General features: G+C 71.1%; 104 protein-coding genes, 1 tRNA gene and 1 pseudogene (1 of these 106 only partly in view). 45 read left to right on the forward strand and 61 right to left on the reverse strand.

Annotated features, from left to right (window positions below; translation table 11 throughout):
- Positions 1–321, forward strand: a 321-nt coding sequence (locus BMZ82_RS07430; RefSeq protein ID WP_107487643.1) for an IS30 family transposase, incomplete at its 5' end; no start/stop codon positions are given.
- A 276-nt stretch (positions 322–597) separates the two neighbouring features.
- Here the strand turns inward: BMZ82_RS07430 and polA are convergent.
- Complete coding sequence (gene polA, locus BMZ82_RS07435) at positions 598–3,330, reverse strand: DNA polymerase I (protein ID WP_093772989.1); 2,733 nt, start codon at positions 3,328–3,330, stop codon at positions 598–600.
- A 151-nt stretch (positions 3,331–3,481) separates the two neighbouring features.
- On the opposite strand from polA, the gene BMZ82_RS07440 reads away from it, so the two are divergent.
- From BMZ82_RS07440 to BMZ82_RS07480, 9 genes are all read left to right on the forward strand, one after another.
- Positions 3,482–5,776, forward strand: a complete 2,295-nt coding sequence (locus BMZ82_RS07440; protein ID WP_093772991.1) for an FdhF/YdeP family oxidoreductase — start codon at positions 3,482–3,484, stop codon at positions 5,774–5,776.
- Between the two features lie 50 nt (positions 5,777–5,826).
- A complete protein-coding gene (locus tag BMZ82_RS07445) occupies positions 5,827–6,291 on the forward strand; it encodes a hotdog fold thioesterase (RefSeq protein ID WP_093772993.1) in 465 nt (154 codons plus the stop codon).
- A 70-nt stretch (positions 6,292–6,361) separates the two neighbouring features.
- On the forward strand, positions 6,362–6,808 hold the full coding sequence (locus BMZ82_RS07450; RefSeq protein ID WP_177244420.1) for a hypothetical protein: 447 nt from the start codon (positions 6,362–6,364) through the stop codon (positions 6,806–6,808).
- A complete protein-coding gene (locus BMZ82_RS07455) occupies positions 6,805–7,467 on the forward strand; it encodes a Tat pathway signal sequence domain protein (RefSeq protein WP_093772997.1) in 663 nt (220 codons plus the stop codon). Before BMZ82_RS07450 ends, BMZ82_RS07455 begins: the two co-directional genes overlap by 4 nt.
- Positions 7,468–7,738: 271 nt before the next feature.
- Positions 7,739–8,965, forward strand: coding sequence for a branched-chain amino acid ABC transporter substrate-binding protein (locus tag BMZ82_RS07460; RefSeq protein ID WP_093772999.1), 1,227 nt, complete (start codon positions 7,739–7,741; stop codon positions 8,963–8,965).
- Between the two features lie 111 nt (positions 8,966–9,076).
- Entirely contained in the window at positions 9,077–10,009 is a 933-nt protein-coding gene (locus BMZ82_RS07465) for a branched-chain amino acid ABC transporter permease (protein ID WP_093773001.1), read from the forward strand.
- Positions 10,010–10,014: 5 nt separating this feature from the next.
- On the forward strand, positions 10,015–11,838 hold the full coding sequence (locus BMZ82_RS07470) for a branched-chain amino acid ABC transporter permease (protein WP_093773003.1): 1,824 nt from the start codon (positions 10,015–10,017) through the stop codon (positions 11,836–11,838).
- 5 nt (positions 11,839–11,843) lie between these two features.
- Positions 11,844–12,755 carry an ABC transporter ATP-binding protein gene (locus BMZ82_RS07475; RefSeq protein WP_093773005.1) on the forward strand — a complete coding sequence of 304 codons (912 nt, stop codon included), beginning with the start codon at positions 11,844–11,846 and terminating at the stop codon, positions 12,753–12,755.
- Entirely contained in the window at positions 12,752–13,468 is a 717-nt protein-coding gene (locus tag BMZ82_RS07480) for an ABC transporter ATP-binding protein (protein WP_093773007.1), read from the forward strand. The genes BMZ82_RS07475 and BMZ82_RS07480 overlap by 4 nt, the downstream gene beginning before the upstream one ends.
- Before the next feature lie 90 nt (positions 13,469–13,558).
- Here the strand turns inward: BMZ82_RS07480 and BMZ82_RS07485 are convergent, their stop codons facing one another.
- Complete coding sequence (locus BMZ82_RS07485; RefSeq protein WP_093773009.1) at positions 13,559–14,215, reverse strand: ANTAR domain-containing response regulator; 657 nt, start codon at positions 14,213–14,215, stop codon at positions 13,559–13,561.
- Between the two features lie 101 nt (positions 14,216–14,316).
- Here BMZ82_RS07485 and BMZ82_RS07490 point away from each other — a divergent pair.
- A tRNA-Leu gene (locus BMZ82_RS07490) sits at positions 14,317–14,390 on the forward strand.
- A 106-nt stretch (positions 14,391–14,496) separates the two neighbouring features.
- Positions 14,497–15,255 carry a helix-turn-helix domain-containing protein gene (locus BMZ82_RS07495; protein WP_093773011.1) on the forward strand — a complete coding sequence of 253 codons (759 nt, stop codon included), beginning with the start codon at positions 14,497–14,499 and terminating at the stop codon, positions 15,253–15,255.
- A 10-nt stretch (positions 15,256–15,265) separates the two neighbouring features.
- Here the strand turns inward: BMZ82_RS07495 and pyk are convergent, their stop codons facing one another.
- Positions 15,266–16,702, reverse strand: a complete 1,437-nt coding sequence (pyk, locus tag BMZ82_RS07500; protein ID WP_093773013.1) for a pyruvate kinase — start codon at positions 16,700–16,702, stop codon at positions 15,266–15,268.
- A 146-nt stretch (positions 16,703–16,848) separates the two neighbouring features.
- A complete protein-coding gene (locus tag BMZ82_RS07505; protein ID WP_093773015.1) occupies positions 16,849–17,550 on the reverse strand; it encodes an SIMPL domain-containing protein in 702 nt (233 codons plus the stop codon).
- A gap of 165 nt (positions 17,551–17,715) precedes the next feature.
- Between BMZ82_RS07505 and BMZ82_RS07510 the strand changes: the two genes are divergently transcribed.
- On the forward strand, positions 17,716–19,533 hold the full coding sequence (locus BMZ82_RS07510) for a bifunctional metallophosphatase/5'-nucleotidase (RefSeq protein WP_093773017.1): 1,818 nt from the start codon (positions 17,716–17,718) through the stop codon (positions 19,531–19,533).
- Here the strand turns inward: BMZ82_RS07510 and BMZ82_RS07515 are convergent.
- The 5 genes from BMZ82_RS07515 to BMZ82_RS07535 all read right to left on the reverse strand — a co-directional run bounded on the left by BMZ82_RS07515 (position 19,530) and on the right by BMZ82_RS07535 (position 26,525).
- Positions 19,530–20,309, reverse strand: a complete 780-nt coding sequence (locus BMZ82_RS07515) for an inositol monophosphatase family protein (protein WP_093773019.1) — start codon at positions 20,307–20,309, stop codon at positions 19,530–19,532. The two genes, BMZ82_RS07510 and BMZ82_RS07515, sit on opposite strands and share 4 nt — an antisense overlap.
- 113 nt (positions 20,310–20,422) lie before the next feature.
- The gene (locus tag BMZ82_RS07520) at positions 20,423–21,919 is read right to left on the reverse strand and encodes a lysine N(6)-hydroxylase/L-ornithine N(5)-oxygenase family protein (RefSeq protein WP_093773021.1); all 1,497 of its coding nucleotides are present in this window, start codon (positions 21,917–21,919) and stop codon (positions 20,423–20,425) included.
- Positions 21,916–23,319, reverse strand: a complete 1,404-nt coding sequence (locus BMZ82_RS07525) for a pyridoxal phosphate-dependent decarboxylase family protein (RefSeq protein WP_256251811.1) — start codon at positions 23,317–23,319, stop codon at positions 21,916–21,918. The genes BMZ82_RS07520 and BMZ82_RS07525 overlap by 4 nt, the downstream gene beginning before the upstream one ends.
- A 243-nt stretch (positions 23,320–23,562) precedes the next feature.
- A complete protein-coding gene (gene pepN / locus BMZ82_RS07530; RefSeq protein WP_093773420.1) occupies positions 23,563–26,046 on the reverse strand; it encodes an aminopeptidase N in 2,484 nt (827 codons plus the stop codon).
- A gap of 134 nt (positions 26,047–26,180) precedes the next feature.
- Positions 26,181–26,525 (reverse strand): chorismate mutase, encoded by a 345-nt coding sequence (locus tag BMZ82_RS07535; protein WP_093773025.1) that lies wholly within the window; start codon positions 26,523–26,525, stop codon positions 26,181–26,183.
- A 96-nt stretch (positions 26,526–26,621) separates the two neighbouring features.
- On the opposite strand from BMZ82_RS07535, the gene BMZ82_RS07540 reads away from it, so the two are divergent.
- On the forward strand, positions 26,622–27,560 hold the full coding sequence (locus BMZ82_RS07540; protein ID WP_093773027.1) for a hypothetical protein: 939 nt from the start codon (positions 26,622–26,624) through the stop codon (positions 27,558–27,560).
- Positions 27,561–27,579: 19 nt separating this feature from the next.
- On the opposite strand, the gene BMZ82_RS07545 is transcribed toward BMZ82_RS07540, so the two are convergent.
- The gene (locus BMZ82_RS07545; RefSeq protein WP_093773029.1) at positions 27,580–28,521 is read right to left on the reverse strand and encodes an SDR family oxidoreductase; all 942 of its coding nucleotides are present in this window, start codon (positions 28,519–28,521) and stop codon (positions 27,580–27,582) included.
- Positions 28,522–28,534: 13 nt separating this feature from the next.
- The gene (locus tag BMZ82_RS07550; RefSeq protein ID WP_093773031.1) at positions 28,535–29,275 is read right to left on the reverse strand and encodes an SDR family oxidoreductase; all 741 of its coding nucleotides are present in this window, start codon (positions 29,273–29,275) and stop codon (positions 28,535–28,537) included.
- Positions 29,276–29,330: 55 nt separating this feature from the next.
- On the opposite strand from BMZ82_RS07550, the gene BMZ82_RS07555 reads away from it, so the two are divergent.
- The 4 genes from BMZ82_RS07555 to BMZ82_RS07570 are packed head-to-tail and all read left to right on the forward strand — an operon-like array spanning position 29,331 to position 32,772.
- Positions 29,331–30,152, forward strand: a complete 822-nt coding sequence (locus tag BMZ82_RS07555; protein WP_093773033.1) for an enoyl-CoA hydratase family protein — start codon at positions 29,331–29,333, stop codon at positions 30,150–30,152.
- On the forward strand, positions 30,153–30,989 hold the full coding sequence (locus BMZ82_RS07560; protein WP_093773035.1) for a CoA transferase subunit A: 837 nt from the start codon (positions 30,153–30,155) through the stop codon (positions 30,987–30,989).
- A gap of 8 nt (positions 30,990–30,997) precedes the next feature.
- Entirely contained in the window at positions 30,998–31,723 is a 726-nt protein-coding gene (locus tag BMZ82_RS07565; RefSeq protein ID WP_093773422.1) for a CoA-transferase subunit beta, read from the forward strand.
- Positions 31,723–32,772 (forward strand): NAD(P)H-dependent flavin oxidoreductase, encoded by a 1,050-nt coding sequence (locus tag BMZ82_RS07570; RefSeq protein ID WP_093773037.1) that lies wholly within the window; start codon positions 31,723–31,725, stop codon positions 32,770–32,772. Before BMZ82_RS07565 ends, BMZ82_RS07570 begins: the two co-directional genes overlap by 1 nt.
- Positions 32,773–32,870: 98 nt before the next feature.
- On the opposite strand, the gene BMZ82_RS07575 is transcribed toward BMZ82_RS07570, so the two are convergent.
- From BMZ82_RS07575 to BMZ82_RS07585, 3 genes are read right to left on the reverse strand one after another with little or no spacing between them, the layout of a single operon-like run.
- Complete coding sequence (locus BMZ82_RS07575; protein ID WP_093773039.1) at positions 32,871–34,028, reverse strand: acetyl-CoA C-acetyltransferase; 1,158 nt, start codon at positions 34,026–34,028, stop codon at positions 32,871–32,873.
- A gap of 22 nt (positions 34,029–34,050) precedes the next feature.
- Positions 34,051–34,665 carry a TetR/AcrR family transcriptional regulator gene (locus BMZ82_RS07580; RefSeq protein WP_256251812.1) on the reverse strand — a complete coding sequence of 205 codons (615 nt, stop codon included), beginning with the start codon at positions 34,663–34,665 and terminating at the stop codon, positions 34,051–34,053.
- 15 nt (positions 34,666–34,680) lie between these two features.
- A complete protein-coding gene (locus BMZ82_RS07585; RefSeq protein WP_093773043.1) occupies positions 34,681–35,511 on the reverse strand; it encodes an SDR family oxidoreductase in 831 nt (276 codons plus the stop codon).
- A gap of 48 nt (positions 35,512–35,559) precedes the next feature.
- On the opposite strand from BMZ82_RS07585, the gene BMZ82_RS07590 reads away from it, so the two are divergent.
- Positions 35,560–36,699 carry an acyl-CoA dehydrogenase family protein gene (locus BMZ82_RS07590; RefSeq protein WP_093773045.1) on the forward strand — a complete coding sequence of 380 codons (1,140 nt, stop codon included), beginning with the start codon at positions 35,560–35,562 and terminating at the stop codon, positions 36,697–36,699.
- On the forward strand, positions 36,699–37,643 hold the full coding sequence (locus BMZ82_RS07595; RefSeq protein WP_093773047.1) for an acyl-CoA dehydrogenase family protein: 945 nt from the start codon (positions 36,699–36,701) through the stop codon (positions 37,641–37,643). The genes BMZ82_RS07590 and BMZ82_RS07595 overlap by 1 nt, the downstream gene beginning before the upstream one ends.
- Here the strand turns inward: BMZ82_RS07595 and BMZ82_RS07600 are convergent.
- Together BMZ82_RS07600 and BMZ82_RS07605 are read right to left on the reverse strand one after the other, a co-directional pair.
- On the reverse strand, positions 37,633–38,124 hold the full coding sequence (locus BMZ82_RS07600; RefSeq protein WP_093773049.1) for an FBP domain-containing protein: 492 nt from the start codon (positions 38,122–38,124) through the stop codon (positions 37,633–37,635). The two genes, BMZ82_RS07595 and BMZ82_RS07600, sit on opposite strands and share 11 nt — an antisense overlap.
- Positions 38,125–38,201: 77 nt before the next feature.
- A complete protein-coding gene (locus BMZ82_RS07605) occupies positions 38,202–38,924 on the reverse strand; it encodes a vWA domain-containing protein (protein ID WP_093773051.1) in 723 nt (240 codons plus the stop codon).
- Between the two features lie 151 nt (positions 38,925–39,075).
- On the opposite strand from BMZ82_RS07605, the gene BMZ82_RS07610 reads away from it, so the two are divergent.
- Positions 39,076–39,888, forward strand: coding sequence for a chitosanase (locus BMZ82_RS07610; protein ID WP_093773053.1), 813 nt, complete (start codon positions 39,076–39,078; stop codon positions 39,886–39,888).
- A gap of 139 nt (positions 39,889–40,027) precedes the next feature.
- On the opposite strand, the gene BMZ82_RS07615 is transcribed toward BMZ82_RS07610, so the two are convergent.
- The 3 genes from BMZ82_RS07615 to BMZ82_RS07625 form a co-directional block, all read right to left on the reverse strand.
- Positions 40,028–41,488, reverse strand: a complete 1,461-nt coding sequence (locus BMZ82_RS07615; RefSeq protein WP_093773055.1) for a glutamate synthase subunit beta — start codon at positions 41,486–41,488, stop codon at positions 40,028–40,030.
- A gap of 46 nt (positions 41,489–41,534) precedes the next feature.
- A complete protein-coding gene (gene gltB, locus BMZ82_RS07620) occupies positions 41,535–46,079 on the reverse strand; it encodes a glutamate synthase large subunit (RefSeq protein WP_093773057.1) in 4,545 nt (1,514 codons plus the stop codon).
- A gap of 383 nt (positions 46,080–46,462) precedes the next feature.
- Entirely contained in the window at positions 46,463–47,194 is a 732-nt protein-coding gene (locus BMZ82_RS07625; protein ID WP_093773059.1) for a VIT1/CCC1 transporter family protein, read from the reverse strand.
- 281 nt (positions 47,195–47,475) lie between these two features.
- On the opposite strand from BMZ82_RS07625, the gene BMZ82_RS07630 reads away from it, so the two are divergent.
- Genes BMZ82_RS07630 through BMZ82_RS07660 form a run of 7 tightly spaced genes read left to right on the forward strand, consistent with a single transcriptional unit; the run spans position 47,476 to position 55,395 of the window.
- Positions 47,476–48,528 (forward strand): ADP-ribosylglycohydrolase family protein, encoded by a 1,053-nt coding sequence (locus tag BMZ82_RS07630; RefSeq protein ID WP_093773061.1) that lies wholly within the window; start codon positions 47,476–47,478, stop codon positions 48,526–48,528.
- A complete protein-coding gene (locus tag BMZ82_RS07635) occupies positions 48,525–49,883 on the forward strand; it encodes an ADP-ribosylglycohydrolase family protein (RefSeq protein ID WP_371271170.1) in 1,359 nt (452 codons plus the stop codon). Before BMZ82_RS07630 ends, BMZ82_RS07635 begins: the two co-directional genes overlap by 4 nt.
- 8 nt (positions 49,884–49,891) lie before the next feature.
- Positions 49,892–51,085 carry an ADP-ribosylglycohydrolase family protein gene (locus BMZ82_RS07640; protein ID WP_093773065.1) on the forward strand — a complete coding sequence of 398 codons (1,194 nt, stop codon included), beginning with the start codon at positions 49,892–49,894 and terminating at the stop codon, positions 51,083–51,085.
- Positions 51,073–52,470: an ADP-ribosylglycohydrolase family protein gene (locus BMZ82_RS07645; RefSeq protein WP_093773067.1), complete on the forward strand. Its 1,398-nt coding sequence runs from the start codon at positions 51,073–51,075 to the stop codon at positions 52,468–52,470. The genes BMZ82_RS07640 and BMZ82_RS07645 overlap by 13 nt, the downstream gene beginning before the upstream one ends.
- A complete protein-coding gene (gene rbsK, locus BMZ82_RS07650) occupies positions 52,467–53,360 on the forward strand; it encodes a ribokinase (RefSeq protein ID WP_093773069.1) in 894 nt (297 codons plus the stop codon). The genes BMZ82_RS07645 and rbsK overlap by 4 nt, the downstream gene beginning before the upstream one ends.
- Complete coding sequence (locus tag BMZ82_RS07655; protein WP_093773071.1) at positions 53,357–54,553, forward strand: CaiB/BaiF CoA transferase family protein; 1,197 nt, start codon at positions 53,357–53,359, stop codon at positions 54,551–54,553. Before rbsK ends, BMZ82_RS07655 begins: the two co-directional genes overlap by 4 nt.
- Positions 54,550–55,395, forward strand: coding sequence for an HpcH/HpaI aldolase/citrate lyase family protein (locus BMZ82_RS07660; RefSeq protein WP_093773073.1), 846 nt, complete (start codon positions 54,550–54,552; stop codon positions 55,393–55,395). Before BMZ82_RS07655 ends, BMZ82_RS07660 begins: the two co-directional genes overlap by 4 nt.
- A gap of 367 nt (positions 55,396–55,762) precedes the next feature.
- Here BMZ82_RS07660 and lgt read toward each other — a convergent pair.
- The 11 genes and pseudogenes from lgt to hisI all read right to left on the reverse strand — a co-directional run.
- Positions 55,763–56,572 (reverse strand): annotated as a pseudogene (gene lgt / locus BMZ82_RS07665) (prolipoprotein diacylglyceryl transferase); the annotation flags it as partial.
- Between the two features lie 94 nt (positions 56,573–56,666).
- Complete coding sequence (locus BMZ82_RS07670; RefSeq protein ID WP_093773077.1) at positions 56,667–57,446, reverse strand: thioredoxin domain-containing protein; 780 nt, start codon at positions 57,444–57,446, stop codon at positions 56,667–56,669.
- A gap of 77 nt (positions 57,447–57,523) precedes the next feature.
- Positions 57,524–58,342, reverse strand: a complete 819-nt coding sequence (gene trpA, locus BMZ82_RS07675) for a tryptophan synthase subunit alpha (RefSeq protein ID WP_093773079.1) — start codon at positions 58,340–58,342, stop codon at positions 57,524–57,526.
- Positions 58,339–59,622, reverse strand: a complete 1,284-nt coding sequence (gene trpB / locus BMZ82_RS07680) for a tryptophan synthase subunit beta (RefSeq protein WP_093773081.1) — start codon at positions 59,620–59,622, stop codon at positions 58,339–58,341. Before trpB ends, trpA begins: the two co-directional genes overlap by 4 nt.
- Positions 59,623–59,756: 134 nt before the next feature.
- On the reverse strand, positions 59,757–59,933 hold the full coding sequence (gene trpM / locus BMZ82_RS40595; RefSeq protein WP_177244421.1) for a tryptophan biosynthesis modulator TrpM: 177 nt from the start codon (positions 59,931–59,933) through the stop codon (positions 59,757–59,759).
- Positions 59,934–59,954: 21 nt separating this feature from the next.
- On the reverse strand, positions 59,955–60,764 hold the full coding sequence (gene trpC, locus BMZ82_RS07685; RefSeq protein WP_093773083.1) for an indole-3-glycerol phosphate synthase TrpC: 810 nt from the start codon (positions 60,762–60,764) through the stop codon (positions 59,955–59,957).
- Positions 60,765–60,887: 123 nt separating this feature from the next.
- Complete coding sequence (locus tag BMZ82_RS07690) at positions 60,888–61,322, reverse strand: DUF2752 domain-containing protein (protein WP_093773085.1); 435 nt, start codon at positions 61,320–61,322, stop codon at positions 60,888–60,890.
- Positions 61,323–61,424: 102 nt separating this feature from the next.
- The gene (locus tag BMZ82_RS07695) at positions 61,425–61,679 is read right to left on the reverse strand and encodes an HGxxPAAW family protein (protein WP_093773087.1); all 255 of its coding nucleotides are present in this window, start codon (positions 61,677–61,679) and stop codon (positions 61,425–61,427) included.
- 144 nt (positions 61,680–61,823) lie between these two features.
- A complete protein-coding gene (locus BMZ82_RS07700) occupies positions 61,824–62,474 on the reverse strand; it encodes a TIGR02234 family membrane protein (RefSeq protein WP_093773089.1) in 651 nt (216 codons plus the stop codon).
- A 68-nt stretch (positions 62,475–62,542) separates the two neighbouring features.
- Positions 62,543–64,021: an anthranilate synthase component I gene (locus BMZ82_RS07705; RefSeq protein WP_093773091.1), complete on the reverse strand. Its 1,479-nt coding sequence runs from the start codon at positions 64,019–64,021 to the stop codon at positions 62,543–62,545.
- Positions 64,022–64,032: 11 nt separating this feature from the next.
- Positions 64,033–64,428 (reverse strand): phosphoribosyl-AMP cyclohydrolase, encoded by a 396-nt coding sequence (gene hisI, locus BMZ82_RS07710; RefSeq protein WP_093773093.1) that lies wholly within the window; start codon positions 64,426–64,428, stop codon positions 64,033–64,035.
- 82 nt (positions 64,429–64,510) lie between these two features.
- Between hisI and BMZ82_RS07715 the strand changes: the two genes are divergently transcribed.
- Positions 64,511–65,146, forward strand: coding sequence for a TIGR03085 family metal-binding protein (locus BMZ82_RS07715; RefSeq protein WP_093773095.1), 636 nt, complete (start codon positions 64,511–64,513; stop codon positions 65,144–65,146).
- 12 nt (positions 65,147–65,158) lie between these two features.
- Positions 65,159–65,572: a VOC family protein gene (locus BMZ82_RS07720; protein ID WP_093773097.1), complete on the forward strand. Its 414-nt coding sequence runs from the start codon at positions 65,159–65,161 to the stop codon at positions 65,570–65,572.
- 85 nt (positions 65,573–65,657) lie between these two features.
- Here BMZ82_RS07720 and hisF read toward each other — a convergent pair whose 3' ends face one another.
- The 8 genes from hisF to hisD are packed head-to-tail and all read right to left on the reverse strand — an operon-like array spanning position 65,658 to position 71,379.
- The gene (gene hisF, locus BMZ82_RS07725) at positions 65,658–66,413 is read right to left on the reverse strand and encodes an imidazole glycerol phosphate synthase subunit HisF (protein ID WP_093773099.1); all 756 of its coding nucleotides are present in this window, start codon (positions 66,411–66,413) and stop codon (positions 65,658–65,660) included.
- The gene (locus BMZ82_RS07730; protein ID WP_093773101.1) at positions 66,410–66,805 is read right to left on the reverse strand and encodes a RidA family protein; all 396 of its coding nucleotides are present in this window, start codon (positions 66,803–66,805) and stop codon (positions 66,410–66,412) included. The genes hisF and BMZ82_RS07730 overlap by 4 nt, the downstream gene beginning before the upstream one ends.
- Complete coding sequence (priA, locus tag BMZ82_RS07735) at positions 66,802–67,527, reverse strand: bifunctional 1-(5-phosphoribosyl)-5-((5-phosphoribosylamino)methylideneamino)imidazole-4-carboxamide isomerase/phosphoribosylanthranilate isomerase PriA (protein WP_093773103.1); 726 nt, start codon at positions 67,525–67,527, stop codon at positions 66,802–66,804. Before priA ends, BMZ82_RS07730 begins: the two co-directional genes overlap by 4 nt.
- Positions 67,524–68,180, reverse strand: coding sequence for an imidazole glycerol phosphate synthase subunit HisH (gene hisH / locus BMZ82_RS07740; RefSeq protein ID WP_093773105.1), 657 nt, complete (start codon positions 68,178–68,180; stop codon positions 67,524–67,526). Before hisH ends, priA begins: the two co-directional genes overlap by 4 nt.
- Entirely contained in the window at positions 68,177–68,341 is a 165-nt protein-coding gene (locus tag BMZ82_RS40600; RefSeq protein ID WP_177244423.1) for a hypothetical protein, read from the reverse strand. Before BMZ82_RS40600 ends, hisH begins: the two co-directional genes overlap by 4 nt.
- Before the next feature lie 4 nt (positions 68,342–68,345).
- Positions 68,346–68,939 (reverse strand): imidazoleglycerol-phosphate dehydratase HisB, encoded by a 594-nt coding sequence (gene hisB, locus BMZ82_RS07745; protein ID WP_093773107.1) that lies wholly within the window; start codon positions 68,937–68,939, stop codon positions 68,346–68,348.
- The gene (locus BMZ82_RS07750) at positions 68,936–70,042 is read right to left on the reverse strand and encodes a histidinol-phosphate transaminase (protein ID WP_256251813.1); all 1,107 of its coding nucleotides are present in this window, start codon (positions 70,040–70,042) and stop codon (positions 68,936–68,938) included. Before BMZ82_RS07750 ends, hisB begins: the two co-directional genes overlap by 4 nt.
- Positions 70,039–71,379 (reverse strand): histidinol dehydrogenase, encoded by a 1,341-nt coding sequence (gene hisD / locus BMZ82_RS07755; RefSeq protein ID WP_256251814.1) that lies wholly within the window; start codon positions 71,377–71,379, stop codon positions 70,039–70,041. The genes BMZ82_RS07750 and hisD overlap by 4 nt, the downstream gene beginning before the upstream one ends.
- 138 nt (positions 71,380–71,517) lie before the next feature.
- Between hisD and BMZ82_RS07760 the strand changes: the two genes are divergently transcribed.
- From BMZ82_RS07760 to BMZ82_RS07790, 7 genes are all read left to right on the forward strand, one after another.
- Positions 71,518–73,095, forward strand: a complete 1,578-nt coding sequence (locus tag BMZ82_RS07760; protein ID WP_093773426.1) for an oxidoreductase — start codon at positions 71,518–71,520, stop codon at positions 73,093–73,095.
- Positions 73,096–73,213: 118 nt separating this feature from the next.
- The gene (locus BMZ82_RS07765) at positions 73,214–74,233 is read left to right on the forward strand and encodes a hypothetical protein (protein ID WP_093773111.1); all 1,020 of its coding nucleotides are present in this window, start codon (positions 73,214–73,216) and stop codon (positions 74,231–74,233) included.
- Positions 74,234–74,244: 11 nt separating this feature from the next.
- A complete protein-coding gene (locus BMZ82_RS07770) occupies positions 74,245–74,985 on the forward strand; it encodes an LON peptidase substrate-binding domain-containing protein (protein WP_093773113.1) in 741 nt (246 codons plus the stop codon).
- Positions 74,986–75,020: 35 nt separating this feature from the next.
- On the forward strand, positions 75,021–75,524 hold the full coding sequence (gene ybaK, locus BMZ82_RS07775) for a Cys-tRNA(Pro) deacylase (RefSeq protein WP_093773115.1): 504 nt from the start codon (positions 75,021–75,023) through the stop codon (positions 75,522–75,524).
- 702 nt (positions 75,525–76,226) lie between these two features.
- On the forward strand, positions 76,227–76,871 hold the full coding sequence (locus BMZ82_RS07780) for a hypothetical protein (RefSeq protein ID WP_093773117.1): 645 nt from the start codon (positions 76,227–76,229) through the stop codon (positions 76,869–76,871).
- A gap of 87 nt (positions 76,872–76,958) precedes the next feature.
- Positions 76,959–77,843: a glycine betaine ABC transporter substrate-binding protein gene (locus tag BMZ82_RS07785; protein ID WP_093773119.1), complete on the forward strand. Its 885-nt coding sequence runs from the start codon at positions 76,959–76,961 to the stop codon at positions 77,841–77,843.
- A gap of 67 nt (positions 77,844–77,910) precedes the next feature.
- On the forward strand, positions 77,911–78,270 hold the full coding sequence (locus BMZ82_RS07790) for a hypothetical protein (protein ID WP_143098835.1): 360 nt from the start codon (positions 77,911–77,913) through the stop codon (positions 78,268–78,270).
- A gap of 172 nt (positions 78,271–78,442) precedes the next feature.
- Here the strand turns inward: BMZ82_RS07790 and BMZ82_RS07795 are convergent, their stop codons facing one another.
- From BMZ82_RS07795 to BMZ82_RS07810, 4 genes are all read right to left on the reverse strand, one after another.
- The gene (locus BMZ82_RS07795) at positions 78,443–79,183 is read right to left on the reverse strand and encodes a DUF2567 domain-containing protein (RefSeq protein ID WP_093773123.1); all 741 of its coding nucleotides are present in this window, start codon (positions 79,181–79,183) and stop codon (positions 78,443–78,445) included.
- 34 nt (positions 79,184–79,217) lie between these two features.
- Positions 79,218–80,042: an ABC transporter permease gene (locus BMZ82_RS07800; protein ID WP_093773125.1), complete on the reverse strand. Its 825-nt coding sequence runs from the start codon at positions 80,040–80,042 to the stop codon at positions 79,218–79,220.
- An 82-nt stretch (positions 80,043–80,124) separates the two neighbouring features.
- Entirely contained in the window at positions 80,125–81,144 is a 1,020-nt protein-coding gene (locus BMZ82_RS07805) for an ABC transporter ATP-binding protein (protein WP_177244424.1), read from the reverse strand.
- Between the two features lie 63 nt (positions 81,145–81,207).
- Positions 81,208–82,437 (reverse strand): NYN domain-containing protein, encoded by a 1,230-nt coding sequence (locus tag BMZ82_RS07810; protein WP_093773129.1) that lies wholly within the window; start codon positions 82,435–82,437, stop codon positions 81,208–81,210.
- 222 nt (positions 82,438–82,659) lie between these two features.
- Here BMZ82_RS07810 and BMZ82_RS40605 point away from each other — a divergent pair, with 222 nt between their 5' ends.
- Positions 82,660–82,824 carry a hypothetical protein gene (locus BMZ82_RS40605; protein WP_093773131.1) on the forward strand — a complete coding sequence of 55 codons (165 nt, stop codon included), beginning with the start codon at positions 82,660–82,662 and terminating at the stop codon, positions 82,822–82,824.
- Between the two features lie 104 nt (positions 82,825–82,928).
- On the opposite strand, the gene dnaE is transcribed toward BMZ82_RS40605, so the two are convergent.
- On the reverse strand, positions 82,929–86,468 hold the full coding sequence (gene dnaE / locus BMZ82_RS07820) for a DNA polymerase III subunit alpha (protein WP_093773133.1): 3,540 nt from the start codon (positions 86,466–86,468) through the stop codon (positions 82,929–82,931).
- Between the two features lie 170 nt (positions 86,469–86,638).
- Here dnaE and BMZ82_RS07825 point away from each other — a divergent pair, with 170 nt between their 5' ends.
- From BMZ82_RS07825 to BMZ82_RS07845, 5 genes are all read left to right on the forward strand, one after another.
- Complete coding sequence (locus BMZ82_RS07825; RefSeq protein WP_093773135.1) at positions 86,639–87,964, forward strand: DUF2252 domain-containing protein; 1,326 nt, start codon at positions 86,639–86,641, stop codon at positions 87,962–87,964.
- A gap of 67 nt (positions 87,965–88,031) precedes the next feature.
- A complete protein-coding gene (locus BMZ82_RS07830) occupies positions 88,032–88,724 on the forward strand; it encodes a hypothetical protein (RefSeq protein WP_093773137.1) in 693 nt (230 codons plus the stop codon).
- 92 nt (positions 88,725–88,816) lie between these two features.
- Positions 88,817–89,626: a thioredoxin domain-containing protein gene (locus BMZ82_RS07835; RefSeq protein ID WP_093773428.1), complete on the forward strand. Its 810-nt coding sequence runs from the start codon at positions 88,817–88,819 to the stop codon at positions 89,624–89,626.
- A gap of 92 nt (positions 89,627–89,718) precedes the next feature.
- Positions 89,719–91,398 carry an alkaline phosphatase D family protein gene (locus BMZ82_RS07840; protein ID WP_093773139.1) on the forward strand — a complete coding sequence of 560 codons (1,680 nt, stop codon included), beginning with the start codon at positions 89,719–89,721 and terminating at the stop codon, positions 91,396–91,398.
- A 103-nt stretch (positions 91,399–91,501) separates the two neighbouring features.
- Positions 91,502–91,855 carry a hypothetical protein gene (locus tag BMZ82_RS07845; protein ID WP_143098836.1) on the forward strand — a complete coding sequence of 118 codons (354 nt, stop codon included), beginning with the start codon at positions 91,502–91,504 and terminating at the stop codon, positions 91,853–91,855.
- A 42-nt stretch (positions 91,856–91,897) separates the two neighbouring features.
- Here the strand turns inward: BMZ82_RS07845 and BMZ82_RS07850 are convergent, their stop codons facing one another.
- On the reverse strand, positions 91,898–92,467 hold the full coding sequence (locus BMZ82_RS07850) for a dienelactone hydrolase family protein (RefSeq protein WP_093773143.1): 570 nt from the start codon (positions 92,465–92,467) through the stop codon (positions 91,898–91,900).
- Between the two features lie 108 nt (positions 92,468–92,575).
- On the opposite strand from BMZ82_RS07850, the gene BMZ82_RS07855 reads away from it, so the two are divergent.
- Positions 92,576–93,691: a mechanosensitive ion channel family protein gene (locus BMZ82_RS07855; protein WP_093773145.1), complete on the forward strand. Its 1,116-nt coding sequence runs from the start codon at positions 92,576–92,578 to the stop codon at positions 93,689–93,691.
- Between the two features lie 21 nt (positions 93,692–93,712).
- Here the strand turns inward: BMZ82_RS07855 and BMZ82_RS07860 are convergent, their stop codons facing one another.
- The 5 genes from BMZ82_RS07860 to BMZ82_RS07880 all read right to left on the reverse strand — a co-directional run bounded on the left by BMZ82_RS07860 (position 93,713) and on the right by BMZ82_RS07880 (position 98,555).
- Complete coding sequence (locus BMZ82_RS07860) at positions 93,713–95,299, reverse strand: Na+/H+ antiporter (protein WP_093773147.1); 1,587 nt, start codon at positions 95,297–95,299, stop codon at positions 93,713–93,715.
- Between the two features lie 66 nt (positions 95,300–95,365).
- Positions 95,366–95,851: a GNAT family N-acetyltransferase gene (locus tag BMZ82_RS07865; protein ID WP_093773149.1), complete on the reverse strand. Its 486-nt coding sequence runs from the start codon at positions 95,849–95,851 to the stop codon at positions 95,366–95,368.
- Positions 95,848–96,792, reverse strand: coding sequence for an RluA family pseudouridine synthase (locus BMZ82_RS07870; RefSeq protein ID WP_093773151.1), 945 nt, complete (start codon positions 96,790–96,792; stop codon positions 95,848–95,850). Before BMZ82_RS07870 ends, BMZ82_RS07865 begins: the two co-directional genes overlap by 4 nt.
- 97 nt (positions 96,793–96,889) lie before the next feature.
- Positions 96,890–97,516, reverse strand: coding sequence for a signal peptidase II (gene lspA, locus BMZ82_RS07875; protein ID WP_093773153.1), 627 nt, complete (start codon positions 97,514–97,516; stop codon positions 96,890–96,892).
- Between the two features lie 67 nt (positions 97,517–97,583).
- Entirely contained in the window at positions 97,584–98,555 is a 972-nt protein-coding gene (locus BMZ82_RS07880; RefSeq protein ID WP_093773155.1) for a TraR/DksA family transcriptional regulator, read from the reverse strand.
- 620 nt (positions 98,556–99,175) lie between these two features.
- Between BMZ82_RS07880 and ileS the strand changes: the two genes are divergently transcribed.
- Positions 99,176–102,325 carry an isoleucine--tRNA ligase gene (ileS, locus tag BMZ82_RS07890; protein WP_093773157.1) on the forward strand — a complete coding sequence of 1,050 codons (3,150 nt, stop codon included), beginning with the start codon at positions 99,176–99,178 and terminating at the stop codon, positions 102,323–102,325.
- 218 nt (positions 102,326–102,543) lie between these two features.
- Here ileS and BMZ82_RS07895 read toward each other — a convergent pair whose 3' ends face one another.
- From BMZ82_RS07895 to murF, 12 genes are all read right to left on the reverse strand, one after another.
- The gene (locus BMZ82_RS07895; protein WP_093773159.1) at positions 102,544–103,821 is read right to left on the reverse strand and encodes a DivIVA domain-containing protein; all 1,278 of its coding nucleotides are present in this window, start codon (positions 103,819–103,821) and stop codon (positions 102,544–102,546) included.
- A gap of 52 nt (positions 103,822–103,873) precedes the next feature.
- Positions 103,874–104,158 carry a YggT family protein gene (locus BMZ82_RS07900; protein WP_093773161.1) on the reverse strand — a complete coding sequence of 95 codons (285 nt, stop codon included), beginning with the start codon at positions 104,156–104,158 and terminating at the stop codon, positions 103,874–103,876.
- 83 nt (positions 104,159–104,241) lie between these two features.
- Positions 104,242–104,883 (reverse strand): cell division protein SepF, encoded by a 642-nt coding sequence (locus BMZ82_RS07905; protein WP_093773163.1) that lies wholly within the window; start codon positions 104,881–104,883, stop codon positions 104,242–104,244.
- A 127-nt stretch (positions 104,884–105,010) separates the two neighbouring features.
- Entirely contained in the window at positions 105,011–105,730 is a 720-nt protein-coding gene (locus tag BMZ82_RS07910) for a YggS family pyridoxal phosphate-dependent enzyme (RefSeq protein WP_093773430.1), read from the reverse strand.
- 32 nt (positions 105,731–105,762) lie between these two features.
- A complete protein-coding gene (pgeF, locus tag BMZ82_RS07915; protein ID WP_093773165.1) occupies positions 105,763–106,491 on the reverse strand; it encodes a peptidoglycan editing factor PgeF in 729 nt (242 codons plus the stop codon).
- On the reverse strand, positions 106,488–107,684 hold the full coding sequence (gene ftsZ / locus BMZ82_RS07920; protein WP_093773167.1) for a cell division protein FtsZ: 1,197 nt from the start codon (positions 107,682–107,684) through the stop codon (positions 106,488–106,490). Before ftsZ ends, pgeF begins: the two co-directional genes overlap by 4 nt.
- A gap of 276 nt (positions 107,685–107,960) precedes the next feature.
- Entirely contained in the window at positions 107,961–108,755 is a 795-nt protein-coding gene (locus BMZ82_RS07930) for a cell division protein FtsQ/DivIB (RefSeq protein ID WP_093773171.1), read from the reverse strand.
- A 26-nt stretch (positions 108,756–108,781) separates the two neighbouring features.
- Entirely contained in the window at positions 108,782–109,879 is a 1,098-nt protein-coding gene (gene murG / locus BMZ82_RS07935; protein WP_093773173.1) for an undecaprenyldiphospho-muramoylpentapeptide beta-N-acetylglucosaminyltransferase, read from the reverse strand.
- A 6-nt stretch (positions 109,880–109,885) separates the two neighbouring features.
- Positions 109,886–111,247: a putative lipid II flippase FtsW gene (ftsW, locus tag BMZ82_RS07940; protein ID WP_093773175.1), complete on the reverse strand. Its 1,362-nt coding sequence runs from the start codon at positions 111,245–111,247 to the stop codon at positions 109,886–109,888.
- Between the two features lie 90 nt (positions 111,248–111,337).
- A complete protein-coding gene (gene murD / locus BMZ82_RS07945; protein ID WP_177244425.1) occupies positions 111,338–112,780 on the reverse strand; it encodes a UDP-N-acetylmuramoyl-L-alanine--D-glutamate ligase in 1,443 nt (480 codons plus the stop codon).
- Positions 112,762–113,835, reverse strand: coding sequence for a phospho-N-acetylmuramoyl-pentapeptide-transferase (gene mraY / locus BMZ82_RS07950; RefSeq protein ID WP_093773179.1), 1,074 nt, complete (start codon positions 113,833–113,835; stop codon positions 112,762–112,764). Before mraY ends, murD begins: the two co-directional genes overlap by 19 nt.
- Positions 113,832–114,126 carry the final stretch of a UDP-N-acetylmuramoyl-tripeptide--D-alanyl-D-alanine ligase gene (gene murF, locus BMZ82_RS07955; RefSeq protein WP_093773181.1) on the reverse strand. It continues 1,136 nt past the right edge of the window, so the window shows 295 of its 1,431 coding nt (coding positions 1,137–1,431); its start codon lies beyond the right edge, outside the window; it ends in the stop codon at positions 113,832–113,834. Before murF ends, mraY begins: the two co-directional genes overlap by 4 nt.

The following is a 114,126-nucleotide window of genomic DNA, read 5'->3' on the forward strand; positions in this document are numbered from 1 at the left end:
GTCCGCACCGTCCAGACCCTGCCCGCGCACCTGCGCGGCTCCCTCACCTGGGACCAGGGCAGCGAGATGGCACGTCACAAGCAGTTCACCATGGCCACCGACATGCCCGTCTACTTCTGCGACCCCGCCTCGCCCTGGCAACGCGGCTCGAACGAGAACACGAACGGGCTGCTGCGGCAGTACTTCCCGAAAGGCACCGATCTGAGCCTGCACAGTCCCGAAGACCTCGAACACGTCGCCCAGGAACTCAACGGCCGCCCACGCAAGACGCTCGACTGGGATACCCCAGCCGAGCGTCTACGTGATCTACTCACCACCTGAAACCAGGTGGTGTTGCGACGACCCCTTGAACCCAAGCCCGACAGGGGCCCCTCCAGTACGCCTGAGGTATCACTCCAGCAGGTCTGAGGTATCGCATCCAGCAAACCCAAGGTGTCGCATCCAGCGCGCCTGGGGTGTCGCTTCCAGCAGGCCTGGTGTGTCACTTCGCGCAGGCCCGAGGTGTCGCATCCAGCAAGCCTGAGGGGTCACTTCCCGCAGGCCCGATGAATCTGATCCAGCAGGCCCGAGGTGTCACTCCGGCTGTGCCGCCGGAGGCTAGTGCGCTGCCGACTCCCAGTCCGAGCCGTCGCCGACCGAGACGCCGAGGGGGACGTTGAGCTGGACGGCGGCGGCCATCTCGCGGCGGACCAGTTCCTCGGCCGCCGCGCGCTCGCCGGGGGCGATCTCCAGGACGATTTCGTCGTGGACCTGGAGCAGCATGCGGGACTTGAGGTCCGCCGCGCGCAGTGCGTCGTCCACCTTCAGCATGGCGATCTTGACGATGTCGGCCGCCGTGCCCTGGATCGGCGCGTTCAGGGCCATCCGCTCGGCCGCCTCACGGCGTTGACGGTTGTCGCTGTTGAGGTCGGGCAGGTGGCGGCGGCGGCCGAACAGCGTCGCCGTGTAGCCCGTCGCCCGCGCCTCGTCGACCGCGCGGCGCAGGTAGTCCCGGACGCCGCCGAAGCGTTCGAAGTAGGCGTCCATCAGGGCGCGGGCCTCGCCCGCGTCGATGTTGAGCTGCGCGGAGAGGCCGAACGCCGACAGGCCGTACGCCAGGCCGTAGGACATGGCCTTGATCTTGCGGCGCATCTCCGCGTCCACCGCGGTCGGTTCGACGCCGAACACCTGGGAGGCGGCCGTGGTGTGCAGGTCCTCGCCGGAGGTGAACGCCTCGATGAGGCCCGCGTCCTCCGACAGGTGGGCCATGACGCGCAGTTCGATCTGGCTGTAGTCGGCCGTCATCAGGGACTCGAAGCCCTCGCCGACGACGAAGCCGCGGCGGATCGCCCGGCCCTCGTCCGTACGGACCGGGATGTTCTGGAGGTTCGGGTCCGTGGACGAGAGGCGGCCGGTGGCGGCGACCGTCTGGTTGAAGGTGGTGTGGATCCGGCCGTCCGCGGCGATCGTCTTGATCAGGCCCTCGACGGTGACGCGGAGCTTCGCCTGCTCGCGGTGGCGGAGCATGACGACCGGCAGTTCGTTGTCGGTCTGGCCGGCGAGCCAGGCCAGGGCGTCGGCGTCGGTGGTGTAGCCGGTCTTGGTCTTCTTCGTCTTCGGCAGGCCCAGTTCGCCGAAGAGGACCTCCTGGAGCTGCTTGGGCGAGCCCAGGTTGAACTCGTGCCCGGCCGCCGCGTGCGCCTCCTTCACGGCCTGCTGGACGGCGCCCGCGAACATCTGCTCCATGGCCTCCAGGTGGGCGCGGTCGGCGGCGATGCCGTGCCGCTCCATGCGGGCCAGGAGGGCGGAGGTGGGCAGCTCCATGTCGCGCAGCAGGTCGGCCGCGCCGACCTCCTCCAGCCGGTCCCGGAAGGCCTCGCCGAGGTCGACGATCGTGCGGGCCTGCACCATGAGGGCCTCGGCCTCGGCGCCGTCGTCCGCGCCGAAGGCGAGCTGGCCGTCGGCCGCGGCGGCCGGGGCCAGTTCCCGGCCGAGGTACTCCAGGGACAGCGCGTCCAGGTCGAAGGAGCGGCGGCCCGGCTTGACCAGGTAGGCGGCGAGCGCCGTGTCCATGGTGATGCCGGCGACGGACCAGCCGTGCTCGGCGAAGACACGCATGGCGCCCTTGGCGTTGTGCAGGACCTTGGGGCGGTCCTCGGCGGCGAGCCAGGCCGCCCACGCGTTCTCGTCGGACTCGTCCAGCTCCGCCGGGTCGAACCAGGCGGCCGGTCCCTCGGCGGCGGCGAGCGCGACCTCGGCGACCGAACCGGCGCCCAGCGCCCAGGTGTCGACGGTGGCGACGCCGAGGGTGCCGGCGGCGTGCCCGGCGAGCCAGCCGGCCAGCTCGCCGGTGCCCAGCACCGTGCCGTCCACGTCCACGCCGCCGGTGGCCACCGGGGTCTGCTCGGCCTCCTCTGCGCCCGGGTCGACGGCGAGGAGCCGCTCGCGCAGGGAGGGGTTGCGGATCTCCAGGGTGTCCAGGACCAGCGCGACGGCCGTGCGGTCGTACGGGGCGCGCTCCAGGTCGGTGACCGCCTTGGGCAGCTCGACGTCCTTGACCATCTCGGTGAGGCGGCGGTTGAGCTTGACGGCCTCCAGGTGGTCGCGCAGGTTCTGCCCGGCCTTGCCCTTGACCTCCTCGACGCGCTCGACGAGGTCCGCGAACGAACCGAACTGGTTGATCCACTTCGCGGCCGTCTTCTCGCCGACGCCGGGGATGCCCGGGAGGTTGTCGGACGGGTCGCCGCGCAGGGCCGCGAAGTCGGGGTACTGGGCGGGCGTCAACCCGTACTTCTCGACGACCTTCTCCGGGGTGAACCGGGTCAGCTCGGAGACGCCCTTCGTCGGATACAGCACCGTGGTGTGGTCGCTGACCAGTTGGAAGGAGTCGCGGTCGCCGGTGACGATCAGCACGTCGAAACCGGCGGCCTCGGCCTGGGTGGCGAGCGTGGCGATGACGTCGTCGGCCTCGAAGCCGTCGACCGCGAACCGGGAGACGTGCATCGCGTCGAGCAGCTCGCCGATCAGCTCGACCTGCCCCTTGAACTCGTCGGGCGTCTTGGAGCGGTTCGCCTTGTACTCGGTGAACTCCTCGGAGCGCCAGGTCTTGCGGGAGACGTCGAAGGCGACCGCGAAGTGCGTGGGCGCTTCGTCACGCAAAGTGTTGGCCAGCATCGACGCGAAGCCGTAGATCGCGTTGGTCGGCTGGCCGGTCGCGGTGGTGAAGTTCTCCGCGGGCAGCGCGAAGAACGCGCGGTAGGCCAGCGAGTGCCCGTCCATGAGCATCAGGCGCGGGCGGCTCTCGCCGGAGCCGGAGGGGGTGTCGGTCTTCTTCGCTGCTGTCTCTGCCACGCCCCCGATCCTGCCACGCCCCACTGACACTCGGTCCCGGCCGCGGCCCGGCCGGCCGGGGGCCGGGGACCGTACGGGTCCGTTGTCAGTGGCTCGTGCGAGGATCTGGGGGATGTGACACAGCCGAGCTGATGCAGAAGGAGAGCGTGCGATGGCAACGAAGCCGCCCAAAGCCGATCCGGTCCAGGACGCGCCGCAGGTCGCCGAGCCGAAGCACGCGGCGGCGGGCCTGCCGGCCGTCGGGCACTCCCTGCGCATCGCCCAGCAGCAGATGGGCGTGAAGCGCACCGCGCTGACGCTGCTGCGGGTGAACCAGAAGAACGGCTTCGACTGCCCGGGCTGCGCCTGGCCGGAGCCGGAGCACCGGCACGCCGCCGAGTTCTGTGAGAACGGCGCGAAGGCGGTCGCCGAGGAGGCGACGCTGCGCCGGGTCACCCCGGAGTTCTTCGCCGCGCACCCCGTCGCCGACCTCGCCGGCCGCAGCGGCTACTGGCTGGGGCAGCAGGGGCGGCTCACGCACCCCATGTACCTGCCCGAGGGCGGCGAGCGCTACGAGCCGGTCACCTGGGAGCGCGCCTTCGACATCATCGCCGAGGAGACGGCCGCCCTCGCCTCCCCCGACGAGGCGGTCTTCTACACCTCGGGCCGCACCAGTAACGAGGCGGCGTTCCTCTACCAGCTCTTCGCGCGCGAGCTGGGCACCAACAACCTGCCGGACTGCTCCAACATGTGCCACGAGTCGTCCGGCTCGGCCCTGTCGGAGACCATCGGCATCGGCAAGGGCAGCGTCCTGCTGGAGGACCTCTACCGGGCCGACCTGATCATCGTCGCCGGGCAGAACCCGGGCACCAACCACCCCCGGATGCTGTCCGCCCTGGAGAAGGCCAAGGCGGGCGGCGCGAAGATCATCAGCGTCAACCCGCTGCCCGAGGCGGGCCTGGAGAAGTTCAAGAACCCGCAGACCCCGCAGGGCATGTTCAAGGGCGCCGCCCTCACCGACCTGTTCCTGCAGATCCGCATCGGCGGCGACCAGGCCCTCTTCCGGCTCCTCAACAAGCTCATCCTGGAGACGGAGGGCGCGCTCGACGAGGCGTTCATCGGCGAGCACACCCACGGCTTCGAGGAGTTCGCCGAGGCCGCCCGCGCGGCCGACTGGGAGGAGACGCTCACCGCGACCGGCCTCTCGCGCGCGGAGATCGAGGAGACCCTGCGCATGGTGCTCGCCTCGGAGCGCACCATCGTCTGCTGGGCGATGGGTCTCACCCAGCACAAGCACTCCGTGCCGACCATCCGCGAGGTCGTCAACTTCCTGCTGCTGCGCGGCAACATCGGCCGCCCGGGCGCGGGCGTCTGCCCGGTCCGCGGCCACAGCAATGTGCAGGGCGACCGCACCATGGGCATCTTCGAGCGCCCCGCCCCGGCCTTCCTGGACGCCCTGGAGAAGGAGTTCGGCTTCGCGCCGCCGCGCGAGCACGGCTTCGACGTCGTCCGCGCCATCCGCGCGCTGCGCGACGGCGAGGCGAAGCTGTTCTTCGCCATGGGCGGCAACTTCGTGTCCGCCTCCCCCGACACCGACGTCACCGAGGCGGCCATGCGGCGCGCCCGGCTCACGGTGCACGTGTCGACGAAGCTCAACCGCTCGCACGTCGTCACGGGCGCGCGCGCCCTGATCCTGCCGACCCTCGGCCGCACCGAGCGCGATCTGCAGGCCGGCCCGGACGGGAAAAGCACCGAGCAGTTCGTGACCGTCGAGGACTCCATGGGCATGGTGCACGCCTCCCGCGGCCGCCTCGCGCCCGCGAGCGCGCACCTGATGTCCGAGACGGCCATCGTCTGCCGCCTCGCCCGCCGTGTCCTCGGCGAAGACAGCAAGGTGCCCTGGGAGGAGTTCGGACAGGACTACGCGACGATCCGGGACCGCATCGCGCGCGTGATCCCCGGCTTCGAGGACTTCAACGCGCGCGTGGCCCGCCCGGAGGGCTTCACGCTCCCGCACGCCCCGCGCGACGAGCGCCGCTTCCCCACCGCCACCGGCAAGGCCAACTTCACCGCCGCCCCGGTCGAGTACCCGAAGCTGCCCGAGGGCCGCCTGCTGCTGCAGACGCTGCGCTCCCACGACCAGTACAACACCACGATCTACGGCCTCGACGACCGCTACCGGGGCATCAAGAACGGCCGCCGGGTCGTCCTGGTCAACGCCGAGGACGCGCGCGCGTTCGACCTCGCGGAGGGGTCGTACGTGGACCTGGTAAGCGAGTGGAAGGACGGCGTGGAGCGGCGGGCGCCCGGCTTCCGGGTCGTGCTCTACCCGACGCCCCGGGGCTGCGCCGCCGCCTACTACCCGGAGACCAACGTCCTCATACCGCTGGACGCCACCGCCGACACCAGCAACACCCCGGCCAGCAAGTCCGTCGTCGTCCGTCTGGAACAATCGTCGACCGACTGAGCGTTTGCTCAGCGACGCTGGACTGTGATCGACGAACGGAGCCGGACCCCATGGGCGAGCAGCAGCACGTGAAGTTCCCGCAAGAAGTCATCGACGAGTACGCCGCGCTCGGCATCGACATCGTGGCCCTGTTCTCCGCCGGGCACCTCGGCGCGCGCATGGGCGTGGAGATCGTCGAGGCCTCCGCGGACCGGGTCGTCGGCATCATGCCGGTCGAGGGCAACACCCAGCCCTACGGACTGCTGCACGGCGGCGCTTCCGCGGTCCTCGCCGAGACCCTCGGCTCGGTCGGCTCCATGCTGCACGCCGGCAGCTCCAAGCTGGCCGTCGGCGTCGACCTGAACTGCACCCACCACCGAGGCGTGAGCTCCGGCCTGGTCACCGGCGTGGCCACGCCCGTGCACCGGGGGCGCTCCACGGCGACGTACGAGATCGTGATCAGTGACGCGGAGGGGCGGCGGGTGTGCACCGCGCGGCTGACCTGTCTGCTGCGCGACGCCCCCGCGGCCGGCTGACGGTCCTCGCGAACACCCCGCGCGGGCGCACCCGTTGCCGCCCGGCACTGCGGCGGCCTAGCGTCGGAGCATGGCAACGGCAGGCGCCCCAGGGGCGAGGACCACGGCGCGGCTGCTCGGACCGGCCCTGCTGGCGGGGGTGCTGACGGCCGCCTGCGGCGAAGCCCGCCCCCACACCTCCGCAGCCCCGCCCACGTCCCCCGCCCCACCTGCATCCGCATCCGCATCCGCCACCCCGACCGCGTCCCCGTCCGCCGTCGCCCCCGAGGACCTGTGCACGCGGATCGTCGCCCACTGGGCGCGCGAGACGCTGGACGGCGACACCTACGGCGACTACCAGTCGATGGGGCTGTCCGACGGGCAGTACGCGATCCTGCGGACCGTCGTGGACGCCGCGCGGGCCGCGAAGAAGGGCCAAGGGGCCGACGCGGCAACCGAGTTGATCGACCGGCGGGCCCGCGACGGCTGCGTCGCGTGGTACCGCTCCGGCGGCCCCGGCGAAGGCCCCTGGCGATGAGCGGCATCGGCCCGGTGGAACCCGGCGAGGGCACACAGCCCGGCACCTGGGAGGCCCCCGCACCCGCCGACCGACCGGGCCGGCGGCCCGACTCCCGCCCGCTCGCCCGCCGTTACGCCGCCCACCGGCGGCCCGTGCTCGCCGCCCTCGCCGCCGCGCTGCTCCTCGCGGGCGGCGGCTACCTGTACGCGACCCGGCCCCACAGCGCCCAACCGGCCCCGCCCGTACGGCCGTTCCCGTCCCTGCCGCCGTTCCCGTCGCAGGTGGTGGACGTCAGCTACCTCGGCGAGGTCGCCGCAGCGCCCGGCACCGGGCCGCGCAGCTTCGCCTTCGAGATACTGCTCGGCGTGACAGCCGGGCCGCCGGTCACCGTGACCCGGGTGAGCCAGCCGTACGCCGGACTCACCCTCACCACGGCCCCGGCCGCACCCTTCGGGACCCCAGCGGGTTCCGCCCGCACGATCATGATCACCATGCATGTGACGGAATGCGGGAAAGTGCCGGGGAACGCCGGACTGCCTTTCCTGGACGTAACTCTACGTAATACGCGTGCAATAAGGGTCCACAGCTTCATCCTGGGAACACGCTATGCACAGGACCTCGCCACCGCCCTAAAGGTCGCCTGCAGCAACAATTTCCGTAATCACCAAAACGTCTGAGACGCCTGAACCCATCCTGGTTCATCCTGCGCGTTCTCACTATGCGGACAGGGCGAATCGGCCAGAATTCCACCGATCCACCCACCCCGTACCGCTCTGCATTACCTCGTGTCATAACAAGAACGTCACAGCCTTGGTCAGACCCTCCTCCCCGATACCCCACCCGCTTAGAGTCACGCCCAGTCACCGCGCGGCTGGAATACCCCCTTCGGCTCAGCGCAGGACTCGGCCTCTTCCAGGGGGGAGGGCCGCCCAGGGAAAGGACTGGAACGTGCGTCAACGTTCGCTCATCGCCATCACCGCCGCGCTGTCCGCCGGAGCACTCACCCTCACCGCCTGCGGCTCGCGCGACAGCGGCGACAAGGGCTCGGACAGCAGTGGCACCACCGTCACCATCGGTGTCGACGCCCCGCTGACCGGCGACCTCTCCGCCATGGGCCTCGGCATCAAGAACTCGGTCGACCTCGCGGTCAAGAACGCCAACAAGCAGAAGTACGTCGACGGCGTCACCTTCAAGATCGAGGCCAAGGACGACCAGGCCCAGCCCTCCGCCGGCCAGCAGAACGCCGCGGCCCTCGTCGCCGACAAGAGCGTCCTCGGCGTCGTCGGCCCGCTGAACTCCTCCGTCGCCGAGTCGATGCAGAAGGTCTTCGACGACGCCAAGCTCGTCGAGATATCCCCCGCCAACACCGGCCCCTCCCTCACCCAGGGCGCCGACTGGCAGACCAAGAAGGTCCGCGGCTACAAGTCGTACTTCCGCACCGCGACCACGGACGCCATCCAGGGCCCGTTCGCCGCGCAGTACGTCTTCAACGACGCCAAGAAGAAGAAGGTCTTCGTCATCGACGACAAGAAGACCTACGGCGCGGGCCTCGCCGGCACCTTCACCGACGAGTTCAAGAAGCTCGGCGGCACCGTCGTCGGCACCCAGCACATCAACCCGGACACCAAGGACTTCTCCGCGGTCGCCACCGAGGTCAAGAACTCCGGCGCCGACGTCGTCTACTACGGCGGCGAGTACCCGCAGGCCGGCCCCCTCAGCAAGCAGATCAAGGCCGCCGGCGCGAAGATCCCGCTGGTCGGCGGCGACGGCATCAACTCCGCCGACTACATCCCGCTGGCCGGCGCCAGCGCCACCGGCGACCTCTCCACCTCCGTCGGCGCCCCCGTCGAGGAGCTCGCCTCCGCCAAGACGTTCGTCGCCGACTACGCGGCAGCCGGCTACAAGGACGCGTACTCCGCCTACGGCGGCTACGCCTACGACTCCGCCTGGGCCATCATCGAGGCCGTCAAGAAGGTCGTCACCGACAACAGCGGCAAGCTGCCCGACGACGCCCGCGCCAAGATCACCGCCGCGGTCCAGAACGTCTCCTTCGACGGAGTGACCGGCAAGGTCGCCTTCGACGAGTACGGCGACGCCACCAACAAGCAGCTCACCGTCTACGCCGTCGAGAACGGTGCCTGGAAGGCCGTCAAGTCCGGCACCTTCGCCGGCTGACCCACCCCCGCACCACACCTGAGCCGCGCGGGGCGCTGTTCCACAAGCGCCCCGCGCGGACTCGCATCCGGCCCCCCGTCGAAACATCCGAACCGTCTCGGAGGACATGCGGTGAACGAACTGCCGCAGCAGCTGGTCAACGGCCTGCTACTGGGATCCATGTACGGGCTGGTCGCCATCGGCTACACAATGGTCTATGGCATTGTCCAGCTCATCAACTTCGCCCACGGCGAGATCTTCATGACCGGAGCGTTCGGCGCTCTCACGGTCTACCTCTACATCCTGCCCGACGGCACATCCATGGCGATCGCCCTGCCCCTGATGCTCGTCGGAGCGGTCATGGTCTCCGTCACCATCGCCGTGGGAGCGGAACGTTTCGCCTACCGCCCCCTCCGCAGCGCACCACGCCTCGCCCCGCTCATCACCGCCATCGGCCTCTCCCTCGCCCTCCAGCAGGCCGTCTGGGCCTGGTACCCCGAAGCGAAGTCCGCACGCGTCTTCCCCCAGATCGACGGCGGCCCCTTCACCATCGGCAACGTCACCATCCAGACCGGTGACATCTTCCTGCTGATCGCCGCCCCCGTCAGCATGGGCATCCTCGCCTACTTCGTCATGAAGACCCGCACCGGACGCGGCATGCAGGCCACCGCCCAGGACCCCGACACCGCCAAACTCATGGGTGTCAACACCGACCGCATCATCGTGATCGCCTTCGCCCTCGGCGCCACCTTCGCCGCCGTCGGAGCCGTCGCCTACGGCCTCAAGTACGGCCAGATCTCCTTCACGATGGGCTTCATCCTCGGCCTCAAGGCCTTCACCGCGGCCGTCCTCGGAGGCATCGGCAACATCTACGGGGCCATGATCGGCGGCGTCGTCCTCGGCATCGCCGAGACCATCGCCACCGCCTACATCGCCGACATCCCCGGCATGGACAAGTTCGGCAGCCAGTCCTGGGCCGACGTCTGGGCCTTCGTACTCCTCATCCTCGTGCTCCTGCTGCGCCCCCAGGGCCTGCTCGGCGAGCGCGTCGCTGACAGGGCGTGACACCGATGACGACACAGACCACCACCCCCGAAGCGCACACCAAGACCGCTTCCACCCACGCCGGCCTCATCGGCATCCCCGAGAACACCGGCCGCGCCCTCGCCACCGGCGGCGGCATCCTCACCATCATCTCCGCCTTCCTCGCCTGGACGTGGACCTCCGCCTTCCCCGGCGACCTCACCGTCTACGGCTACCCCGGCGGCCTCCAGGTCCTCGTCCTCATCGGCGGCGCCCTCACCACCCTCTTCGCCCTCGCCTCCTACGGCATCAAGGGCCTCGGCTGGCTCGTCCCCGCCGGCGCCGACGGCGCCCTCAAGTTCGCCGCCCTCGCCACCTTCGCCACCGCCTGGTACACGGTCATCTCCATCAGCACCGAACTCGGCGGCGTCGTCAACCTCGAAGTCGGCGGCTTCCTCGTCGCCATAGCCAGCCTCGCCGCCCTCCTCGGCGCCCTCGCCCTGCCCTTCGAGCACCCCGAGCCCGACCCGATCGACCCCGACGACACGTCGTGGGAGCACTCCAAGCACAAGGCCGGCCACCAGTGGGCCACCGTCAAGGCCGCCTTCGGCTCCGGCACCGCCCGCCCCGTCGGCAAGCTCCCCGCCTACGCCGAGATCCTCATCATCGTCGCCGTCCTCGGCCTCGGCCTCACCGTCTTCACCTACGGCATCGGCACCGAGTACGACGAACTCTTCGTCGGCTTCCTCATCACCACCGGCCTCGGCTTCGCCGCACTCGCCAAGTCCGGCCTCGTCGCCCAGGCCAGCCAGATCACGGCCCGACACCAGAACATCACCATCTGCGGCGCCTTCGTCACCGCCGCCCTCTTCCCCTTCACCCAGACCGACGACCAGTACGCGACCCTCGGCGTCTACATCCTCATCTTCGCCACCGTCGCCCTCGGCCTCAACATCGTCGTCGGCCTCGCCGGCCTCCTCGACCTCGGCTACGTCGCCTTCCTCGGCGTCGGCGCCTACGCCGCCTCCATGGTCTCCGGCGCCCCCAGCTCCCCCTTCGACGTGCACTTCCCCTTCTGGGCAGCCGCACTCGTCGGCGCCGCCGCCTCCCTCGTCTTCGGCGTCCTCATCGGCGCCCCGACCCTGCGACTGCGCGGCGACTACCTCGCCATCGTCACCCTCGGCTTCGGCGAGATCTTCCGCATCACCGCCAACAACCTCGACGGCACCTCAGGCCCCGACATCACCAACGGCTCCAACGGCATCTCCTCCATCCCCAACCTCGACGTCCTCGGCTTCGACTTCGGAGCCATCCACGACATCGCGGGCTTCAGCATCGGGCGCTTCGCCAACTACTTCTTCCTGATGCTGATCATCACCGCCGTCGTCGTCCTCGTCTTCCGACGCAGCGGCGACTCCCGCATCGGCCGCGCCTGGGTCGCCATCCGCGAGGACGAGACCGCCGCCCTCGCCATGGGCATCAACGGCTTCCGCGTCAAACTCATCGCCTTCGCCGTCGGCGCCTCCCTCGCCGGCCTCGCCGGCACCGTCCAGGCCCACGTGACCTACACCGTCACCCCCGAGCAGTACCTCTTCGCCGGACCCATCCCGCCCAACTCCGCCTTCCTCCTCGCCGCAGTCGTCCTCGGCGGCATGGGCACCATCGGCGGCCCCCTCATCGGCGCCTCACTGCTCTTCCTCATCCCCAACAAACTCCAGTTCCTCGGCGACTACCAGCTCTTCGCCTTCGGCCTCGCACTCATCCTGCTGATGCGCTTCCGCCCCGAAGGGCTCATCCCCAACCGACGCCGCCAGCTCGAGTTCCACGAGGACGCGGAAGCACCCACCGTCCTCACGAAGGCAGGGGCCTGACCACCATGACCACCGACACCACCACCAAGACCGCCCCCGCCCCCGTCGGCGAAACGGTGCTCGACGCCCGCGGCGTCACCATGCGCTTCGGCGGCCTCACCGCCGTCCGCAACGTCGACCTCACCGTCAACAGCGGCGAGATCGTCGGCCTCATCGGCCCCAACGGCGCCGGCAAGACCACCTTCTTCAACTGCCTCACCGGCCTCTACATCCCCACCGAAGGCGAAGTCCGCTTCAAGGGCAACGTCCTGCCCCCCAAGTCCTTCAAGGTCACCGCCGCCGGCATCGCCCGCACCTTCCAGAACATCCGCCTCTTCGCCAACATGACGGTCCTGGAAAACGTCCTCGTCGGCCGCCACACCCGCACCAAAGAAGGCTTCTGGTCGGCCGTCCTGCGCCTGCCCGCCTTCCACAAGGCCGAAGCCGCCTCCCGCGAACGCGCCATGGAACTCCTCGAGTTCGTCGGCCTCGCCAAGAAGGCCGACCACCTCGCCCGCAACCTGCCCTACGGCGAACAGCGCAAGCTCGAGATCGCCCGAGCACTCGCGAGCGAACCCGGCCTGCTCCTCCTCGACGAGCCGACCGCCGGCATGAACCCCCAGGAGACCCGCGCGACGGAGGAGCTCGTCTTCGCCATCCGCGACCAGGGCATCGCCGTCCTCGTAATCGAGCACGACATGCGCTTCATCTTCAACCTCTGCGACCGCGTCGCCGTCCTCGTCCAGGGCGAAAAGCTCATCGAAGGCGACAGCGCCACCGTCCAGGGCGACGAACGCGTCGTCGCCGCCTACCTCGGCGAACCCTTCGAAAACGCCCCCGGCGACGAAGAGATCGCCGAAGTAGAGGCCGCCGAAGCGAACGCCGAGAGCGCCGACACCCAGGCGGACGCCGAGCCCGGCAAGGAGAACGACCGATGACCGCACTGCTCGAAGTCGAGGACCTCCGCGTCGCCTACGGCAAGATCGAAGCCGTCAAAGGCATCTCGTTCAAGGTCGAGGCCGGCGAAGTCGTCACCCTCGTCGGCACCAACGGCGCCGGCAAGACGACCACCCTGCGCACCCTCTCCGGGCTCCTCAAGCCCGTCGGCGGCCAGATCAAGTTCAACGGCAAATCGCTGAAGAAGACCCCCGCCCACGACATCGTCGCCCTCGGACTCGCCCACTCCCCCGAGGGGCGGCACATCTTCCCCCGCATGACCATCGAGGACAACCTCCGCCTCGGCGCCTTCCTCCGCAGCGACAAGGCAGGCATCGAGAAGGACATCCAGCGCGCCTACGACCTCTTCGCCATCCTCGGCGAACGCCGCAAGCAGGCCGCGGGCACCCTCTCGGGCGGCGAGCAGCAGATGCTGGCCATGGGCCGCGCGCTCATGTCCCAGCCGAAACTGCTCATGCTCGACGAGCCCTCCATGGGCCTGTCGCCCATCATGATGCAGAAGATCATGGCCACCATCGCCGAGCTCAAGTCCCAGGGCATGACGATCCTGCTCATCGAGCAGAACGCCCAGGCGGCCCTGTCGCTCGCCGACCAGGGCCACGTCATGGAGGTCGGCAAGATCGTGCTCTCCGGCACGGGCCAGGACCTGCTCCACGACGAGTCCGTCCGCAAGGCGTACCTCGGCGAGGACTGAACACCGAGTCCCAGCCCCGCTACGACGACGAGGCCCGCACCCCTTCCCGGGGTGCGGGCCTCGTCGTACGCGTACGGCTCAGGGGCCCGGCTATCCCTTGTTGGCCTTCTTCTCGTCGGCGTCCTGGATGACGGCCTCGGCGACCTGCTGCATGGACATACGGCGGTCCATCGACGTCTTCTGGATCCACCGGAACGCGGCCGGCTCCGTCAGCCCGTACTCCGTCTGGAGGATCGACTTCGCCCGGTCGACCAGCTTGCGGGTCTCCAGGCGCAGCGTGAGGTCCGCGACCTCGTTCTCCAGCTCCTTGAGCTCGGTGAAGCGGGAGACGGCCATCTCGATCGCCGGGACGACGTCACTCTTGCTGAACGGCTTCACGAGGTAGGCCATGGCCCCGGCGTCGCGGGCGCGCTCGACGAGGTCGCGCTGCGAGAAGGCGGTGAGCATGAGGACGGGGGCGATCCGCTCCTCGGCGATCTTCTCGGCCGCCGAGATGCCGTCCAGCACGGGCATCTTCACGTCGAGGATCACGAGGTCCGGCTTGTGCTCGCGGGCCAGCTCGACCGCCGTCTGACCGTCACCGGCCTCGCCTACGACGGAGTAGCCCTCCTCCTCCAGCATCTCTTTGAGGTCGAGCCGGATCAGGGCCTCGTCCTCGGCGATGACGACACGGGTCGTCAGCGGAGGCACGTGCGACTTGTCGTCATCGGGCGCGTCCACGGGCTGGGGCGACTCGGGGGCGGTCACGGGGGCTCCTCGTTCAGGGCAGGGGTACTGCTGACAAGAGCCTACCTATCTCCTGTATGTTTGAGGCACCGAGGGGCTACACTAACCTTCGGTTTGAAGACGCTCCGGTAGTCCAATCGGCAGAGACGATACCCTCAAAAGGTATTCAGTGTGGGTTCGAGTCCCACCCGGGGCACTTAACCTTCAATTCGAAGGTCGCCAACCAAAAGCGGATGTTCCCGTTCTCGTGAACATCCGCTTTTTGCTGCATGTCGCCGCGATCACTCTCACAGAGTGTCCATATGTACGACGTCAGCACACGCAAGCGAGCACTGGCGCTGGTTTCGCAGGGCCGCAGTCTGAACTCGGTAAGTCGGGAGACCGGCATCTCACGGGCCGCAATTAGCTTTTGGCGGGCCCGACTTGAGCCTTTGCCCCGCATGGTGGCCCCGCCGCCGGGGCCACCGGCCGACGAAGTCTCGTACTCCTACCTCCCCGGCCTCTACCTCGGCGACGGCTGTATCAGCGGCCACCCGCGCAGCAACGGCTATTACCTCCGTATCGCATGCGCAGACGCGTGGCCGGGGCTGATCAACGCCTGCGAAGCCGCCATGCGCGCGATCAACCCCTCACACAACGCCTGCCGGGTGCAGGCCCAGGGCTATGTGTCCGTGGTCGGCGACTTCGCCCACTGGCCCTACCTCTTCCCTCAGCACGGCCCCGGCAAGAAGCACGAGCGCCGGATCGTCCTCGCACCCTGGCAGCAGGCCATCGTCGACACACACCCCTGGGAGTTCATCCGCGGCCTCATCCACTCGGACGGCTGCCGGATCACCAACTGGACCGAGAAGACGATCAACGGTGAGCGCAAGCGCTACGAATATCCCCGGTACTTCTTCACCAACGTCTCCGACGACATCCGGCGGCTCTTCACCGACACCTGCGACAAGCTGGGCGTCGAGTGGACGTACTGCGCCCGGAACGGGAACCCGTTCAACATCTCCGTCGCCAAGAAGGCCTCCGTGGCTCTCATGGACGCCCACGTAGGGCCCAAGTACTGATCCCCGCCCCCTACTTGGGACCGTCGTCCTCTCCGATGTGGTGGACGCGGACCATGTTGGTCGAGCCTGCGACTCCTGGAGGGGAGCCGGCCGTGATGACGACCACGTCGCCCTTTTGGCAGCGGCCGTGTTTCAAGAGGAGTTCGTCCACCTGGTCGACCATCGCGTCCGTGGAGTCCGCCTGCGGGCCGAGGAAGGTTTCGACGCCCCAGGTCAGGTTCAGTTGGGAGCGGGTGGCCGGTTCCGGGGTGAAGGCGAGGAGGGGGATCGGGGAGCGGTAGCGGGACAGGCGGCGTACGGTGTCGCCCGTCTGGGTGAAGGCGACCAGGAACTTCGCGTCGAGGAAGTCGCCGATCTCGGCGGCGACCCGGGCGACCGCGCCGCCGTGGGTGCGGGGCTTGTTGCTTTCCGTCAGTTCGGGCAGGCCTGCGGCGAGCATGTCCTCTTCGGCCGCTTCGACGATCTTGGCCATCGTGCGGACGGTCTGGATCGCGTACTTGCCCACGCTGGTCTCGCCGGACAGCATGACCGCGTCGGTGCCGTCGATGACGGCGTTGGCGACGTCCGATGCCTCGGCCCTGGTCGGGCGGGAGTTCTCGATCATGGAGTCGAGCATCTGGGTGGCGACGATGACCGGTTTGGCGTTGCGTTTGGCCAGTTTTACGGCGCGTTTCTGGACGATGGGGACTTGTTCGAGTGGCATTTCGACGCCGAGGTCGCCGCGGGCGACCATGATGCCGTCGAAGGCGGCGACGATGCCGTCGATCGCCTCGACCGCTTGCGGTTTCTCGATCTTGGCGATGACCGGCAGTCGGCGGCCCTCTTCGTCCATGATGCGGTGGACGTCCTCGATGTCCTTGCCGCTGCGGACGAAGGACAGGGCGATGACGTCGCAGCCGGTGCGCAGGGCCCAGCGCAGGTCGGCTTCGTCCTTGTCGGAGAGCGCCGGGACGGAGACGGCGACGCCGGGGAGGTTGAGGCCTTTGTGGTCGGAGACGACGCCGCCTTCGACGACGCGGGTGTGGACGCGGAGGCCGTCGACGGCGGTGACTTCGAGGCAGACCTTGCCGTCGTCGACGAGGATGCGTTCGCCGGGGGTGACGTCGTGGGCCAGGCCGGCGTAGGTGGTGCCGCACTGGCGGCGGTCGCCTTCGGCGCCTTCCTCGACGGTGATGGTGAAGGTGTCGTCGCGTTCAAGGAGTACGGGGCCTTCGGCGAAGTGGCCGAGGCGGATCTTCGGGCCTTGAAGGTCGGCGAGGATGCCGACGCTGTGGCCGGTCTCGTCGGAGGCCTTGCGTACGCGGTGGTAGCGCTCCTCGTGTTCGGCGTGGCTGCCGTGGCTGAGGTTGAGGCGGGCGACGTCCATTCCGGCGTCGACCAGTGCTTTGATCTGGTCGTACGAGTCGGTGGCGGGGCCCAGAGTGCAGACGATTTTCGCTCGGCGCATAGGTCGAGCCTAGGGCTTACCGATGGGTAGGGAATTGGTGGCACATGGCTGCTCAACAACCTTTGAGTGAAGGGTTGTTGACAACCAATGAATGTGCGGCCTGCCGCTCTGATGAGCATTTTCCCTGATGGGTCAATGCGCGGAATTCAGAGGCGGGGCGGATTCATCGTGAACTGTGCGCTGACCTCGGCACGGATCTGAATGCGTTGCGGTTCGAGGTCGAGGGGTTCGGGGGCGGTGGATTCCGTTTCGGCGGCGGCCAGGGAGAAGCGGACGGCGCGGCGGTCGACGCCGGCGCGGGGGCGGCCGCCGGGTGTGGCGGTGTCGGCGAGTTCGAGGAGGGCGGCGACGGTGGTGTCGAGTGCTTCGGCGTATTCCTTGGCGCGTTGTACGGCGTCGCGTACGGCTTGCTGGCGGGCTCGGCGGTGGACGGGTGAGGTGGGGCGCAGTTCCCACCAGGGGCCGTCGATGCGGGTGAGGTCGAGGTCGGCGAGGCGGGTGGTGAGTTCGCCGAGGGCGGTGAAGTCGGTGAGTTGGGCGGTGAGGTGGACGGTGCCGTGGTAGGTGCGGACGCGTTCACCGCGGCCGCGTCCGGTGAGTTCGGGGGTGAGGGAGAGGGCGCCGGTGGAGACGTCTTCGACGGCGTCGCCGTAGGACTTGACGAGGTCGATGGCGGTGGTGTTGCGGCGGGTGAGGTCGTCGAGGGTGGTGCGGCGGTCTTTGCCGCGGGCGGTGACGGTGATGGCGATGCGGGCGATCTCGGGGTCGACTTCGAGTTCGGCTTCGCCGCGGACGGTGAGGAGGGGGGCGTCGGGGGTGCCGTACGGGGGATTGTGCGGGGTGGTCATGCGTCCCACCTTGTCATGCGTCCGACTTGTCATGGTTTTCGCTGTTCAGGGGCTGGGGTAGACCTTGGTGGTCACCAGATCGAAACCTCCTGGCCCTGTTGCCGTCGGTCGTGGGCGGGTCAGAATCTACGCGCGTCGTTGACCATTCCCCAAGGAGCACGAGACATGCCTTTGAACCGCCGGAAGTTCCTGAAGAAGTCCGCCGTGACCGGGGCGGGGGTGGCGATCGCGGGTGCGGCCGCGGCTCCGTCGGCGCAGGCCGCGGAGGCGGGGAAGCCGGCCGGGAAGCCGGTCCGGCAGCCGAAGCGGTACGCGCTGACCGTGCTGGGGACGACGGACCTGCACGGTCACGTCTTCAACTGGGACTACTTCAAGGACGCGGAGTACAAGGACGCGGCGGGCAACGCGCAGGGGCTGGCACGGATCTCGACGCTGGTGAACCAGATCCGCAAGGAGAAGGGACGCGAGAACACGCTGCTGCTGGACGCGGGCGACACGATCCAGGGCACGCCGCTGACGTACTACTACGCGAAGGTGGATCCGATCACCGCCAAGGGCGGCCCGGTGCATCCGATGGCGCAGGCGATGAACGCGATCGGGTACGACGCGGCGGCGCTGGGCAACCACGAGTTCAACTACGGCATCGAGACGCTGCGGAAGTTCGAGTCGCAGTTGCGTTTCCCGCTGCTGGGGGCGAACGCGGTGGACGCGAAGACGCTGAAGCCGGCGTTTCAGCCGTACGTCATGAAGACGTTCTGTGTGAAGGGCGCGCCGCCGGTGAAGGTGGCGGTGCTGGGGCTGACGAATCCCGGTATCGCGATCTGGGACAAGGCGTATGTGCAGGGCAAGCTGGCGTTCCCGGGGCTGGAGGAGCAGGCGGCGAAGTGGGTGCCGAAGCTGAAGTCGCTGGGTGCGGATGTGGTGATCGTGTCGGCGCACTCGGGTTCGTCGGGTACGTCGTCGTACGGTGACCAGTTGCCGTACGTGGAGAATTCGGCGGCGCTGGTGGCGCAGCAGGTGCCGGACATCGACGCGATTCTGGTGGGGCACGCGCATGTGGAGATTCCCGAGCTGAGGGTGACGAACGCGAAGACCGGGCGGACGGTCGTGCTGTCGGAGCCGTTGGCGTATGCGGAGCGGCTGTCGGTGTTCGATGTGGAGCTGGTGTTCGAGAAGGGGAAGTGGGTCGTCGAGTCCGTTTCCTCGAAGGTGTTGAACTCCAACTCGGTGGCGGACGACCCGAAGATCACGAAGCTGCTGGGTGACGAGCACGCGAAGGTCGTGGCGTACGTCAACCAGGTGGTGGGTACGGCGACGGAGACGTTGACGACGGTGGAGGCGCGGTACAAGGACGCCGCGATCATCGACCTGATCACGAAGGTGCAGGAGGACGTCGTCAAGGCGGCGCTGGCGGGTGGGTCGTATGCGTCGCTGCCGGTGATCGCGCAGGCTTCGCCGTTCTCGCGGACGTCGGAGATCCCGGCGGGGGATGTGACTATCCGGGATCTGTCGAGTCTGTACGTGTACGACAACACGCTGGTCGCGAAGTTGCTGACGGGTGCGCAGTTGCGGGCGTACCTGGAGTTCTCGGCGCAGTATTTCGTGCAGACGGCGGCGGACGCGGTCGTCGACCCGGAGAAGCTGACGAACGCGGGTGGCCGGCCGGACTACAACTATGACTATGTGTCGGGGCTGTCGTACGAGATCGATGTCGCGCAGGCGGCGGGTTCGCGGATCAAGAACGTGACGTACGGCGGTGTGGCGTTGGACGACGCGCAGCAGTTCGTGTTGGCGGTGAACAACTACCGGGCCAATGGCGGTGGTGCGTTCCCGCATGTGGCGGCGGCGCAGGAGCTGTGGGCGGAGTCGACGGAGATCCGGACGCGGATCGCGGAGTGGGTGACGGCGAAGGGTGTGCTGGATCCGAAGGACTTCGCGTCGGTGGACTGGAAGCTGACGCGCGACGGTACGCCGGTGTTCTAGCGCAGGACGGTCCGCTCCCACAGGGTCGTCGCTTCGTGGGCGGCCTGTGGTGCGGTGAGGAGCAGCGGGGTGTTGTAGGGCGGGAGTCGTGGGACGGCCACGGCTCCCGCCTCTGTTGCGATGAGCAGGGGTGGCAGGGCGTCGACGGGGTGGAATTCGCCGATGGCGGCGGCGGTGGCGCGGCCTGCGGCGACCTGGACGAGGGACAGGGCTGTGGAGCCCATGATCCGTACGGTGCAGTGGCGGGTGGCGAGTTCGCGCAGGAGGTCGTCCATGCCGGGCCAGTGGGCGTGGGCGGCCCATTCGGTGAGGAAGACGTGGCCGGTGAGGGTGGTGTGGGCGGCGGCGTGGATGGGGTGGCCGTTGAGGTGGGCGCCGCCGCCCCGGGTCGCGGTGAAGATCTCGTGTCGCCAGGGGTCGGCGACGACGCCGAGCAGTGGTTCGCCCGGTGGGGTGGCCAGGCCCAGGGAGAAGGAGCACCAGCCGATGCCGTGGGCGTAGTTGGTGGTGCCGTCCACGGGGTCGATGAGCCAGTGCGGGGCGCCGGGGGTGCCTTCGTGGACGCCGTGTTCCTCGCCCTCGATGCCGTATTCGGGGAATTCGCGGCGTAGGACGGCGCGGACGTGTGTCTCGACCGCTTCGTCGGTGGCGGTGACGATGTCGGCGGGGCCGTCCTTCTCGCGTACGTCGCTCGTGTCGTGTGGGGCGCGGGGGCGGCGGATGCGTTGTGCGGCCCACTCGGCGAGTTCCGTCGCGATCGTCAGTTCCCGGTCCATCTGTTGGCCACCGCCGCTGTCGCTGTCGCTGTCGCTGTCGCTGTCGCTGCCTCTGTCCTACCGTCCCGTCCTGGTCATCGTACGGGTCTGTGCTCTCTGTGCTCTCTGTGCTCTCAGTCCCTGAGGCGTACGAAGGTGCCGCGTTGGGTGCCGATGGTGGGGGTGCCGGGCTGGCGGGGGACGGTGGGTTGGAGGCCGAAGGTGGTGAAGGCGGTGCGGGTGGGGAGGGGGTAGGTCTCTTTGGCGGTGAGGGTGTTGAGGATGGTGGCGCTGCGCCAGGCGGCGAGGCCGAGGTCGGGGGCGCCTACGCCGTGGGTGTGGCGTTCGGCGTTCTGGAGGTAGACGTGGCAGCCGGTGGCGGTGACGGAGGGGTCGAGGACGAGGCGGAAGTGTTCGTCGATGCGGGGGCGTTCGCTGTGGTCGCGGCGGATGTAGGGGTCGAGGCCGGCGAGGAGGGGTTCGAGGGGGCGTTCGCGGTGGCCGGTGGCGAGGACGACGGCGTCGGTGGTGAGGCGGCTGCGGGTGTTCTGCTGGATGTGTTCGAGGTGGAGTTCGATTTTGGTGGTGGCGATGCGGCCCGCGGTGCGGACGCGGACGCCGGGGGTGAGGACGGCGTCGGGCCAACTGCCGTGCAGGGTGCGGCGGTAGAGCTCGTCGTGGATGGCGGCGAGGGTGCCGGCGTCGATGCCTTTGTGGAGTTGCCATTGGGCGCCGACGACGCGGTCGCGGGTGGTTTCGGGGAGGGCGTGGAAGTAGCGGGTGTAGTCGGGGGTGAAGTGTTCGAGGCCGAGTTTGGAGTACTCCATGGGGGCGAAGGCCTCGGTGCGGCCGATCCAGTGGAGTTGTTCGCGGCCGGTGGGGCGGTGGCGCAGGAGGTCGAGGAAGACTTCGGCGCCGGACTGTCCGGAGCCGACGACGGTGACGTGGCCGGCGGTGCGGAGGGTGTCGCGGTGGGCGAGGTAGTCGGTGGCGTGGACGACGGGGACGCCGGGGGCGTCGACGAGGGGGCGCAGGGCGTCGGGGACGTGGGGTTCGGTGCCGATGCCGAGGACGATGTTCCTGGTGTAGGTGCGGCCTAGGGCTTCGGCTTCGCCGTCGGTGTCGAGTTGGGTGAAGTCGACTTCGAAGACGTCGCGTTCGGGGTTCCAGCGGACGGCGTCGGCGTGGTGGCGGAAGTGGAGGCCGGGGAGGTTGTCGGCGACCCAGCGGCAGTAGGTGTCGTATTCGGCGCGTTGGGCGTGGAAGCGCTCGGCGAAGTAGAAGGGGTAGAGGCGTTCGTGGGTCTTGAGGTAGTTGAGGAAGGTCCAGGGGCTGGTGGGGTCGGCGAGGGTGACGAGGTCGGCGAGGAAGGGGACCTGGATGCGGGCGCCGTCGAGGAGGAGGCCGGGGTGCCAGTCGAAGCGGGGGCGTTGTTCGTAGAAGACGGTGTCGAGTTCGGTGAGGGGGTGGGCGAGGGCGGCGAGGGAGAGGTTGCAGGGGCCGATGCCGATACCGACGAGGTCGCGGGGGGTGTCGGGGTCGCGGGGGGTGGTGTCGGGGGTGGGGTTCGGGTGCGGGTGCTGGGGCGTGTTGGGGTGCCGAGGAGTGTTGGGGTGCGGGGGCGTGGTCATGCGGGGGTGTTTCCTTCCACCAGTTCCAGGAGGGCGGCCAGGTCGTCGGGCCGGGTGTGGGGGTTGAGGAGGGTGGTCTTGAGCCAGAGCCGGCCGTCGGCGCGGGCGCGGCCGAGGACGGCGCGGCCGTCGGTGAGCAGGCGGCGGCGTATCTCGGCGACGGCGGCGTCGGTGGCGCCCGTGGGGCGGAAGAGGACGGTGCTGATGGTGGGCGGGGCGTGGAGTTCGAGGCCGGGGTGTGCGGTGACGAGGTCGGCGAACGCGTGGGCGTGGGCGCAGACCTGGTCGACGAGGGTGCCGAGGCCGGTGCGGCCGAGGGTTTTGAGGGTGACGGCGATCTTGAGGGCGTCGGGGCGGCGGGTGGTGCGCAGGGAGCGGCCGAGGAGGTCGGGGAGGCCGGCTTCGGTGTCGTCGTCGGCGTTGAGGTAGTCGGCGTGGTGGTGGAGGGCGGTGAGGTCGCGGTCGTCGCGGACGGCGATGAGTCCGGCGGCGACCGGCTGCCAGCCGAGTTTGTGCAGGTCGAGGGTGACGGTGTGGGCGGCGTCGAGGCCGGTGAGGCGGGCGCGGTGGCGGTCGCTGAACAGCAGGCCGCCTCCGTAGGCGGCGTCGATGTGGAGGCGGGCGCCGTGGTGCGCGCAGCGTGCGGCGATCTCGGGGAGGGGGTCGATGAGTCCGGCGTCGGTGGTGCCCGCGGTGGCGGCGGCGAGGAGGGGGCCGGGGTGGGCGGTGAGGGCCTCGTCGAGGGCGGCGGGGTCGAGGGTGCCGGTGGGGGTGGGCAGGACGAGGGGCGCGGGGAGGCCGAGGAGCCAGGCGGCGCGGGGCAGGGAGTGGTGGGCGTTGGCTCCGCAGACGAGGCGGAGGGTGGGGCCGTGGGTTTCGCGGGCGAGGAGGAGCGCGAGGTGGTTGGCTTCGGTGCCGCCCGTGGTGACGAGGGCGTCGGGGGTGGGGTGGGGGTAGGCGTGGGGGGCGGTCGGCCTGGTGCGGTGGCCGTAGACCTCGGTGGCCAGTGCCCGGGTGAGGAGTGCTTCCAGTGTGGAGGCGGCGGGGGCCTGGTCCCAGGAGTCGAGGGACGGGTTGAGGGCGGAGGCGGCGAGGTCGGCGGCGGTGGCGACGGCGAGGGGTGGGCAGTGCAGGTGGGCCGCGCAGAGGGCGTCGGCGGGGTCGGCGGCGCCTTCGGCGAGTGCGCGGACGAGGGTGGGCAGGGCGTGGGGGTCGCCGTGGTCGGGGAGGACGTCTCCCACGGCGGCCCGTACGCGGGCGGCGACCGCCTGCGGGCCGCCCGCGGGCAGGGGGCCGCCGCGGGCTCGGGCGCCGGCGTCGAGCGCGTCGAGGACGGCTGCGAGCAACGGCCTCAGGGCGTCGGGGCCTTCGGGGCCTGAGGCGAGGGGCGGCATGCTCACGGGGCCTCCTCCGGGGCGCGGGGCGGGTGCCCGCAGCGGGGAGTGCAAGCTTGTCGGGGAAAGTGGCGGCGCGCCCGAAAAGCCGAACGATCAGAACCCGAAAGGGGGATGCGCGGGTGCCCCTATGGTGGGCGTGGCCGGGGGCTGCCGCCCCCAGACCCCCGCTGTCGGCCCTTAAGGGGCCTCGTCCTCAAACGCCGGACGGGCTGAATTTCGCGGACCGGCGTTCAAGGGATATCGCCGCTACGCCTCCCTCACCCTCAACGCTCGTGCCAGGTCGTCCAGTTGGTCGATCAGTTTGCGGCGTAGGGAGGGGGTGGGGGCGGTTGTTGTGAGGCATTGGTTGCCCAGGTGGAGGGTGTGGGGGGTGACTGCGTGGGCGGGGAAGGCCCAGCGGCCGGCGGCGTCGGCGATGGCGGGGCCTCGGCGGGCGGCGACGGCGACGGCGTCCTCGTAGAAGCGGGGGACGTACTCGGCGACCAGGTCGGCCTGTTCGGGTTGCCAGAAGCCCTGGGCGGTGGCGGTGAAGAGGTAGTTGGAGAGGTCGTCGCTCTCGAACATGGCCGCCCAGGCGGTGCGCTTGGCGTCCGCGTCGGGGAGGGCGGCGCGGCAGCGGGCCGCGCCTTCCTGGCCGGTGGCGGAGGGGTCGCGGGCGAGTTCGGCGGCGATGGCGGCCTCGTCGGTGGCGCCGAGGACGGCGAGCCGGGCGAGGACGCGCCAGCGCAGGTCGGGGTCGAGTTCGGGGCCGCCGGGGACGGTGCCCTCGGTGAGCCAGGCGTCGATGGTGTCGGGGTGGGCGGCGACGCCGATGAAGTGGCGTACGGCGATGAGGCGCAGGTCGGGGTGGTCGCCGTCCTCGGTGCGGCGGATGAGGTCGCGGCACAGGGCGGAGAGGGTGGCGAGGGCGGCGGGGCGCTGCTCGGGGGTGAGGTAGCGGTCGGCGATCTGGCCGGCGGCGAAGGCGAGGACGCCTTGGACGAGGGCGAGGTCGGTCTCCTGCGGGAGGTGGGCGCGGGCGGCGTCGAGGTAGGCGGTGGGGGCGAGTTCGCCGTCGCGTACGGCGTCGCGCAGGGCGTTCCAGACGACGGCTCGGGTGAGCGGGTCGGGGAGGCCGGAGAGGCCGGTGCGGACGGTTTCGAAGGAGGCGGGGTCGAAGCGGACCTTGGTGTAGGTGAGGTCGCCGTCGTTGAGGAGGAGCAGGGCGGGGCGCTTGCCGAGGGGCTGGGGTGCTTGCTGCGGGATGTCGACGTCGAGGCGTTCGCGCAGGGTGAGGTGGCGGCCCTCGTCGGCGAGGTCGAGGTCGTAGAGGCCGACGGCGATGCGGTGCGGGCGGCTGCCGTGGTGGGTGACGGTGAGGGTGTGGTCGCCGTTGGAGCCGCTGAGGGTGGGGGTGAGGGTGTCGACGCCGGTGGTGCGCAGCCAGGCGTCGGCCCAGGCGTGGACGTCGCGTTCGGTGTGGGCGGCGAGGGAGTCGATGAAGTCGGCGAGGGTGGCGTTGGCGAACTTGTGGCGGGCGAAGTGGGTGTTGATGCCGGCGAGGAAGTCCTTCTCGCCGAGCCAGGTCACGAGTTGCCGTAGGGCGGAGGCGCCCTTGGCGTAGGAGATGCCGTCGAAGTTGAGGAGGGCGGCGGCGGTGTCGTCGACGTTCTCGGGGGCGACGGGGTGGGTGGAGGGGCGCTGGTCGGCGTCGTAGCCCCAGGCCTTGCGGACGACGCCGAAGTCGGTCCAGGTGTCGGTGAAGCGGGTGGCTTCGGTGAGGGTCTGGTAGCCCATGTACTCGGCGAAGGACTCGTTCAGCCAGATGTCGTCCCACCACTGGAGGGTGACGAGGTCTCCGAACCACATGTGGGCCATCTCGTGGGCGATGACCATGGCGCGGGTCTGGCGTTCGGTGTCGGTGACGGCGGAGCGGTAGACGAACTCGTCGCGGAAGGTGACGAGGCCCGGGTTCTCCATGGCGCCGGCGTTGAACTCGGGGACGAACGCCTGGTCGTAGGAGTCGAAGGGGTAGGGCTCGGTGAACTTCTCGTGGTAGCGGTCGTAGCACTGCCGGGTGATCTCGAGCAGTTCGTCGGTGTCGGCGTCGAGGTGGGGGGCGAGCGAGCGGCGGCAGTGCAGGCCGAAGGGCAGGCCTCGGTGTTCGGTACGGACGGAGTGCCAGGGTCCGGCGGCGACGGCGACGAGGTAGGTGGAGATCAGGGGGGTGGGGGCGGCCTGCCAGCGGCCGTCGCCGAGGTGTTCGGTGGTGCCGTTGGCGAGGACGGTCCAGTTCTCGGGGGCTTTGACGGTGAGGTCGAAGACGGCCTTGAGGTCGGGCTGGTCGAAGGCGGCGAAGACGCGCTGGACGTCGTCCATGAAGAGCTGGGTGTAGACGTACGTCTCGCCGTCGGTGGGGTCGGTGAAGCGGTGCATGCCCTCGCCGGTGCGGGAGTAGCGCATGCTGGCCCGGACGCGCAGTTCGTGTTCGCCGGCGGTGAGGTCGGTCAGGGGGAGCCGGTTGTCGTCCAGGGTCTGCGGGTCGAGGGGCTCGCCGTCGAGGGTGACGGAGTGCAGTGCGGCCGGCCTGACCTCGACGAAGGTGTCCCCGTTGGCGCGCGCCGCGAACCGGATGACGGTGACGGAGTCGAAGGTCTCGTCACCGGTCGTCAGGTCGAGCTCGATGGTGTAGCTGTGGACGTCGAGGAATTTGGCACGGCTTTGCGCTGCGTCGCGCGTCAGTACGGACATGGACGACATGCTGCCTGATACCGCAGGCCAGGCACAGGGGCGGATCGGTACGTACCCTATGTCCGTTGTCCCTTCTCACGCCGGGCACTTCAGCGCTTCACTCACGGTGTGCCCGGCGCGCGCCGCCTCGTGGGTCAGGTTGAGGCGGCGGTGTCCTCGGCGATGCGCTCGTGGTGGCGGATCACCTCGGCGATGATGAAGTTGAGGAACTTCTCGGCGAACGCCGGGTCGAGTTTGGCGTTCTCGGCGAGGGTGCGCAGCCGGGCGATCTGGCGGGCCTCGCGGGCCTGGTCGGCGGGCGGCAGTTGGTGGCGGGCCTTGAGGTGGCCGACCTGCTGGGTGGCCTTGAAGCGTTCGGCGAGCATGTGGACGACGGCCGCGTCGATGTTGTCGATGCTGTCGCGCAGCCGGGCGAGCTCCTCGCGGACGGCGGGGTCGACGTCACCGGTTCCGGCGCCAGGGGTGTTGCTGGTGGTCATGGGCGTCCACCCTAGTGGGCCGGGTCCTCGTACAGTGGAACCGGGTGTACCGGACGTACCGGGTGCACGGCGTCCTGGTGTCTTGGGGGTGCGGGCGTGGCGAACGGCGGACCGGTCGAGCACGGCTATCGGCATCTGGAGACGGTGCGGGCCGCCGTCACGGCGTTGTACCGGCGGTTGTCGTACGACACCATCCACCAGTTCGCCACCAGCGTGGCCCCGGCCGACGTGGCGTTCTGCGACACCGACGAGCTGTATCTCGGCGTGCAGCGGGTGGCGCGTGAGCTGGTGCGGCACTACCGGTTGCCGGACGCCCGGATGATCGTCGCCTTCCGGGAGATGGAGCACGCGGCGAACGTCGAACTCACGGCGGGCCCCGAGTACTTCGTCGAGCTGAACGACCGGTTCCGTACGCATCGGCGGGACATCGGGGCGGCTCTGGCGCACGAGATCATGCACGTGTATCTGCATCGCGTGGGGCTGTCCTTCCCGGGCACACGGGACAACGAGATCCTGACGGACACGGCGACGACGTATCTGGGGGCGGGCTGGCTGCTCCTGGACGCCTACCGGGAGGACGGGGCGTCCTCGCAGAAGCTGGGGTATCTGACGCCGGAGGAGTTCGGGTACGTGCTGGCGAAGCGGTCGCTGGTGTTCGGCGAGGATCCGTCGGTGTGGTTCACCAGTGCGCAGGCGTACACGGCGTACGAGCGGGGCATGGAGCGGGCCCGGCACGACGAGCGGCAGCCGCCGCTGACGGCCGCCGGCTGGGCGGGCCGCCGCCGCTACGCCCGCGACCGGCGGCACGCCCAGGCCCACCGCCCGGCCGCGCCGGCCCCGGGCTCCCTGGATTCCCCGGATTCCCCGGATTCCCCGGACTCCGCGTACGCCTTCGTCCCGGCTCCGGATCCGCCGGGCGCGCTGCGGGTGACGTTCCCGTGCCCGACCTGCCATCAGCGGATCAGGGTGCCGGTACGGGGCCGGGTCCGGGCGCGGTGCGGGTTGTGCCGGACGGTGCTGGAGTGCGACACCTGAGACCGGGCTGCGGCCACGTCTACGCCCCGTACACCTCCCCCGGTGGTTCGGACTCGGTGAGCAGTTTGCGTACGGCCTCTCCCGCCTCCGCCGGGTGCCAGCGGGCGCCCTTGTCGGCGGTGGGGCCCGGTCGCCAGCCGTCCATGACGGTGATCCGGCCGGCCTCCGCCTCGAAGACGCGGCCGGTGACGCCCTCGCTGCGCGCGGAGCCGAGCCAGACGACGAGCGGGGAGACGTTCTCGGGGGCCATGGCGTCGAAGCCGGTGTCCGGGGCCGCCATGGTCTCGGCGAAGGCGCGTTCCGTCATGCGGGTGCGGGCGGCCGGTGCGAGGGCGTTGACCTGGACGCCGTAGCGGGCGAGTTCGGCGGCCGCGACCAGGGTGAGGGCGACGATGCCGGCCTTCGCCGCGCTGTAGTTGCCCTGTCCGACCGAGCCCAGCAGCCCCGCCCCGCTGCTGGTGTTGACGATCCGGGCGACCGGCCTGCGACCCGCCTTGGTCTCGGCCCGCCAGTGCGCGGCGGCGTGTTTCAGGGTGAGGAAGTGCCCCTTGAGGTGGACGCGCAGGACGGCGTCCCAGTCGTCCTCGTCGAGGTTGACGAGCATCCGGTCGCGCAGGAAGCCTGCGTTGTTGACGAGGGTGTCGAGCCGGCCGTACGTCTCCAGGGCGGTCGCCACCAGGGACGCGGCGCCGTCAGGGGTGGCGATGTCGCCGCCGTGGGCGACGGCCTCGCCGCCCGCCGCGCGGATCTCGGCCACGACCTGCCCGGCCGGGCTGTCGGGTCCCGGTGCGCCGTCCAGGCCCACCCCCAGGTCGTTGACGACGACGCGTGCCCCCTCCGCCGCGAACGCGAGCGCGTGCGCGCGCCCGAGGCCGCGTCCGGCGCCGGTGACGACGACCACGCGGCCGTCGCAGATTCCTGTCGTCCCGTGTGTCGCCCCACCTGTCGTCGCATGTGTCATCCCATGCCTCCTGTCACATCTCCTTGTTGGCGGTCGCGGCGTCGAGGAACGCGGGCCGCTCCCCTCCCCCGTGCACGAGCAGGCTCGCTCCGCTGATGTACGCGGCGGCGTCGGAGGCGAGGAAGACGGCCGCCGCGCCGACGTCGGCGGGCCGGGCGAGCCGGCCGAGCGGGACGGTGCGGGCGACGGCGTCGACGCCGTCCTCGCCGCCGTAGTGCAGGTGGGCCAGCTCGGTGTGGACCATGCCGACGACCAGGGTGTTCACCCGCACCTGCGGGGCCCACTCCACGGCCATGGACCGGGCGAGGCTCTCCAGTCCCGCCTTGGCCGCGCCGTACGCGGCCGAGCCGGGCGAGGGGCGGCTGCCGCTGACGCTGCCGATCATGACGACCGAGCCGCCGGCGCGCCTGAGGTGGTCGTAGGCGGCGAGGGAGACCGTCAGCGGGGCGAGGAGGTTGAGCTCGATCACGCGCGCGTGGCGCTCGGGTTCCGCGTCGGCGAGTCTGCGGTAGGGCGCGCCGCCCGCGTTGTTGACGAGCACGTCGAGCCGGGGCAGCCCGGCGAAGAACTCCCGTACGGCGTCGGCGTCCCGCACGTCCAGCGGCACGAACTCGGTCTGCGGGACCAGGGTTTCGGGCGGCCGGCGGGCACAGAGCACGACCTCGGCGCCCGCGCGCACGAGGGAGCGCGCGATCCCGGCGCCCACGCCCCGAGTGCCACCGGTGACGACGGCGACCTTCCCGTCCAGCTCCATTCGCTGCTACCTTTCCACCTAACAAACGTTTGGTGGAAAGGTAGCTGATGCTTCCATGGGTGTCTCCACCTCGTCCCCGGAAAAGGGGACGGAAAAGGGCTCGGGAGAGGGAATCTCGGTCGTCACGGTTGACGTTCCGCCGGTCAACGCGCTGCCGGTGAGCGACTGGTTCGCGCTGGCCGACGCGATGCGCGCGGCGGGCCGGGACCCGGAGACCCGGTGCGTGGTGCTGGCCGCCGAGGGCCGGGGGTTCAACGCGGGCGTGGACATCAAGGAGTTGCAGACGCGCGGCCGAAGCGCGCTGGTCGGCGCCAACCGGGGCTGTTTCGAGGCGTTCGCGGCGGTGTACGAGTGCGAGGTGCCCGTGGTCGCGGCGGTGCACGGCTTCTGTCTGGGCGGCGGCATCGGCCTGGTGGGCAACGCGGACGTGATCGTGGCGAGCGAGGACGCCGTGTTCGGGCTGCCCGAGCTGGACCGGGGCGCGCTGGGCGCGGCCACCCACCTCGCCCGGCTGGTCCCCCAGCACCTGATGCGCGCCCTGTACTACACCTCGCGCACGGTCACGGCGGCCGAGCTGCACGCGCACGGCTCGGTGTGGCGGGTGGTGCCGCGCGGCGAACTGCACGCCGCCGCACTGGAGTTGGCCGGCGAGATCGCCGCGAAGGACGGTGAGCTGCTCCGGCTCGCCAAGGCGGCCCTCAACGGCATCGACCCGGTCGACGTGCGCCGCAGCTACCGCTTCGAGCAGGGCTTCACCTTCGAGGCGAGCGTCGCCGGGGTCGCCGACCGGGTCCGCGACACCTTCGGCAAGGACAGAAGCGACGGAAACGACAGGAACAACGGAAGTGACGGGAACGACGGGAGCGAGGGGGCTTAGGTGGGCGACAAGACGATGACCGCCGAGGAGGTCGTCTCCCGGCTGCGCAGCGGGATGACCCTCGGCATCGGCGGCTGGGGCTCGCGCCGTAAACCGATGGCCCTGGTCAGGGCGCTGCTGCGGTCGCAGGTCACGGACCTAACCGTCGTGTCGTACGGCGGTCCTGACGTCGGGATGCTGGCGGCGGCGGGGCGGATCCGCAAGCTGGTGGCCGCCTTCGTCACCCTCGACTCGATCCCCCTCGAACCGCACTACCGCGCGGCCCGCGAGCGCGGTGCCTTCGAGCTGACGGAGATCGACGAGGCGATGTTCATGTGGGGGCTGCGGGCCGCCGCGCACCGGTTGCCCTTCCTGCCGGTGCGGGCGGGGCTCGGTTCGGACGTGATGCGGGTCAACCCCGGTCTGCGTACGGTGACTTCGCCGTACGACGACCAGGAGACGTTCGTCGCGATGCCCGCGCTGCGGCTCGACGCGGCCCTGGTGCACGTCAACCGGGCCGACCGGCTGGGCAACGGGCAGTATCTGGGCCCGGATCCGTACTTCGACGACCTGTTCTGCGAGGCGGCCGACGAGGCGTACCTGTCGTGCGAACGGGTCGTCGACACGGCCGAGTTGACGAAGGAGGCTGCGCCGCAGTCGCTGCTGGTCAAGCGGCACACGGTGACGGGGGTCGTGGAGGCTCCGAACGGCGCGCACTTCACGTCCTGCGCCCCCGACTACGGCCGGGACGAGGCGTTCCAGAAGCGGTACGCGACCACGCCCTGGCCTGAGTTCGCGGCGCGCTACCTGGCCGGGGACGAGCAGGCGTACCGGTCGGCGGCCGGGGAGGAAGCGTGAAAGACGACATGCCCGAGGTCACCCGTGCCGAGTACTGCGTGATCGCGTGCGCCGAGGCGTGGCGCGGCGGGGGCGAGATCCTGGCGAGCCCGATGGGGGTGATCCCGTCCGTGGGCGCCCGGCTCGCCCGGCACACGTTCGCGCCGGACCTGCTGCTGACCGACGGCGAGGCGCTCCTCGTCGGCGCGGACGGCACCGTGGAGGGCTGGTTGCCGTACCGGCAGCATCTGGCCCTGGTGACCGGGGGGCGGCGGCACGTGATGATGGGCGCGAGCCAGATCGACCGGTTCGGCAACCAGAACATCTCCTGCATCGGCGACTGGGCGAAGCCGAGGCGGCAACTGCTCGGGGTGCGCGGCGCACCGGTCAACACCCTCAACAATCCGACGAGTTACTGGATCCCGAGGCATTCGCGGCGGGTCTTCGTCGAACGGGTCGACATGGTGTGCGGGGTGGGGTACGACCGTGCGGCCGAGGTCGGGGCCCGTCATCACCGCATTCCCCGGGTCGTCTCCGACCTCGGTGTCTTCGACTTCGCGACGCCCGACCACGCGATGCGGCTGGCGTCGGTGCATCCGGGGGTGAGCGTGGACGAGGTCCGGGAGGCGACGGGGTTCGACCTCGTGATCCCGGACGAGGTGGCCCGTACCCGTGAACCGACGGCGGGGGAGCTCCGGTTGATCCGCGAGGTGCTCGATCCGGGTGCCGCCCGCGCGCGGGAGGTCGCCGTCTGATGGACACGGCGCTAACCCGGCTGGTCGGGGTCCGTCACCCGATCGTGCAGACCGGGATGGGGTGGGTGGCGGGGCCGCGCCTGGTGTCGGCGGCGGCGAACGCGGGCGCGCTGGGCGTCCTGGGCTCGGCGACGATGACCGTCGACGGGCTGCGGGAGGCCGTACGGGAGGTGAAGTCCCGTACGGACGCGCCGTTCGGGGTCAATCTCCGGGCGGACGCGGCGGACGCGGGCGACCGGGTGCGGATCATCCTCGACGAGGGGGTGCGGGTCGCGTCCTTCGCGCTGGCCCCCTCCCGTGAGCTGATCGCCGAGCTGAAGGAGGCGGGGGTGATCGTCGTCCCGTCGGTCGGTGCGCGCCGGCACGCCGAGAAGGTCGCGGCGTGGGGGGCGGACGCGGTGGTCGTGCAGGGCGGCGAGGGCGGCGGACACACCGGCGAGGTGGCGACGACGGTGCTGCTGCCGCAGGTGGTGGACGCCGTGGACATCCCGGTGGTGGCGGCGGGCGGCTTCTTCGACGGGCGGGGGCTGGTGGCGGCGCTGGCGTACGGGGCGGCGGGCGTGGCCATGGGGACGCGGTTCCTGCTGACGTCGGACTCGACGGTGCCGGACGCGGTGAAGGCGCGGTACCTGGCGGCGACGGTCCGGGACGTGACGGTGACACGGGCGGTCGACGGTCTGCCGCACCGCATGCTGCGTACGGACCTGGTGGCCGCGCTGGAGAACTCCGGCCGGGCCCGGCGACTGCTGCACGCGGTCCGCCGTGCGGCGGGCTTCCGGCGGCTCTCCGGCCTCACCTGGCCGCAACTGGTCCGCGACGGGCTCGCGATGCGCCACGGCAAGGACCTGACCTGGAGCCAGGTACTGCTCGCGGCCAACACCCCGATGCTGCTGAGATCGGCGATGGTGGACGGCCGTACGGACCTCGGCGTGATGGCCTCCGGACAGGTCGCCGGCGTGATCGACGACCTGCCGTCCTGCGCGGAACTGGTGGAACGGATCATGAAGGAGGCGGAAGCAGTCAGGGAGCGACTCACGGCCGCTCCCTGATCACCGTCCCGGCCGCCCGATGACCTTCACGGCAGCTCGACGACCTTCACGGCCGTCACGGCCGCCCGGTGACCGTCACAGCCGCTGGACGGCCTCCCTCACAGCCGCTCGATGATCGTCACGTTCGCCTGGCCGCCGCCCTCGCACATCGTCTGTAGGCCGAAGCGGCCGCCGGTGCGTTCCAGTTCGTGCAGGAGGGTTGTCATCAGTTTGACGCCGGTCGCGCCGAGGGGGTGGCCCAGGGCGATCGCGCCGCCGTTGACGTTGACCTTCTCCGGGTCCGCGCCGGTCTCCTTCAGCCAGGCCAGGACGACGGGTGCGAACGCCTCGTTGATCTCGACTAGGTCGATGTCGTCGATGGTCAGGCCGGTCTTCTTGAGGGCGTGCGCGGTGGCCGGGATCGGGGCCGTCAGCATGCGGATGGGGTCCTCGCCGCGCACGGAGAGGTGGTGCACGCGCGCGCGGGGCGTCAGCCCGTGCTCGCGGACCGCCCGCTCCGAGGCCAGCAGCATGGCCGCCGCGCCGTCGGAGACCTGCGAGGAGCAGGCGGCGGTGACGGTGCCGCCGGGGATGACGGGCTTCAGCCCGGCCATCTTCTCCAGGGAGGTGTCCCGGCGCGGCCCCTCGTCGGCGGTGACGTCCCCGTAGGCGACGGTCTCGCGTGCGAAGCGGCCCTCGTCGATCGCGCGCACCGCCCGCCGGTGCGAGCGCAGCGCGAACTCCTCCTGGTCGGCCCGGCTGACGCCCCACTTGGCGGCGATCATCTCGGCGCCGGCGAACTGGTTCACGGCCCGGTCCCCGTACCGCGCGCGCCAGCCCTCGCTGCCGGCGAAGGGGCCCTGGGTGAAGCCGAGAGGTTCGGCGGCCTGCCGGGTGGCGAAGGCGATCGGGATCTGCGACATGTTCTGCACGCCGCCCGCGACCACCAGGTCCTGTGTCCCGGACAGCACGCCCTGCGCGGCGAAGTGCACGGCCTGCTGCGAGGAGCCGCACTGCCGGTCCACGGTCACGCCCGGCACCTCCTCGGGCAGCCCGGCGGCCAGCCAGCAGGTCCGCGCGATGTCCCCGGCCTGCGGCCCGACCGCGTCCAGGCATCCGAAGACGACGTCCTCCACGGCCGCCGGGTCGATGCCCGAGCGCGCGACGAGTTCCTTGAGCACATGCGCGCCGAGGTCGGCCGGGTGCACCCCGGACAGCCCTCCCGCGCGCCGCCCCACGGGCGTACGGACCGCTTCGACGATGTAGGCCTCGGCCATGACGACTCCCTGAAATCAGCGGTTATTCACGTACGGCGATCCCGTCGAGGACCATCGACAGGTACTGCCGGGCGATCTCCTCCGGGCTGTGCTGTCCGCCGGGCCGGTACCAGGACGCGGCGACCCACACCGTGTCGCGGACGAACCGGTAGGCGAGCCGGACGTCGAGGTCGGCGCGGAAGACCTGCTCGGCGACCCCGCGCTCCAGCGTGGCCAGCCACGCCTGCTCGAACCGGCGCTGCGAGTCGGCGAGGAACGCGAACCGGTCCTGCGCGACGAGCTGTCTGCTCTCCTTCTGGTAGATCGCGACGGCGGCGCGGTGCCGGTCGATCTCCCGGAACGACTCGGTGACCAGGGCTTCGAGGGTCTCGCGGGGGCCGAGGCCGGCGGCGAGCACGGTGTCGTAGCCGCCCCACAGCTCGTCGAGGAAGGTGCGCAGGATCTCTTCGAGCATCGACTCCTTGGAGTCGAAGTGGTAGTAGAGGCTGCCCGCGAGCATGCCCGCGTGGTCCGCGATCTTGCGCACGGTGGTGGCGTTGTAACCCTGCTCGGCGAAGACCTCGGCGGCGGTGTCGAGGAGTTCGGCGCGGCGCGCGGGCGCGGCGGTCACCTGGGGCTTCTTCTTCGTAGGAGGCACGGATCCATTGTCGTCCTAGGCGTGCTGGCTGCTGACGGAGACGATCTCGCCGGTGAGGTACGAGGAGTAGCCGGAGGCGAGGAACACGATCACGTTGGCCACCTCCCAGGGCTCGGCGTAGCGCCCGAAGGCCTCGCGCGCGGTGAGTTCCGCCAGCAGTTCGGGGGTGGTGACCTTCACCAGGTGGGGGTGCATGGCGAGGCTCGGCGAGACGGCGTTGACCCGTACCCCGTACGCGGCGGCCTCGATCGCCGCGCACCGGGTCAACGCCATCACGCCGGCCTTCGCGGCGGCGTAGTGCGCCTGCCCGGCCTGGGCGCGCCAGCCGACGACGGAGGCGTTGTTGACGATGACACCCCCGCTGCCCCCGCCGGTCCCACTACCGCCGCTGCCCCCGTTGCTTCCGCCGGTCCCGCGCATCAGCCGCAGGGCCGCCCGGGTGCACCGGAACGTGCCGTTCAGCGTGACGTCGAGCACCCGGGACCACTGGTCGTCGGTCATGTCGACGAGGTCCGAAGTGCCGCCCAGACCGGCGTTGTTCACGACGATGTCGAGGCGGCCGTGCAGCCGTACGGCGGTGTCGAACAGGGCTTGTACCTGGGTGTCGTCGGTGACGTCGCACGGGATGCCCGCCACCGCGCCGGGGAACTCGGCGGCCAGCTCGGTCTCGTGCTCCTTGAGGCGGCGCGCGTGGGCGTCGCTGATCAGGACCTGCGCGCCCTCCTCCAGGAAGCGGCGCGCGGTGGCCCCGCCGATGCCCGCTCCCGCCGCCGCGGTGATGACGGCGGTGCGCCCCCGCAGCAGCCCGTGCCCGGGTTCGTAGACCGGGCTCTCGACTCCTGTCATAGCCTCACGCTAACCTACCAAACACTTGTTAGGGAAGGAGTGCCGCCGATGGACCTCGACTTCACGCCCGCCGAGGAGGCGTTCCGCGCCGAGGCCCGCGCCTGGCTGCACGCGCACGTGCCGCCGGTCCCCCTGCCGTCGCTGGAGACCGCGGCGGGCTTCGCGGCGCACCGCGCGTGGGAGGCCGAACTCGCCGCGGACCGCTGGTCGGTGGTGCACTGGCCAGCGCGGTACGGCGGGCGGGACGCCGGGCTGATCCGCTGGCTGGTGTTCGAGGAGGAGTACTACGCGGCGCGGGCGCCGGGCCGGGTCGGGCAGAACGGCGTGAGTCTGCTCGCGCCGACCCTCTTCGACCACGGCACGCAGGAGCAACGCGCACGTGTGCTGCCGTCGATGGCGACCGGCGAGGTGGTCTGGGCGCAGGCGTGGTCGGAGCCGGAGGCGGGCTCCGACCTGGCCTCGCTGCGCTCCCGGGCGATCCGCGCGGCCGGCGGCTGGCGCCTCAGCGGCCAGAAGACGTGGTCGTCGCGGGCGGCCTTCGCCGACCGCGCGTTCGGCCTGTTCCGCAGCGACCCGGGCGCGCCCCGTCCCCACCAGGGCCTGACGTACCTGATGTTCGACCTGCGCGCGCCGGGCGTCACGGTCCGTCCGATCGGCCGCCTCGACGGGAAACCGGCGTTCGCCGAACTCTTCCTGGACGACGTCTTCGTACCGGACGAGGACGTGATCGGCGAGGTCGGCCAGGGCTGGCGGGTGGCCATGTCCACGGCGGGCAACGAACGGGGGCTGACGCTCCGTTCGCCCGGCCGCTTCCTCGCCGCCGCGGACCGCCTGCACCGCCTGTGGCGCGACAAGGGCCGCCCCGCGTGGGCCCGCGACCGGGTCGCCGACGCGCTGTCCGGCGCCCGCGCCTACCAGCTCTTCGCCTACGCGGCGGCCTCCCGCTTCCTCGACGGCGAGTCGATCGGGCCGGAGTCCAGCATGAACAAGGTCTTCTGGTCGGAGTTCGACATCGCGCTGCACGAGACGGCCCTCGACCTGCTGGGCGAGGAGGGCGAGTCGGCGGACTCCGGCTGGGCCGAGGCGTACGTGTTCGCCCTCGCCGGCCCGGTCTACGCGGGGGCGAACGAGATCCAGCGCGACATCATCGCCGAGCGCCTGCTCGGCCTGCCGAAGGGCCGCCGCTGATGCGTTTCCTCCTGGACACCGAGCAGCGGGCGTTCGCCGCCTCGCTGGACGCGATGCTGACCGCCGCCGACACCCCGCGCGCGGTGCGGGACTGGAGCCGGGGCGAGCACGCGCGCGGGCGGGCCCTGTGGTCGCGGATCGCCGAGGCGGGCGTCTTCGCGCTGGCGGTCCCGGAGGCGTACGAGGGGCTGGGGCCCCGGCCGGTCGAACTGGCCGTCGCCTTCGTGGAGTTGGGGCGGCACGCGGTGCCGGGCCCGCTGGTGGAGACGGTCGCGGCGGCGGCCCTGCTGCTCGATCCGGGCCCGGCGAAGCGGTTCCTGCCGGCGCTGGCCTCGGGCGAGTCGATGGCGACGGTGGCATGCGGGGGGTCGTACGCGGTGGACGGCGATGTGGCGACGGTACGGCTGGCGCAGGCCGCCGGCGGTCTGTGGCTCGTCCCGGGGCGCGGCCCGGTCCGGCCGTCCCTCGACCCCGCCCGCCGGCTCACCCGGCTGCTGCCGGGCGGCGAACTCCTCGCGCCGGACCCGCCCGTGGCCCGCGCCCTGCTCTGGGCCCGCCTCGCCACCGCCGCCCAGGCGCTGGGCGTGGGCCTTACGCTGCTGGAGCGGACCGTGGCGTATGTCGGGCAGCGCGTGCAGTTCGGGGTGCCGATCGGCTCGTTCCAGGCGGTCAAGCACCGGCTGGCGGACGCGAAGACCGCGTTGGAGTTCGCCCGGCCGCTGGTCCTGGGCGCGGCCGTCACGATGGCCCCGGCGGACGTCGCCGCCGCGAAGCTGAGCGCCTGCGAGGCGGCGTACGCGACGGCGCGCGCCGCGCTTCAACTGCACGGCGCGATCGGCTACACGGCGGAGTACGACCTGTCGCTCTGGCTCACCAAGGCCCGCGCCCTGCGCACGGCCTGGGGCACGCCGGACGACTGCCGGGCGGAGATAGTCAGCTCGTGACCTTGGCGATGAAGGCGGCGAGGTTGGTCACGGTCCGCCGGATCTTCTCCTCCAGGCTGATCGTCTCGGGCAGCCGCGCCCCGATGCCCGCGTCGCGCTTGCCGCGCACGTACAGCGAGCAGGCGAGGTCGCTGCAGATGTAGGCCCCCACCGAGTTGCCCTGCTGGCCGGCCTTGCCCGCCTTCGGCGCGACCATCAGGGAGACGCCGCCGGAGTGCGTGGTCAGGCACATCGTGCACATGCTGCGCCGCGACTGCCCGGAGCCGGTGGCGGCTGAGCGCAGCGCGAGCGCCTTCGGCCGCCCGTCCAGCTCCACGACGAGGTAGGCCCGGTCGGGGGCCTGGGGGTCGCGCCAGCCCAGGTAGTCGAGGTCCTCCCAGGGCTGTTCGGCCAGGTCGCGCGGCACGGACAGGCGCTTGGTCTCGCCCTTGGTGCAGTTCACGAAGGCGGCACGGATCTCTTGCTCGGTCAGCGGCTTCATAAGGGTGAGGCTAATTTGCCTAAATCTTTTAGGCAAACGCATAATCGCCGAAGGCCGCGAGGGTAGGGCGGGGGGAGCTACGGCCGTACGATCCCCGCCGCGCGCGCGGCCGTCAGCCACTTCGGGAACTCCCCCACCAGGCGGTCGTACAGCTCCGCGTCCGCCACCTTCGCCGGGTCCGAACCGGCGTGGAAGAAACCGGCGTTGTCGACCACCCGCTTGCCCGGCACGGGCAGTTCGTCGAGCTTGCGCAGGAAGTCGAACTGCTTGCTGCCCCGGTCGCCGAAGCCGACGAACTGCCAGAACATCGGCAGCCTCGACGCCTTGCACAGGTAGCGCTCCGCGGCCAGCTTGTTGATCGGGCCGCCGTCGGTCTGGAACACGACGAGCGCCGGGTCCGTCGAGCCGCCGTCCAGGTAGTGGTCGATCACGGCGTCCATGGCGAGGTGGTAGCTGGTCTTTCCCATGTGGCCGAGCCCGGCCACGATGCGGTCCACCCGCCCCCGGTGGTCGGCGAGGGCGATGTCGGTGACGGCGTCGACGTCCGTGGAGAAGAAGACGACCGGCACCCGGCCGTCGTCGTCGAGGTGCGCGGACAGCCCCAGCACCCGGTCGGCGAGCGCCTGCACACTGCCGTCCCGGTAGTACGGCTTCATCGACCCCGAGTAGTCGACGACGAGGTAGACGGCGGCCCGCTGCCCGTCGAGACCGTGCTTCGCGAGCGAGACGCCGGCGCTCTTGTACAGGTCGACCAGCGCGGGCGCGGTCTCCTGGACCTTGGTGAGACTGATCGCGACCATGGCGCACAGCCTTCCACACCCCCCGCGCACCCCACCCTCATCCTTTTTGTTCGCCCCGTTGCTCGTCCATTTGCTCGTCCATTTGTTCGTTCGGCGACTAATTAGTATGGAATGACAAGGAAGATCACATTCCGGCCTTAAAGTGTGCGGCATGAAACGTGCCGCCGCCCTGGTCTGCGCCGCCGTCGCGTCGACGGCGTACCTGCTCACCCCCGCCCAGCCCGCCCAGCCGACCACCGGCGTCCGGGCGACCCCGCCGGGCCTCGCCGCCCCGGCGCAGAAGGAACTGGCCCAACAGATCGTGGCGAGCGCCGAGAACGGCACCCTGAACTGGCGCAGCGCGTACGGCTACGTCGAGGACATCGGCGACGGCCAGGGCTACACGGCGGGCCTGATCGGCTTCTGCACCGGCACCCACGATCTGCTCACCCTCGTCGAGCAGTACACCCGTGCCCATCCCGGCAACGCCCTCGCCCCCTACCTGCCGGCCCTGCGCCGGGTCGACGGCACCGCCTCGCACGCCGGTCTGGACCCGGGTTTCCCGGCCGCCTGGCGGGCCGAGTCGAGCGTGCCCGCGTTCCGGGCGGCCCAGGACGCCGAGCGCGACCGCGTCTACTTCAACCCGGCGGTGCGCCGCGGCCGGGCCGACGGTCTGGGCGCGCTGGGCCAGTTCATCTACTACGACGCCCTGGTCTTCCACGGCCCCGGCACCGGCCCGACCAGCTTCGACGGCATCCGCGCCCGCGCGACGCAGCAGGCCCGCACCCCCGCGCAGGGCGGCGACGAGGCCGCCTACCTCGAAGCGTTCCTCGACGCCCGCCGCCACGCCATGCTGACCCGGCACCCCGGCATCGACACCTCCCGCGTCGACACGACCCAGCGCCGCTTCCTGCACGACGGCAACCTCGACCTGCTCCCGCCGCTCCAGTGGCAGGTGTACGGGGAGACGTACCGGGTGCCGTAGCCGCAGGCCATGGTCGTACAGCCTTGCGGACCGGTGTCCGGACATGCGGCGGCGCCTGCCCGGTCGTCCGGTCGGGGACTGTTGGGCAGGCGCTGCCTGTGTTCCGCACGCCTTTGTGCGGGACGTTCTGTGGGTGCCGTCAGACCATCAGCGAGCGGTCCGTCGGGCGGATCGGGGCCGGCAGTTCGCTGGCTCCGGTCAGGAACCGGTCGACGCCGCGGGCGGCCGAGCGGCCCTCCGCGATCGCCCACACGATGAGCGACTGGCCGCGGCCCGCGTCACCGGCGACGTACACACCCGGGACGCTGGTCTGGAAGTCGGCGTCGCGGGCGATGTTACCGCGCTCGTCGAGGTCCAGGCCGAACTGCGCGACCAGGCCGTTGTCCTGGTCGGTGCCGGTGAAGCCCATGGCGAGGGTGACCAGTTGGGCGGGGATCTTGCGCTCCGTGCCCGGCTTCGGGGTCAGGCGGCCGTCGACGAACTCGACCTCGGTGAGGTGCAGCCACTGGACGTTGCCGTCCTCGTCGCCCTCGAAGTGGGTCGTCGAGACGGAGTAGACCCGCTCGCCGCCCTCCTCGTGCGCGCTGGTGACCTTGTAGAGCATCGGGAAGGTCGGCCACGGCTGACCCGGGTTCCGCTCCTCGCCGGGCTTCGGCATGATCTCCAACTGCGTGACGGAGGCCGCGCCCTGGCGGTGGGCGGTGCCCACGCAGTCCGCGCCGGTGTCGCCGCCGCCGATGACCACGACGTGCTTGCCCTCGGCCGAGACCGGAGAGGTGACGTAGTCGCCCTCCTGGACCTTGTTCGACAGGGGCAGGTACTCCATCGCCTGGTACACGCCCTTCAACTCCCGCCCGGGGACGGGGAGATCACGGGCGGTGGTGGCGCCGGCGGCGATGACGACCGCGTCGTAGCGCTTCTTCAGGTCGGTCGCCTTGAGGTCGCGGCCGATCTCGATGCCGGTACGGAAGCGGGTGCCCTCCGCGCGCATCTGCTCGATACGCCGGTTGATGTGCCGCTTCTCCATCTTGAACTCGGGGATGCCGTACCGCAGGAGGCCGCCGATGCGGTCCGCGCGCTCGTAGACGGCGACGGTGTGGCCGGCCCGGGTGAGCTGCTGGGCGGCGGCCAGGCCCGCCGGGCCCGAGCCGATCACCGCGACGGTCTTGCCGGACAGCCGCTCGGGGGCCTGCGGGGCGACGTCACCGGTCTCCCACGCCTTGTCGATGATCGAGACCTCGACGTTCTTGATGGTGACGGCCGGCTGGTTGATGCCCAGCACACACGCCGACTCGCACGGAGCGGGGCACAGCCGGCCCGTGAACTCCGGGAAGTTGTTCGTGGCGTGCAGGCGCTCGGAGGCCGCCGACCAGTTCTCGCGGTAGGCGAAGTCGTTCCACTCGGGGATCAGGTTCCCCAGCGGACAGCCGTTGTGGCAGAACGGGATGCCGCAGTCCATGCACCGGCCGGCCTGCTTGCCGATGATCGGCAGCAGCGAGCCCGGGACGTAGACCTCGTTCCAGTCCTTCAGCCGCACGTCGACGGGACGGGACTGGGCGACCTCACGGCCGTGGTTCAAAAAGCCCTTCGGGTCAGCCATTGGTCGCCGCCTCCATCATCTTCTCGGTGATCTCCGACTCAGAAAGTCAAGCCTGCTCGGCGGCGTCCTTGGCGGCGAGCACTGCCTTGTACGTGCGGGGGATGATCTTGCTGAAGCGCTCCACGGCGGCGTCCCAGTCGGCGAGCAGCTTCCCGGCGACCGTCGAGGCGGTCTCCTCGGCGTGCCGGCGCACCACGTCGTGCAGCCACTGCTTGTCGGTGTCGTCGAGCGCCTCGACGGCGTCCAGGTTGCCGGAGTTGACGTTGTCGCGGTTCAGGTCGATCACGTAGGCGACGCCGCCGGACATGCCGGCCGCGAAGTTACGGCCCGTCTCGCCGAGGACCACCGCGCGGCCACCGGTCATGTACTCGCAGCCGTGGTCGCCCACGCCCTCCGAGACGACCGTCGCACCCGAGTTGCGGACGCAGAACCGCTCACCGGTCCGCCCGCGCAGGAACAGCTCGCCGCCGGTCGCGCCGTAGGCGATGGTGTTGCCCGCGATGGTGGAGAACTCGGCGAGGTGGTCGGCGCCGCGGTCCGGGCGGACGACGACCCGGCCGCCGGAGAGGCCCTTGCCGACGTAGTCGTTGGCGTCGCCCTCCAGGCGCAGCGTGACACCGCGCGGCAGGAACGCGCCGAAGGACTGGCCCGCGGAGCCGGTGAAGGTGATGTCGATGGTGTCGTCGGGCAGGCCCGCACCGCCGAACTTCTTCGTCACCTCGTGGCCGAGCATGGTGCCGACCGTGCGGTTGATGTTGCGGATGGCGACCTGGGCGCGCACCGGCTGGGCGTCGGCCTGGGAGTCCGCGGCCAGGGCGTCGGCGGCGAGCTTGATCAGCTCGTTGTCGAGCGCCTTCTCCAGGCCGTGGTCCTGCTCGATGACCTGGTGCAGGGCCGCGCCCTCGGGCAGTTCGGGCACGTGGAAGAGGGGGGCCAGGTTGAGGCCCTGCGCCTTCCAGTGGTCGACGGCGCGCTCGACGTCGAGGACCTCGGCGTGGCCGACGGCCTCCTCGATCGAGCGGAAGCCCAGCTCGGCCAGCAGCTCGCGGACCTCTTCGGCGATGAACTTGAAGAAGTTCACGACGTACTCGGCCTTGCCGGCGAACCGGTCGCGCAGCACCGGGTTCTGGGTGGCGATGCCGACGGGGCAGGTGTCCAGGTGGCAGACGCGCATCATGACGCAGCCGGAGACGACGAGCGGCGCGGTCGCGAAACCGAACTCCTCGGCGCCCAGCAACGCGGCGATGACCACGTCGCGGCCGGTCTTGAGCTGGCCGTCGGTCTGCACGACGATGCGGTCGCGCAGGCCGTTGAGCAGCAGCGTCTGCTGGGTCTCGGCGAGACCGAGCTCCCAGGGGCCGCCCGCGTGCTTCAGGCTCGTGAGCGGGGACGCGCCGGTGCCGCCGTCGTGGCCGGAGATGAGCACGACGTCCGCGTGCGCCTTCGACACGCCCGCGGCGACCGTGCCGACGCCGACCTCCGAGACCAGCTTCACGTGGATCCGCGCCTGCGGGTTCGCGTTCTTCAGGTCGTGGATGAGCTGGGCGAGGTCCTCGATGGAGTAGATGTCGTGGTGCGGCGGCGGGGAGATGAGGCCCACGCCCGGGGTGGAGTGCCGGGTCTTGGCGACCCACGGGTACACCTTGTGGCCGGGCAGTTGGCCGCCCTCGCCGGGCTTGGCGCCCTGGGCCATCTTGATCTGGATGTCGTCCGCGTTGACCAGGTACTCGGACGTGACGCCGAAGCGGCCGGAGGCGACCTGCTTGATGGCGCTGCGCCGGGCCGGGTCGTACAGCCGGTCCGCGTCCTCGCCGCCCTCACCGGTGTTGGACTTGCCGCCCAACTGGTTCATGGCGATGGCGAGGGTCTCGTGCGCCTCCAGGGAGATGGAGCCGTACGACATGGCGCCGGTGGAGAAGCGCTTGACGATCTCGGAGACCGGCTCGACCTCGTCGATGGAGATCGACGCGCGGCCGGAGTCGAAGCCGAACAGGCCGCGCAGCGTCATGAGGCGCTCGGACTGCTCGTTCACGCGGTCCGTGTACTTCTTGAAGATGTCGTAGCGGGCCGTGCGCGTCGAGTGCTGGAGGCGGAAGACGGTCTCCGGGTCGAACAGGTGCGGCTCGCCCTCGCGGCGCCACTGGTACTCGCCGCCTATCTCCAGGGCGCGGTGCGCGGGCGCGATGCCGCTGGCCGGGTACGCCTTGGCGTGGCGGGCGGCGACCTCCTTGGCGATGACGTCGATGCCGACGCCGCCGATCTTGGTGGCGGTGCCGTTGAAGTACTTCTCGACGAAGGCGTCGTCGAGGCCGACGGCCTCGAAGACCTGGGCGCCGCGGTAGGAGGCGACCGTGGAGATGCCCATCTTGGACATGACCTTCAGGACGCCCTTGCCGAGCGCGTAGATCAGGTTGCGGATCGCCTGCTCGGGCTCCAGGCCGCTGATGAAGGTGCCCGCGCGCAGCAGGTCCTCCGCCGACTCCATCGCCAGGTACGGGTTGACGGCGGCGGCGCCGAAGCCGATCAGCAGGGCCACGTGGTGGACCTCGCGGACGTCGCCGGCCTCGACCAGCAGGCCCACCTCGGTGCGCTGCTTGGTGCGGATGAGGTGGTGGTGGACGGCCGCGGTGAGCAGCAGCGACGGGATCGGCGCGTGCTCGGCGTCGGAGTGCCGGTCGGACAGGACGATGAGCCGGGCGCCGTTGTCGATGGCGGCGTCGGTCTCGGCGCAGATCTCCTCGAGGCGCGCGGCGAGGGCCTCGCCGCCGCCGTGCACCCGGTAGAGACCGGAGAGCGTCGCGGCCTTGAAGCCGGGCATGTCGCCGTCGGCGTTGATGTGGATGAGCTTGGCCAGCTCGTCGTTGTCGATGACCGGGAACGGCAGGGTGACCGTCCGGCAGGACGAGGCGCTCGGCTCGAGCAGGTTGCCCTGCGGGCCGAGGGAGGAGCGCAGGGAGGTGACCAGCTCCTCGCGGATCGCGTCCAGCGGCGGGTTGGTGACCTGCGCGAACAGTTGGGTGAAGTAGTCGAAGAGCAGCCGGGGGCGCGCGGAGAGCGCGGCGATCGGCGAGTCGGTGCCCATCGAACCGATCGGCTCGGCGGCCGACTTGGCCATCGGCGCGAGCAGGACGCGCAGCTCTTCCTCGGTGTAGCCGAAGGTCTGCTGGCGGCGGGTGACCGAGGCGTGGGTGTGCACGATGTGCTCGCGCTCGGGCAGGTCGACGAGTTCGATCTCGCCGGCCTCGAGCCACTCGGCGTAGGGCTTCTCGGCGGCGAGGGCCGCCTTGATCTCGTCGTCCTCGATGATGCGGTGCTCGGCGGTGTCGACGAGGAACATCTTGCCGGGCTGCAGGCGGCCCTTGCGGACGACCTTCGCGGGGTCGATGTCCAGGACGCCGACCTCGGAGCCGAGGACGACGAGGCCGTCGTCGGTGACCCAGTAGCGGCCGGGGCGCAGGCCGTTGCGGTCGAGCACGGCGCCGACCTGGACGCCGTCGGTGAAGGTGACGCAGGCCGGGCCGTCCCAGGGCTCCATCATCGTGGAGTGGAACTCGTAGAAGGCGCGGCGGGCCGGGTCCATGGAGTCGTGGTTCTCCCACGCCTCCGGGATCATCATCAGCACGGAGTGCGGCAGCGAACGGCCGCCGAGGTGCAGCAGTTCGAGCACCTCGTCGAAGGACGCGGAGTCGGAGGCGTCCGGCGTGCACACCGGGAAGATCCGCTCGATGCCCTTCTCGCCGGAGCCGAACAGGTCGGAGACGAGCTGCGACTCGCGGGCGCGCATCCAGTTGCGGTTGCCCTTGACGGTGTTGATCTCACCGTTGTGGGCGACGAAGCGGTACGGGTGGGCGAGCGGCCACGACGGGAAGGTGTTCGTCGAGAAGCGCGAGTGGACGAGCGACACGGCCGAGGCGAAGCGGCGGTCGGACAGGTCCGGGAAGAAGGGTTCGAGCTGGCCGGTGGTCAGCATGCCCTTGTAGACGATCGTCCGCGCGGACAGCGACGGGAAGTAGACGCCGGCCTCGCGCTCGGCGCGCTTGCGCAGCACGAACGCCTTGCGGTCGAGGTCGATGCCGGTGCTGGCGTGGTCCGTCACGAAGATCTGGCGGAAGGCCGGCATCGTGGAGCGGGCGGTGGCGCCGAGCAGGCCGGGGGCGACCGGGACCTCGCGCCAGCCGAGGACGGTGAGGCCCTCGTCGGCGGCGATCGTCTCGATCTGTGAGACGGCGTCCCGCATGCCGTCCTCGGGGAGGAAGGCGATGCCGGCGGCGTAACCGCCGGCCTCGGGCAGCTCGAAACCGGTCACCTCGCGGAAGAAGGCGTCGGGGACCTGGGTGAGGATGCCCGCGCCGTCGCCGGAGTCCGGCTCGGAGCCGGTGGCGCCACGGTGTTCGAGGTTGCGCAGAACGGTGAGCGCCTGCTCGACCAGCGTGTGGCTCGCCTCACCGGTGAGGTTGGCCACGAAGCCGACGCCACAGGCGTCGTGCTCGTTGCGGGGGTCGTACATACCCTGCGCAGCAGGGCGAGCATCCATGAAAGACCAGTTCTGGCCATTCGCGGAATGCTGGGACGGCTGGCGCGGCGTACGCATCGGCTCTCCCGTCGTCGTCTCTAGTGGCAAATGCTTGCGTGCGAAGGGACGACGTTGGCCCTCTGCGTGACTGCAAAATTTCGTGCAGGTTACATGATGGAACGGTTCTCGGGAACCGGATGCTCCGTTCCAACATGCGGACGCCACGGCTGGCGACACAGGTGTCCCGCACGTGGCTGAAAGTATGTGGGGACCGGACGGAACGAGATCGATCAGATCGGTGTCCGGCGGTCCGGAAGGCGGGAAGAGCGGCGTCGTTCACCCCGCGAGTGCGCCGCAGGCTTCATTGCCCACAGCGCTTACGGCTCATGCCCACTGGTCGAGGATCCGAAACCAGTCGGAAACGGCTACCTATACGGCCCAACGCATAAGTAGCATCCGATCTATCCTACGGCCGTCCCGAACAAACCGCCCAGGGCGTACGTCACACCCGCCGCCGCGGCCCCCAGCGCGAGCTGCCGCAGCCCGCTGAACCACCATGTCCGCGCGGTCACCCGGGCCACCACCGCACCGCAGCCGAACAGCCCGCACAGCGCCAGCAGCACGGCCGGCCACAGCGAGGTGGCGCCCAGCAGATACGGCAGGACGGGCAGCAGCGCGCCCAGCGCGAACGCCCCGAAGCTCGACACGGCGGCGACCAGTGGCGAGGGCAGGTCCGACGGATCGATGCCCAGCTCCTCACGGGCGTGTATCTCCAGCGCCTGTTCGGGATCGCGCGAGAGCTGCTGCGCGACCTGCCGGGCCAGCGCGGGCTCGACCCCCCGCGACACGTACAGCGCGGCCAGCTCGGCCTCCTCGTCCTGCGGATGCCTGCGCAGCTCCCCGCGCTCGACATCGAGCTCGGCCTCGACGAGTTCGCGCTGCGAGGCGACGGAGGTGTACTCACCGGCGGCCATGGAGAAGGCCCCGGCGGCGAGACCGGCGAGCCCGGTGACGACGATGACCTGCGTCCCGACCGCCCCGCCGGCCACCCCGGTCATCAGGGCGAGGTTGGAGACCAGGCCGTCCATCGCCCCGAACACGGCGGGCCGCAGCCAGCCTCCGTTGACGTCCCGGTGCGTGTGGTTGTCACGGTGCGCCTCGTGCAGCGCGGCTTCGGTCTCGATGATGGCCATGCGGGTCCCCCCGGGGAGCTTCAGATAGCTGAGGCAAAGCTAAGTTTGGACTGATTCCACTTTTCGACAACCCTGAACATACGCCGGAGAATCCCCTCCCGCCAGAAAGGAAAGGCTGCGCTAACCTGCGGCTTTCCCTTAACCCGCTCATCCGATCGATGCTCTGCACAGATGTCGACCGGGTGACATGGAGAGGTTTGAGGCTGAGGTCAACCGCCGATGGTGGGACACATCCGCAAAGGGTTCCGCGCCGGTGCGGACCCCCGAAGGAGAGGCCGTGCATGGCATCGATCCGTGAACGGGCCCGCGGCGCCCTGCTCGGCCTCGCCGTGGGCGACGCGCTCGGCGCACCCGCCGAGAACATGAAGCCGTCCGAGATCCGCGCCCGCTGGGGCCGCATCACGGGCTACGTCAGCGAGACACCGGCCGGTACGGACGACACGGAGTACGCGATCTTCTCCGGCCTGCTCCTCGCCCGCCACGGCTCCGCGCTCACCCCGGCCCACGTGGAGGCGGCCTGGCACCAGTGGATCGCCGACCTCGACGAGGGCCCGTTCCGCGGCGCCGGTTTCAGCGAGCGCGGCACCCTGGAGAACCTCCGCCGGGGCCTGGCGGCGCCGATCTCGGCCCAGCACCGGCACGCCTGGAGCGACGGTCTGGCGATGCGCGCGGCCCCCTTCGGCGTCTTCGCCGCGGGCCGCCCGGCGGAAGCGGCCCGGCTGGTCGCCATCGACGGCGCGGTCAGCCACGACGGCGAGGGCATCTACGGCGGCCAGGCGGTCGCGGCGGGCGTGGCGGCGGCGATGGCGGGCGCGCCGGCGATCGCGGTGGTGGCCTCGGCGCTGGCGGTGATCCCCGAGGACTCCTGGACGGCACGCTCCCTGCGCCGGGCGGTGACGGTGGCCCACCGGGGCGAACGGGCGGTGCGCTCCGCCGTCGTCATCGGCGGCTACCCCTGGACCGACCTGGCCCCCGAAGCGGTCGCCCTCGCCTTCGGCGCCTACGCGGCGGCCGACGGCGACTTCCGCGAGGCCGTCCTCACCGCCGTGAACATGGGCCGCGACGCGGACACGACGGCGGCGGTGGCGGGCGCCCTGGCCGGCGCGACCCGGGGCGTCACTGCGATCCCACCGGAGTGGTCGTCCGCGATCGGCCCGGCCCGCGGCACCTGCCTCCCCTCGATGGCCGGCCACCACGTCCTGGACGTGGCCGAACTCCTGGTCCCCGAGGAGGGCGGCAAATGGGGCGAGGACATGGTCGCGGACGAACTGATCCCGACCTCGATGCGCCCGGCCCTGACGACGACCACCGAAAAGGCGGAGGCACGACGGTGAACCCCCCGAGCCCCTGGGCAGAGGACCCGACCGGAGCAGCAACGGCAACGGCAACCCTGAACGCAACCGACACCACCCCCCGCACCACCGACCACCCACCCGCAGCCGCAGCCGCCGACGGCGGGCGCCCCCCACAGGGGCCACCCGCACCCGACGACGAAAGCCGCACGGGTGGTGCCGGTGGGAACAAAACGGCCGAGGGCGAAGCCGAGGCCGCTGTCGGCAACGCCCCGCACCTACAGGGCACCCGAGTGGAAGGACTGCTGCTGGGCCTGGCCGCAGGCGACGCCGCCGGCTGGCCCGCAGCCCGCCACCGCGCCGCCCGCATGCCCGAGTGGACCCGCCGCCTCACCCGAGAACTCGACACCTTCGCCGAACACAACGCCACCACCACCCTCCCCGTCCCCATCGCCCTCAACCAACCCCCCCAACCCCTCCGCCTCGGCCCCTCCGACGACGCCGAGTGGGCGGCCTTCGCCGCCGAGGCGGTGCTGCGGGCCGGCGACGACAGCGCCCTCGGCGACCTCAGCAGGGCCCGCCGGATGCGCGCCGCGATCGACCTCACCTGGAACGCGATCGCCAGCGAGGTCGCGGCGGCAGCCGACCGCGCCCCCGAGGTCGAGTCCGCCGTCCTCCCCCTCCGTGCCCGCATCTCCGTCCGCGCCGGCCTCGGCAACCTCGCCGCCGGTCTGCGGCCCCCCGCCACCGGCCACGACAACCCCCACTACTTCGACGACGCGGCCTGCGTACGCGCCTGCGTCCTCGCCGTCGCCCACCCCGGCGACCCCCGACTCGCCGCCGACCTCGCCGAGTTCGACGCCCGCTACTCCCAGGACGGCGACGGCGTGCACGGCGCCCGCGCGATGGCGGCGGCCGTCTCGCTGGCCCTGGTCGGCGCGGACCCCGAGACCTGCGTGGCGGCGGCGCTCGCCGAACTCCCCGAGCACACGGAGATCGGCCGCAACGCCCGCCACGCGCTCGAGCTGGCCCACGACGCCGACAGCGCCTTCGCGCTCGTTCCCCTCCTGGAACACCAGATCGTCGACCACGTCTACAGCTACGGCATCGCGGCGGCGGAGACGGTCCCGGTGGCCCTGGCCCTGGTGACGGCGTCCGGCGGCCGGATCGCCGAAGCGGTACCGGCGGCGGCCTGCCTCTCCCGGGTCGCGGACTCGGCCCCGGCCCTCGCGGGCGCGCTGACGGGCGCGTTGGGCGGCGGCGCGGCGATCCCCGCCGCGTGGCGCGACAGTTGCCGCACCCTCTCCGGCTGCGTACTCCCCCGTCTCACCGGCACCGACCTGGTGGAACTCGCCGAACTCCTGGAAGCCACACAACCGGCCCCACCAGGAGGATGATTCGGGCCATGACGCCCGAAGCACGAAAAAGCAGCACAGCACAGGAAAGAAACCAGCAAACCCTAGAAGAACGCATCACCGGCGCCCTCGTGGGAGCTGCCGTGGGCGACGCCCTCGGCGGCCCCGTCGAGGGCTACTCCCCCGACCGGATCCTCGAACGCCACGGCGGCCGGGTGCACGGCATCGTCGGCCCCTGGAACGGCGACGACTGGCGCACCGCCCGCCCCATCGCCCCGTACCACAAGGGCGACGGCCACATCACCGACGACACCTTGATGACGCACGCGCTGATCAGGGTCTACGCCACGGTCCGCGACCACCTGGACGCATACGCGATCACCGACCACCTGGTCCCGGACCTGATGACGACCCCCCGCTGGATCCCGGAGCTGGAGGCCGAGGCCCTCCCCCTGCAGCGGATCTTCCTGGCGGAGAAATGGCTGGTGACGAGACTCCACTACGGCCATGCCGACCCGCGCGAGGCCGGCGTCGGCAACATCGTCAACTGCGGTGCGGCGATGTACATGGCCCCGGTGGGCCTGGTCAACGCGGCCGACCCGGCGGGCGCGTACGCCGAGGCGCTGGACATCGCGGGCGCCCACCAGTCGTCGTACGGCCGGGAGGCGGCCGGGGTCTTCGCGGCGGCGGTCGCGGCGGCCTGCGCGCCGGAGGCGACCCCGGAGTCGGTGGTGGCGACCTGTCTGTCCCTGGCGAAGGACGGCACGCGCGAGGCGATCGAGAAGGTCTGCGAAGAGGCCGTCCGGCACACCGACTTCGAGTCCGCGCTGACCCCGCTGCGGGAGGCGGTGACGCCGTACGACACGGTGGGCCCCGACTACCGTCGGCCGTCCCTGGCCGCCCGCCGCCCCTCGCGCCTGCACGCGATCGAGGAACTCCCGGTCGCGCTGGGCATGTTGCTGGTGGCGGGCGGCGACTACCGGCAGGCGGTCCTGGGCTCCGTCAACTACGGCCGTGACTGCGACTCGATCGCGACGATGGCGGGCGCGGTGGCCGGCGCCCTGGGCTCGCCGGTCCCGGACGACTGGTCGAAGCGGGTCGCCGAGGCCAGCCGCCTCGATCTCTGGCAGCCGGCGACGGCACTCGCCGAGGTCACCCGGGAGATCTTCGACCGCGACGTGCGCCGCCGCCGTACCCACGAGCGGGCGTTCGCCGCCCTCGGAGGCCCGCGATGCTCCGACTGACCTGGGTCCAGCCGGAGGACCTCCTCGGCCACGAACTGCGCCAGGCCGCGCAGGACGGCCGGGAGCCGTGGGCGATCGCCGCCCGCTGGAAGGCGGCGGGCGGCTGCGAGGCCCCGCCCATGGCAGGCGCCTCCCCCGGGCCCGCCTCCCGCTACCTGCGTCTGCTCGCGGACGACCTCCTGGACGAACTGGCGGACCTGCCCAGCGCGTTGGCGGACGACGAGCCGACGGACCTGGACCGGATCAGGTCCCGCTGCCCCCACTGGCCGACCCCACCGACCGGCACCGACGCCCCCGCCCCCGCCCCCGCCCAGGAGACCTCCCCGGCCCGTCTGGAAGCGGCCTGGCTGGGCCGGGCCGTCGGCTGCCTCCTCGGCAAGCCCGTCGAGAAACTTGCCCTGGACGCCATCCGCGCCCTCGCCCAAGCCGCCGGAAACTGGCCCCTGACCGACTACTTCACCGCCCGAGGCGTCCCCGAGGCGCTCCTCGCGGCCCACCCCTGGAACCGCCGCTCGGCCACCACCTCCCTCGCCGAGAACATCGACGGCATGCCCGAGGACGACGACCTCAACTACCCCCTCCTCAACCTCCTCCTGCTCCAGCGTCACGGCAGGAACTTCACCACCTCGGACGTCGCCCGGCTCTGGCTGGACGAACTCCCGGCGGGCCGCACCTTCACCGCCGAACGCGTCGCCCTGCGCAACCTCCTCACCGGCCTCGAACCCCCGCACACCGCCCGCCACCGCAACCCCTTCCGCGAGTGGATCGGCGCCCTCATCCGCGCCGACGTCCACGGCTGGACCCACCCCGGCGACCCGGCGGCGGCGGCCGAACAGGCCCACCGCGACGCCACCCTCACCCACACCGCCAACGGCGTCTACGCGGCGATGTTCACGGCGGCCACCATCGCCGCGGCCACGACCGGCACCCACGACGTCCACGCCTGCCTGCGCATCGGTCTGACCGTGATCCCACCCCGCTCACGCCTCTCGAAGGCCGTCACCCACGCGGTCCAACTGGCCCTGGAACACGCCGACTTCGACACGGTCGTGGACGAACTCCACGCCATCCACCGGGCTTACCACTGGGTCCACGCGATCCCCAACACCGCCCTGATCGCCGCCGCCCTCACCCACGCCGACGGCGACTTCACCGGCTCCGTCTGCCGTGCCGTGTCCGGCGGCTGGGACACCGACTCCAACGGCGCCACGGCGGGCAGCGTCGCCGGCCTCCTCGCCGGCGACCCGGCCGCCCTCCCCGACCGCTGGACGGCCCCCCTCAAGAACCGCCTGGCCACCTCCGTCGCCGACCTGAACGGCGTCGGCTTCGACACCCTCGCCCACCTGACCTGGTCCCTCACCCACCGGGAGGCTTCCCGCCCATGACCGACATCGTCGTGCTCGGCAGCACGAACATGGACCTCGTCGCCTACGTAGAGAAACCCCCGCAGCGCGGGGAGACCGTGACGGGACGGGAGTTCCGTACGATCCCCGGCGGCAAGGGCGCCAACCAGGCGACCGCCGCCGCCCACGCGGGCGCCACCGTCTCGCTGATCGGCGCGGTCGGCAACGACGCCTTCGGCTCCCACCTGCGCTCCACCCTCGAACACTCCGGCGTGAACACCGACCACCTGCGCACCGTCGAGTTCCCCTCCGGCACCGCGCACATCGTCGTCGACGACGAGGGCGGCAACGCGATCGTCGTCGTCCCCGGCGCGAACGGCACCGTCGACCACCTCGTCCCCGGCGACGAAGTCCTCATCGGCTCCGCCGACGTCCTCCTGCTCCAGCTCGAAGTCCCCCTGGCGGCGGTCGTCGCCGGCGCCCGGGCGGCCCGCGCCCACGGCGTCCGGACGATCCTCACCCCGGCCCCCGCCCAGCCCCTCCCGCCCGAACTCCTCGCCGCTGTCGACCTGTTGGTGCCCAACGAGCACGAGGCCACCGCCCTCACCGGCCGCACCGACCCGCGCGAGGCGGCCACCGCCCTGCTGGCGAGCGTCCCGCAGGTGATCGTCACGCTGGGCGCGGCCGGCAGCCTCTACGCGGCCCGCGGCGCCGAACCCGTCATCGTCCCCGCCCCGCAGGTCACCGCCGTCGACTCGACCGGCGCGGGCGACACCTTCGTCGGCGCTCTCGCCGTGGCCCTCGGCGAGGACCGCCCGGTACCCGAGGCCCTGGCCTGGGCCGCCGCGGCAGCCGCCCTCTCGGTGCAGCGGCCGGGCGCTTCCGCGTCGATGCCGTACCGCTCCGAGATCGACAAGCAGCACGCCTCATGACCGAGCGGACCAGCCCCCTGCACGGCGTGCGGGTCCTCGACCTGGCCACCCTCTTCGCCGGTCCGCTCGCCGCGACCATGCTCGGCGACTTCGGCGCGGAGGTCGTCAAGGTCGAGCACCCCGCCCAGCCCGACCCGTCCCGGGGCCACGGCCCGTCCAAGGACGGCGTGGGCCTGTGGTGGAAGCTCCTCGGCCGCAACAAGCGCACCATCACCCTGAACCTCTCCAAGCCCGGCGGGCGCGCCACCCTCCTGCGTCTCGCCGCCACCGCCGACGTGATCATCGAGAACTTCCGGCCCGGCACCCTGGAGAAATGGGATCTCGGCTGGGAGGACCTGTCGGCGGCCAACCCGCGCCTGGTCCTCGCCCGGGTCACCGCGTTCGGCCAGTTCGGCCCCTACGCGCACCGCCCCGGCTTCGGCACCCTCGCCGAGGCGATGAGCGGTTTCGCCGCGATCACCGGCGAACCGGACGCCTCCCCGACCCTCCCGCCCTTCGGCCTCGCCGACTCCATCGCGGGCCTGGCCACCGCCTACGCCGTCATGACCGCGCTCGCCGCCCGCGACCGCACCGGCGAGGGCCAGGTCGTCGACATGGCGATCATCGAGCCCATCCTCACCGTCCTCGGCCCCCAGCCCCTCTGGTACGACCAGCTCGGCTACGTCCAGGCCCGTACCGGCAACCGGTCCGCCAACAACGCCCCGCGCAACACCTACCGCACCGCCGACGGCACCTGGGTCGCCGTCTCGACCTCCGCGCAGTCGGTCGCGGAGCGCGTGCTGCGCCTGGTCGGCCGCCCCGACCTGATCGACGAGCCCTGGTTCGCGACGGGCGCCGACCGGGCCGCCCACGCCGACGTCCTCGACGCGGCGGTCGGCACCTGGATCGCCGCCCGCACCCGCGCCGACGTGCTGGCCGCCTTCGAGAAGGCGGAGGCGGCGATCGCCCCCGTCCAGGACGTCCGGGACGTGATGACCGACCCCCAGTACCAGGCCCTCGACACGATCACCGCGGTCGACGACCCGGAACTGGGCCGGATCCGCATGCAGAACGTCCTCTTCCGGCTCTCCTCGACCCCCGGCGCGATCCGCTGGAGCGGCCGCCCGCACGGCGCCGACACCGACACGGTCCTGACGGAACTCGGTCTGACCCCGGCCGAGCTGACGTCCCTCCGCGAAGAGGGCGCCCTATGACGACACCGGCGACGACACCCCCGCTGACCTGGCTGTACGCCCCCGGCGACCGCCCGCAGACCGTCACCAAGGCGCTCGCCTGCGGCGCCGACGTCGTCATCATCGACCTGGAGGACGCGGTCGCCCCGGACCGCAAGGAGTACGCCCGCACGGCCACCGCCGAACGCCTCTGCGAACCCCAGCCGGTGCCCGTCCACGTCCGGGTGAACGCCCTGGACAGCCCCTTCGCCGCGGCGGACCTGCGCGCCATGGCCGCCCTCCCCGGCGTCTGCGGCCTGCGCCTGCCGAAGGTGACGTCCCCGCACCAGATCACCCGGGTCGCCGAGACCGTGCCCCCGACCGACCGTGGAGCCACCCCCCTCCACGCCCTCCTGGAAACCGCCCTCGGCATCGAGCACGCCTACGCCATCGCCTGCGCCCACCCCTCCCTGCGCGGCATCGCCCTCGGCGAGGCGGACCTGCGCGCCGACCTGGGCCTGCGCGACGACGCGGGCCTCGACTGGTCCCGCTCCCGGGTCGTCGTCGCCGCCCGGGCCGCGGGCCTCGCGCCGCCGCCGCAGTCGGTGCACCCCGACATCCGCGACCTGGCGGGCCTGGCCACCACCTGCGCCCACGGCCGCACCCTCGGCTTCCTGGGCCGCGCCGCCATCCACCCCCGCCAGCTCCCGATCATCGAACGGGCCTACCTGCCCACCGAACAGGAACTGGAAGAGGCCGAGACGATCGTCAAGGCCGCGGCGAGGGACCAGGGCGCCCAGGCCCTCCCGGACGGCCGCTTCATCGACGCGGCGGTGGTGGCGACAGCCCAACGCACCCTGTCCCTGGCACCCCGCAGGGCCTGACTCCCCCACACGACGGAGGGCGCCCGGCAAACCCGGGCGCCCTCCGTCGTCGTACAGCCGACCGTCAGCTCTTCTTACCCGCCGACTCAGCCTCACCCTTGACCTCGGCCTTGACTTCGGTCTCGGCTTCGTCGCCGGCGTCGCCCTTGGCGTCCGAGGCCTTCGCCTCACCCGCGGACTCGTCCTTGGCCGCGTCCTTCTTCTCGTCCTTGGACTCGACATCCTTGGACTCGACATCCTTGGACTCGGCGTCCTTGGACTCGGCGTCCTTGGACTCGACATCCTTGGACTCGTCCTTCGACTTGCCCTCACCGTCGGCCTCGGCACCGGCCTCGGCCGCACCGCCGGAGGCATCCTCGGGGACGACCGGCTCCACGATCTCCTCACGCCCCGGCCGCTTGATCGCCGAGATCACGATGTACGTCACCGCGAGCACGAACACGATCAGCGCGGTCCAGACGTTCAGACGCAGGCCCAGGATGTGGTGGGCGTCGTCGACGCGCATGTTCTCGATCCACGCGCGGCCCGCGCAGTACGCGGCGACGTACAGCGCGAACGCCCGGCCGTGACCCAGCTTGAAGCGGCGGTCGGCCCACATGACGAGGAGCGCGACGCCGATGCACCACAGCGACTCGTACAGGAACGTCGGGTGGTAGTAGCCGGGCACCCGGCCGTCCACCGAGGACGTGATGTGCAGGGCCCAGGGGACGTCGGTCTCCCTGCCGTACAGCTCCTGGTTGAACCAGTTGCCCCAGCGGCCGATGGCCTGGGCGAGGGCGATGCCCGGCGCGATGGCGTCGGCGTACGCGGGCAGGGCGATGCCCCGGCGGCGACAGCCGATCCACGCGCCCACCGCGCCGAGCGCGATCGCGCCCCAGATGCCGAGGCCGCCCTGCCAGACCTTGAAGGCGTCCACCCAGTCACGGCCCTCGCTGAAGTACAGCTCGTAGTCCGTGATCACGTGGTAGAGCCGACCGCCGACCAGCCCGAAGGGCACCGCCCAGACGGCGATGTCGGCGACCGTGCCGGCCCGCCCGCCCCGGGCGACCCAGCGCCGGTTGCCGAGCCAGACCCCGACGAAGACGCCGATGATGATGCAGAACGCGTAGCCGCGCAGCGGAACGGGGCCGAGATACAGCACTCCGTGCGACGGGCTGGGGATGTAGGCAAGTTCCATAGCAGGTTCGACGCTACCCTGCCGGACCGGGCGGACGGCGGGCAGCCCGGCTACGGCTCCATAACGGGAAGGTGTGAAAGGGAATCACCCTTTGTCACCCTTTGTCGGCCTCCTCGATCATCTGCTTAAGCTTCGCCGGGGTCATCGACTGGTCCGCGTAGATGTTCTTGCCGTTGAACAGCACGGTCGGGGTGCCGCCGAAGTGGCCGTTCTGGAAGGCCTGGTTGGACTTCTCGACCCAGCCGTTGTGCGTGCCCTCCTCCACGCAGATGCGGAACATGGAGGTGACCAGGCCGTCGACCTTGCCCGCCAGCTCCATGAGTTTGGCGCTCTTGGCGTACGCGTCGTCCGTCTCCACCGGCTGGTTCTCGTACAGCACGTCGTGGTAGGCGCGGAACAGTCCGGCGTCCTGGGCGCAGGCCGCCGCGTTCGCCGCGTTGCGGGAGCCGGTGCCGCCCATGTTGCCGTCGATGAGGGTGGCCAGGTGGTATTCGACCTTGAGCTTTCCGGCGTCCGTCAGCTCCTGGATCGTGGGGCGGTACGCCGACTCGAAGGCCTTGCAGGCCGGGCAGCGGAAGTCCTCCCACACGGTGAGCGTGGACTTGGCGCTCTCCTTGCCGACGGGGATGGCCAGCGTGTCCTTGCCGTTCGCCCCGAAAGGCGGCACGACCGGGCCCGCCTTGTCACTGCTGCCGTCGTCCTTGCCGGAGTTCGCGGCGACGACGCCGATCACCGCCGCCAGGCCCAGGACGCAGACGACGCTCGACACCACGATCAGCTTCCGGCGCCGCCGCTCGGCGGCCTTCTGCTTGTCGCGCTCCGCCGCCAGCCGCTCCCGGGCGGTGCGCTTTCCGTCACGATTCTTGTCGCTCACACCCCCAGAACGAACCGGGGAGGCGCATTGCGCCTCCCCGGTCCCAGGTCCACCCGTTCGAGTGAGCGGCCCTCCCGTCACGCCTGTCGGCGCACGCCCTTCGCCAGGTCGGCCGCGAGCGCGCGCACGGCCTCGACGCCGGCCGCGTCGTCCGGCGCGTCCAGCATCCGCTTGACGAAGGCCGAGCCGACGATCACGCCGTCGGCGAAGCCGGCCACCTCGGCGGCCTGCGTGGCGTCGGAGACGCCGAGGCCGACGCAGACGGGCAGGCCGGTGCCGGTGGCCCGGGTCCGCTCGACCAGGTCCTGCGCCTGCGCGCCGACCGACGCACGGGTGCCGGTGACCCCCATCAGCGAGGCGGCGTAGACGAAGCCGCTGCCCGCCTCGGTGATCTGGGCGAGCCGCGCGTCCTTGCTGCTCGGCGCCACGACGAAGACCGTCGCCAGACCGTGCTTGTCGGCGTGCTCACGCCACAGCGCCGACTCCTGCACCGGCAGGTCGGGCAGGATGCAGCCCGCCCCGCCCGCCTCGGCCAGTTCGGCGGTGAAGCGCTCGACGCCGTAGCGGTCGATCGGGTTCCAGTACGTCATGACGAGGATCGGCTTCCCGGTGGCCTCGTAGGCCTCGCGGACCGTGCGCATGACGTCCGCGATGCGCACCCCGCCGCGCAGGGCGATGTCGTCGGCGGTCTGGATGACCGGGCCGTCGAGGACCGGGTCGCTGTGCGGCAGACCGACCTCGACCACGTCCGCGCCGCCGTCCAGGACGGCCTTGATCGCCTCGATGCCGCCGGCCACGGTCGGGAACCCGGCCGGGAGGTAGGCGATGAGCGCGGAGCGGTCCTCGGCCTTGGCGGCGGCGAGGGTGTCGGCCAGCAGCCGGATGTTCCCGCTCACTTCGCGTCCCCCTCGATCTCGGCGGTGTCGGCCGCGTTGGCGGCGACCTCGGCGTCGGTGTCGTACAGCCCGAAGTAGCGGGCGGCGGTGTCCATGTCCTTGTCGCCGCGGCCGGACAGGTTGACGATGATCAGCCCGTCCTTGCCGAGTTCCTTGCCGACCTCCAGGGCGCCGGCCAGCGCGTGCGCGCTCTCGATGGCCGGGATGATGCCCTCGCTGCGCGACAGCAGGCGCAGCGCCTGCATGGCCGCGTCGTCGGTGACCGCGCGGTACTCGGCGCGGCCGGTGTCCTTGAGATAGGAGTGCTCGGGGCCGATGCCCGGGTAGTCCAGTCCCGCCGAGATGGAGTACGGCTCGGTGATCTGGCCCTCGTCGTCCTGGAGGACGTAGGAGCGGGAGCCGTGCAGGATGCCGGGCTCGCCCGCGGTCAGGGTCGCCGCGTGTTCGCCGGTCTCGACGCCGTGCCCGGCCGGCTCGCAGCCGATCAGGCGCACGTCGGCGTCCGGGATGAAGGCGTGGAAGAGGCCGATGGCGTTGGAGCCGCCGCCGACGCAGGCGACGGCCGCGTCGGGCAGCCGCCCGGCGCGCTCCAGGATCTGGCGCCGGGCCTCGACGCCGATGACGCGGTGGAAGTCGCGGACCATCGCCGGGAAGGGGTGCGGTCCGGCGACCGTGCCGAAGAGGTAGTGGGTGCGGTCGACGTTGGCGACCCAGTCGCGGAAGGCCTCGTTGATGGCGTCCTTCAGCGTGCGGCTGCCGGACTTCACGGCCACGACCTCGGCGCCCAGCATGCGCATCCGGGCCACGTTCAGGGCCTGGCGCTGGGTGTCGATCTCGCCCATGTAGATCGTGCACTCGAGCCCGAAGAGGGCGCAGGCGGTGGCCGTGGCCACGCCGTGCTGGCCGGCGCCGGTCTCGGCGATCACGCGCGTCTTGCCCATGCGCTTGGTGAGCAGCGCTTGGCCGAGCACGTTGTTGATCTTGTGGGAGCCGGTGTGGTTGAGGTCCTCGCGCTTGAGGAAGACGCGTGCGCCGCCGGCGTGTTCGGCGAACCGGGGCACCTCGGTGAGGGAGCTGGGGCGGCCGGTGTAGTGGACGAGCAGGTCGTCCAGTTCGCGGGCGAACTCGGGGTCGTGCTTGGCCTTGTCGTACTCGACGGCCACCTCGTCCACGGCGGCGACGAGGGCCTCCGGGATGAACTTGCCGCCGAACGCGCCGAAGTAGCCCTCGGCGGTGGGGACTTGACCCTCGGGGTCGGGGATGAAGAACTCGCTGGGCATGCGGAAACCTCACGGTGAGTTGTGGAAAAACACTAATCGCCGTGGGGGCAGGGCTTGTCGGACGACCTCAGGCCGTACGTGGCCGGTCGCGCCCGCGCGGCTAGTAGCCGCGCGTCAGAAAGAGCCCCGCGCCCCTAGAAGAAGGGGCGTTGCCATCGCTGTCCGTTGACCTGGCCCGGCTCGTCTCCGATGACGTACCGAACCCTGCGGCCGTGCACCCGGCGGGCGGGCGCGCGGCAGCCACGGGGGCGGCAGCCGCGCGCGAGGCGGGCGTACCGGTCCGTGATCGGCGCAGGGGTCGTCGGAGTCATCGGGGTCAGCCTAGCGGCCGGTCAGCCGCGGCCGTGGCGCAGGGCCGGGTGTTCGCCGGCCGCGACCAGGTCGGCGACCGCCGTCTTGGGGTCGCGGCCCGTCACCAGGGACTCGCCGACCAGGACGGCGTCGGCGCCGGCGTTGGCGTACGCGATGAGGTCGTGCGGGCCTCGGACGCCGGACTCGGCGATCTTGACGATGTCGGCCGGGATCTCGGGGGCGACGCGCTCGAAGGTGCCGCGGTCGACCTCGAGGGTCTTCAGGTTGCGCGCGTTGACGCCGATCACCCTGGCGCCCGCGGCCACGGCGCGCTCGACCTCGTCCTCGTCGTGGACCTCGACCAGCGGGGTGAGGCCGATGGAAACGGCCCGCTCGATGAGGGACTCCAGGGCCGACTGCTCGAGGGCCGCCACGATCAGCAGCGCGAGGTCGGCGCCGTACGCGCGGGCCTCCCACAGTTGGTACGAGGTGACGATGAAGTCCTTGCGCAGTACGGGGATGTCGACCCGCGCGCGGACCGCTTCGAGGTCGGCCAGGGAGCCGCCGAAGCGGCGCTGTTCGGTGAGGACGGAGATGACGGCCGCGCCGCCCGCCTCGTAGTCGGCGGCCAGGCCGGCCGGGTCGGCGATGGCGGCCAGCGCGCCCTTGGACGGGCTGGAGCGCTTGACCTCGCAGATGACCTTGACGCCGTCACCGCGCAGGGCGGCCACGCCGTCCTTGGCCGCGGGAGTCTTCGCCGCGCGCTCCTTGAGCTCCTCGAGGCTGACGCGCGCCTGCCGCTCCGCGAGGTCGGCACGGACTCCGTCGATGATCTCGTCGAGCACACTCACGCGAGCGGCCCCCTTCCGGCAACCGGTGGAAAAACGATGGTCACTCCGATGGTATCCGCAGGAAGGCGATGGCCTCACATCCAGTCGGCGGCGGTCCCACCACCTGGACGTTTCGCCGGTTGATCAAGGATGCAGCCAGCCGCCGAACGGCAGGTTCCGGACGACCGTGAAGACCAGCAGCGACGCGCCCAGCGCCCAGAGCTGGACCGAGGTGAGGTCGACGCGCACGGGACGGCCGCGGGCCGCGCGGACCACCCAGACGGTCCACAGCACCGCGAATGCCAGATAGGCGGCGACGGCCGGAGCGTTGTCCTGGAGGGCGGTCCGGAAGTCGCCGTGCACGAACGCGTGCGCGCTGCGCAGGCCGCCGCAGCCGGGGCAGTACAGGCCCGTGTAGCGCAGCAGCGGGCAGGCGGGGTAGTGGCCGGGCTCGTTGGGGTCGACGGCCCCGACGTAGGCGAAGGCGCCGACGACGGCCGCGAGGATCCCGGCGGGCACGGCGAGTCGTCCCAGGGTCGTTGACGTCGCGCTCCGGCTGTCGGCGTTCACGCCTCGCATTGTGCCCCGGCGGGGTGGCACGCGCGCGTGAAGGGGCGGCCGGTCGTGCACCGGCCGCCCCTCTTCACGCACGCGCGCGTGCGTGAACGCCTCGCAGTGGGCTCAGCCCTCGACGGGGGCCGCCTCGCGGGTCGCCGGCGCGGTCTTGTGCACCGGGCGGGCGTCCTTCGGCATGCCCAGGCCCGCCGCGCTCATCGCGGCGCCGACCACACCGGAGAGGAGCACGATCGCCATGCCGGCCCAGAACCCGAGCGGCTCGTCCATCACCATGAACACGCCCGCGACGATGAACCCGATGGTGCAGATGGTGACGCCGGTCCAGGCGGCCGGGGTGTGTCCGTGGCTGCTGCCCGCCATGACTTGCTCCTCATTGCTGTCTCTGTGTCCGTCCGAGCCGGACGCTCGTCGCCCATTGTCCCGTACGCACGCGCGTACCGGACGCGGGGGTGGTATCCGTTCGCGTCTGATTCACCACATCGGGAACCGCGGGCCGCGAGGCGGTCAGGCCGGGTCCGTGCCCGTCGGGTCCTCGCCGCGGTCCAGGGCCTTCCACATGTCCTCGGGCCGGTCGGGGTCGACGGGCTTGGGGGCGCGCCGGGGTCGCGGGGTGCCGTCGCGTTCGTAGCGGCCGGACATGGCGGGCCACTGGCGGCCGTAGCGCAGGGCGAGGAGGCCGGCCAGGAGGATCAGGGCGCCGCCCGCCGCCGCCGCGTAGGGCCATGCGGTGTGGGTGAAGGAGGCCACGGTGGCCGAGGTGTCGCCGGAGGCCTTCGCGGCCTGTTCGTCGAGCGCGCTGCCGTCGGTGGCGCCGAGCAGGGCGGCGGCGATGATCCCGGCGCCGGAGAGCGTGAGCAGGGCGGAGACCGCGAAGCGGCCGGCCCGGCGGACGGCGAAGACGGCGACGAGCGCGGCGAGGCCCACTATGGCGAGCGCCGCGGGCAGGCCCGTGACGTCGCTGCCCCTGGCGGTCAGGGGGAAGTCGCCGCCGGCCACCGTCGCCGTGCCCGCCGACCAGCGCTGCCGGGTGGCCAGCAGGGCCACGGCCGCGCCCAGCGCGCCGCACAGCAGGGCGAGGGCGAGGCTCCGGCGGCCGGACCGGGCGGCGGTGTCGGATGCGGATCGGGGGTGCGGAACAGCAGTCACGTACCCCACTATCGCCTGAACCCCGGGCGAACCGTCACCCGGGGTTCATATGACCCTCGTCCTACGGCCCGGGCCTGTTACGTGCCGAGCCGGTTGGCCGTGTGGACGGCGCGCAGGACCGCCGCCGCCTTGTTGCGGCACTCCTGGTCCTCGGCGACCGGGTCGGAGTCGGCGACGATGCCGGCGCCTGCCTGGACGTAGGCCGTGCCGTCGCGCAGCAGGGCGGTGCGGATGGCGATGGCGGTGTCGGAGTCGCCCGCGAAGTCCAGGTAGCCCACGCAGCCGCCGTACAGGCCGCGTCGGGACGGTTCCAGTTCGTCGATGATCTGCATGGCGCGGGGCTTGGGGGCGCCGGAGAGGGTGCCGGCGGGGAAGCAGGCGGTGAGGACGTCGAAGGCGGTGCGGCCGGCGGCGACCTTGCCGGTGACCGTCGAGACGATGTGCATGACGTGCGAGTACCGCTCGACGGACATGAAGTCGACGACCTCGACCGAGCCCGGTTCGCAGACCCGGCCCAGGTCGTTGCGGCCCAGGTCGACCAGCATGAGGTGCTCGGCGCGCTCCTTGGGGTCGGCGAGCAGTTCGTCGGCGAGGGCCTGGTCCTCCTGCGGGGTGGCCCCGCGGTGCCGGGTGCCGGCGATGGGGTGGACCATCGCGTGGCCGTCCTCGACCTTGACGAGCGCCTCGGGGGACGAGCCGACGACGTCGAAGCCGTCGAGGCGGAACAGGTACATGTACGGCGACGGGTTGGTCGCCCTGAGGACCCGGTAGACGTCCAGCGCGCTGGCCGTGCACGGTGTTTCGAAGCGCTGGGAGGGGACGACCTGGAAGGCCTCGCCCGCGCGGATGCGCTCCTTGATGTCCTCGACGGCCGTCCGGAAGTCGGGGCCGCCCCACAGGGCGGTGTACTCGGGCAGCTCGGAGGGCGGCAGGACGGCCGGGGGCTGGGCGACCGCGCGCGTGAGGTCGGCCTCCATGGCGTCGAGGCGGGCGATCGCGTCCGTGTACGCCTCGTCGACGCCGGTCTCGAGGTCGTTGTGGTTGATCGCGTTGGCGATCAGCAGGACGGAGCCCTCCCAGTGGTCCATGACGGCGAGGTCGCTGGTCAGGAGCATGGTCAGCTCGGGCAGGCGCAGGTCGTCCCGCTCGCCGGGGCCGATCTTCTCCAGGCGGCGCACGATGTCGTAGCCGAGGTAGCCGACCATGCCGCCGGTGAAGGGCGGCATGCCCTCCTGGTGGGGGGTGTGCAGGGTCTCGATGGTGGCGCGCAGGGCGGCGAGCGGGTCGCCGTCCGTGGGGACGCCGACGGGCGGGGTGCCGAGCCAGTGGGTTTGGCCGTCGAGCGCGGTGAGGGTGGCGGCGGAGCGGACGCCGACGAAGGAGTACCGGGACCAGGAGCGGCCGTTCTCCGCGGACTCCAGCAGGAAGGTGCCGGTGCGCTCGGCCGCGAGTTTGCGGTAGAGCGCGACCGGGGTGTCGCCGTCGGCGAGGAGCTTGCGGGTGACCGGGATGACACGGCGGTCGCCGGCCAGCTTGCGGAACGTCTCGAGGTCCATGGCGGCTGACCTTACTGATCTACGGCGGCGGTGTCGGAACCGGTGTCGTCCTTCAGCAGGACGTCGGCGTCGAAGCAGGTGCGCGCGCCGGTGTGGCAGGCGGCGCCGACCTGGTCGACCTTGACGAGGACGGTGTCGGCGTCGCAGTCCAGGGCGACGGACTTGACCCACTGGAAGTGGCCGGAGGTGTCGCCCTTGACCCAGTACTCCCGGCGGCTGCGCGACCAGTAGGTGCAGCGGCCGGTGGTGAGCGTGCGGTGCAGCGCCTCGTCGTCCATCCAGCCGAGCATGAGCACCTCACCGGTGTCGTACTGCTGGGCGATGGCGGGGACGAGGCCGTCGGCGGCGCGCTTGAGGCGCGCGGCGATCTCGGGGTCGAGGCTGCTGGGCGGGGGCGTGCTGGTCATGGTGCCATTCTGCCGCGCGGCACTGACAGTGACGGCACGGTGTCCACTGTGCGGACCCGCGGCACGGCCGTAGGCTGACTGCATGTCGACTTTCGCCAAGCGTGAACGGCTTCTGCTCGCCGATCTATTGGAGACCGCGGGTCCCGATGCGCCGACCCTCTGCGAGGGCTGGCAGACCCGGGATCTGGCCGCGCACGTGGTGGTGCGCGAGCGCCGCCCGGACGCCGCGGGCGGTCTGCTGGTCCCGCAGCTCGCGGCCCGGCTGGACAAGGTGATGGAGGAGTTCGCGGCCAAGCCGTACGAGGAGCTGATCCAGCTCATCCGGACCGGCCCGCCGCGCTTCTCGCCCTTCCAGCTCAAGCAGGTCGACGAGGCGTCGAACACGATCGAGTTCTACGTCCACACCGAGGACGTCCGGCGCGCCGGGCCGGAGTGGACGCCGCGCGAGCTCGACCCGGTCTTCCAGGACGCCCTGTGGTCCCGGCTGGAGCGCGCCGCCCGGCTGATGGGCCGCTCCACGCCGACGGGCCTGGTGCTGCGCCGCGCGGACGGCCGTACGGCGGTCGCCAACCGGGGCACTCCGGTGGTGACGGCGACCGGGGAGCCGTCGGAGCTGCTGCTGTTCCTGTACGGCCGGCAGAGCGCCGCCAAGGTGGAGCTGGAGGGCGAGAAGGACGCGATCGCCACCCTGTACGGCGGCAAGCAGCTCGGCCTCTGAGAGGAACCGTTCATGATCAAGGTCGCGATGACCAGCGTGTACGTCGACGACGTCGCGAAGGCGCACGCCTTCTACACGGACGTCCTGGGCTTCGAGACGCGCCTGCACATGGATCTCGGCGGCGGCTCGCTGCTGGTCACCGTGGGCGCGCCGGAAGGGGCCCAGCCGGATCTCCAGTTGCTGTTGGAGCCCGGCCAGGGTCCCATCGCGGAGCCGTACCGGGCGGCGCTGCGCGAGGCGGGTCTGCCGTGCATCGTGTTCTCCGTCGACGACATCGCCGCGGAGTACGAGCGCCTGCGGTCCCTGGGGGTGCGTTTCACCCACAAGCCGCAGGAACAGGGCCCGGTCATCGCCGCCGTCCTGGACGACACCGTGGGCAACCTGATCCAACTGGCTCAGCCGAAGGAACGAGACGGCACGGACTGAGGCGGCAAGGACTGCGGCGGCCATGAGTAAGCCCCGGCCACCAGGTGGTCGGGGCTTACCGCACCTCACCTCACGCCCATAGGCGTCAGCGCACGGGGTGTCCCGCTTCGCGCAGGGCGGTCTTGACCTCGCCGATGCGCAGGTCGCCGAAGTGGAACACCGATGCGGCCAGGACCGCGTTCGCGCCCGCTTCGACGGCCGGGGGGAAGTCGGTGAGGGTGCCCGCGCCGCCGGAGGCGATCAGGGGGATCGACACGTGCTTGCGGACGGCGGTGATCATCTCCAGGTCGTAGCCGTCCTTGGTGCCGTCGGCGTCCATCGAGTTGAGCAGGATCTCGCCCGCGCCCAGCTCGGCCGCCCGGTGCGCCCACTCGATGGCGTCGATGCCGGTGCCCTTGCGGCCGCCGTGGGTCGTCACCTCGAAGGAGCCGGACGCGGTGCGCCTGGCGTCCACCGAGAGGACCAGTACCTGGCTGCCGAAGCGCTCCGCGATCTCCTTGATCAGCTCGGGGCGGGCGATCGCGGCCGTGTTCACGCCCACCTTGTCCGCGCCGGCCCGCAGCAGCTTGTCGACGTCCTCGGGGGTGCGTACGCCGCCGCCGACGGTGAGCGGGATGAACACCTGCTCGGCGGTGCGGCGCACCACGTCGTAGGTCGTCTCGCGGTTGCCGGAGGAGGCGGTGATGTCCAGGAACGTCAGCTCGTCGGCGCCCTCGGCGTCGTACACCTTGGCCATCTCGACGGGGTCGCCCGCGTCGCGCAGGTTCTGGAAGTTGACGCCCTTGACGACGCGGCCGTTGTCGACGTCCAGGCAGGGGATGACGCGGATCGCAAGGGTCATGACGGCACTCCTCGGAACGCCTCGACCTCGACCTCGACGACCAGGCTGGGGTCCACGAGGCCGGCGACGATGATCATGGATGCGGCGGGCCGGACGGCGTCGAACAGCTCCTTGTGGGCGCGTCCGACGTCGTCCACGTCCCGCGCGTGGGTGACGTACATGCGCGTCCGCACGACGTCGCCCGGGCCGAGACCCAGTTGCTCCAGCGCCGCGAACGCGACGTTGAAGGCGTTGACCGTCTGCTCGTAGGGGCCGCCGCCGGCGATCTGGCCGTCCACGATCGACGTGCAGCCGGCGACCAGCACCAGTCCGTTGGGCAGTTCCACCGCGCGGGAGTAGCCGAAGGCGTCCTCCCAGGGCGCGCCGGTCGTGACGCGTCGCACCTCGCTCACCGGGCCACCGCCTCCAGGGCCTCTTCCAGGGTGAACGCCTTCGCGTAGAGGGCCTTGCCGACGATGGAGCCCTCGACGCCGAGGGGGACCAGCTCGGCGATGGCCCGCAGGTCGGCCAGGGACGACACTCCGCCCGACGCCACGACCGGCCGGTCCGTCACCGCGCACACGTTCTTCAGGAGCTCCAGGTTCGGGCCCTGGAGCGTGCCGTCCTTGGCGATGTCGGTGACGACGTACCGCGCGCAGCCCTCCTGGTCGAGGCGGGCCAGCGTCTCGTAGAGGTCGCCGCCGTCGCGGGTCCAGCCACGGCCGCGCAGCGTCGTGCCGCGTACGTCGAGGCCGACGGCGATCTTGTCGCCGTGCTCGGCGATGACCTTGGCGACCCACTCGGGCGTCTCCAGGGCGGCCGTGCCCAGGTTCACCCGGGTGCAGCCGGTGGCGAGGGCGGCGGCGAGGGTGTCGTCGTCGCGGATGCCGCCGGACAGCTCCACCTTGATGTCCATGGCCTTCGCGACCTCGGCGATCAGGGCGCGGTTGTCGCCGGTGCCGAACGCGGCGTCCAGGTCGACCAGGTGCAGCCACTCGGCGCCCGAGCGCTGCCAGGCGAGGGCGGCGTCGAGGGGCGAACCGTAAGAAGTCTCCGTGCCCGACTCGCCGTGCACGAGACGGACGGCCTGGCCGTCGCGGACGTCGACGGCGGGGAGGAGTTCGAGCTTGCTCACAGGGTTCCGATCCAGTTGGTGAGGAGCTGGGCGCCGGCGTCGCCGGACTTCTCGGGGTGGAACTGCGTGGCCCACAGGGCGCCGTTCTCCACGGCGGCCACGAAGGGCTTGCCGTGCGTCGACCAGGTGACCAGAGGCGCCCTGATGGCCGCGTTCGTGGTCTCCAGGGTCCACTCCTGGACGGCGTAGGAGTGCACGAAGTAGAAGCGCGCGTCCGCGTCCAGGCCGGCGAACAGCTCCGAGCCGGCCGGGGCGTCGACGGTGTTCCAGCCCATGTGGGGCACGATCTCGGCCTGGAGCGGCTCGACCGCGCCGGGCCATTCGTCCAGGCCCTCGGTCTGCACACCGTGCTCGATGCCGCGCGCGAAGAGGATCTGCATGCCGACGCAGATGCCCAGCACGGGCCGCCCGCCGGACAGCCGGCGGCCGACGATCCAGTCGCCGCGCGCCTCGCGCAGGCCCTTCATGCAGGCGGCGAACGCGCCGACGCCCGGCACCAGCAGCCCGTCGGCGTTCATGGCCGTGTCGAAGTCACGCGTGATCTCCACGTCGGCCCCCGCGCGCGCGAGGGCGCGCTCGGCGGAGCGGACGTTGCCGAAGCCGTAGTCGAAGACGACCACCTTCTTCGCGCCGGTCGTCCCGGTGGCGGTCAATTCCACACCTCCAGCCGCATCACGCCCGCGACGAGACACATCGTGGCGCCGATCGAGAGCAGCACGATCAGGCTCTTCGGCATCTGCTGTTTGACGAACGAGTAGATGCCGCCGGCCAGGAAGAGGCCGACGACGATCAGAAGGGTCGAGAGTCCCGTCATGGTTCTACAGCGCGCCCTTCGTGGAGGGGAGGATGCCGGCCGCGCGCGGGTCGCGCTCGGAGGCGTAGCGCAGGGCGCGGGCGAGGGCCTTGAACTGGCACTCCACGATGTGGTGCGCGTTGCGCCCGTAGGGCACGTGCACGTGCAGCGCGATCTGGGCCTGGGCGACGAAGGACTCCAGGATGTGCCGGGTCATCGTGGTGTCGTACTCGCCGATCATCGGCGCCATCTTCTCGGGCTCGGTGTGCACGAGGTAGGGGCGGCCGGACAGGTCGACGGTGACCTGGGCGAGCGACTCGTCCAGCGGGACCGTGCAGTTGCCGAAGCGGTAGATGCCCACCTTGTCGCCGAGCGCCTGCTTGAAGGCGGCGCCCAGCGCGAGGGCGGTGTCCTCGATGGTGTGGTGGGAGTCGATGTGCAGGTCGCCGTCGGTCTTCACGGTCAGGTCGAACAGACCGTGCCGGCCGAGCTGGTCGAGCATGTGGTCGTAGAAGCCGACGCCGGTCGACACATCGACCTTGCCGGTGCCGTCGAGGTTGATCTCGACGAGGACCGAGGTCTCCTTCGTCGTCCGCTCCACACGTCCTACGCGGTTCATGCGCTCTGCTCCTTCTTCAGTTTTCGGACCGCGTCGAGGAACGCGTCGTTCTCTTCGGGGGTTCCGGCGGAGACCCGCAGCCACCCCGGGATGCCGTTGTCCCGGACCAGGACGCCCTGGTCGAGGATCTTCTGCCAGGCGGCGCGGGAGTCCGCGAACCGGCCGAACTGCACGAAGTTCGCGTCGGACTCGACGACTTCGCAGCCGAGGGCCCGCAACTCGCCCACCAGCCGGTCCCGTTCGCCCTTCAACTGCTCCACGTACCCGAGCAGCGTGTCGGTGTGCTCCAGGGCGGCCAGCGCGGTCGCCTGGGTGACGGCCGACAGGTGGTAGGGCAGCCGGACGAGTTGGACGGCGTCGACGACGGCGGGGTGCGCGGCGAGATAGCCGAGCCGCAGCCCGGCCGCGCCGAAGGCCTTCGACATCGTGCGCGAGACGACGAGATTCGGCCGACCTTCGAGCAGCGGCAGCAGCGAGTCGCCGTGGCTGAACTCGACGTACGCCTCGTCGACGATCACCATCGACGGCTTGGCGGTCTGTGCGGCGTCGTACAGCGCGAGGACCGTCTCGGGCGAAACGGCGTTGCCCGTGGGGTTGTTGGGGGTCGTGACGAACACGACGTCGGGCTTGTTCTCCGCGATCCACCGCTCGGCGGCGGCGAGGTCGATCGAGAAGTCCTCGTTGCGCGGGCCGGAGATCCAGCCGGTCCCGGTGCCGCGCGCGATGAGCGCGTGCATCGAGTATGACGGCTCGAAGCCGATCGCGGTACGGCCCGGTCCGCCGAAGGTCTGGAGCAGTTGCTGGATGACCTCGTTGGAGCCGTTGGCCGCCCACACGTTCTCGACGCCGACCCGGTGGCCCCCGGTCTTCGTCAGGTAGTCGGCCAGCCCGGTGCGCAGCTCGATCGCGTCCCGGTCGGGGTAGCGGTTGAGGTCGCGGGCGGCCTCGCGGACGCGCTCGGCGATCCGCTCGACCAGCGCCTCGGGCAGCGGGTAGGGGTTCTCGTTGGTGTTCAGCCGTACGGGGACGTCCAACTGGGGCGCGCCGTAAGGGGACTTGCCGCGCAGCTCGTCGCGTACGGGAAGATCGTCGATGCCGGTCACTTGCTCGTCGGTACCTTCCATCCGAACCTTGCCTTGACCGCCGCGCCGTGCGCGGGCAGGTCCTCCGCCTCCGCCAGCGTCACCACGTGATGCGCGACGTCGGCCAGCGCGTCGCGGGTGTAGTCGACGATGTGGACGCCCCTCAGGAAGGACTGCACGGACAGCCCGGAGGAGTGGCAGGCGCAGCCGCCGGTGGGCAGCACGTGGTTGGATCCGGCCGCGTAGTCGCCGAGGGACACCGGCGACCAGGGCCCGACGAAGATCGCGCCCGCGTTCCTGACCCGGTCGGCCACGGCGGCGGCGTCGGCCGTCTGGATCTCCAGGTGCTCGGCGCCGTACGCGTCGACGACGCGCAGGCCCTCGTCGATGCCGTCGACGAGGACGATCGCCGACTGGCGGCCGGCGAGCGCCGGGACGATCCGGTCGTCGATGTGCTTGGTGGCGGCGATCTGCGGCTGGAGCTCCTTCTCGACCGCGTCCGCCAGTGCGACGGAGTCGGTGACGAGGACGGCGGCGGCCAGCGGGTCGTGCTCGGCCTGGCTGATCAGGTCGGCGGCGACGTGCACCGGGTCGGCGCTGTCGTCGGCGAGGACGGCGATCTCGGTGGGGCCGGCCTCGGCGTCGATGCCGATCTTGCCGGTGAAGTAGCGCTTGGCGGCGGCGACCCAGATGTTGCCGGGGCCGGTGACCATGTTGGCGGGCGGGCAGGACTCGGTGCCGTACGCGAACATCGCGACGGCGGTGGCGCCGCCTGCCGCGTACACCTCGTCGACGCCGAGCAGGGCGCACGCGGCGAGGATCGTCGGGTGCGGGAGGCCGCCGAACTCGGCCTGCGCCGGGGAGGCGAGCGCGATGGACTCGACGCCGGCCTCCTGGGCGGGCACCACGTTCATGATCACGGACGACGGGTAGACCGACCGGCCGCCCGGCGCGTACAGCCCGACCCGCTCGACCGGCACCCACTTCTCGGTCACGGATCCGCCGGGCACGACCTGCGTCGTGTGGGTCGTGCGGCGCTGCGCGCGGTGCACGAGGCGGGCGCGGCGGATGGACTCCTCCAGGGCCGCGCGCACGGCGGGGTCGAGCTGCTCCAGCGCGTCGGCGACGGCCTGCGCCGGGACCCTCACGGAGGTCAGCCGCACGCCGTCGAACCGCTCGGCGAAGTCGATCAGCGCCGCGTCGCCCCGATGATGCACGGCCTCGCAGATCGGGCGCACCTTCTCCAGGGCGGCCGAGACGTCGAATTCGGCTCGGGGCAGCAGGTCGCGCAGGGCGGGGCCCTCGGGAAGGGGGTCGCCGCGCAGATCGATTCGGGCCAGCGAGAAATGTTGCAGCACGAGGTCAATTCTCTCAGACCGGGATCGGACGTCGTTCGCGCGTATCAATGGCTGATACAGAACGTGGCCGGACGGCCGCCGGAACCCGGAAGATCACCTTCACGTCTAGCGGGGAGGGTGACCGAAGGGGTGACGGGTGTGACGGAGGGGGCCGGCGGGCACGCCGGGGAGCTGCCGGACGATCTGACCGCCGCCGAGGCCGGCATGTGGCAGGCCTTCCGCGACGGCACCGTGTACGACCTGAGCAGCGGGGACACGGTCGTCGACGATCCGCACGGCGGTCATCCGTGGGGCGCGGGGCGGACCGTGCGGGCGCGGATCGTCGCCTGGCTGCTGCTGGCCGGGCCGCCCGCGCTGGCCGGCCGGGTCGCCTCGTTGAAACTGGCCGGCGTGCAGATCAGCGGCTCCCTGGACCTCGCGGGCGGCACGGTGGTGCCGTATCTGGAGATGCGGCGCTGCCGGTTCGAGCAGGAGGTGCTGATGCCGGAGGCGCGGTTCACGACGATGCGGATGGTGGACTGCTCGGTGCCGCGGCTCGAGGCGGCCCGGGTGCACACCGAGGGCGATCTGCACCTGCCGCGCTGCCGCTTCCACAACGGCGTCCGGCTCACCGACGCGCACATCGGCACGGACCTGCTGCTCAACCAGGCGATCGTGTACCGCGACCGGTCCGGCCGTTCGATCGCCGCCGACGGCATGACGGTCGGCCAGGACCTCCAGGCGGAGCTGCTGGAGTCGCATGGCGAGCTGAGTCTGCGCAGCGCCACGATCGGCGTGTCGCTGAGTCTGCGCGGGGCGCGGCTGGCCAACCCGTACACCCGGCTCGCGCTGAACGCGCCGCAGCTCACGGTGGGGCGCTCGCTGTATCTGACCCCGGCCGGCGTCGGCGGCCAGGCGCTGAGCGGCACGACTCCCGCGCGCGGGACGCGCATCCAGCGTTTCGACTGCCGGGGCGGGGTGCGTCTGGACGACGGGCGGTTCGGTGACGCCGTGGACCTGGAGCGGGCCCGGTTCGTCTTCACGGAGGACCAGGAGCTGTCGCTGCGCCGGGTGCAGACGCCCGAGCTGCGCTTCCTCGGGGAGCCTCCCGCGCGCGGGAAGGTGGTGCTGTCGGGCGCCCGGGTGATCAACCTCGTCGACCGGGCGAGCGCCTGGCCGGGCCCTGGCCGACTGCACATGGGCGGCTTCGCGTACGAGAACCTGGTGCCGCAGGGCCCGTTCCCGCTGGCCGAGCGGCTGCGCTGGGTGGCGGCGGCGACCGCCGAGTACGCCCCGGAGCCGTACGAGCGGCTGGCGACCGTGCTGCGGGGCGGCGGGGAGGACGAGGACGCGCGCGAGGTGCTGCTCGCCAAGCAGCGCCGCCGCCGCGAGACGCTGCCGCCCGCGGCGAAGCTCGTGGGCTACGCCCAGGACTGGACGGTCGCCTACGGGTACCGGCCGGGCCGCGCGGCGGTGTGGATGGCGGTGCTGTGGGCGGCGAGTTCGCTGGCCTTCGCGCACGCCGCGCATCCGCCCGTCAACCGCGACGGGCATCCGCCCTGGAACCCGGCCCTGTTCACCCTCGACCTGCTGCTGCCCGTCATCGATCTGGGGCAGGTCGGCCAGTGGCAGTTGCGCGGCGGCTGGCAGTGGCTGGCGACGGCGCTGATCCTGCTCGGCTGGGTCCTGGCGACGACGGTGGCGGCGGGGGCGACGCGCCTGCTGCGCCGGAGCTGACCGTGCCGTACGCACAGTCGTTGAACGGTCACCTTTTTACCGGCCCTTGACTCTGCGCCGTACAACTTTCCACAGGTTGCCCGAACCCTCTGGCGCATTCTGAAGCTGCGGCTTTTCAATGGTCGGCACCATGGCTCTGCTGCCCCCCTTCATCCGCGCCTCCCGGGCCTCCCGGGCACCGCGGAACGCCGCCCCCCACAGCGCCGCCGGGCTCCCCACCGACGACGAGGTGCTCCTCGACGTACCGGACGACCGGCTCGGACCCGCGCTGGTCGCCGCCGCCCTGGGCGCCTACGCGCCCGCCGCCGAGCTGCTGGCCCGCACCCGGGAACGCGCCGAGTGGGAGTACCACGACCGGTACGTGACCCGGCTGGCGTCCTTCGCGCACGCCCGCCCCGACTGGTTCGCGGACTGGCGGGCCGCCGCCCCGCGCGACCCCGACGTGCTGATCGTCTCCGCGCAGCTCGCGGTGGACCGGGCCTGGCGGTCGCCGGCCCGCGCCGAGCTGCTGCGCGAGGTGAGCCCGCTGATCACGGCCGCCGCGCAGAGCGACGTCCGCGACCCGGTGCCGTGGCGCATCGCCCTGGACCACGCGCGGGGCACCCGGGCCGGGCACAAGTACTTCGGCGAGCTGTGGGCGGCCGCGGTGCGCCGCGCCCCGCACCACTACGGCTGCCATGTGGCCGCCAAGCGCTACCTCGCCGAGTCGTGGCACGGCTCCCACCGCGAGTGCTTCGACTTCGCCGACCGCGCCGCGCAGGACGCCCCGGCCGGCTCGCTCGTCCAGGCGCTGCCCGTGCGGGCCGCGTTCACGTACCTGACCGACGGCTGCGGCCCCGAGGTGCCGCGCGAGCGGCTGGACGCCGCCGCCGACCGCGCCGTCGCGCTCTCCGCGCGCTTCCCTGGCCTCGACCCGTGGCCGGCCGAGATCCGCAACCTCCTGACGTACGTCCTGGTCCGCCTCGGCCGCCGCGACGACGCCCTCGTGCAACTGCGCCTGATCGGCCCGTACGCCACGTCCTTCCCCTGGGGCCGGCTGTCGGACGACCCGCTCGGCCACTTCCTCGCGGTGCGCGAGGAGGTCCGCTCGGGCCCCGGGAACGGGCACGGCCAACGCGCCCGCCCCGTGGACCACTAGGCTTCTGCGTCGTGACCACCGTCCGCCTGCCGCTCTTCCCGCTGAACTCGGTGTTGTTCCCGGGACTCGTGCTCCCTCTCAACGTCTTCGAGGAGCGCTATCGCGCCATGATGCGCGATCTGCTGAAGACCCCCGAGGACGAAACGCGCCGGTTCGCCGTCGTCGCCATCCGCGACGGCCACGAGGTGGCGCCCAGTGCCTCGGGGCTGCCCGACCGGACGGCGCGGCCCGAGCGCGGCCCCGCGGCCGGGTTCGGCGACGACCCCCTGAAGGCGTTCCACGGCGTCGGCTGCGTGGCCGACGCGGCGACGATCCGCGAGCGGGCCGACGGCACGTTCGAGGTGCTGGCGACGGGCACGACGCGGGTGAAGCTGCTGTCGGTGGACGCGTCGGGCCCGTTCCTGACGGCCGAGCTCCAGGAGCTGCCGGAGGACCCGGGCGACGAGGCGGGCGCGCTCGCGCAGGGCGTGCTGCGGGCCTTCCGCCAGTACCAGAAGCGGCTGGCGGGCGCCCGCGAACGCTCCCTGACCACCGGCGCGGACCTGCCCGACGAGCCCTCGGTCGTGTCGTACCTGGTGGCGGCCGCGATGATGCTGGACACCCCCACCAAACAGCGCTTCCTCCAGGCCCCCGACACGGCCTCCCGGCTCCGGGACGAACTGAAACTCCTGCGCGCGGAGACGGCGATCATCCGCAACCTGCCGTCGCTCCCCGCATCGGACCTCACCCGAGCCCCGACGAGTCTCAACTGACGCAACTGACTCAACCGACACAGACGAAGGCCCGCATGCCGAAGAAGGCGAAGAAGCAGCAGCCCGCCGGCGGCACCCCCGCGACGGTGGCCCTGACGGCGGCGGGCGTGGACTTCACGCTTCACGCCTACGACCACGACCCCGGCCACCCGTCCTACGGCGAGGAGGCGGCCGAGGCGATGGGCGTCTCCCCCGACCGGGTCTTCAAGACCCTGGTGGCGGACGTGGACGGCACCCTGACGGTCGCGGTGGTCCCGGTGGCGGGCTCCCTGGACCTCAAGGCCCTGGCAGCGGCGGCAGGCGGCAAACGAGCGGCGATGGCCGACCCGACCCTGGCGGAACGCACCACGGGCTACGTCAGAGGCGGCATCTCCCCCCTGGGCCAACGCAAAAAACTCCCCACCGTCCTGGACGCCTCGGCGACAACTCACGCCACGATCTGCGTCTCGGCGGGCAGAAGGGGCCTGGAGCTGGAACTGTCCCCCACGACCCTGGCCGATCTGACGGAAGCGGTACTGGCCCCGATCGCCAGAGCCTGACCCCTGGCAGCCCGGCCGACCGCGTCCAGCCCGTCCGGCGCCCCCGTACAGAAATACGCCGTCGCCCGGCTCTGCACCCGTGCCGGAACTCCCGCGACCGCCTCCGAATGGCACACATACCTCCCCGACGTGCCCCACCGGAACCTCTGCGCGCATTCCGGTATAGCCATGGATACCGGTCCTGAAAACCGGTCCTGGTCCCGCCGTCCGGACCGCTTCCCAGGAATACGACGCACCCGGAACGCGGCTGGACCTCCACCCCGCGCAAGGGAAATCAGATCGCCGCTCATGTGCGATTTACTACATCTGTGAGCCTATGGACTAATTGACCATCCATGTCACCATTTTGAACTCGCCCTCGAGTTGTTTACCTCTTCGAACCGGCTTGATAAACAACTCTGCCCCCACGAAAGTTTTCCCACGACCTCCGTCGACCCTCCCTGCCTCGAGCGCCGACGAAGCATGGTCACCCATGATGCGCGGGTGCTCGAACACGAAGCGCCGCCAGAATTTCGGGAGCATTGGGACCGAATTCAGGCGGCGTCATTTGGCGTTCCCTGAAATACGCATCCCGATGGTGAACCGGAATCCAGCGTCCCGAATTAACAATTTCGTTATTGACGTTTCAAGATCTTTACCCCGATAGTGGTGTGGGTCCGACGGGTCGTCCGTCGACGCCCATACCCCACTGTGGAGTAACCGATGGAATTCGCTCTTCGCAAGAACGGCTCCACCAAGCGCTTCGCCCGGACAGCCGGCGCTGTCGCGGCTCTCACTCTGGGCGCCTCGCTGATGGCAGCCCCTCAGTCGGCGTTCGCCGCCGACAGCCCCACCACCAAGGAGCTCCTGGACGCCTGCGGCTGGGCTGACTTCTGCCAGTTCCACCCGCAGAGCTACTGGACCTACACCGGCCCGAACCACCAGGTCGGCAGCACCGCGTTCAACTGCGCGAGCCAGACCAACGACCACCGCGTCGACTGGCAGGACACGACCGGCTCCACCAACTCGGTCGGCGTCTCGATCACCGCGACCGCCTCGTTCTGGAAGACCTACGAGGTCTCCGTCCAGGCCAGTTACGGCCACTCCTGGGAGGTCTCACACACCGACACCGAGAGCAACACGATCCACATCCCGGCCGGATACAAGGGCTGGATCGAGCGCGGCACCTCCAAGCAGCAGGCCAAGGGCTGGTACGAGCTGCACTTCGGCAAGCGCTACTACGGCCACTACATCTGGTACATCAACAACTACCAGTCGTCCGGCTACAACACGGACAAGCCCAACGGCGGCTACGTGAACTTCAAGGACGCGAAGATGTCGCAGACCGAGCGCAACCAGCACTGCTGAGCCGCCCCACCCCCACCGCACAGCAAGCGGCTCCGCCCGGCCCCGGCCGGGCGGAGCCGCCCGCCCCATCGCGAAGTGTGATGCTCTGTGACTCCAGGAACTCGTCTCCGGCTGCGTATCGCCGCCGCGACGGTCTGCTCCCTGCTGCTCCTCACCGGCTGCGCGGCCGGTGCCGGCGACAACCCGGACACTGGGTACGCGGACCGCGAGGGACCGACCGTGATCGGTACCGACGGCTCCGCGGAGAGCCGCGTCACCGCGGCGCTCTACGGCGAACTCCTCACCGCCGCAGGGACGAAGGTGCGGATCGCGACCACCCGTTACGCGACGCCCGCCGACACCGCCAAGGCCGTGGTGGAGGGCGAGATCGGCCTGGCGCCCTCGTACGAGAGCACCCTGTTGCGTGCGCTGCCCGGCGGCCAGACCATGCCCGGCAACATGGCGGCGACGCTGAGCATGGCCCTGCCCCCCGGGATCGTCGCGCTGCCCCCGGCCGCCGCGCAGCGCGGGCTCGTCCTCGCGGTCACCCGGGCCACCTCCCGACGACTCGGCGGACCGCGCAGCTTCGCCGACCTGAAGAAGTCCGGCGACCGCCTCACCCTGGGCGGCTCCGCCTCCGGTGCCGCGGACGCTCCGTCCGTCTCGGCGCTGGCGCAGGCCTACGGCCTCACCCTCGCCGCGGCCCCCGCGTCAAGCGCCCCCGATGTGCTGGTGCTGCGCAGTACCGACCCCGCGATCACCCGGGGCGGCCTGGTCGTACTGGCCGACCCCAAGGAAGTCGCACCGCCCGAGCACGTCTTTCCGCTCGCCGGCGCCCCCTATGCGGACCTGACCGCCAGAAACGCCCTGGCGCGCGTCAACCCCTTGCTGACCACGGAGCAACTGGCGGTACTGGCCGCGTCCGTCAGCAGTGGTGAGGCCCCCGCCAAGGTGGCCACGGCCTGGCTGCGGTCCAAAGGCCTGCTCGGCTGACCCGCCCCACACCCCCCACGGCATGCCGCCCCGACATGCCAGAAAACGAAAGAACGGTGCCAGTCCCATGAACAACCTTCGACGCAAAGTAACCACAGCCGCCCTTACCGCGAGCGCCGTCCTCGGCGGTCTGGCGCTCCCCGCGACGGCCAGCGCCGAAGGGCAGCCGGCTGTGCAGGTCATGGTCTGCAACGACACCTCCGCCCGCATGGACTTCTGGGTCAAGGGCTACAACCAGTTCGGCGACTGGGACGACTCGCCGGTGTGGACGGCCAACTCCGCCACCTGCGCCACGGGCTGGGGCTTCTGGTGGAAGAAGAACGCGTCGGTCGAGCTCCACTACAAGGTCGGCAACGGCGCGTGGACCTGGAAGGCCGTGTACATCCCGCGGACGAACGACTCGCGGACGTTGATCCGCGTGCCGTAGGACGCCGTAAGACGCCGTAGGCCGGGTCGGTGCCGGTCCGTGGCGGCAGATCCCAACAGGGTGCCCGCACGGGCGTGAGGCGGTGGCCGAGGGCGATGACGCTCCTCGGCCACCGCCTCATGCGATACGGCGGGGCAGCGCGGCGCGGGCGCCGCGGGCGGAGAAAACCGCCCTACACCACAGGCGCCCCATACCCGTCCACAGGCCCGCCCCCCTGGGGCAGATACGGGTCAGGATCCCGAGGCCCGAACAGCGCCGTAAGCCCCAGATGCACCACCAACGCGGCCAGCGACCACGCCAGCAACGCCCCCTTCGCCCCCAGCTTCAACGGCGCCGAGAACGTCACCCCCTTGCCCACACTCCGCGCATGCGCGATCACATCGGAAGCGGGCCCGAGCCACACCCCCAGCCGCCAGGCCAGCAACGACCCGAGCACCCCACCCACCGCGAGCGCGACGACCAGCGGCACACCCCCACGCCGCCGCCAGGCGAACACCGCCCCCGCACTCACCGCACCGACCGCCAGCGCCAACAGGGTGAACGTCCCGTCCACCCCGATCGCCTGCTCCCCCTCGGTGTCCTTGAAGTAGACGACCCAGTTGCCCTCCACCACATCCCCCACCAGCGGCACCTTCGGCGCGAGCCACACCCACAGCAGCCCCAGCAGCACCCCGAAGACCGCGACCACCACCGTGATCACGGCGGCTTCGCGCAGTTCGGTCTTCATCCCGGGCCCGTCCTGTCCGTAGGACACCTCGTAGGGCGCGCCGTACCCCCCACCGGCCGGAGGCCAAGCCTCGTACGGAGCCGAAGAGGAAGCCGAAGCCGAAGAAGGTGAAGGAGCCGAAGCCGAAGGCGGCTCGTGCGAAGAGGGTTCGTGCGGCGGCGGAGGCGGAGTCAGCGGTGCGGTCACTCCGCCATCGTGCCAGGCCCGCCCGCGCGGCGCGTCACCGGACGGCGGCCCGACGGTACGCCCAGGTGGCGACGGCGAGCGACACGACGCCCACCCCCGCGCACACGGCGAGATCCCCGAGCACGAACGCCCAGTCGGGATCGGCCCGGAAGGTCCGGGCGAACGCCTCGACGCCGTACGTCGACGGCAGCAGATCGCGGGCGAAGCGCACCGCTTCCGGCATCCGGTCCGGCGGCAGCACGCCCAGCAGCAGCGCGGCCGACATGCCGAGCTGCCCCAGCACGGTGGCCAGCTCCGGCCGCGACGCGAGCAGCCCGAAGGCCGCCCCGAGCCCGGACAGCGCCGCGCCCGCCAGCGGAATCACCAGGGCGAGCACCCACAGATGCGTCAGCGGCAGCCCGAACAGCACGCTCCCGAAGACAGCCGTCACCAGAGTCCCCGGCACGGTGAACGAGGCGTACGCCCCCGCCGCCCCCAGCACCACGGCCGCCGGCGGCACCGGCAGCGTCGCGTAGTGGTCGAGCCCCCCGCTGGCCCGCAACTGCCCGAAGTACTGCGCCAGCAGATTCAGCGCGACGAACGCGACGACCAGCACCGCCGACCCCGCGACCACGGCCTCCGCCTCGTGCCCGCCGTCCACGACGCCCCGCATCATGATCAGGATGCCGACCGACTGGAAGGTCGCCACGAACAGCAGCGGGATGCGCGCCACCCGCGCCCGGGACAACTGCGCCCGGTACACGGCCACGAGCGACGGCCACAGCCGGGCGCGCGGCGCCAGCTCGGCCGCGGCGGCCCGGGCGGGCTCCGGCACGGTCCGGGTGCTGCCCGGCAGAACCTCGGCGGGTACGACACTCACGTGGCGCTGCTCCTCTTCCCTACGGTTCGCACACCGTCCCATACGGAGACGACGCCCCTCGCACTCACACCCGCACCGGCGCTCACGCCCGCACCAGCCCCTGCCGGGCGGCCCCGCCCAGCGCCAGGTAGACGTCCTCCAGGCTCGGCGTGGCCAGGGTGAAGTCGTCCAGGGCGGCGAAGGCGGCCCCGCCGGTGACGGTGGCGACGACCGCGCGGGCCTCGTCGGGCGCGAGCCGCAGCGTCCAGCGGCGGCCGGACTCCACGGCCCGCTCGCGCAGCGCGGCGACCTCGGGCACGTCCAGCGGCGCCCGCTCCCGCCACACCAGCTCGACCCGCACCTCCCCGGCGACCTGCTCCTTGAGCCCGGACGGGGTGTCGCAGGCGATGACCCGGCCCTGGTCGAGGACGGCGACCCGGTCGAGGACGGTCTCCGCCTCGATGACGTTGTGGGTGACGAGCAGCACGGTCGTGCCGCGTTCGGCGCGCCGCCGGTCCACGGCGGCCCACACGGCCCGCCGCGCGACCGGGTCCATCCCGGTGGTCGGCTCGTCCAGCACCAGCAGCGGCCGCTCCCCCACCAGCACGGCGGCGAAGCAGGCCAGCCGCCGCTGCCCGCCGGACAGCTTGCGCAGCGGCCGGCCGGCGATCGGCGTGAGGCCCAGCTCGTCGAGGACGGCGTCGCGCTCCCGGCGGGCCGCGCGCACGTCGAGGCCGCGCAGCCGTCCGGTGGTCTCGGCGGCGAGGGAGACGGTGAGTTCGTCGAGGGCGGTGGACTCCTGCCCGAGGTAGGCGAGGAGCCGCGCGGCGCGCTCGGGGTGGCGTACGACGTCGTGGCCGAGGATCTCCACGCGGCCCGTGTCCGGCCGCATGAGCCCGGTCATCTGCCGGACGAGGGTGGACTTGCCGGCCCCGTTCGGCCCGAGCAGCCCGAAGATCTCACCGCGCCGGATGTCCAGGTGCACGTCGTCGGTGGCCCGGACCTCGGGGGTGGCGGGAGTGCCGCGCCGGCCGCGGACCGCCGGATACGTCTTGGTCAGCCCGCGCACGGCACACACGACCTCGCCCCCCTGCCGGACTGCCGATGCCGCGCGCGTACTCACAAGGGACGAGGGTACGGGGTCGGGGACCTCCGCCCGCCGTCGGGGGCGTACCGGCCGCCCGGTTCAGTCGCCCGCCGGAGCGGGCTCGGCCGTCGTCCGTACGTCGATCTCGCGCCAGAAGCCCGCCCGGATGGCGTACCGGTCGTGTTCGTCGATCTGGTCGTCCTTGTGGGCGAGCAGGCCGAAGCGGGCCGCGTACCGCAGCAGCTCGCCGTCGATGCGGTGCGGGATGCGCGGGTACATGCCCGACAGCTTCTGCAGATGGCCCTGGTCGCCGAGGCGTCCCATCCACCGGCGGGCGAAGACCTGCCCCACCTCGTAGGGGTCGCCGCCGACGGTGGTGATGTCCTCCTCGCGGTCCGCCCACCGCTGCTCCGCCGTGGTGACCTGCGCGAGCGTCGGCATCGAGGCGACCTCGGAGGGTTCGGCCACGCCGCCGGGGCGGTCGACCCAGCCCTTGTCGGAGGACCAGCGCAGGGTCGCGGTGGTGGGGTGCTGGACGGTCTGGGCGCCGGGTGCGCGCAGCGCGGCCAGGTCCTTGGGGGTCGGGACGCCCTTGGGGGCGGGGACGCGCTCCTGCGCGCCGTTCTCGGAGGCGACGGTGGACGGGTGCTCGGAGGGGTGCTCGGGCTCCTCGGCGGTCCGCTCGGCGGCGCGGGCGAGGCCGGAGTCGGGCAGCGGCGCGGAGAGGATCGCGGCGATCTCGGGCCGGGGCACGGGCGGCGGCGCGCAGATCCCGCCCAGCTCCTTGGCGCGGACGGCCTTGGTGATCCACGTACGGTCCAGGACGCGCCGTTCGTCGGCCTCGGCGACGAGGTCCTCGGACTGGTTGTAGTCGCCGTCGGCGGCCTGGACGGCCCACAGGTGGACGGCGACGCCGTGCTCCTTGGCGGCCATCATGCCGGGCAGCAGGTCGCCGTCGCCGGTGACGAGGACGACGTCGGAGCAGGCGCGGTTGCGGGCCAGCTCGGTCAGCTCGGCGTGCATGGCCGCGTCGACGCCCTTCTGCGCCCAGCGGCCGTCGCTGCGGGTCAGCGCGCCGAGCCGGACCGTGACCCGGGGCATCACCCGCAGCCTGCGGTGTTCGGGCTGCGGGACGCGGTCCGGGGCGCCGTCGAACCAGTAGATGCGCAGCAGTGGCCGCTCGGTCTCGGACTCGGCCTGTTCGCGCAGGCCCTGGACGAGGGCGGAGTGATCCACGGTGATCCGGGATCTCGACGGCTCCCCGGCGAGGAGACTGGCGGCGGCCCCCAGCAGATACCCGGCGTCCACCAGGACGATGCAGCGGTCCACACGACTCACCCTCTTTACGGGAGGTTTGCTTTGGGCTTCCTTCGAGTCTGCCCGACCTGACGGGGGTTAACGGCCCGAACTCGATCTTCGGCGTGGCGTTTCGGGCACTTCCGCTCCGACACCCCCTCTTACAGACGGTAATTATCCGAAATGCGCCATAAGTCAGCCTATGTGAGTCTGGTCCCGTCTCTGGCCCTCAGATCTCCCCAGGAGGCAGACGCCATGGCCAAGCACAAGAAGCAGGATCGTAAACAGCCGCAGTCCGAGCGTGGTCAGCAGCAGGCCCAGCAGTCCTCGATGCAGGACCAGGCCGAGCAGCGCATCTCTCAGGTGACGCCGTCCGACGTCGCCCGCAAGGGCCGTCAGAAGCGCTTCGGCCACAACTGACGTCCGCAGGGCGGGCTGTTGCAGCCCAGGCACACCGAGGGGCGCATCCGAAACCGGATGCGCCCCTCACGCTTCACTCCCGTCAACCGCAGCCGGTCGGCCGGTCAGCCCGCCAGGCAGGACGGGCCGAGCAGCACCTTCAGGTCGCCGAACAGGGCGGGATCGGGCTTGACCCGGTGCCGGTCCAGACGCAGCACGGTCGTCTTCGTCGGGCCCTGGAGCCTGATCCGGACCTCGCTGTCGCCCCGGTGGTGGGTGAGGATCTCGCCGAGGCGGTTGATCATCGGCGGGGTGACCCGGGTGGCCGGGATGGTGAGGATCACGGGCGCGTTGGTGCCCGCGTTCGACAGGTCCGGGACCTGGAGCTCCATGGCGACCAGGCGCGGCACGTCCTCGCGCTTGTCGAGGCGGCCCTTGACGAACACGACGGCGTCCTCGACGAGTTGGGTCGACACGAGCTGGTAGGTCGCGGGGAAGAACATGCACTCGATGGAGCCGGCGAGGTCCTCGACGGTGGCGATCGCCCAGGCGTTGCCCTGCTTGGTCATCTTGCGCTGGAGGCCCGAGATGATGCCGCCGATGGTGACGACCGCGCCGTCCGTGTGCTCGCCTCCGGTGAGTTGGGCGATGCCCGCGTCCGCCTTGTCGGACAGCACGTGCTCCAGGCCGAAGAGCGGGTGGTCGGAGACGTACAGGCCGAGCATCTCCCGCTCCTGGGCGAGCAGATACGTCTTCTCCCACTCGTCGGTGGTGAACTCGACGTCGAGGCCGAAGCCGGGCTCGCTGGTCTCCTCCTCGCCCATCCCGCCGAACAGGTCGAACTGCCCCTCGGCCTCCTTGCGCTTGACCGCGACCACGTTGTCGATCATCGGCTCGAAGTGCGCGGTGAGGCCCTTGCGGGTGTGCCCCATCGTGTCGAAGGCGCCCGCCTTGATCAGCGACTCCGTGGTGCGCTTGTTGCAGGCGACCGCCTCGACCTTGTCGAGGTAGTCGGGGAAGGAGGCGTACTTCCCCTTGGCCTTGCGGCTGCGGATGATCGACTCGACCACGTTCGTACCGACGTTGCGGACGGCTTCCAGGCCGAAGAGGATGACGTCGTCACCCTGGGCGGCGAAGTTGTGCACCGACTCGTTGACGTTCGGCGGCAGCACCTTGATGCGCATGCGCCGGCACTCGTTCAGATAGATCGCGGACTTGTCCTTGTCGTCCTTGACCGAGGTGAGCAGCGCGGCCATGTACTCGGCCGGGTAGTTCGCCTTGAGGTAGGCGGTCCAGTACGAGACCAGTCCGTAGGCGGCCGAGTGGGCCTTGTTGAAGGCGTAGCCGGCGAACGGGACCAGGACGTCCCACAGGCCCTGGATGGCCTCGTCGCTGTAGCCGTTCTTCTTGGCGCCGGCCTGGAAGATGGTGAAGTTCTTGGCCAGTTCGTCGGGCTTCTTCTTGCCCATCACGCGGCGCAGGATGTCGGCCTCGCCGAGCGAGTAACCGGCGATGATCTGGGCGGCCTTCTGCACCTGCTCCTGGTAGACGATCAGGCCGTAGGTGACCGCGAGCACCTCTTCGAGGGGCTCCTCCAGCTCCTTGTGGATCGGGGTGATCTCCTGGAGCTTGTTCTTGCGCAGCGCGTAGTTGGTGTGCGAGTCCATGCCCATCGGGCCCGGACGGTAGAGCGCGGAGACGGCGGAGATGTCTTCGAAGTTGTCGGGCTTCATCAGGCGCAGCAGCGAGCGCATCGGGCCGCCGTCGAACTGGAAGACGCCGAGGGTGTCGCCGCGCTGGAGGAGTTCGAAGGTCGTCGGGTCGTCGAGCGGCAGGGCCAGCAGGTCGAGGTCGACGCCCTTGTTGGACTTCACCATCTTGACGGCGTCGTCCATGATCGTGAGGTTGCGCAGGCCCAGGAAGTCCATCTTCAGCAGGCCGAGCGACTCGCACTGCGGGTAGTCCCACTGGGTGATGGTCACGCCGTCGGTGTGCCGCACCCAGATCGGCGCGTGGTCGACGATCGGCTCGCTGGACATGATCACGCCGGCCGCGTGCACGCCCATCTGCCGGACCAGGCCCTCGACGCCCTTGGCGGTGTCGATGACCTTCTTGACGTCCGCCTCGTTCTCGTACATCGCGCGGATCTCGCCGGCCTCGCTGTAGCGCGGGTGCGAGGGGTCGGTGATGCCGTTGAGGTCGATGCCCTTGCCGAGGACGTCGGCGGGCATCGCCTTGGTGAGCCGGTCGCCCATGGCGTACGGGTAGCCCAGCACGCGCGCGGAGTCCTTGATCGCGTTCTTGGCCTTGATCTTGCCGTAGGTGCCGATCATGGCGACCTTGTCGGCGCCGTACTTCTCCGTCACGTACCGGATCACCTCGACGCGCCTGCGCTCGTCGAAGTCGATGTCGACATCCGGCATGGAGACGCGCTCGGGGTTGAGGAACCGCTCGAAGATCAGGCCGTGCGGGATCGGGTCGAGGTCGGTGATGCCCATGGCGTAGGCGACGATCGAGCCGGCCGCGGAGCCTCGGCCGGGGCCGACCGCGATGCCCTGCTTCTTGGCCCACATGATGAAGTCGGCGACGACGAGGAAGTAACCCGGGAACCCCATCTGGATGATGACGTCCATCTCGTACTCGACCTGCTTCTGCCGGTCGTCGGGGACGCCGCCGGGGAAGCGGCGGTCCATCCCGAGGCGGACCTCCTCCTTGAACCAGGTGACCTCGGTGAAGCCCTCGGGGATGTCGAACTTCGGCATGAGGTTCTTCGCCTCGAACATGCCGGAGGTGTCGATCTGCTCGGCCACCAGGAGGGTGTTGGCGCAGCCCTCCTGCCAGGCGTCCGAGGAGTCGATGGCGTACATCTCGTCCGTGGACTTCAGGTAGTAGCCGGTGCCGTCGAAGCGGAAGCGGTCGGGGTCGGAGAGGTTCTTGCCGGTCTGGATGCACAGCAGGGCGTCGTGCGCGGTCGCCTCGTGCGCGTACGTGTAGTGCGAGTCGTTCGTCACCAGCGGCGGGATGCCGAGCTTCTTGCCGATGTCGAGGAGGCCGTCGCGGACCCGGCGCTCGATCTCGATGCCGTGGTCCATCAGCTCCAGGAAGTAGCGGTCCTTGCCGAAGATGTCCTGGTACTCGGAGGCCGCCTTCAGCGCCTCGTCGTACTGGCCGAGGCGCAGCCGGGTCTGGAGCTCGCCGGAGGGGCAGCCGGTGGAGGCGATGAGCCCCTCGGACCACTGGGAGATGGTCTCCTTGTCCATCCGGGGCCACTTCTGCAGCCAGCCCTCGGCGTACGCGTCCGAGGAGAGCCGGAAGAGGTTGTGCAGGCCCGTCGCGTTGGCCGCCCAGATCGTCTTGTGGGTGTAGCCGCCGGAACCGGAGACGTCGTCGCGCTTCTGGTGCGGCTGGCCCCACTGGATCTTCCGCTTGTTGCGCCGCGACTCGGGGGCGACGTACGCCTCGATGCCGATGATCGGGGTGACGCCGGCCTTCTTGGCGGTGTGGAAGAAGTCGTACGCCCCGTGCAGGTTGCCGTGGTCGGACATGGCGATGTGGGTCATGCCCATCTCGTTGCACGCGTTGAACATGTCCTTGAGCCGCGCGGCACCGTCCAGCAGCGAGTACTGGGTGTGGACGTGCAGGTGCGTGAACGGCGGCTTTGACACGGCGTGGCCTCCATGGAAAACACTGGGCGACAGGCTGGCGGACAGTCTGGGGGGACAGCGTCGAAGTCTAAGCCTCGCCACTGACAATCACCGGGCACTCCCGCGTACCGTCGTGCGTTGGACGGCAGAGACGCTGTCGTCCGAAGCACTGCACCAGGAGGCACCCAGCGATGTCGGTTCCGCAGCTCAACGACGAGCACCGCGGCGAGGAGATCCTCGCCGTCTTCGACACCGCGTTCGGCGAGCTCCTGGCCGCCGACCCGGCCGCGTTCCGCGTGAAGTTCCGGAAGATGGCGGCCTCGGCCTTCGCGTTCTACCGGGGCACGGCGGGCCTCTTCTACCACGACCTGGACGCCGAGAAACGGGGCGGCCCGTATCTCGACGAGCGCACCTCGCGCGTGTGGATCCACGGCGACCTGCACGCGGAGAACTTCGGCACGTACATGGACGCCACGGGCCGGCTGATCTTCAACGTCAACGACTTCGACGAGGCGTACGTCGGCCCCTTCACCTGGGACCTCAAGCGCCTGTCCGCCTCCCTCGCCCTCATCGGCTACGCCAAGGCGCTCAGTGACGAGCAGATCAGCGAACTGGTGGAGGTGTACGCGGGCGCGTACCGCGAGCGCGTGCACGCCCTGGCGACCGGCGCCAAGCGCGACGAGGTGCCGCCGTTCACCCTGGACACGGCGCAGGGCCCGCTGCTGGACGCGCTGCGTGACGCCCGCTCCCTGACCCGCTTCGGGCTGCTCGACTCCATGACGGAGATCCGTGACTTCGAGCGCCGCTTCGCGCCCGGCGGCGGCTCCATCGAGCTGGACGCGGCGACCCGCTACAAGGTCCTGGCGGCCTTCGACGGCTATCTGGAGACGCTGCCGGAGACGTCGCTGACCCGCCCGGACTCCTACCGGGTGAAGGACGTCGTGGGCCGCCGGGGCATCGGCATCGGCTCGGCCGGGCTGCCGTCGTACAACATCCTCCTGGAGGGCCACAGCGACGCCCTGGAGAACGACGTCGTGATCTACATCAAGCAGGCCCAGACCCCGGCGGTCTCCCGGCACATCACCGACCCGGCGATCCGCGGCTACTTCCAGCACGAGGGGCACCGCACGGTGATCTCCCAGCGCGCCCTCCAGGCGCACGCCGACCCGTGGCTGGGCTGGACCGAGCTGGACGGCGCGGGGCAGTTGGTCGCCGAGGTCTCGCCGTACGCGGTCGACCTGGACTGGGGCGACATCGACGACCCGGAGGAGATCGCGGCCGTCGTCGCCGACCTGGGCCGGGCCACGGCCACGATGCACGCGGCGGCGGACGACACCTCCGGCGAGTCCCTGGTGCCCTTCTCCACGGAGCGGGCCATCGACGCGGCGATCGCGGCCGACGAGGAGGGCTTCGCGCCCCTCCTGGTCGACTTCGCGCACACGTACGGCGCACGCGCGCGTGCCGACCACCAGATCTTCGTCGACCTGTTCCGCAACGGCCGGATTCCAGGTCTCTAACGGTCCGCAGCTCAGAGGGGTCCTTTAGGGGTCTCTTACAGGAGCACGTGACACACTCTCCTCCGCTATGGACATATCCGGGACCCGCCTCAGAGCCGTACGCGCGGCGCTGTTCACGGCCTTCGTCGTGACGCTCAGCACCGCGTCGCACGTGCTGCTGTCGCGGGCCCCCCTGCCGCTCAACACGGTGGCCGCCGTCGCGGCCGCCGTGTTCGCGTGCGCGTACGCCCTGGCGGGCCGCGAGCGCGGCTTCGGGCGGATCGCCGCCCTGCTGATCCCGCTGGAGCTGGCCGCCGACACCGTCCTCACCACCGGCCAGCACGTCTGCTACGGCCGGGCAGGCGGCCCGGTCGCCGGCCCGCTGGCCTCGGTCGGCTGGGACGTGCTGTGCGGCGACGGCACCCCCGTCGGCAGCCCGCTGGCCCAGGTCACCGGCACCGACGCCGGCAAGCTCGGCGGACTGCTGGCGCACGCCGACCCGGGCACCGCGTGGCTGCTGCTCGGCGCGCACGTCTGCGTCGGCCTGCTCGCGGCCGCCTGGCTGCGCCGGGGCGAGCGGGCGCTGGCCCGGCTGCTGGGGGCGGCGACCGCGACGACCTTCCGGCCGCTGCTGCTGGCCGTCGCCGCCGTGACCGTACGACGCGCCCCGGCGGCCCGCCGCCTGCCGCGGCCCACGCGCCGTACGACCACCGTCCGCGAGCGGATCCTCGTGCATTCCCTGGGACGGCGTGGACCGCCGTGCTCGGCCGCCGCGGTCTGAACGGACCGGCGTACCCGAACACCCACCAGTCCCACCCGTCCCCACACGAACTTCCGCGTACCCACCCGTACGCGTCCCCTTTGGAGAACACCATGAGCAAGCGGAACAGCGCGGCGGCGAAGACGGCGGCCCGGGAGCGGCTGCGCGCCGAGCGTGAGCGCGAGGCCAAGCGGGCCAAGGTCAGGCGGCAGGTCATCGTCGCCACCTCGGCGGTCGCCGTGCTGGCCGCGGCCGGCGGCATAGGTTACGCCGTCGTCCAGGCCAACAAGCCCAGCCACTGGGAGGCCGTGAAGAGCGAGAAGGTCGTCGCCCCCGCCAACACGACGGGCACCGACGGCACCACCGTCGTCATCGGCAAGAGCACCGCGAAAAAGACCCTCAAGGTCTACGAGGACCCGCGCTGCCCCGTGTGCGCGCAGTTCGAGCAGACCGTCGGCTCGACCCTGAAGAAGGACGTCGACTCCGGCAAGTACAAGTTCCAGTACGTCGGCGCCACGTTCATCGACAACAAGGACAACGGCGAGGGCTCCAAGAACGCGCTGAGCGCCCTGGGCGCCGCGCTGAACGTCAGCGACGAGGCGTTCCTCGAGTACAAGACCGCGCTGTACTCGGCGAAGTGGCACCCGGACGAGACGACCGACGAGTTCAAGGACGACGCCTACCTCATCAAGGTGGCGAACACCGTCACCGCGCTGAAGAACAACACGAAGTTCCAGGACGCGGTCAAGAAGGGCACCTACGACGCCTGGGCGATGGCCATGTCGAAAACCTTCGACAGCAACAAGGAGGGCGTGACCGGCACTCCGGGCTTCGTCATGGACGGCAAGCAGCTCAACAACGGCAGCCCGCTGCTGACCGTGGCCGACTTCGAGAGGGTCGTGGGCGAGGCCCTCAAGGGCTGACGGACGGGGAATCCCAGACTCCGGGTGAAGAGCGGGCGAACTTTTCGAGTTCGCCCGCTCTGCTGTCGTACCGGTCAGTAATCTCATCGCCCGTGACCAGTCGACACAGATCGTCCGAGAGCGCCGGCATCCCGTCGGAGCGCCCCAACTCCCTTTCCCCGCGCCGCCGTACGGCCCTCAAGGCCGCGGCGGCCACCGCTGTCCTGGCCGGCCCGCTCGTGGCCGCGCTACCCGCCCGGGCCGCCGAGGCGCCCGCCTTCCTGCACGGCCTCGCCTCCGGCGACCCGCTGCCCGACGGCGTGCTGCTGTGGACCCGCGTGACGCCCACCGCCGCCGCGATACCGGGTTCCGGGCTCGGCCCGGACACCGAGGTGAGCTGGGTCGTCGCCAGGGACAAGGCGCTGACGGACGTCGTCGCCAAGGGCTCCACCACCGCCACGGCCGCGACCGACCACACGGTCAAGGCCGACATCCGGGGCCTCGCGCCCGCGACCGACTACTACTTCCGCTTCTCGGCCGGCGGCACCGACTCCCCGGTGGCGCGCACCCGCACCGCGCCGGCGGCGGACGCCGCCGTGCCGGGCCTGCGCTTCGGCGTGGTCTCCTGCGCCAACTGGGAGGCCGGCTACTTCTCCTCCTACCGCCACCTCGCGGCCCGCGGCGACCTGGACGCCTGGCTGCATCTCGGCGACTACATCTACGAGTACGGCACCGGCGCGTACGGCGCGCGCGGCACCGTCGTACGGGAGCACGCGCCCACGCACGAGATCCTCACGCTCGCCGACTACCGCACCCGGCACGGCAAGTACAAGACGGACCCCGACCTTCAGGCCCTGCACGCCAAGGCGCCGGTCGTCGCGATCTGGGACGACCACGAGTTCGCCAACGACAGCTGGTCGGGCGGCGCGGAGAACCACACGGAGGGCGCCGAGGGCGCCTGGTCGGTCCGTCAGGCCGCCGCCAAGCAGGCCTACTTCGAGTGGATGCCGGTCCGTCCGGCCATCGCCGGCACCACCTACCGGCGGCTGCGCTTCGGCAAGCTCGCCGATCTGTCCCTGCTGGACCTGCGCTCGTTCCGCTCGCAGCAGGTCGCCGTCGGCAAGGGCACCGTCGACGACCCGGACCGGACGATCACCGGGCGCGCCCAACTGGACTGGCTGAAGGCCGGGCTGAAGGCGTCCGACACCACCTGGCGGCTGGTCGGCAACTCGGTGATGATCTCGCCGTTCGTCATCGGCTCGCTCTCCGCCGACATATTCAAGCCGCTCGCCAAGCTGCTCGGGCTGCCGCAGGACGGCCTCGGCCTCAACACCGACCAGTGGGACGGCTACACCGACGACCGCCGCGAACTCCTCGCCCACCTGCGCTCCAACGCCATCCGCAACACCGTCTTCCTGACCGGCGACATCCACATGGCGTGGGCCAACGACGTGCCGGTGGACGCCGGCACCTACCCCCTGTCGGCCTCGGCGGCCACGGAGTTCGTGGTCACCTCGGTGACCTCCGACAACCTCGACGACATCGTGAAGGTCCCCGAGGGCACCCTCACCGCGGTCGCCGCGCCCCTCATCCAGGTCGCCAACCGGCATGTGCACTGGGTCGACACCGACCGGCACGGCTACGGCGTCCTGGACATCACCGCCGAGCGCGCGCAGATGGACTACTACGTCCTGTCCGACCGCACGAAGGCCGACGCGACCTCGGCCTGGGAGCGTTCGTACCGCACGCGCACCGGCACGCAGAAGGTCGAGCGCACATACGACCCCGTGTAGAAAATAATTCCGGGCGCGGCCGAAAAGATCTCGCTAGTGTCGCGGACGCATTGTCTGACCGTCACACCGGCGGTCCGACAGTTCCGTCCACGATTGGAGTCACATGGCCACCCCCCAAAGTGTCCTGACGAAGACTGCGGTGTTCGGCGCAGCCCTGGCCCTCGCCGGACTCACCGCCACATCCGCCGAAGCGCGGGAAGCCGCGCCGGCGGCGGCACCGGCGTACGTCAACCTGACGACGCTCGAAAGCGCGCCGATCTACTCCCAGCCCGTCTCCTCATCCACGAGGTACCGCACGGAGCCGCGGGGCACGACCCTGCGGATCCAGTGCTCGACCACCAAGACCCCTTCGGGGAACATGTGGTTCAGGCTCTACGACTCGCAGCCGACGTCCTGGGTGTGGTCCGGCCACTTCCAGTCGCTGGTGCACCCGCCGAAGGAGTGCTTCCCGGGCTAGGGCCTGCGACGCAGTACCGCTGCGACGGAACTCACGCGAGTCTCACAGCGATTCGAGGAAGCCGAGTGCCACCCGCCAGGTGGCCTCGGCGGCCTCCTCGTCGTAGTCGGGCAGCTCGGGGTCGGTGTACAGGTGCCCGGCGCCCGCGTACCGGTAGATCTCCACGTCGGCGCCGGCTCTGCGCATCTGGAGATACCAGGCGCTCAGCCAGTCGTCCGTCTCGAACAGGTCCGGCTCCGCTACGTGCAACTGCACCGGGAGGTCGGCCACCAAGACGTTCGGCGCGAGGTCCGAGGTGCCGTGCAGGAGCAGCAGGCCCCGCGCCTTGTCGTCGCCGAGGGCGAGGGTCTGCGCGATCGACGCGCCCAGCGAGAAACCGGCGTACACCAACCCGCGCTCCGAGTAGGGCGCGGCGGCCAGGACGGCTCGCTTCAGCAGCTCGTCCTTGCCGATCTCCTCCTTGTGCGCCATGCCCTCCTCGACCGTGTCGAACGTGCGCCCGCCGAAGAGGTCCGGCGTCCACACCTCGTGCCCGGCGGCGCGCAGCCGGTCCGCCGCCGCGCGCACTGCGGGCCGCGGGCCGTAGGACGAGTGAAAGAGCATGATGTTCATGCGTTCATGGTGCCAGCCCGCACTGACAACGCCGCACGTGCGCCGCTTCACACGACTTCACCCGACGTCGCATGTTCAAGCCCGGCGGACCCGGTTACGTTCGAAGGCATGGAGAACCTGCTCCGGCCCGTGATCGTGGTCGGCGGTTCGGTCGTGCTGACAGTCCTCATCGGCTGGGCCACCGACCGTCTGCTGTCCAAGGCCGACCGACGCCACACCGAGACCCCGCTGTGGGGCCTGCTGCGCCGTGGCCGCGTCCCCTACCAACTCGTGCTGTGCGCGGCGATGCTGCGAGGGTCCTACGACGCGGCGCGGTTGCTGGAGGACCACCGGACCGCCATCGGCCGGGCCCTGACGCTGGTGCTGATCGGCGCGGCGGCGTGGCTGGTGATCCGGATCACGGCGGCGGTCGTGGAGACGACGTACTCGCGCTACGCGCGCGTGCACCGCGATCCGGCCCGGATCCGGCGGGTGCGGACCCAGGTGTCGCTGATCATGCGGGTGGTCGCGGCCGTCGTCGGCGTGATGGCCGTGGCCGCGATGCTGCTGACGTTCCCCGCGATGCGCGCGGCGGGCGCCTCGCTGCTGGCCTCGGCCGGCATCCTCGGCATCGTCGCCGGTGTGGCCGCCCAGTCGACGCTGAGCAACCTGTTCGCGGGGCTGCAGATCGCCTTCGGCGACATGGTGCGCATCGGCGACACCGTGGTCGTGGACGGCGAGTGGGGCACCGTCGAGGAGATCACCCTGACCTTCCTGACCGTGCGCACCTGGGACGAGCGCCGGATCACCATGCCGGTGTCGTACTTCACGTCGAAGCCGTTCGAGAACTGGTCGCGCGGCACCCCGCAGATGACCGGCATCGTCTTCTTCCACGTCGACCACACGGCGCCGGTCGAGGCGATGCGCGAGAAGCTGCGCGACATCCTGCGCGAGTGCCCCGCGTGGGACGGCCGCGCCTGCGGCCTGGACGTCACGGACACCACCCCCAACACGATGCAGGTCCGGGCTCTGGCCACGGCGAAGGACGCCGACGACATCTGGACGGTCCGGGTCACGGTCCGCGAGCAGATGGTCCGCTGGCTGGCCCGGGAGCACCCGTACGCACTCCCGAGGGTCAACACGGCCGACGCGACCCCACCCCCGGGCGGCCGCCTGCCGAGCCCGTCCTCGTCCTCGTCCCGGGACGGAGCCGCCGCCCCGGACGGGGCCGCCCACCGCGCGTGAGGCCGACGCGTCCGCGCCGGGTCACCTGAGGCTGCGGACGTCCAGGTGTCGCAGTACCCGGTCGACGATCTCCGGGTCGGCGCCCGGCTCGCTGCGCGCGGCCACCACCTCGTGCCGGGCGGCGCTGAGCATCTCGCCCTGGATCCGCCGTACCCGCTTCAGCCTGCGCACCCGCGCCTCGTGCGCCTCGCGCCGCTCGTCCTCGCCCACGTCCGGGCTGATCCGCACCCCGATGTCGAAGGCCCGCCGCAGCATCTGCTCGGACAGCTCCTCCGGCAGGTCCTCCTCGGCCTCGATCTCCCGCAGCCGCCGCTTCGCCGCCTTCGCGGCCCGCACCGCGAGCTCCTTCTCGAACGCCTTCTCGCGGTCGGTGTCCGACCGCACGTCGAGCCGCTTCACCAGCCACGGCAGGGTCAGCCCCTGCAGCACCAGCGTCGCCATGATCACGCCGAACGCGATGAAGACGATCTCGTCCCGGTCGGGGAAGGGCCCGCCCGCCTCGGTCTTCAGCGGGACGGCCAGCGCCAGCGCCACCGAGGCCACCCCGCGCATCCCGGCCCACCACATGACGACGGTCTCCCGCCAGCTCGTCGGGATGTCCTCGTCGTGGTCCCGCCGGGCGTGCAGCCGCTTCGTCAGCCAGGTCGCCGGCAGCAGCCACAGCAGCCGTACGACGACCACCACGGCCACGATCACCGCCGCCCAGCCCAGCATCTCGCCCCACCGCCCGGACGCCGTCCGGATCGCGTTGTGCAGCTCCAGCCCGATCAGCCCGAACGCGACGCCCGTGACGAGGGTGTCGATGATCTCCCAGAAGGTGTGGCCGGCCAGCCGGGTCAGCACGTCGTCGGGGTCGGTGGCGTACTCGGCGAGGAACAGCGCGGTGGTCAGCACGGCCAGCACCCCGGACCCGTGGAACTCCTCCGCCAGCACGTACGAGGCGTACGGCACCAGGAGCGTCAGCCCGATCTGCAGCGTGGTGTCCCCGAGGACGTCCAGCAGCCGGTTGGCTCCCCACCCGAGCGCGACGCCCACCGCGACCGCCACCACCGCGGACAGCACGAGGTCGAGACCGGCCCGCCACGGCGAGAACGACCCGCTCACGGCCGCGGCGATCGCGACGTGGTAGAGCACGATGGCCGTCACGTCGTTGAACAGCCCCTCGCCCTCCAGGATGGACACCAGCCGGCGGGGCAGCCCGAGCTGTCCGGCCACGGCGGTGGCGGCGACCGGGTCGGGCGGCGCGACCAGCGCCCCGAGCGCGACGGCCGCGGCGATCGGCAGCCCCGGCACGATCGCGTGGGCCACCGCCGCCACGCACACCGTCGTGACGAACACCAGCGCCACGGCGAGCAGCAGGATGGGCCGCAGGTTCGCCGTGAACTGCCGCCAGGAGGTGCGCCGGACCGCCGCGTACAGCAGGGGCGGCAGCAGGAGGGGCAGGATGAGCTCGGGCGGGATCTCCACGTTCGGCACGAAGTCGAGGACCGCGAGGACGATCCCGAGCAGCGTCATGAGCACCGGCGCGGGCAGCCCCAGCCGGTCCCCGACCGGAACGCTCACCACGGCCCCGAGCAACAGGACGAACAGCAGGGCCAGTTGATCCACGGTCGGGCTCCGGAGCTAGACGATCAGGAAGATCCCAGGGCGCCGGCGTCGCACGACCGCCGGACGCTACAGCGAACGCCGCATGGACCGGTGCGCGATCCCCGCGTCCGGGAACTCCGGGCCGTACGCCACGTACCCCAGCCGCTCGTAGAAACCCAGCGCGTGGGTCTGCGCGTGCAGGTCCACGGCGGTGAGCCCCCGCGCGCGTGCCGCCTCCTCGACGGCCCGCACGAGCGCCGCCCCGACGCCCAGCCCGCGCGCCTCGCGCAGCACGGCGAGCCGCCCCAGCGAGCCCACCGCCGGGTCGCCGTCGGTCCTGGCCGCGGCCGCCTCGCCGGTCAGCAGCCGCCCGGTGCCGAGCGCCGGCCCGTCCGCCCCGAGCGCCAGCACGTGCACGGCGCCGGCGTCGAAGGCGTCGTACTCCAGGTCCTCGGGCACGCCCTGCTCGCCGACGAAGACCTCCTTGCGCACCGCGAAGCACGCCTCCCGGTCGGCCGGGTCCTCGACGACGCGCACCGTGTACGCGCGCGGGCCGCTCCCCCGCGGGCTCACCCGTAGGTCTCCTCGCGCACCTGGTCGAGGGCCCGCTGGAGGTCCTCGGGGTAGTCGCTGGCGAACTCCGCCCACTGCCCGTCCCCGGGGTGCTCGAAGCCCAGCCGGACGGCGTGCAGCCACTGCCGGGTCAGGCCCAGCCGCTTGGCGAGCGTCGGGTCCGCGCCGTAGGTGAGGTCGCCGACACAGGGGTGGCGGTGGGCGGCCATGTGGACGCGGATCTGGTGCGTGCGGCCCGTCTCCAGCTTGACGTCCAGCAGGGAGGCCGCGCGGAAGGCCTCGATGAGGTCGTAGTGCGTGACGGACGGCTTGCCCTCGGCCGTGACCGCCCACTTGTAGTCGTGCTGGGGGTGGCGGCCGATGGGCGCGTCGATGGTGCCGCTCGTCGGGTCCGGGTGGCCCTGGACGAGCGTCTGGTAGCGCTTGTCGACCGTGCGCTCCTTGAACTGGCGCTTCAGCGACGTGTACGCCCGCTCCGACTTGGCGACCACCATCAGGCCGGACGTGCCGACGTCGAGGCGGTGCACGATGCCCTGGCGCTCGGCGGCACCGGAGGTGGAGATGCGGTACCCGGCGGCGGCGAGGCCACCGATCACGGTCGTCCCGCTCCAGCCCGGCGACGGGTGCGCGGCCACGCCGACGGGCTTGACGATCACGACCACGTCGTCGTCGTCGTGCACGATCTCCATGCCCTCGACCGGCTCGGCGACTATCTGCACCGGCGCGGGCGCCTGCGGCATCTCGACCTCCAGCCAGGCCCCGCCGATCACCCGCTCGGATTTGCCGACCACCGAGCCGTCGACCGTGACCTTCCCCGCCGCGGCGAGCTCTGCGGCCTTGGTGCGGGAGAAGCCGAACATGCGGGAGATGGCGGCGTCGACGCGCTCGCCCTCCAGGCCGTCCGGCACGGGCAGGGTACGGATCTCGGGAATCGTGCTCACCCGTCGAGTATGCAGGACAGCGCCGACACCACCGTACGAAGCCTGTGGACAACCGCCGCGGGCCCCTGTGGAAAAGTTCGGTCCGGCCTGGACCGGGTCAGTCCTTGTGGACGGTCCCGTCCGGGTCCAGCCCCTTGAAGGACAGCAGCACGATCAGGATGCCGCCGCAGACGATCGCCGAGTCGGCGAGGTTGAAGACCGCGAAGTGCTTGGGCGCGATGAAGTCCACGACCGCGCCCTCGAAGACGCCAGGCGCGCGGAAGATCCGGTCGGTGAGGTTGCCCAGCGCACCGCCCAGCAGCAGGCCCAGCGCGATCGCCCAGGGCAGGCTGTAGAGCTTGCGGGCGAGCCGGGCGATCACCACGATCACGGCCGAGGCGATCACCGTGAAGATGATCGTGAAGGCCTCGCCGAAGCCGAAGGCCGCGCCCGCGTTGCGGATGGCCTCGAACTTCAGCCAGTCCCCGACGATCTCGATCGGCGCGTGGTGCTCCAGCTTGGCGACCACGATCATCTTGCTGACCAGGTCGAGCGCGTACGCGAACATGGCCACGGCGAAGAGCACGGCGATCCGGCGCCTGCCCCGGGGCCGCGCGGCCCCGGTGGCACCCGTGGCCCCGGTCACCTCGGCGCTCTCCTGACCGCCCGGGCCGGACGACTGCTCCGGCTCGGATCCCGCCTCTGGGGTGTCCGGCGTACCGATGACGCGCTCCGCCTCTGCCACGTGAGTCCCTCAACCTAGGTACCTGACTGAGGACGAGGGTACGGCACACCCCCCGACAGCCAGGCGATCAGTACCGGCGCTCCTGTTTCTGCTTGCACTCGACGCACAGCGTGGCCCGCGGGAAGGCCTGCATGCGGGCCTTGCCGATGGCGTTGCCACAGTTCTCGCACAGGCCGTAGGTGCCGGCGGCCAGCCGTTCCAGGGCGTGCTCGGTCTGGATCAGCATCTCGCGCGCGTTGGCGGCCAGCGCCAGTTCGTGTTCACGCGTGATGTTCTTCGTCCCGGTGTCCGCCTGGTCGTCGCCCGCGCCGTCACCCGAGTCCCGCATCAGCCCCACCAGGGCCGTCTCGGACGTGGCGAGCTCCGTGCGCAGCCGCTCCTGCTCGGACTCCAGCTCCGCGCGGGCGTCCTCGACCTCCTCAGGCGTCCACGGATCCTCGCCGGGGCGCACCGCGAGCTCGCCCGGCTCCGCCGCGGCGAGGCGTGCCTTGGGGACGGCGGTCTTCGCCGCCGTGGCCGTACCCGGAGTCTTCTTCGCAACCACTGTCGTGGCTCCCGTCTGCTCCGCGGCCGAGGCCGCGCCCACCTTCTTGGCCGTGCTCTTCCTGCCCGCACCCGTCGCGGTCACGCCCTTGGCGCCACCGGTCTTCTTGGCGGCCGCTCTCCCGCCGACGGCCTTCTTGGCGGCGCCCTTCCTGGCAGCGGCCTTCTTGACGGCGGTCTTCTTGGCAACGGTCTTCCCGGCAGCGGTCTTCCCCGCCACCGACTCCTCACCCGCCGGCTCCTCGACCACCGGCTCCTCGACGGCCGCCTGCTTCACCACCTCGTCCCTCACCATCGCGTCCATCGCCACCGCATCCTTCGCCACCGCATCCTTCGCCGCCGCGTCCTTCACCACCGCTTTCCTGGCCGTCGACTTCTTCGCCGCCGTCTTCCTGGCAGCCGGTTTCCGGGCCGCCGCCTTCTTCGTCCCCCCGGCGGCAGCCGACGGCACCGTTTCCGCACCCTCGACGGGCTGGGCGGTCTTCTTCGCCACCATGGCCGCGGCCCCTTCACATATTGTGATCTTGCACGCGAATCGTGCTGGGACGATAAATCGACTTGAGGCCCGCGGCAACGGGGCGCACCGCCCGAATCGCCCGCCTCGCGCACGCCGCGCGGCAAGCCTGCCTGCGTTGTGCCCAGCCCCCCGCCCGGTAATCCGCCGAGCCGGGCATCCCTGAACACCAACCCACACACCCCCTCATTTAGCCACCATTCGGGGCATTACGGCCCGTCTGCCCGTCGCGCCCGACGGCCCCGGAAACCGGTCGGCCGCTGTCGGTGGGGAGCCGTACACTGGGCGGAGCGAAAAGCGTGGATGGGGACGAGTAGCGGCGTACGCAGCCCAGAGCGACCCGGGGACGGTGGAAGCCCGGGGGCCTGCGCGACGTGAAGATCACCCCGGAGCCGCCGGAAGAAGGCCCGCAGCGGGTCGGTAGAACCGGCATCGCGACCCCAATGAGGGGGCTCGCCGGAGCGCAGGGCGCACCGGAGGGCCAAGGAGGGTGGTACCGCGGGAGCGCGCCGCACACGGCGTCCGCAGCAGCTACGGAGTAGCGGCTCAGGCTCTCGTCCCTCCGGACGGAAGGCAGAAAGTCCGCCGGAGGAAGCTCGCTGATGACAACGCCGACGTACCGCCAGGTGCCCGCCCAGGTCGACCTGCCCGCCCTCGAGCACGCGGTGCTCGACTTGTGGCGCGAGCAGAAGATCTTCGCCAAGAGCCTGGAGCAGTCCGAGGGCCGCCCCGAGTGGGTGTTCTACGAGGGCCCGCCCACCGCCAACGGCATGCCCGGCGCCCACCACATCGAGGCCCGCGTCTTCAAGGACGTGTTCCCCCGCTTCCGCACCATGCGCGGCTACCACGTGGCCCGCAAGGCCGGCTGGGACTGCCACGGCCTCCCGGTGGAGCTGGCGGTCGAGAAGGAGCTCGGCTTCTCCGGCAAGCAGGACATCGAGGCGTACGGCATCGCCGAATTCAACGCCAAGTGCCGCGAGTCCGTGACCCGGCACACCGACGCCTTCTCCGACCTGACGACCCGCATGGGCTACTGGGTCGACCTCGACGACGCCTACCGGACCATGGACCCGGAGTACGTCGAGTCCGTCTGGTGGTCGCTCAAGGAGATCTTCAACAAGGGCCTGCTGACCCAGGACCACCGCGTCGCCCCCTGGTGCCCCCGCTGCGGCACCGGCCTCTCCGACCACGAGCTGGCCCAGGGCTACGAGACGGTCGTCGACCCCTCCGTCTACGTCCGCTTCCCCCTCACCTCCGGTCCGCTCGCCGGCGAAGCCGCGCTCCTGGTCTGGACGACGACCCCCTGGACGCTCGTCTCCAACACGGCCATCGCCGCGCACCCCGACGTGACCTACGTCGTCGCGACCGACGGCGAGGAGCGGCTCGTCGTCGCCGAGCCGCTGCTCGCCAAGGCGCTCGGCGAGGGCTGGGAGGCCACCGGCCAGTCCTTCACCGGCGCCGAAATGGAGCGCTGGTCGTATCAACGTCCGTTCGAGTTGGTCGAGTTCCCGGCGGACGTCGAAACCCACTACGTGGTGAACGCCGAGTACGTCACGACCGAGGACGGCACCGGTCTGGTCCACCAGTCCCCCGCCTTCGGCGAGGACGACCTCAAGGTGTGCCGCGCCTACGGCCTGCCGGTGGTGAACCCGGTCCGCCCCGACGGCACCTTCGAGGAGTCCGTCCCCATGGTCGGCGGCGTCTTCTTCAAGAAGGCGGACGAACAGCTCACCGAGGACCTCCAGCAGCGCGGCCTCCTCTTCAAGCACATCCCGTACGAACACAGCTACCCGCACTGCTGGCGCTGCCACACCGCGCTCCTCTACTACGCGCAGCCGTCCTGGTACATCCGCACGACGGCCGTCAAGGACCGCCTCCTCCAGGAGAACGAGAAGACCAACTGGTTCCCGGACACGGTCAAGCACGGCCGCTTCGGCGACTGGCTGAACAACAACATCGACTGGGCGCTGTCCCGCAGCCGCTACTGGGGCACCCCGCTGCCGATCTGGCGCTGCGCGGAGGACCACCTCACGGTCGTCGGCTCCCGCGCGGAGCTCACCGAACTGACCGGCGCCGACCAGTCGGAGCTGGACCCACACCGCCCGTACATCGACGCGGTCACCTTCGCCTGCCCGCACGCCGACTGCGGACAGCGGGCCACGCGCGTGCCGGAGGTCATCGACGCCTGGTACGACTCGGGTTCGATGCCGTTCGCGCAGTGGGGCTACCCGTACAAGAACAAGGACCTGTTCGAGTCCCGCTACCCGGCGCAGTTCATCTCCGAGGCCATCGACCAGACCCGCGGCTGGTTCTACACGCTGATGGCGGTCGGCACCCTGGTCTTCGACAAGTCCTCGTACGAGAACGTCGTGTGCCTCGGCCACATCCTCGCCGAGGACGGCCGCAAGATGTCCAAGCACCTGGGCAACACCCTGGATCCGATCCCGCTGATGGACCGGCACGGCGCCGACGCCGTGCGCTGGTTCATGGCGGCCGGCGGCTCCCCGTGGGCGGCCCGCCGGGTGGGCCACGGCACCATCCAGGAGGTCGTCCGCAAGACGCTCCTGACGTACTGGAACACGGTCGCCTTCCAGGCCCTGTACGCCCGTACGTCCGACTGGGCGCCCAGCGAGGCCGACCCGGCCCCCGCCGACCGGCCCGTCCTGGACCGCTGGCTGCTGTCCGAGCTGCACGCCCTCACCGACCAGGTCACCCAGGCCCTGGAGGCCTACGACACCCAGCGCGCCGGCAAGCTCCTCTCGGCGTTCGTCGACGACCTGTCCAACTGGTACGTCCGGCGCTCCCGCCGCCGCTTCTGGCAGGGCGACAAGGCCGCGCTGCGCACCCTGCACGAGGTCGTCGAGACGGTCACGAAGCTGATGGCCCCGCTGACCCCGTTCATCACCGAGCGGGTCTGGCAGGACCTCGTGGTGCCCGTCACCCCGGGCGCACCGGCGTCCGTCCACCTCTCCTCCTGGCCGGCGGCGGACCTCTCCGCGATCGACCCGGAGCTGTCGAAGCAGATGGTCCTGGTCCGCCGCCTGGTGGAGCTGGGCCGCGCCACGCGCGCGGAGTCGGGTGTCAAGACCCGCCAGCCGCTGCGCCGCGCCCTGATCGCCGTCACCGGCTTCGACGCCCTCTCCCCCGAGCTGCACTCGCAGATCACGGAGGAGCTGAACGTCGAGTCCCTGGCCTCCCTCTCCGAGGTCGGCGGGTCACTGGTCGACACCACCGCCAAGGCCAACTTCCGGGCCCTGGGCAAGCGGTTCGGCAAGCGCGTCCAGGACGTCGCCAAGGCCGTCGCCAACGCCGACGCGGCCGCGCTGTCCCTCGCCCTGCGCGCGGGCACGGCGTCCGTGGAGGTCGACGGCGAGACCGTCGCCCTCGCCCCCGACGAGGTGATCATCACAGAGACCCCGCGCGAGGGCTGGTCGGTCGCCTCCGACTCCGGGGCCACGGTCGCCCTGGACCTGGAGATCACCGAGGAGCTGCGCCGCGCGGGCCTGGCCCGGGACGCGATCCGCCTGATCCAGGAGGCCCGCAAGAACAGCGGCCTCGACGTCGCCGACCGCATCGCGCTGCGCTGGAGTGCGACCGACCCGGCCACCGCCGACGCCCTGGCCGCTCACGCCGGCCTGATCGCCGACGAGGTCCTCGCCACGGACTTCGCCCAAGGTGTGGCCGACGACACGTACGGCACCCCGTTCACCGACGAGGGCCTGACCCTGACGTTCCGCCTCCGCAAGGCGTAAAGCGCAGGTCGCCAGGCATACGGCGAGGGCCCGGTTCCCCCTGATGGGGAGCCGGGCCCTCGCCGTATGCCCCGCCCGTCCCGGCCCGTCCCCGCCCGTTCCAGTGGGCGAACCCCGCCGTGATCGCCGTCAACACGCGTAAAAAGGGCGGGACCCCGGAGGAAATCCGGGGTCCCGCCCTTTGAACGCTGCCGACGCCTAAGGCGTACTACTGGCCGTCAGTTGTCGTCCTCGTCGATCAGGAAGCCGCGCATCGGCGAGGGAGCCTGGCCCATCGGGGAGGGACCCTGCGGACGTACCGGCGCCATCGGCTGAGTCATCGCCGGGGACATCTGCTGCTGCTGTCCGCCGTAGGACGGAGCGGCCGGGCTCGGCGCGCCCATGCCCGGGTTGCCGCCGTAGGACGGGGCGCTCGCGCCGGCCGGAGCCATCGAGGGCGCCGGGGACGGCGGCAGGGACGCTGCGGCCGGGGCACGCGGCGGAGCGAGGGAGTCGTCGGCCTGCGTCTCAAGCTGCCGCAACTGGGACTCGAGGTAGGACTTCAGGCGCGTACGGTACTCGCGCTCGAAGCCACGCAGGTCCTCGACCTTGCGCTCCAGCGTCGCGCGGGCGGACTCCAGGGAGCCCATGGCGACGCGGTGCTTCTCCTGCGCGTCCCGCTCCAGGGCGTCGGCCTTGGCACGGGCGTCACGCTCGAGACCCTCGGCACGCGAACGCGCCTCGCCGACGATCTTGTTGGCCTCGGAACGGGCCTCGGCGATCGCCTGGTCGGCGGTCTGCTGGGCCAGCGAGAGGACACGGGCGGCGCTGTCGCCACCGGGGCCCTGACCGGGGCCGCCCATCGGACCACCCATGGGGCCGCCCATCGGACCACCCATCTGCTGCTGCATGGGCGGCTGGCCGCCCATCGGACCCTGACCCATGGGGCCCTGGCCCATCGGACCCTGACCCATCGGGCCGGGACCCTGCGGACCGCCCTGGCCGCCGGGACCGGCGGGCAACTGCGGGGCACCGCTCGGCAACTGGGGCGGGCCGCCCATGGGGCCGCCCATCTGCTGCTGCGGCGGGCCCGATATGCCGGCGGGCACCGGGCCGCCCGGGCCTCGCATGCCCTGCTGCTGCATCCCCTGCCCAGGCATTCCCTGCTGGGGCATGCCCTGCTGCTGCATACCGCCCTGCTGCATACCGCCTTGCTGCATGCCACCCTGCTGGGGCATGCCCTGCTGCTGCATACCGCCCTGCTGCATACCGCCTTGCTGCATACCGCCCTGCTGCTGGTCCTGCTCAGGAGGCTTGCGCATGTTCTGCTGGTTCTGGGCAGCAGCACGGGTCGCCGCGGCCAGTTTGGCGCGCAGGTCCTCGTTCTCCCGGAGCAGGCGGGTCAGTTCGGCTTCGACCTCGTCGAGGAAGGCATCGACCTCGTCCTCGTCATAGCCTTCTCGGAGGCGGACGGTCGTGAACTGCTTGTTCCGCACGTCCTCGGGGGTCAACGGCATCTCTTCACCTCAACGTAGTCGTCGGCATCGGCAAGACGGTAGTTCACATCGCTCACAGCCGACTCACGATCGAGATCAGGATGTAGACGATGATCATCAGTACGAAGAAGGACAGGTCGAGCGCCACGCCCCCGAGACGCAACGGCGGGATGACCCGCCGTAGGAGCTTGAGCGGTGGATCGGTGACAGTGTAGGTGGCCTCCAGAACGACCACCATCGCCTTGCCGGGCTGCCATGAGCGGGCGAACTGGAAGACGTAGTCCATGACCAACCGGAAGATGAGCACCACCAGGAAGCACATCAGCACGAACTTGATGACATCCAAGAACACGCTCATGATCCGCGCTTCCCTCTCCCCTGATTCCGTGCCGCTCTGTACTGCTTCGTACTTCTTTGTACTGCCGTATCCGGTCTTGCGTCTCAGCTCTGGTTGAAGAACCCGCCCTCTGCGATGCGGGCCTTGTCCTCCGCCGTGACATCGACGTTAGCAGGCGACAACAGGAACACCTTCTGCGTCACCCGCTCGATGCTGCCGTGGAGACCAAACACCAAACCGGCCGCAAAGTCGACAAGTCGCTTCGCGTCCGTGTCATCCATCTCCGTCAGATTCATGATCACCGGGGTGCCCTCACGGAAGTGTTCCCCGATGGTACGGGCCTCGTTGTAGGTCCGGGGGTGAAGTGTGGTGATCCGGTACGGCTCTCGTTCCGACACGACCTTGGGCATGATCACCGGTGCGTTCTTCTCCAGGGACTGACGTTCTTGTGTGATGGATGCCACGGGCGCGATGCGCGCCGGACGTCCGGATTCCGCGCCGAGCGAAGAAGATCGGGCCGCCGGCTCACGCGGAGCGGGCGGCTGTACGATTCGTACCTCTTCGTCCCTTTGTGACTGATGTGCACCGTGGGACTGGTGAGCCGGCTCGTGCCGCCGGTGGTCCCGCTCGGGCTCAGGGTCGAGCTCGGGTTCGAAGTCGTCGTCGGGGTCGAATCCCCGGCCGTCGTACCCATCGTCCTCCACGAGGCCGAGGTAGACCGCCATCTTGCGCATCGCGCCGGCCATGCTCTGAGTCCTCCGCTCTGTGGTGGATCGACTTTCGACTGCCAAGTCCCGCGATCCACGTGGCCCTTCTACCCGCCATCGGCGGTAATGACCATATTTTCTGCTGTGGTCCGACTTCCTGGCGACGTTACCCGAGCCTGGGGCGGACTCCGAGTACCGAGGTGCCGACGCGTACATGTGTCGCTCCGGCCGCCACGGCCTCCTCGAGGTCCGCACTCATCCCTGCGGACACCATGTTCGCAGCCGGATGGACGCGGCGCAGGTCAGTCGACAAATCCATCAACCGCCCGAACGCCGCCCGTTGGCGCCCCGCGTATTCCCCGGTCAGGGGTGCGACGGTCATCAGTCCGGCAAGCCGCAGCCCCGGGGAGCCGGCGACCAGAGCGGCCAACTCCCCGATGCCGCCGGGGGCCACGCCGCCCCGCTCACCGCGCTCGCTCAGCCCGGCGTCGAGGGCCACCTGGATCAGGCAGCCCACCTCCCGCCCGGCCCGCACGGCCTCCTTCGACAGGGCCGTCACCAGCCTGGCCCGGTCGACCGACTGCACCACATCCGCGTAACCGACCACGGAGCGCACCTTGTTGGTCTGCAACTGGCCGACGAAGTGCCACTGGAGGGGCAGGTCGGAGCAGTCGGCCGCCTTGGGCGCCGCGTCCTGGTCCTTGTTCTCGGCGACCTGGCGCACGCCGAGCTCCGCCAGGATCCGCACATCGCTCGCCGGGTAGGTCTTGGTGACCACGATCAGGGTCACCTCCTCCCGCTTGCGACCGGCCGCCGCGCACGCGGCGGCGATGCGCTCCTCCACCTTCGCCAGATTCGCGGCGAGTTCGCCCCTACGGTCCGCCATGCCCGTCAAGTCCGTCATACCTGTCATGCCCGTCAGCCCAGCCAGACATATCCCGCGAGTCGCCCCGTGGAGCGGTCGCGGCGGTACGAGAAGTGGTCCTTCGACTCGCGGGTGCACACCGGCGACGCCTGGCGGTCGCGCACCCCGAGCCGGTCGAGCTGCGCGTGCACGCCGGCGGTCACGTCGACCGCGGGAGTGCCCCAGCTCGCCTCGGCGTGCGCGGCCGGCTCGACGGCGGCGACCTCGGCGCGCATCTCCTCCGGCACCTCGTAGCACCGGCCGCACACGGCGGGACCGGTGCGGGCGACGATCCGGGCGGGGTCGGCGCCGAGCGACTCCATCGCGTCGATCGCGGCGGGCACGATGCCCTTGAGCATGCCGGGGCGCCCGGCGTGGGCCGCGGCGACCACGCCGGCGACCGGGTCGGCGAGCAGCACCGGCACGCAGTCGGCGGTCAGCACGGCGAGCGCGAGTCCGCGGGTCGCGGTCACCAGACCGTCGACCGGCGGGGTGACCGGGGTGGTCCACGGCCCCTCGACCTCGGCGACGTCGGCGCCGTGCACCTGGTTCATCCAGACCACCCGGCCCGGGTCGAGCCCCAGCGACCCGGCGGCCAGCGCCCGGTTGGCGCGGACGGCCTCGGGGTCGTCGCCGACCGCTCCGCCGAGGTTGAGCTGCTCATACGGAGCGGCGCTCACCCCGCCCCACCGGTCGGTGAAGGCGAAGTGCGCGCCGCTCGCGCTCTCGCGCTGTCCTATCACTTCAGGAAGTCCGGCACGTCCAGCTCCTCGGCCGCACTGTCCGAGTAGGACCGCGACGGCGGCACCGGCGGCGAGACCGGGAGGTCGGCCACCGGCTCGGGGGCCGGCTCCGGGTCCTCCCTCGGGGTCACGCTGCCGAGCGAGCCGAAGGACGGGCGGCTCTCCGACTGCCGTACCGGAGTGGGCTCGTCACGGCGGGCCGAGGACGAGGAGGAGCCCATGACGGTCTCCCGGCGGGTCGGGGGCTGCCCCCCGTCGAAGCCCGCCGCGATGACGGTGACCCGGACCTCGTCGCCGAGCGCGTCGTCGATGACCGCGCCGAAGATGATGTTGGCCTCGGGGTGGGCGGCCTCGCTGACCAGTTGGGCGGCCTCGTTGATCTCGAACAGGCCGAGGTCGGAGCCGCCGGAGATGGAGAGCAGGACGCCCCGGGCGCCGTCGATGGAGGCCTCCAGGAGCGGCGAGGAGATCGCCATCTCGGCGGCGGCCACCGCGCGGTCGTCGCCGCGGGCCGAGCCGATGCCCATGAGGGCCGAACCGGCCTCGGACATGACCGACTTGACGTCGGCGAAGTCCAGGTTGATCAGACCGGGGGTGGTGATGAGATCGGTGATGCCCTGAACGCCGGAGAGCAGGACCTGGTCGGCCGACTTGAAGGCGTCGAGGACCGAGACCTGGCGGTCCGAGATGGACAGCAGCCGGTCGTTGGGGATGACGATGAGGGTGTCGACCTCTTCGCGGAGTTCGGCGATGCCGTCCTCCGCCTGGTTGGCCCGGCGCCGTCCCTCGAAGGTGAACGGGCGGGTGACCACGCCGATGGTGAGGGCGCCCAGGGAGCGGGCGATGTTGGCCACGACGGGCGCGCCGCCGGTGCCGGTGCCGCCTCCCTCGCCGGCCGTCACGAAGACCATGTCGGCCCCCTTGAGGACCTCCTCGATCTCCTCGCGGTGGTCCTCGGCGGCCTTGCGGCCGACGGCCGGGTTGGCGCCGGCGCCAAGGCCGCGGGTCAGTTCGCGGCCGACGTCGAGCTTGACGTCGGCGTCGCTCATCAACAGCGCCTGCGCGTCGGTGTTGATGGCGATGAACTCGACGCCCTTGAGACCGACCTCGATCATCCGGTTGATGGCATTGACACCACCGCCGCCGACACCGATGACTTTGATGACTGCGAGGTAGTTCTGCGGTGCTGCCACGTCGAAGGCCTCTCGCCTCGAGTTACGTGTCGTCGCCTCGCAGGTGATGCGATCCGACGACTGATGCCGAATGGGACGGTCCGTTTCCCGACCCGAACCCTAACGGTGAAGTTTAGGGTTACCAGTGTGTCTGTTCCTTGGAGTCTTCTGAACAGGACACTAAGTCGACAAGTGGCGCCCGTTCAACGAACACGCCGAACCTCCCGTTTTTCTTTTCACCCTATGTGATCAGCCGTGTCAGTGCCCAACCAGGGTGCTGGCCTGCGCGAATGTGCGTCAACTTCCTGATGACGCAGGGGCGGTGGGAGCACTCACGTCGAAGTGCCGCGCGGCCGGGGCGGCTTTCATGAGAGCGGTGAGTGCCCGGCCCTTCGCCGCGCCCTTCTCGGCACTGCCCCACGCGACCGTACGGCCGCCCCTCAACTCCAGCGAGATCCCGTCGTACGAGCGGACCTTGACCGTCCGGGTGTCCCGCGCGACGGCGGCCGGCAGGGAGCCGGCGGCCCGCACCGCCTCGCGCACCAGCCGTGCCTCGCCGAAGCGGCGCAGACTCGCGGCGGCCGAACGCGAGGAGGAAACGGCCATCTCCAGAAGCGGAACGCCTTTCGGGGCCTCGGAAACCGTGGCGAAACGGACTCCTTCGTCGTCCACTTCCACGAACTTCGCCCCTTTTCGGACCAGCAGAATCGGCGTGCGTTCGGTCACTTTCAGGCCGATTCCATGGGGCCAGGAACGAACCACGTCGACCTCGTCGATTCGGGGCAGTTCCGTACGCAACCGGTTCTCGATCGCGTCGATATCGACGGAAATCAACGGAGATCCGACCGGTACGGCGGCGGCTTCACGCACCTGTTGCGGGGTCAGCACACTCGTGCCCGAGACGGAGACCCGCTCCACCCGCAGCCACGTGGAGCCGTACAACACCCAGACAGCGCCCGCACCGAGGAGTACGACGACCAGCGCGAGGATGATGATCATACGAAGCCGTTGTGGCCCCAACCGCCGGACCAGGGGCGGGCCGGACGACTCCTGCTGGCGTGCCCCGCGCTCGGCGGTGGCGGATCCGGCCACGCTCCCTGCCCTTTCGTCACACGTGCCTATCGGTGTGCACGGGAGGCGGCGATCGCCTCGTACACCATGCCGACGAGCAGGTCGTCGGCGTCCCGGCGGCCGAACTCGCTGGCGGCGCGGGACATCTCGTACAGCCGGTGCGGGTCGGCGAGGACGGGCAGGACGGTCTCCCGGACCCACTCGGGGGTCAGTTCCGCGTCGTCGACCAGCAGTCCGCCGCCCGCCTTGACCACCGGCTGGGCGTTCAGCCGCTGTTCGCCGTTGCCGATCGGCAACGGGACGTAGGCGGCCGGGAGCCCGACGGCGGAGAGTTCGGCGACGGTCATCGCGCCCGCGCGGCAGAGCATCAGGTCGGCGGCGGCGTACGCGAGGTCCATCCGGTCCACGTACGGTACCGGGATGTAGGGGGGCATTCCCGGCATCTGCTGTACGTGCGGCAGTTCGTTCTTCGGGCCGACCGCGTGCAGGATCTGGATGCCGGCCTGCTGGAGGTAGGGCGCGACCTGCTGGACGACCTCGTTGAGGCGGCGGGCGCCCTGCGAGCCGCCGGAGACCAGCAGCGTGGGCAGGTTGGGGTCGAGCCCGAACATCGCGCGGGCCTCGGGGCGCACGGCGGCACGGTCCAGGGTGGCGATGGAGCGGCGCAGCGGGATGCCGATGTAGCGGGCGTCGCGCAGCTTGCTGTCGGGCGTGGAGACGGCCACCCGGGCCGCGTAGCGCGAGCCGATCTTGTTGGCCAGGCCGGGGCGGGCGTTGGCCTCGTGGACGACGATCGGGACGCCCAGGCGTTTGGCGGCGAGGTAGCCGGGCAGCGCCACGTAGCCGCCGAAGCCGACGACGCAGTCCGCCTTGGTGCGCTCCAGGATCTGCTCGGCGGCCTTGATCGTGCCGCGCAGCCGGCCCGGGACGGTGATCAGTTCGGGGGTGGGCTTGCGCGGCAGCGGCACGGCGGGGATCAGCGCGAGGTCGTAGCCCCGCTGCGGAACGAGCGTGGTCTCCAGGCCGCGTTCCGTGCCCAGAGCCGTGATCCCCACGGTGGGGTCCTGCCTGCGCAGGGCGTCCGCGAGGGCGAGCGCGGGCTCGATGTGGCCGGCGGTCCCCCCACCAGCGAGTACGACATGCACCGAAATTCACCGCTCTCCGGACGAGCGCGCCGCCGAGGCACGCCGTCGCATCGTGTTCCATCTCCGGGGGCTCCGGTCGAACGCGGGGCCCCCCGCCCCCCGTTTTCTACCAAAACGGGGATGCCGCATCGCAAGCGCCGCCCGCGCAGCGGGCTCGTCGCGTGCGAAGGCGATCAGCAACCCGATGGCGAACATGGTCGGCAGCAGGGCGGAACCCCCGTAGGAGAACAGCGGGAGCGGGACGCCGGCGATCGGCAGCAGGCCGAGCACCGCACCGATGTTGATCACCGCCTGCGCGGTGATCCAGGTGGTCACGCCTCCCGCGGCATACCTCACGAAGGGGTCCTCCGTGCGTCCGGCCACGCGGATACCCGCATAGCCTAGAGCCGCGAACAGGGCGAGTACCGACAGCGTCCCCGCGAGACCCAGTTCCTCACCGGTGACGGCGAAGATGAAGTCGGTGTGCGCTTCGGGGAGTTGACCCCATTTCTCCACACTCGCGCCGAGCCCGGAGCCGAAGATCCCGCCGGAGGCCAGGGCGTAGATCCCGTGCACGGCCTGCCAGCAGGCGTCGCCCGGACCGGGGTCGGTGGCGCCGATGCACTGGAGCCGGGCCATCCGGTTCGGGCTGGTCTTGATGAGGATCACACCGATCGTGGCGGCGATCGACAGCACCCCGACGAAGAGCCGGGTGGGCGCCCCCGCCAGCCACAACAGGCCGAACAGGATGGCCGTCAGGATGATCGCGGTGCCCATGTCGCCGCCGAGCATGATCAGCCCGAGCAGCAGGAACGCGACCGGCACCAGCGGCACCAGCATGTGCTTCCACTGGGCCAGCAGGTTCTTGTCCTGTTTGCGGGCGAGCAGGTCGGCGGCCCACAGCACCAGCGCGAGCTTGCCGAACTCGCTGGGCTGGATCTGGAAGGAGCCGCCGAGCGAGATCCAGTTCTGGTTGCCGTTGACCGACATCCCTATCCCCGGCACCTGCACCAGGGCCATCAGGAAGACGGCCCCGGCGAGGATCGGGTAGGCGAGCGCCCGGTGCAGCTTCACCGGCATCCGGGAGGCGGCCAGCAGCAGCACGGCCCCGATGGTGGCGGCCAGGAACTGTTTGCGGAAGAAGAACGAGCCGGGCAACGACATCTGAAGCGCGGTGATCTGGGACGCCGAGTAGACCATCACGAGGCCCAGCACGGTGATCAGCAGGCTGCCGCCGAAGATCAGGTAGTAGGCGGTCAGCGGCCGGTCCCAGGCCTTCTGGACCCGCGTGCGCAGCCTGCGCAGGGGGTTGTCGGGGCGCGGGCGGGCGGCGGCGGGTCTGCGGACGGTCCGCTGGACGGGCGGACGCCCGGTACGGCTACCGGGCATCCGCTGCTCCCCTGCCCGCGGCGCGAGCGCCGTACGTCGGCCGTGACGGTCCCACGCGTCCCTCCCAAGGTCGCCCGGCAGGCGGCCGGGTCAGGTGCCGAGTTCGCCGACGGCAGAAGCGAACGCGTCACCGCGCTGGTTGTAGTTGACGAACATGTCCATGGAGGCGCAGGCCGGGGCGAGGAGCACCGTGTCCCCTTCGGCGGCGAGGCGCCGGGCCTCCTGGACGGCCGCGAGCATCGCCCCAGTGTCGGTCCGGTCGAGGTCGACGACGGGTACTTCCGGGGCGTGTCGCGTCAGGGCTTCGTGGATCAGGGCGCGATCGGCGCCGATGAGCACGACGCCGCGAAGTCGCTTCGCGGACTGGGCGACCAACTCGTCGAAGGTCGCGCCCTTGGCGAGCCCGCCGGCGATCCAGACGATCGACTCGTAGGCCGCCAACGAGGCCTGCGCGGCATGGGTGTTGGTCGCCTTGGAGTCGTCGACGTACGCGACGCCGTCCACGTCCGCCACGTGGGCGATGCGGTGGGCGTCCGGGGTGAAGGCCCGCAGACCGTCCCGTACGGCCTTGGGAGGCACCCCGTAGGCCCGGGCGAGGGCCGCCGCGGCAAGGGCGTTGGCGATGTTGTGCGGGGCGGGCGGATCGACGTCCGCGACCTCGGCGAGTTCCTGGGCGTTCTTCTGCCGGTCCTCGACGAAGGCGCGGTCGACCAGGATGCCGTCCACGACGCCGAGTTGGGACGGCGCGGGCGCACCGAGCGTGAAGCCGATGGCCCGGCAGCCCTCCTCGACGTCCGCCTCGCGCACCAGGTCCTCGGTGGCCGGGTCGGCCACGTTGTAGACGCAGGCGACGCGATTGCCCTCGTAGACGCGGCCCTTGTCCTTGGCGTACGCCTCCATGGAGCCGTGCCAGTCGAGGTGGTCGGGGGCGAGGTTGAGGACGGCGGCGGAGTGGGCGCGCAGCGAGGGCGCCCAGTGCAGTTGGTAGCTGGAGAGTTCGACGGCGAGGACGTCGTAGCGCTCCTCGCCGAGGACGGCGTCCAGCAGCGAGACGCCGATGTTGCCGACGGCCGCCGTGCGCAGGCCGGCCGCCGTCAGGATGGAGGCCAGCATGCGCGTGGTGGTCGTCTTGCCGTTGGTGCCGGTGACGCACAGCCAGGGGGCTGCTTCTCGGCCGTCCAGTTCCCTGAGGCGCCAGGCCAGTTCGACGTCGCCCCAGATGGGCACGCCGGCTTCGCGGGCGGCCGTGAACAGGGGCTTGTCGGGCTTCCAGCCGGGTGCGGTGACGACGAGTTCGGTGCCCTCGGGCAGGGTCGCCCCGTCGCCCAGGCGCACGGTGACGCCCAGGGTCCGCAGCTCGGCGGCCTGCTCACGCGCGCGTGCGTCGTCGCCGTCGTTGACGACGGTGACCCTCGCGCCGAGCCCGTGCAGCACCTTGGCCGCCGGGATGCCGGAGACGCCGAGCCCGGCGACGGTGACGTGCGTGCCCTCCCAGGAGAGCCCCTGCCCATCGGTCACTTGTCTGCTGCCCATCCCGCGTAGAAGAGACCCAGTCCGACGATCACACAGATGCCCTGGATGATCCAGAAGCGGACCACCACCAGGACCTCGGACCAGCCCTTGAGTTCGAAGTGGTGCTGGAGTGGCGCCATCCGGAAGACCCGCTTGCCGGTGAGCTTGAAGGAGCCGACCTGGATGACCACCGACATGGTGATCAGGACGAACAGGCCGCCGAGCAGGGCGATCAGCAGCTCGGTGCGGGAGCAGATCGCGAGACCCGCCAGCACACCGCCGAGCGCCAGCGAACCGGTGTCGCCCATGAAGATCTTGGCCGGCGAGGTGTTCCACCACAGGAAGCCGAGGCAGGCGCCCATCAGCGCGGAGGCGATGACCGCGAGGTCGAGCGGATCGCGCACCTCGTAACAGGCGCTCGGGTTGGTCAGCGTCTCGCCGTTGGCGCACGACTCCTGGAACTGCCAGACGCCGATGAACGTGTACGCGCCGAAGACGAGGACGGAGGCGCCGGTGGCGAGGCCGTCCAGACCGTCCGTCAGGTTCACGCCGTTGGACATCGCGAGGATCATGAACAGCGCCCAGACCACGAACAGCACCGGGCCGATCGTCCAGCCGAAGTCCGTGATGAACGACAGCTTGGTGGAGGCCGGGGTGTTGCCGCGCGAGTCGGAGAACTGCAGCGAGAGCACCGCGAAGGCGATGCCGACGATCAACTGGCCGGCCATCTTCGCCTTGGCCCGCAGACCCAGCGAACGCCGCTTGACGATCTTGATGTAGTCGTCGAGGAACCCGACCAGGCCCATGCCGCACATCAGGCCCAGCACCAGCAGACCGGTGTAGGTCGGCGGCTTGCCGCTGATCAGCTTGGACAGGAAGTACGCGGCGACCGTCGCGAAGATGAACGCGATGCCGCCCATCGTCGGCGTACCGCGCTTGCTGGCGTGCTCGCGCGGGCCGTCGTCGCGGATGTACTGGCCGTAGCCCTTGCGCGCCAGCAGCTTGATCAGCAGCGGGGTGCCGACCAGCGTCAGGAAGAGGCCGATCACACCCGCGAACAGGATCTGATTCATCATCGGGCGGCGACCTCGCCCTCGGCCCCGGTCGCGAGCAGCGCCAGCGCGACGCTCTCGAGGCCGACCGAACGGGACGCCTTCACGAGTACGACGTCCCCCGGGCGCAACTCGCTGCGCAACAGGTCGACAGCCGCCTGTGCGTCGGACACGTGCACCGACTCCTCACCCCACGAACCCTCGTTATATGCGCCCAGTTGCAGCCAGGCGGCTTCCCTGCCCCCGACCGCGACGAGCTTGCCGACATTGAGCCGGACGGCTAGCCGTCCGACCGCGTCGTGCTCGGCGAGCGCC

The sequence above is a fragment of the Streptomyces sp. yr375 genome (genome assembly GCF_900110755.1).
Taxonomy (GTDB): Bacteria; Actinomycetota; Actinomycetes; order Streptomycetales; family Streptomycetaceae; genus Streptomyces.

What these genes read in the sequence shown, in the direction of transcription:
- hisI (WP_093773093.1), bottom strand. Translation starts at nt 64,428, where the DNA reads ATGACCAGCACGCCCCCGCCCAGCAGCCTCGACCCCGAGATCGCCGCG.
- BMZ82_RS07505 (WP_093773015.1), bottom strand. Translation starts at nt 17,550, where the DNA reads ATGACCACCCCGCACAATCCCCCGTACGGCACCCCCGACGCCCCCCTC.
- BMZ82_RS07510 (WP_093773017.1), top strand. Translation starts at nt 17,716, where the DNA reads ATGCCTTTGAACCGCCGGAAGTTCCTGAAGAAGTCCGCCGTGACCGGG.
- BMZ82_RS07825 (WP_093773135.1), top strand. Translation starts at nt 86,639, where the DNA reads ATGTCGGTTCCGCAGCTCAACGACGAGCACCGCGGCGAGGAGATCCTC.
- BMZ82_RS40600 (WP_177244423.1), bottom strand. Translation starts at nt 68,341, where the DNA reads ATGACGGGACTCTCGACCCTTCTGATCGTCGTCGGCCTCTTCCTGGCC.
- BMZ82_RS07495 (WP_093773011.1), top strand. Translation starts at nt 14,497, where the DNA reads ATGTACGACGTCAGCACACGCAAGCGAGCACTGGCGCTGGTTTCGCAG.
- BMZ82_RS07850 (WP_093773143.1), bottom strand. Translation starts at nt 92,467, where the DNA reads ATGAACATCATGCTCTTTCACTCGTCCTACGGCCCGCGGCCCGCAGTG.
- ileS (WP_093773157.1), top strand. Translation starts at nt 99,176, where the DNA reads ATGACAACGCCGACGTACCGCCAGGTGCCCGCCCAGGTCGACCTGCCC.
- BMZ82_RS07905 (WP_093773163.1), bottom strand. Translation starts at nt 104,883, where the DNA reads ATGGCCGGCGCGATGCGCAAGATGGCGGTCTACCTCGGCCTCGTGGAG.
- BMZ82_RS07705 (WP_093773091.1), bottom strand. Translation starts at nt 64,021, where the DNA reads ATGGACCTCGAGACGTTCCGCAAGCTGGCCGGCGACCGCCGTGTCATC.
- BMZ82_RS07630 (WP_093773061.1), top strand. Translation starts at nt 47,476, where the DNA reads ATGGCATCGATCCGTGAACGGGCCCGCGGCGCCCTGCTCGGCCTCGCC.
- BMZ82_RS07880 (WP_093773155.1), bottom strand. Translation starts at nt 98,555, where the DNA reads ATGGTGGCGAAGAAGACCGCCCAGCCCGTCGAGGGTGCGGAAACGGTG.
- BMZ82_RS07790 (WP_143098835.1), top strand. Translation starts at nt 77,911, where the DNA reads ATGAACAACCTTCGACGCAAAGTAACCACAGCCGCCCTTACCGCGAGC.
- BMZ82_RS07715 (WP_093773095.1), top strand. Translation starts at nt 64,511, where the DNA reads ATGTCGACTTTCGCCAAGCGTGAACGGCTTCTGCTCGCCGATCTATTG.
- BMZ82_RS07845 (WP_143098836.1), top strand. Translation starts at nt 91,502, where the DNA reads ATGGCCACCCCCCAAAGTGTCCTGACGAAGACTGCGGTGTTCGGCGCA.
- BMZ82_RS07895 (WP_093773159.1), bottom strand. Translation starts at nt 103,821, where the DNA reads ATGCCGTTGACCCCCGAGGACGTGCGGAACAAGCAGTTCACGACCGTC.
- BMZ82_RS07655 (WP_093773071.1), top strand. Translation starts at nt 53,357, where the DNA reads ATGACCGAGCGGACCAGCCCCCTGCACGGCGTGCGGGTCCTCGACCTG.
- BMZ82_RS07690 (WP_093773085.1), bottom strand. Translation starts at nt 61,322, where the DNA reads ATGCGAGGCGTGAACGCCGACAGCCGGAGCGCGACGTCAACGACCCTG.
- BMZ82_RS07515 (WP_093773019.1), bottom strand. Translation starts at nt 20,309, where the DNA reads ATGGACCGGGAACTGACGATCGCGACGGAACTCGCCGAGTGGGCCGCA.
- BMZ82_RS07605 (WP_093773051.1), bottom strand. Translation starts at nt 38,924, where the DNA reads ATGGTCGCGATCAGTCTCACCAAGGTCCAGGAGACCGCGCCCGCGCTG.
- BMZ82_RS07660 (WP_093773073.1), top strand. Translation starts at nt 54,550, where the DNA reads ATGACGACACCGGCGACGACACCCCCGCTGACCTGGCTGTACGCCCCC.
- BMZ82_RS07575 (WP_093773039.1), bottom strand. Translation starts at nt 34,028, where the DNA reads ATGGCCGAGGCCTACATCGTCGAAGCGGTCCGTACGCCCGTGGGGCGG.
- BMZ82_RS07835 (WP_093773428.1), top strand. Translation starts at nt 88,817, where the DNA reads ATGAGCAAGCGGAACAGCGCGGCGGCGAAGACGGCGGCCCGGGAGCGG.
- BMZ82_RS07445 (WP_093772993.1), top strand. Translation starts at nt 5,827, where the DNA reads ATGGGCGAGCAGCAGCACGTGAAGTTCCCGCAAGAAGTCATCGACGAG.
- BMZ82_RS07565 (WP_093773422.1), top strand. Translation starts at nt 30,998, where the DNA reads ATGCCCGAGGTCACCCGTGCCGAGTACTGCGTGATCGCGTGCGCCGAG.
- BMZ82_RS07520 (WP_093773021.1), bottom strand. Translation starts at nt 21,919, where the DNA reads ATGACCACGCCCCCGCACCCCAACACTCCTCGGCACCCCAACACGCCC.
- BMZ82_RS07555 (WP_093773033.1), top strand. Translation starts at nt 29,331, where the DNA reads ATGGGTGTCTCCACCTCGTCCCCGGAAAAGGGGACGGAAAAGGGCTCG.
- BMZ82_RS07545 (WP_093773029.1), bottom strand. Translation starts at nt 28,521, where the DNA reads ATGACACATGCGACGACAGGTGGGGCGACACACGGGACGACAGGAATC.
- BMZ82_RS07765 (WP_093773111.1), top strand. Translation starts at nt 73,214, where the DNA reads ATGGTCGGCACCATGGCTCTGCTGCCCCCCTTCATCCGCGCCTCCCGG.
- BMZ82_RS07590 (WP_093773045.1), top strand. Translation starts at nt 35,560, where the DNA reads ATGGACCTCGACTTCACGCCCGCCGAGGAGGCGTTCCGCGCCGAGGCC.
- BMZ82_RS07855 (WP_093773145.1), top strand. Translation starts at nt 92,576, where the DNA reads ATGGAGAACCTGCTCCGGCCCGTGATCGTGGTCGGCGGTTCGGTCGTG.
- trpM (WP_177244421.1), bottom strand. Translation starts at nt 59,933, where the DNA reads ATGACTCCGACGACCCCTGCGCCGATCACGGACCGGTACGCCCGCCTC.
- gltB (WP_093773057.1), bottom strand. Translation starts at nt 46,079, where the DNA reads ATGCGTACGCCGCGCCAGCCGTCCCAGCATTCCGCGAATGGCCAGAAC.
- BMZ82_RS07585 (WP_093773043.1), bottom strand. Translation starts at nt 35,511, where the DNA reads ATGACAGGAGTCGAGAGCCCGGTCTACGAACCCGGGCACGGGCTGCTG.
- rbsK (WP_093773069.1), top strand. Translation starts at nt 52,467, where the DNA reads ATGACCGACATCGTCGTGCTCGGCAGCACGAACATGGACCTCGTCGCC.
- BMZ82_RS07640 (WP_093773065.1), top strand. Translation starts at nt 49,892, where the DNA reads ATGACGCCCGAAGCACGAAAAAGCAGCACAGCACAGGAAAGAAACCAG.
- BMZ82_RS07610 (WP_093773053.1), top strand. Translation starts at nt 39,076, where the DNA reads ATGAAACGTGCCGCCGCCCTGGTCTGCGCCGCCGTCGCGTCGACGGCG.
- BMZ82_RS07440 (WP_093772991.1), top strand. Translation starts at nt 3,482, where the DNA reads ATGGCAACGAAGCCGCCCAAAGCCGATCCGGTCCAGGACGCGCCGCAG.
- hisF (WP_093773099.1), bottom strand. Translation starts at nt 66,413, where the DNA reads ATGACCCTTGCGATCCGCGTCATCCCCTGCCTGGACGTCGACAACGGC.
- BMZ82_RS07645 (WP_093773067.1), top strand. Translation starts at nt 51,073, where the DNA reads ATGCTCCGACTGACCTGGGTCCAGCCGGAGGACCTCCTCGGCCACGAA.
- BMZ82_RS07780 (WP_093773117.1), top strand. Translation starts at nt 76,227, where the DNA reads ATGGAATTCGCTCTTCGCAAGAACGGCTCCACCAAGCGCTTCGCCCGG.
- trpB (WP_093773081.1), bottom strand. Translation starts at nt 59,622, where the DNA reads ATGCCCAGCGAGTTCTTCATCCCCGACCCCGAGGGTCAAGTCCCCACC.
- BMZ82_RS07720 (WP_093773097.1), top strand. Translation starts at nt 65,159, where the DNA reads ATGATCAAGGTCGCGATGACCAGCGTGTACGTCGACGACGTCGCGAAG.
- BMZ82_RS07455 (WP_093772997.1), top strand. Translation starts at nt 6,805, where the DNA reads ATGAGCGGCATCGGCCCGGTGGAACCCGGCGAGGGCACACAGCCCGGC.
- hisB (WP_093773107.1), bottom strand. Translation starts at nt 68,939, where the DNA reads ATGAACCGCGTAGGACGTGTGGAGCGGACGACGAAGGAGACCTCGGTC.
- BMZ82_RS07615 (WP_093773055.1), bottom strand. Translation starts at nt 41,488, where the DNA reads ATGGCTGACCCGAAGGGCTTTTTGAACCACGGCCGTGAGGTCGCCCAG.
- ybaK (WP_093773115.1), top strand. Translation starts at nt 75,021, where the DNA reads ATGCCGAAGAAGGCGAAGAAGCAGCAGCCCGCCGGCGGCACCCCCGCG.
- BMZ82_RS07625 (WP_093773059.1), bottom strand. Translation starts at nt 47,194, where the DNA reads ATGGCCATCATCGAGACCGAAGCCGCGCTGCACGAGGCGCACCGTGAC.
- BMZ82_RS07695 (WP_093773087.1), bottom strand. Translation starts at nt 61,679, where the DNA reads ATGGCGGGCAGCAGCCACGGACACACCCCGGCCGCCTGGACCGGCGTC.
- pyk (WP_093773013.1), bottom strand. Translation starts at nt 16,702, where the DNA reads ATGCGCCGAGCGAAAATCGTCTGCACTCTGGGCCCCGCCACCGACTCG.
- BMZ82_RS07600 (WP_093773049.1), bottom strand. Translation starts at nt 38,124, where the DNA reads ATGAAGCCGCTGACCGAGCAAGAGATCCGTGCCGCCTTCGTGAACTGC.
- mraY (WP_093773179.1), bottom strand. Translation starts at nt 113,835, where the DNA reads ATGATGAATCAGATCCTGTTCGCGGGTGTGATCGGCCTCTTCCTGACG.
- BMZ82_RS07550 (WP_093773031.1), bottom strand. Translation starts at nt 29,275, where the DNA reads ATGGAGCTGGACGGGAAGGTCGCCGTCGTCACCGGTGGCACTCGGGGC.
- BMZ82_RS07830 (WP_093773137.1), top strand. Translation starts at nt 88,032, where the DNA reads ATGGACATATCCGGGACCCGCCTCAGAGCCGTACGCGCGGCGCTGTTC.
- pepN (WP_093773420.1), bottom strand. Translation starts at nt 26,046, where the DNA reads ATGTCCGTACTGACGCGCGACGCAGCGCAAAGCCGTGCCAAATTCCTC.
- BMZ82_RS07450 (WP_177244420.1), top strand. Translation starts at nt 6,362, where the DNA reads ATGGCAACGGCAGGCGCCCCAGGGGCGAGGACCACGGCGCGGCTGCTC.
- BMZ82_RS07910 (WP_093773430.1), bottom strand. Translation starts at nt 105,730, where the DNA reads ATGGCGGACCGTAGGGGCGAACTCGCCGCGAATCTGGCGAAGGTGGAG.
- BMZ82_RS07900 (WP_093773161.1), bottom strand. Translation starts at nt 104,158, where the DNA reads ATGAGCGTGTTCTTGGATGTCATCAAGTTCGTGCTGATGTGCTTCCTG.
- murD (WP_177244425.1), bottom strand. Translation starts at nt 112,780, where the DNA reads ATGGGCAGCAGACAAGTGACCGATGGGCAGGGGCTCTCCTGGGAGGGC.
- BMZ82_RS40605 (WP_093773131.1), top strand. Translation starts at nt 82,660, where the DNA reads ATGGCCAAGCACAAGAAGCAGGATCGTAAACAGCCGCAGTCCGAGCGT.
- BMZ82_RS07535 (WP_093773025.1), bottom strand. Translation starts at nt 26,525, where the DNA reads ATGACCACCAGCAACACCCCTGGCGCCGGAACCGGTGACGTCGACCCC.
- BMZ82_RS07475 (WP_093773005.1), top strand. Translation starts at nt 11,844, where the DNA reads ATGACCACCGACACCACCACCAAGACCGCCCCCGCCCCCGTCGGCGAA.
- ftsW (WP_093773175.1), bottom strand. Translation starts at nt 111,247, where the DNA reads ATGCCCGGTAGCCGTACCGGGCGTCCGCCCGTCCAGCGGACCGTCCGC.
- BMZ82_RS07480 (WP_093773007.1), top strand. Translation starts at nt 12,752, where the DNA reads ATGACCGCACTGCTCGAAGTCGAGGACCTCCGCGTCGCCTACGGCAAG.
- BMZ82_RS07595 (WP_093773047.1), top strand. Translation starts at nt 36,699, where the DNA reads ATGCGTTTCCTCCTGGACACCGAGCAGCGGGCGTTCGCCGCCTCGCTG.
- BMZ82_RS07570 (WP_093773037.1), top strand. Translation starts at nt 31,723, where the DNA reads ATGGACACGGCGCTAACCCGGCTGGTCGGGGTCCGTCACCCGATCGTG.
- BMZ82_RS07470 (WP_093773003.1), top strand. Translation starts at nt 10,015, where the DNA reads ATGACGACACAGACCACCACCCCCGAAGCGCACACCAAGACCGCTTCC.